We start from the raw sequence: 112,298 nt of genomic DNA, 5'->3' as shown, positions 1-112,298 counted from the left end.
GGCTACGCGGACCTCGCCCTGCTGCGCGGCGACCCGAGCGACGGCCTCCCCGGCGTCCCGGGGATCGGCGAGAAGACGGCGGCGAAGCTCCTCGACACGTACGGGAACTTGGCCGGAATCATCGCTGCGGTCGACGACCCGAAATCGAAACTGACCCCCGTTCAGCGCAAGCGGCTGGCCGAGTCCCGGCCGTACCTGGCCGTGGCCCCCAAGGTGGTCCGGGTGGCCACCGACGTGCCGCTGCCCGCGTTCGACCCGGCGCTGCCGACCGCTCCGGCGCAGCCGGAACTCGTCGATGCACTTGCCCACCGGTGGGGTCTGGGCGGCGCGGTGGCGCGCCTGCGCGGCGCGCTCCTCCCCTGAGGTGCTAACTTAGGTAATCCTAAGTTTCAGGGGAGTCAGGGGAGACGCCGTGGCAGAAGGACGCGCCCGCAAGGTCGGCACCGCAGTCGTCGTGCGGACCGAGCGGCTGACGCCGCACATGGTGCGGGTGGTTCTCGGTGGCGCCGGACTGGCCCGTTTCAGCGCGGGCGAGTTCACGGACCACTACGTCAAACTGCTGTTCGCGCCGGAGGGCGTCAGCTACCCCTCCCCGTGGGACCTGGACCGCATCCGCGCCCAGTACCCGCCCGCCGCGTGGCCGCGCCAGCGCGCGTACACGGTCCGCAACTGGGACCCGGCGCACCTGGAACTCACCATCGACTTCGTCGTCCACGGCGACGCGGGGCTCGCCGGCCCGTGGGCCCTGCGCGCCCAGCCGGGCGAGCTCGTCCGCTTCCTCGGCCCGGGCGGGGCGTACGCACCCGCCCCGGAGGCCGACTGGCACCTGCTCGCGGGCGACGAGAGCGCCCTGCCGGCGATCGCCGCGACGATGGAGCGGATGCCGGTCGGTGCCCGGGTCCACGCCCTGGTGGAGATCGACGGCCCGGAGGACGAGCAGAAGATCGCGACCCCGGACGGCGTCGTCCCCGTCTGGCTGCACCGCGGGACCCGCCCCGTGGGAGAGGCCCTGGTCGAGGCGGTCAGGTCCCTCGACTTCCCCTCCCGCGACGTGCACGCCTTCGTCCACGGCGAGGCGGGCTTCGTCAAGGACCTCCGCCGTCACCTGCGCCTGGAGCGGGGCATCCCGAAGGAACGCCTGTCCATCTCGGGCTACTGGCGCCTCGGCGAGACGGACGAGGGCTGGCGGGCGATCAAGGGCGAGTGGAACGCGCGGATCCTCGCGGAGCAGGAAGCCGCGGCCTGACCCGGCCGACCCGCCCCGCCCCGCCCGATCCGCCCCCACCGGGCCGAACGGGCGGTGCCGGCCCACCGGCGCCACCATGTGGGTTATGCGTACCCGCCTCGGGCTCGCGGCGGCGGGAGCCGCCTTGGCGCTGGCCGCTGCTGCACCGGTCGCGGCGGCCCCGAGCCCCCCGCCGCCCCCGGAACCCCAGCTGACGGACCAGGACGTCGCGGCCGCGGTGAACCGCCTGCCCGGGTCCATCGCGGCGGGGATGCGCAGCACGGGAGTGCCCGGCCTGTCCGTGGCCGTCGTCCACGACGACGAAGTGGTGTACCTCAAGGGCTTCGGGGTGCGGCGCACCGGCGAGAGCGGCGCGGTCGGCCCGGACACGGTCTTCCAGATCGCCTCCCTCTCCAAGCCGGTCTCCTCCACCGTCGTCGCCGGCACCATGAAGGACCCGTCCGAGTGGGACCGGCGCACCGAGCTGCCCGGCTTCGCCCTCAAGGACCCGTGGGTCACCGGGCACGTCACCACGGCCGACCTCTTCTCGCACCGCAGCGGCCTGCCCGACCACGCCGGGGACCTCCTGGAGGACCTGGGCCACGACCGGGCGTACGTCCTGGACCACCTGCGCCTGCTGCCCCTGTCGCCGTTCCGGGCGAGCTACGCGTACACCAACTTCGGGCTCACCGCGGCGGCCGAGGGCGTCGCCCGGGCCCACGGCACCAGCTGGCAGAAACTGAGCGCCGACACCCTGTTCAAGCCCGCCGGCATGACCCGTACCAGCACCGAGTTCTCCGCCTTCGCCACCGCACCCGACCACGCCGCCACCCACGTCAAGAACCCCGACGGCACCTGGTCCCCCCGCTACGTGCGCGACCCGGACGCGCAGGCCCCGGCCGGCGGCGTCAGCTCCACCGCCCGTGACCTGGCCCGCTGGATGCGGCTCCAGCTCGGCGGGGGCACCCTCGACGGCAAGCGGATCGTCCCTGCCGAGACCCTGGCCCGCACCCACCTCCCCGAGGTCGTGGCGCAGGCCACCACCCCGACCGGCCGGCCCCAGTTCTACGGGCTCGGCTGGAACGTCACCTACGACGACGCGGGACGGCTCCGGCTCAGCCACTCCGGCGCCTTCGCCCTCGGCGCCAACACCAACGTGACCCTGCTGCCCCTGGAACGGCTCGGGATCGTCGTCCTCACCAACGGCGCCCCGGTCGGCCTCGCCGACGCCATCGCCGAGGACTTCTTCGACACCGCCGAGCACGGCGGGCCCACCACCGACTGGCTGCCCCTGTTCGCCTCGCTCTACGCGCAGGCGGACCGGGCGAACCGCTCCACGACCGACTACGCCCGCCCGCCCTCCGGTGCCGCCCCGCCCCGCGCCGACAGCGTGTACACCGGCACCTACGACAACCCGTACTACGGCAGGGCGACGGTCACGGCGAACCCCGGCGGCGGCCTCACCCTCTCCCTCGGCCCCGAGCCCGAGCGCTACCCCCTGCGGCACTACGACGGCGACACGTTCAGCTTCGAGACCGCCGGGGAGAACGCCGTCGGCCGCACCGGGGTGTTCTTCAAGGACGGCACGATGCGCATCGAGTACCTGGACGAGGAGCACCTGGGCACCTTCACCCGGCAGCAGCCGTAGCCCGCCGGGACTGCCCTAGCCTGGAGCCGATGAGAAGCAGAACCCGCATACCCCCCGCGCCGCTCCCGCAGATCGACGGCATCGACCCGGTCCGGCTCCGGCTGCCCACCGTCCGGGACGGCAGGTGGCCCGACCTCGGTAGCTACCTCACCGAGCGCTACGCCGGTACCCGCGGCGCCGAATCCATGGCCCGCCTGCTGCACGGCGGCCGGATCCTCGGCCCCGGGGGGCGGGTACTGCGCGCGCAGGACCCGTACGAGCCGGGCGCGTACCTGTGGTTCCACCGGGACATGGACCCCGAGCCGCCCGTGCCGTTCCCGATCCGCGTGGTGTACCGCGACGCGCACCTGTTGGTGGTGGACAAGCCGCACTTCCTGGCGACCACCCCGCGCGGCAGCCACATCGTGCAGACCGCCCTGGCCCGGCTGCGCAGCGAGCTGGACCTGCCCGAGCTGAGCCCGGCGCACCGCCTGGACCGGCTGACCGCAGGCCTGGTGATGTTCAGCATCCGCCCCGAGGACCGCGGCGCGTACCAGGGCCTCTTCCAGGAGCGGCGGGTGGACAAGGAGTACGAGGCCGTCGCCGTCCACGACCCGGCGGTCGAGCTGCCCCGCACGGTCCGCAGCAGGATCGAGAAGGTCCGCGGGATCATCGGCGCGAGCGAGGTCCCGGGCGCCGAACCGAACGCCGAGACCTCGCTGGGACTCCTCGACACCGCGGGCGGCCTGGGCCGCTACCGGCTGGTCCCGCACACCGGCCGCACCCACCAGCTGCGGGTCCACATGAACGGCCTCGGCCTGCCGATCCTCGGCGACCCGGTGTACCCGGTGGTCACCGATCCGGCTCCGGACGACTTCCGCCGGCCGCTGCAACTCCTCGCCCGCACCCTGGCCTTCACCGACCCGGTGACCGGCGTCGCGCACCGCTTCGAGTCCGGCCTGGAGCTGCTCGCCTGGAAGGACCGCACCGCCTGGGAGGCCGGGCAGCCGCCGGCCGCCTAGGCGGCCGGGCCGGGGGACCTCAGACCAGCAGGGGTCCCCCGCAGCGCTCGGACCCGTCCTTCACCGCGATCAGGTTGGCCTGCACGTAGGAGATCAGGTTCCGCGAGTGCCAGTCGGTCGGGTAGTAGGTGACGAGCCGGGACCGTTGGAAGCGGGCCTCGATCTCCGGCACGAAGGCCCGGTACTGGTCGTCGGTGTAGTACCAGAACGAGTTCTCGTTGTAGTACGCGACGTGCGTCGGGTCCTGGTACGCGCCCCGGCCGTCGGAGCTGGGAGTGAGGGACAGCAGCATGCCGCCGGGCGCGAGCAGCCGGTACAGCTCGTTGATCAGCGGAATCTTCTCGGGTACGTGCTCCAGGAAGTCGACCGCCCGCACCACGCCCACCGAGCCGTCGGCCAGGTCCAGCGGCTCCGGCAGCGTCGCGACGATGTCGACGCCGTCCCGCCGGTGCCGGTCGACGCCCAGGTAGCCGGGCGGCTTGCGGTGGGCCGCCCCCAGGTCCAGGGCGAGCAGCCCGCGCCGCCGGGCCCAGGCGAGCGTGTTGGCCTCGACGTACTTGTCGTACAGGGCCACCGTCTCCCGCTGGATGTGGGCGCTGACCTCGGAATCGCGCTGGGTGTTGTCGGGGTGCATGCGCTGGAGGTACAGGCAGCGGGGGACGTGGTGGAACTCCCCCACCTGGAACAGGCGGCACATCAGGTCCTGGTCGTCCAGCACGGCGCGGGTGGCGTCGTAGCCGCCGACCTGCTCGTACGCGTCCCGGCGGAAGGCCCGTACGTGGTTGGGGGCGTACCAGATGTACGAGACGTTGTGCGGGGTCGGCGCCATGGACACGGCCTGCAGCAGCCGGCGGCCGTCGACGACGACGTCCTCGTACCGCCAGCCGTGGGACTCGTTGAACCGGGTCTCGTCGCGGCCGCCGTCCTCGGTGATCTGCGCGGTGTTGCTGTAGACGAGGACGGCCTCGGGATGCGCGTCGAAGGCCGCGGCGAGTTCCGCCAGACAATCCCGGGCGAGCAGGTCGTCGTGGTCGAGCTCGACGAGGACCTCCCCGCGGGCGAACTCGCAGGCGCGTCGCTTGGCCGCCCCGACCCCGCGGCTGTCGTCGGAGACCTCCACCCGGACGCGGTCGTCGGGGTGCTCCGGCCGCCAGCGGGCGCCGTTGTTGAGCAGGACGATCCACTCCCAGTCGGTCCGGGTCTGCGCCTGGAGGGTGGCGAGGCACTCGTCCAGGTAGCGCGGCCGGTGGGTGGGGGTGAAGACGGAGAACCGGGGCGTCGGGGAAACGTTGCTCATCGTGTCGACCTGTCGTACCTGTCGTGGGGGTGGGGGCCGCCGTCCGGGCCCGGCCCCGGACGGCGTCTTCGAGAGCGGGCAGGACCGCGGCTCCGGGGACGCGGCCGCACGGAACTACTTCACCGGGAGCGGCTGACGGTCACGGGGTACACACGGCGTACACGGTGATGGTGCGGGCGTCCGCCGAGGTCGCCTGCCAGCCGGTGGCGGGTGGACCGCCGACCGGGCGGGTGACGACGGGCTCCAGGTTGCCACCGGCTGTGGTCTGGTAGCCGCCGCCGGTGGCGAACCGGCCGGCCGGGCAGGGGGCGACGGCGGTGCCGGTGGCCGAGGTGACCGAGACGACGGTCCCCTGAGCCCCGGACCCACTCCCGGCCGCCCCCTGCGCCCCCTGCGCCCCCTGCGCACCCTGCGCACCCTGCGCACCAGGATCCCCTTGGAAGCCCTGACTCCCCTGCACTCCAGGCTCCCCCTGGAACCCCTGACTCCCCTGAGTCCCCTGAGTCCCCTGAGTCCCCTGCGCACCAGGATCACCTTGGAAGCCCTGACTCCCCTGAGCACCAGCGGCACCCTGACTGCCCTGAGGGCCCGGTTCACCCTGGAACCCCTGCGCACCCGGCTCGCCCTGGAAGCCACGCTCGCCCTGCGTGCCCGGCCCACCCAGAAGGCCCTGGAAGCCCCGGTCGCCCTGGGGTCCGGCGGTCCCTTGGGGGCCGGGGTCACCCTGGAAGCCCCGGTCGCCCTGGGGGCCGGGCTCACCCCGGAGGCCCTGGAAACCTTGGCTCCCTTGGGGACCGGGGGCACCCTGAGGACCGGGGGCGCCCTGGGCCCCCTTCACCTTCTTCCGCCAGTCGTCGTCGCACGGACGGCCGTCGTGGCCGCCGTCCCCCCGTCCCGGCCGGGGGTCGAACTCCTGGCTGAGCGCACCGTTCGGGCCCGGCACTCCGTACGGGCATGCGGGGTGCGCGCGCGGGAGCTCGTCCTCGGCGGCAGCCGCCAGGGACGGGGCGAGGTTGACCGCCAGGCCGAGCACTCCGGCCGAGAACAGGGTGGCGGTCCGGACCCAGGATCCGCGCAGTGACTGAGGCTTCATCCGTCGACCTTCCTGCAGCACGGGAAAGGCGCCCCGCTCCGGCCTCCAGTCGCCGGGCCGGAGAGCGGAGCGGGGGTGGCATCGAGCCCGGTCGTTGACGACTCCGGCCCTCAGCACCCCCCGAAACAGTAGCTTTCCGGCATTCCGGTCGAGGGTCTTGTCCGTGCGCGCCCGGGCGATTCTCCCGATCTTCATTCCATCGGCCCAGGCGTGCCGGGGAGTCACCCGGTCGGCGGCGCCGCAGGAGGCCCGGCAGCCGGCGGGTCCCCGCCCCGGCCCCCGGAGCCGGCCCGGGCCGGGGCCGGGTCCGCGTCCCGTCCCCGCGCGACGCCCGCGATCCGCAGCGCCGCGTCCGCCGCGGCCTCCGCGAAGGTCGCCACCGGCCGGACGGGATCGGTGCGGTGGATCAGCATGGCGCCCTCGACCAGCCCGAAGACCAGGTCGTTGCGCAGCGCCAAGGCGTCCCGGTCCCCGCCCAGTTCGGTGCCGACGGAGGTGGCGCTGAGCAACGCCCGGTAGGCCTCCCGCAGTTCGCCGCGCATCCGGCGGAAGCGGGTGAACCGGGAACCCGCCACCTCGGGCAACAGGTACAGCGCGCCCAGGTTGTAGGGCCCCCCGCACAGCAGCAGCACGTCCGAGCGGCACAGCTCCCACAGCCGCTGGGCGGCGGGCCGCCCGGTGTCGGCGAGGAGCCGGCGGGCCAGTCCCAGCGAGGGGACGACCGTGGACTCCAGGAGTTCGGCGAGGAGTTCGTCCTTGCCGGCGAAGTAGTGGTACATCGTGGCTTGGCGCATCCCGGCCCGCGCGGCCACCGCCCGCGTGGTGGTCGCCGCGTACCCCCGTACGGTGAACAGCTCGGCCGCCGCGCAGAGGAGTTCCTCGCGCGGCGGCCGGCCGCCGCGTTCCTTCAGCCGGTCGGCGCGCGGCCGTCCGACGCGTCTCGGACCTTCGCCCGTTCCACCGGTCATGGCCCGATCGTCGCACAGGAGCACCCCGAGGTGATCATGGCAAGAGATGAGATCCGGCCGTGACCCCCTTCGGAGGAAGCCCCAAAAGGGCCTAGCCGACGGAACTGTAGGCCACTACACCCCGCAGGAGGGCGTCGACCGCCTTGCGGGCGTTGCGCGCCACGGTGCTGCCGCTGCCGCCCTCCGTGGACGCCGGCGCCGCCGCGGCGATCTGCCCGAGCACGTCGATGACCTGCTTGCACCAGCGTACGAAGTCGCCGGCCGGCATCTCCGCCTCGCGCAGCACCTCGTCCAGGCTCTTGCCGGAGGCCCACTCGTACGCGGCCCACGCGAAGCCGAGGTCGGGCTCGCGCTGGCCCACGCCCTCCGCCTGGTTGATGCGGTGCTCCTCCTCCAGTGCGTCGAGCCGGCCCCAGATGCGGACCATCTCACCGAGCGCGGCCTTCGCCGCCCCTCCGGGCACCTTCGGAGCGACCGCGTCGTCGGACTGCCGCGCCTCGAAGACGAGTGCGGAGACGCAGGCGGCCAGTTCGGCCGGGTTCAGCCCCTCCCAGACCCCGGCCCGCAGGCACTCGGAAGCCAGCAGGTCGAGCTCGCCGTAGAGCCGCGCCAGCCGCTTGCCGTGCTCGGTGACCTCGTCCTCGCGCAGGTAGTCCAGCTCGGTCAGGAGCCGGTGGATGCGGTCGAAGGTGCGGGCGATGGTGTTGGTCCGCCCCTCGATGCGCCGCTCCAGGGCCTGGGTGTCCCGCTTGAGCCGGTGGTAGCGCTCCGCCCAGCGGGCGTGGTCCTCGCGCTCGTCGCAGCCGTGGCAGGGATGGGCCCGCAGCTCGGCCCGCAGCCTGGCGATCTGACGGTCGTCGGCCGCTGCGGCCCGGCCGCGGCGGCCCCGCTCGGGGGTGATGTGCCCGGCCTTGGCCCGCAGTTGGGAGGCGAGGTCGCGGCGGGACTGCGGGGAGCGGGCGTTGAAGCTCCGCGGGATCCGCATCCGGTCGATGGCCTCCACCGGCACCGGGAAGTCGATCGGGGCGAGCCGCTTGACCTGCCGTTCGGCGGTGAGGACCAGCGGGCGCGGGCCCTCGGCGTACTCCTGGCCGCGGTGGCCGTTGACCCGCCCGGCGGGCACGCCCGGGTCGAGGACGAGCGCGAGCCCGGCGAACTTGCCGGTGGGCACGTGGATGACGTCGCCCGGCTTGAGCCGCTCCAGGGAGGCGGCGGCCTGGGCCCGGCGCTGGGCGGCGCCCTGCTTGGCCAGTTCCGTCTCGCGGTCCTTGAGGTCGCGGCGCAGCTGCGCGTACTCCTCGAAGTCCCCCAGGTGGCAGGTCATTCCCTCGCGGTAGCCGGCGAGGCCCTCCTCGTTGCGCTGGACCTGCCGGGAGATCCCGACGACCGAGCGGTCGGCCTGGAACTGGGCGAAGGAGGTCTCCAGCAGCTCGCGCGAGCGGTGCCGCCCGAACTGCTGCACCAGGTTGACCGCCATGTTGTACGAGGGCTTGAAGCTGGAGCGCAGCGGATACGTGCGGGTGCCGGCGAGCCCGGCCAGGGCCGCCGGGTCCATGCCGCGCTGCCACAGCACCACGGCGTGGCCCTCGACGTCGATGCCGCGGCGGCCGGCCCGGCCGGTGAGCTGGGTGTACTCGCCGGGGGTGATGTCGGCGTGCTGCTCGCCGTTCCACTTGACCAGCTTCTCCAGGATCACCGTGCGCGCGGGCATGTTGATGCCGAGCGCGAGGGTCTCGGTGGCGAAGACGGCCTTGACCAGGCCGCGGACGAAGAGCTCCTCCACGACCTCCTTGAAGGTGGGCAGCATGCCGGCGTGGTGCGCGGCGATCCCGCGCTCCAGGCCTTCGAGCCACTCGTAGTAGCCGAGGACGTGCAGGTCCTCGGCGGGAATGGACGCGGTCCGCTCCTCGACGATTTCGCGGACCCTCAGGCGCGCCGACTCGTCGTTGAGCCGCAGGCCCGCGAAGAGGCACTGCTGGACGGCGGCCTCGCAGCCGGCCCGGCTGAAGATGAAGTTGATGGCGGGCAGCAGCCCGTCCCCGTCGAGGCGGGCGATCACCTCGGGGCGGCCCGGCGTCCAGATCCGGTTGCGGGAACGCCGCTCCCGCTCGCGGTCGGCCTCGCGGACCATCTTGCCCCGGCGCCGGTCCTTGGGGTTGTAGGTGCGGCTGTTCTCCTCGCGGGCCATGCGCAGCAGGTCGGGGTTGACCTCGCGGCGGGCGGAGCCGCGGCCCCCGTGGTCGGTCTCCTCCTCGAAGAGGTCGTGTATCCGGCGGCCGGCCATGACGTGCTGCCACAGCGGAACGGGCCGCTCTTCGGAGACGATCACCTCGGTGTCGCCGCGGACCGTGTCGAGCCAGTCGCCGAACTCCTCGGCGTTGGACACGGTGGCCGACAGGGACACCAGCGTCACCGACTCGGGGAGGTGGATGATCACTTCCTCCCATACGGCGCCGCGGAACCGGTCGGAGAGGTAGTGCACCTCGTCCATCACGACGTAACCCAGGCCCAGCAGCGACTGCGAACCCGCGTACAGCATGTTGCGGAGCACCTCGGTGGTCATCACGACCACCGGCGCCTCCGAGTTGACGCTGTTGTCGCCGGTCAGCAGGCCGACGCGGTCGGCGCCGTAGCGCCTGACGAGGTCGGCGTACTTCTGGTTCGACAGGGCCTTGATCGGTGTCGTGTAGAAGCACTTGCGCCCCTGCCGCAGGGCCAGGTGCACGGCGAACTCGCCGACGATGGTCTTGCCCGAGCCGGTCGGGGCGGCGACCAGCACGCCCTTGCCGGCCTCCAATGCCTTGCAGGCGTCGACCTGGTACGCGTCCAGGTCGAAGTCGTACAGCTCGCGGAAGGGGGCCAGGGCGGTGGCCTCCTCGGCGGCGCGGATCCGGGCAGCGGCGTACCGCTCGGCGGGTGAGAGTTCTTCGGTCATCTTGCTGTCGAGCCTACCCGCCGCCCCTGACAACAGTCGCGATCTTTATGACCGGTCCGGGGCCCGCGGGGCCGCCGGACGTCGGGCCGGGACCCGCTCGGCCCGCCCGGCCCGCGCCCCGGGCCCGGGGTGCCGCTAGCCGAGGATCCGTACGGCCGCCGGGACGCACTCGGCGGTCACCGGCAGCGGCCCGACCCGCTCCCCGTCGGCGTAGGCGGTCAGCCCCACGGCCTCCAGCGTGACCTTCGCGGCCCGGTGGACGGTGACCGCGGGGTGGCTGAGGTGCGTCCCCTTGTAGACCTGCGGGAACACCTTCAGGAGGGTGGTCCGGCTGCAGTCGCCGACGACCACGACGTCGAAGAGCCCGTCGTCGGGGACCGCGTCGGCGCAGATCCGCATGCCGCCCCCGTACGAGGACCCGTTCCCGACGGCGACCAAGGTGGCCCCGGTCTCGATCACGGGTCCGTCGTCGAGGGTGATCCGGTACGGGAAGGGCCGGAAGGCGGCCAGTTCCGCGATCATCGCCAGGTCGTACTTGAAGCGGCCCGCGGGCAGCCGCATCCGGTTGCCCCGGTCGTTGACCCGCGAGTCGAAGCCGGAGCAGAGCACGGTCCCGTACCAGGTCCCGGCCACCCGCCCCAGGTCGATCTCGCGCACCCGGCTCTCCTTGAGGGCCTCGGCGGCCAGCCGGCCCGCCAGTGCCGGCTCCCGTACGGGCAGGCCCAGGGCGCGGGCGAAGTCGTTGCCGGTGCCCACCGCGACCACCCCGAGCGGCACCAGGGTCCCGGCCAGGGCCTGGAGCGCCAGGGAGACCACGCCGTCGCCACCGACGGCGATCACCGCCCCGGTTCCCTCGCGCACGGCGGTGCGCAGCCGGGCCAGGGCGTCCTCGGCGTCCGTGCCGACGACGGTGCGGACGTGGAAGCCCGCGTCCCGCAACGCGGAAGCGGCCGGCTGCGCGGCGTGCGCGCCCCGGCCGCGTCCTGCGGTGGGATTGACGAAGAGGGTGATCTCAGCGCTCACCGCACGGAATGTACCCGTCAGGTGGCGTCGTCGTAACCGTTGATCCGCCGGCGTCCGCCGTCGGTCTGCTCGGGCAGCTGTGCCGGGGCCGCCACCGCTTCCACCGCGCCGATCGGGGCGGGCGCGAGGTCGAGCTCGGAGGCCTCGTCGTCGGAGAGCAACGCGTCGGGGTTGTTGCGGCGCCGCCTGCGGTCGTTGACCAGGCAGATCCCGAGGGCGATGAAGTACAGGGCGACGATCGGGGAGGCCAAGGACAGCATCGTCAGCGGATCGCCGGTGGGGGTGGCGAAGGCCGCGAAGACCGTGATGCCGAGGACCATGCCGCGCCACCAGCCGGCGAGCCGCTTCGCGGTGACGACCCCGGTGAAGTTGAGCAGGATCAGCAGCAGCGGCAGCTCGAAGGCGAGGCCGAAGACGACGACCATGCGCGTGACGAGGTCGAGGTAGTCGTCGACCGGAAGCAGGTTGCGCGCGTGCTCGGGGGTGAAGTCGAGGAGGATCGTGGCGGTCTTCGGCAGCAGCCTGTAGGCGAGCACCGCCCCCGCACCGAAGAGGGGCGCGCCGATCGCGACGAAGCCCATCGCGTACTTCTTCTCGTGGCTGTGCAGGCCGGGCGCGACGAAGGCCCACAGCTGGTACAGCCAGACCGGGGCGGAGAGGACCACGCCCGCGGTGAGCGAGACCTTGAGGGCGATCGAGAACGGCGCGATGAGGCCGTTCACGGTCATGTCGGCGCAGGGCCGGCCGTTGCGCTGCGAGACCACCCCGTCGGTGCAGCCGACGGAGTCCAGCATCGGCTTCAGCATGAAGTCGATGACGTCCTTGTAGTAGAAGGCGGCCACCACGGTGATCACGAGGATCGCCAACACCGACTTCAACAGGCGGTTTCTCAGTTCACGCAGGTGCTCGACAAGGGGCATCCGCCCTTCGGCGTCCTTGTTCTGCTTCTCCTGCTTGCGGGCGGACTTGAGCAACCCACGTCCCTTGTCTCGTTGCAGTTGACCGGCGCGCCCGTGATCGCGACCACGGTGCCGACCGGGTCGTGACCGGCGGATCAGCCCTGGGTGGTGTGGTTCGGCTCGCTCACGGGCCGGGAGCTGGTCACGTCGCCGGGGGCGGCCTTGATGGTGCGCGGGGCAGCCTGCTGCGGGGCCTGGTCGGCGGTGCGCGCGGCGTCCTCCGCGGCGCTCTCGCTCTTCATGGCCTTGGCCTCGCTCTTGAGGATCCGGGCCGACTTGCCGAGGGAGCGGGCCATCTCGGGGAGCTTCTTCGCACCGAACAGGAGCACGATGACAGCGATGATCAGAAGGATCTCGAGGGGCTTCATATTGCCGATCATGTGTGTCTTCCTTCTCACCGAAACGGCTGGTTGTGGTGGCAACGGCACAGGACGTGATCCTCGGACCGCTCCAAGGATCGTAACCCCCGGGGGTTAACGACCGGCAATCCCCCGGCGTACCCCGCCTTGCGCGCGGCTGCGTCAGACGGTACGGGGCACGGCCCACACTTTCCATATATCCGCCGGCCGCGCGTGGCGCGTCCGGCGGACGTGCGTCGCTCAGCGGCCCACGGTCTCCCGGCCCGCCCGGGCCAGGTCCTCGGCGGCGCGCTCCAGGTCCCCGGAGGCGTCCGCGATCCGCCGGCTGGCGTGCGCGACCTGGCCGGACAGCCGCCGCACCTCCACGAAGACGCGCAGCGCCAGGACGGCGAGGACGGTGAGCCCGAGGAATCCCAGGGCGATTGCGAGCATCGGCCACAGCATGGGACGAGCGTAGGCCACGGTGCCGTCAGACGCTGCGCAGGGTGCTCACGCCGCCGCCGGTCAGCAGCTCCACGATGCGCTCGCCGGCCGGCTTCCGTACGGACGCGGCGCACGCCGGGCAGGTGAAGGAGTAGAAGGTGGTCCGCCGGCTGCCGCCGATGACCAGCCGCAGGGCGGCCGCGTCCAGCTCGAAGCGGGCCCGGCAGTCGGGGCAGGCGGCCTTGAAGGTGACCGGCCCCGCGGCGGCGGGCCGTCCCGGCGGCCCTGCGGCGGGCCGCCCGCCCCACGGCCCAGACATTCGCGACATCCTCGGCGCTCCCCTCAGCCGTTCGTCTTCCCTGCGGTGCGGCCGCGCCGGGTGCCGCCGGCGCCGCCCCGGACCCGGGCGCTGTCGTGCAGCTGCCTCCGGGCCGGCCCCGTACCCCTCGGATGGCCCCGTCGCCGTGGGCTCAGCCCTGCTCCCCGTACCCGGCCAGTGCCTCGCGCGCCGCCTGCCGTGCGCTCTCCGCCAGCTCCGGCGGCGACACGATCCGGCCGTCCCGACCCAGCCGCAGCGCGAGGCGGCGCAGCGAGCCCGGGTCGGGGCTGCGCAACGTGATCCGCAGGCCGCCGTCGGACAGCTCCTCGGCGCTGTCGTGCGGGTAGTACTCGGCCACCCAGCGGCCGGCCGGCCCCACCTCGACCACGACCTGCGGGTCCTCGGCGGCCGGCTGCACCAGCCCCACGGACAGGTCGCGCGGCTCGATCGCGGGCGGTTCGGAGCGCTCGTCGAGCAGTCGGATCTCGGCCACCCGGTCGAGGCGGAAGGTGCGCCGCGCCTCGGAGAGGTGGCACCACCCCTCCATGTACGTGTGGCCCACCGCGAAGAGCCGGATCGGGTCGACGGTGCGCTCGGTGAGCTCGTCCCGCGCGGGCGAGTAGTAGCGCAGCCACAGGCGGCGCCGCTCGGCTATGGCACGGTCGACGTCGGCGAAGACCCCGCCCTCGGCCTCGAAGGTCACCGACAGCCGGGAGCTGGCCCCGGCGGCCTCCCCGGCGGCCGCCTCCAGCTTGGCGGTGGCCCGCAGCAGGGCGTCCCGGTCGCTCTCGCGCAGCCCCGGCAGGGTGGCGACGGCGCGGGCCGCCACCAGCAGGGCGGTGGCCTCGTCCGCGGCCAGGCGCAGCGGCTCGGCCGTGGACTCCCCCGAGGCGTCGGCGTTGTGCCACCAGATCCGCTCGCCGTCGGTGTCGATGTCGAGCAGGTCACCGCCCCGGAAGCTGGTGCCGCACATCGGCAGCACGTCGAGGTCCGAGATCAGCTCGTCCTCGGTGATCCCGAAGGCGCGGGCGACGTCGGCGACGTGCGCCCCGGGGCGCTCGCGCAGGTAGGTCACCAGGGACAACATCCGGCGGGTCTGGTCGATGGCGTTGGCGGCCATGCTGGTAGGTCTCCCCCTCAGGGCACGTCGTGGATACGGTGCGGTGTGCGGACGGTGCGGTGGAACGGAACCGGGTGCGGGGCCCGGAGGGCCTCAGCCCCCGGCGACGGCGCGCAGCCGGTCCACCACGTCCGACCGCAGGCCGGTGGGCTCCACCACCACGACGTCCGGCCCGAACTCCACGAGCCATGCGTCCAAGCCGTGCCCGTACGGGATCTCCAGCTCGTCCCAGCCGTCCGCGACGCCCTCGCGCAACGCGGTGGCCTTGGCCCGCAGCGGGTAGCCGGCGCCTGACCTCAGCCGGATCACGGCGGTGCGGTCCGCACTCTCCCCGGCCCAGCCCGCCACGGTCTCCCGCACGGTGACCACGTCCGGCACCTCGGCGGTGTACGTGCCGGCCCGGGAGCGGACCTTGCCGGTGATCCGGGAGAGCCGGAACACCCGCTCCTCCCCCCGGTCCCGGTCGTGGCCGGCCAGGTACCAGTGGCCGCGCCAGCACTCCAGGGCCCAGGGCTCCACGCTCCGGGTCTCCGGCCGGGCGGCGGTGGACTTGCGGTAGTCGAAGACCACGGGCCGGCGGTCGCGGCAGGCCAGCATCAGCGGCTCGAAGGCGGCTTCGTGGACCGGGATGCGCGGCTCGATGACGCTGTGCTGGCCCCCGTACGGGTCCTCCGCCTCCGGCATGCCGCCCGCCCGCAGCTTCTGTAGGGCGCCGCTGGCGGCCCCGGCGAGGCGGGCCTGCTGCCAGACCTTGGCCGCCAGGCCCAGGGCGGCGGCCTCCTCGGCGTCCAGGGAAACGGGCGGCAGTCGGTTGCTGTCGCGGCGGGCGAGGTAGCCGGTCTCGCCCTCCAGGTTCTCCACCGTCTCGATGACGAGGCCGAGCTCACGCAGATCGTCCTTGTCCCGCTCGAACATCCGGTTGAAGGACTCGTCGTTGCCCGCTTCCATGTACGCCTCGATGGAGCCGCGCAGCTCGCGCTTGCTCAGCGGCCGGCGGGTCCCCAGCAGGCACAGCGCCAGATTCATCAGCCGCTCGGCCTTGGCAATCGCCATCGACGCCCTTCCGCCCTTCTCCAGTGCATGTCCGTGACCGTTGACCGTACCGCCCCGGCGCTCCCGGGCAAAAGCGAGGGCCCCCGCCTCACGGCAGGGGCCCTCCAGCCCGTCAGGGGCGGCCGGTTCAGCCGACGCCCATCAGGTCGCAGACGAAGATCAGCGTCTCGCCCGGCTGGATGGCCGGAGTCGGGCTGTGGTCACCGTAGGCGAGGTGCGCGGGGATCGTCAGCTTGCGGCGGCCGCCGACCTTCATGCCCTGGACACCCTTGTCCCAGCCCTCGATGACCTGGCCGATGCCCAGGATGAACGGCAGCGGGGCGCCGCGGTTCCAGGAGGCGTCGAACTCCTCGCCGGTGGAGAAGGCCACGCCGACGTAGTGGACGGAGACCTTCTGGCCGGCCTCGGCCACCGGGCCGTCACCCTCCCAGATGTCCACGATCTCCAGGTCCTTCGGGGCGGGGCCCTCGGGGAAGTCGATCTCGGGCTTCTCGAGCTTGTCGCTCACGGAACTGCTCCTCAGAAAAACGTACGGGTCCCCCCGACGGTAGCCGGGGGGACAACCGGGACAGTCTTACATCACCGCGAGGATGTCGAGGCTGAACACCAGCGTCGAGTTCGCCGGGATCGAGCCCTTGGCCTCTGCTCCGAAGCCCTGGTCCGGCGGGATGACCAGCAGGATGCGGCTGCCGGCCTTCTTGCCGACCAGGCCCTCCTTGAGGCCCTTGACCGAGATCTGGTCCATCGGCCAGGTCACCGTCTGGTCGAGGGCGTAGGTGCTCTCGAAGGTCTTGTCGTCCTTCCACGTCTTGCCGTGGAACTTGACGACGACGCTGTCGGTGTCCTTGACGACCGGGCCGTCACCCTCCAGCACGTAGTTCGAGACCAGCTTGGCCGGCGGCTCGCCCTCCTTCGGAACGGTCACGGCGACTTCCTTGCCGTCCGTGTTGGTGCCGATCTTGGGCAGGGCCTTGTCCTCCTGCGGGACCTCCTTGCCCGTGGCGGAGACCGGGACGCTGGTGCCCTTGACGATGTCCACGACGAAGACCAGCGTGGCGTTCGGCTTGATCTTGTCGCCGGAACCCTTGGCTCCGTAGCCCAGGTCCGGCGGGATCACCAGTTCCAGACGGCTGCCGACCTTCTTGCCCTCCAGGCCCTGGTCCCAGCCCTTGATGACCATGCCGGCGCCGATCGTGACCTCGAACGGCTTGCCCTTGCCGAAGCTCTGGTCGAACGGCTCCTTGCCGTCCCAGACCTGGCCGTAGTAGTTGACCTGGGCGACATCGCCCTTCTTCAGCGCCGGGCCCGTGCCCTCGCTGATGGTCTCCACCTTCAGCTCCTTCGGCGGGTCGCCCTCGCCCTTGGACAGCTTCGGGGTCTCTCCGAACTTGGCGCCCTCGGTGATCGCGGGCACCCCGTTCTTCTTATCGGCGGAGTCGGAGCCGCTGTCGCCACAGGCTGCCGTGGACAGCAGCAGAGCGGGTACGACCAGCAGGCCGGCAAGTCGGCGCACGTGTTCCTCAGATCTCAGACGGCAACGGTCGTCGCCACTCTAAGGCGTGCGGGGGCCCCGTACGAGATACGTACGAGGCCCCGGCCACAATCAGTGCGATGTCACATGCCGGCGATCAGCTTCTCCACCCGGTCGTCGACCGCCCGGAACGGGTCCTTGCACAGCACCGTCCGCTGCGCCTGGTCGTTCAGCTTCAGGTGCACCCAGTCCACGGTGAAGTCCCGCCGCTGCTCCTGCGCCCGCCGGATGAAGTCACCCCGCAACCGCGCCCGCGTCGTCTGCGGGGGCACCGACTTGCCCTCGAAGATCTTCAGGTCGTTGCAGATCCGCGCCGCCTGCCCCTTGCGCTCCAGCAGGTAGTACAACCCGCGCCGACGGTGGATGTCGTGGTACGCGAGGTCTATCTGGGCCACCCGCGGATTCGACATGGTCATGCCGTGCTTCGCCCGGTACCGCTCGATCAGCTGGTACTTCATGACCCAGTCGATCTCGGACGCGATCCGGTCCAGGTCCTGCGACTCCACCGCGTCCAGCGTCCGGCCCCACAACTCCAGCACCTGCTCCACCGTGCCGGAACGGATCCCCCGACGCTCGGCGAAGTCCAGCGCCTTGTCGTAGTACTCGCGCTGGATCTCCAGCGCCGAGGCCTCACGGCCGCTCGCCAGGCGCACCTTGCGCTGGCCGGTGATGTCATGGCTGACCTCGCGGATCGCCCGGATCGGGTTCTCCAGGGTCAGGTCCCGCATCACCGTCCCCGCCTCGATCATCCGCAGCACCAGATCGGTGGCCCCGACCTTCAGCAGCATGGTCGTCTCGGACATGTTCGAATCCCCGACGATCACGTGCAGCCGACGGTACCGCTCCGCATCCGCGTGCGGCTCGTCACGGGTGTTGATGATGGGCCGCGACCGCGTCGTCGCGGAGCTGACGCCCTCCCAGATGTGCTCGGCACGCTGGCTCACGCAGTAGACCGCGCCCCGCGGCGTCTGCAGCACCTTGCCCGCCCCGCAGATCAGCTGCCGCGTGACGAGGAACGGAATGAGGATGTCCGCCAGGCGGGAGAATTCCCCGTGCCGCGCCACCAGATAGTTTTCGTGGCAGCCGTACGAGTTTCCCGCCGAGTCGGTGTTGTTCTTGAAGAGGTAGACGTCGCCCGCGATTCCCTCCTCGTGCAGGCGGCGTTCGGCATCGACCAGCAAGCCTTCGAGAATGCGCTCCCCGGCCTTGTCGTGCGTGACGAGCTCGGTCACGTTGTCGCATTCGGGAGTCGCATATTCCGGATGCGATCCCACATCGAGGTACAGGCGGGCACCGTTCCGCAGGAACACATTGCTACTGCGGCCCCATGACACGACACGGCGGAAGAGGTAGCGCGCCACTTCGTCAGGAGACAGTCGGCGCTGTCCCCTGAACGTGCACGTGACGCCGTACTCGTTCTCCAGCCCGAAAATGCGGCGGTCCATGACTGAACATTACGCCTTTGGCACCCATCTGAAACCGGCTTCGGGAACGCCGTTTCGATCAGTTCCCGACGAGCCGGCCCTCCGCCGCCTCCGCAGCACCCGCCACGGAGCCCGTCACGGTCCGGGACCGGCCGGGAGCCACGAGGACCCGCTGAGTGAACGTCAGCACCAGCAGGGCCGCCACACCGGCCGCACACGGCACCGCGAACCCCGACACCGTGCCGCCCAGTTCCACCGCCGGACCCGCCACCGCCGTACCCGCGGCCGCACCCACGCCGAAGAAGGTCACCAGCCACGAGAACGCCTCCGTGACCGTACCCACCGGAGCGTGCCGGTCCACCACGATGAACGCACAGGCGATCGTCGGCGCCAGGAACACCCCCGCAAGGGCGGTCAGCGCCGTCATGGCCACCGGACCGGGCGCCAGCAGCAACGGCAGGTAGCCCAGCGCCAGCAGCGCCACCAACAGCCGCAGCCGCCGCTCCGGCGCCCCGCTCCACTGGCGCGCCCCGTACACCACGCCGCCCACCAGCGCACCGAGCCCCAGCGCGGCCATCAGCCACCCGTAGACCGCCTGGCCGCCGTTGTCATCGGAATAGGCGATCGCAGCCACCGCGATCGAGCCGAGCGCCATGCCCACGAAGAAGAAGGCACCCAGCAGCGCCCGCAGCCCCGGCGAGCGCAGCGCCCCCAGCCAGTGCGCCTCCCGCGGCTCCGAGCGCCACGTACGGGACGGCTCGGACACCACCACGGACAGCGCACCGAGCACACCCAGCGCATTGATCACCAGCAGGGCCCCGGCCGGACTCCACAGCGCGACCGACACCGTCACGATCAGCGGACCGACGGTGTACATGACCTCCTGCGCCACCGCGTCCAGCGCGTACGCGGCGTGCACCCGGTCCTCCCGACCGCCCAGCACGCTCGGCCACAGGGCCCGCAGCCCGCCCTCCAGCGGCGGCGAGAAGAACCCCGCCACCACCATCGCGGCGTACGCGACCGCCGCCGAGCCGGTACCCGCCAGCGCCAGCCACGCCATGCCCAGCGCCGCCACCACGGCCGACGGGAGCTGAACCCGGGGCTGGCCGTACAGATCGACCGCACGACCGAGCAGCGGCTGCCCCACCGCGTTGGCCACGCCGTACACGGCCGCCAGGGCACCGGCGAGGCTGTAGCTGCCGCCCTCCGCCCGGACGAACAGCATGATCGCGATCGCAGCCGTGGCGTTCGGCAGCCGGCCGACGAGCGTGCCCGCCAGCAGCCGCGCCGCGTGCTTGGTCCTGAGCAGCTCCGCGTATCCCGCGGCCATCTGGCGCCCCCTTCTGCCCGGACCAGCCGGGGTAATACGTATAACTAGGCGGCTCATACGTACCATGGCCGAAGCCCGGGGGTCCAGCCGAACAACCGGCCCCACCCCTCCGACCTCGCACTACAGGAGAACCGTGTGACGAGACCCACCAGCCGCGACGTCGCCACCGCCGCCGGGGTCTCCCAGGCCACCGTCTCCCTCGTCCTCGGCGACAAATGGCGCGGCCGCGTCTCCGAACGCACCGCCGACCTCGTCCGCGCCACCGCAACCGACCTCGGCTACCGACCCAACCTCGCCGCCCGCAACCTCCGCCTCGGCAGCACCCGCACCGCCCTCCTCGTCGTCCCCGCCCTCACCAACGAATTCTTCGCCCGCGTCCACACCGGAGCCGCCCGCGTCGCCGCCGCACACGGCTTCGGCGTCGTCCTCTACCCCTCCCCCGACGGCACCGGCCCCGCCCGCAACCCCTTCGCCTCCGCCAGCGCCGCCCTGGACGGCGTCATCGCATCCTCCATGGCCGCCGCCGCCCTCGACGCCATCGGCGGCGACGGACTCCCCCTCGTCATGCTCGACAGCGCCCCCGGCTCCGGCCGCGCCGCCGCCCACGTCAACCTCGCCATGGCCGACGGCGTGCGCCAGGTCACCGAACACCTCCAGGCCCTCGGCCACCGCCGCTTCCTCCACTTCGCCGCCGCCGTCGACACCTGGACCTTCGACGTCCGCGCCCAGGCCCTGGCCCGCCTCCTCGACCCCCACGCCGAGCTGCGCACCGTACGGGCCCCGCTCGACGTGGCCGCGGCCTGCACGGCCATGGAGGCCGCCCTCTCCACCCCCGCCGACCGGCCCACCGCCATCGTCTGCGACGACGACATCCTGGCCGTCGGCGCCTGCAAGGCCGCCCGCCGCCTCGGCCTGCGCGTCCCCGACGACCTCTCCGTGACCGGCTTCGACGACCTCGCCCTCGCCACCGCCGTCGAGCCCGAACTGACCACCGTCCACCTGCCCGCCGAACGCGTCGGAGAACAGGGCATGGCCGCCCTCCTCGCCGTCCTCGACGGCACCGGCTGGACCGCCCCCGACATCCCCGTCGAGCTCGTCGTACGCGCCTCCACGGCACCCCCGCCGACCACCCGCCCCTGACGACACCCCGCGGAAACCCGAAACGCCCCGGCCCCACCTCCGAAGAGGCAGGACCGGGGCGTGGAACGCCCGAGAACCGGGGCGGCGCCTACTCGGCGTCGTCCTCCGGGGCCTCGTCGTTCGAGACCGCGTCGGCCTGCGCCGCCGCCGGAACATCCGCCTCCAGCAGCCGCGCCAGCTGCCGGCCCCGGATCCTCTTGAACTTCCGCTGCTGCGACCGCGTCCGGTCCAGCACCGCGACCTCCAGCCGCTCCGCCGGAATCGTCTTGTCCGCACTGTTCGCCTGGCTGGACAGCGCCTGCACCGCCAGCTTCAGCGCCTCCGAAAGCGTCATCCCCTCCCGGTGGCGCTGGTCGAGGAAGCTGCTGATCTGCTCGGCGTTCCCGCCGACCGCGACCGAGCCGTGCTCGTCCACGATCGAGCCGTCGTGCGGCAGCCGGTAGATCTGGTCACCCGCGGCGGTCGTACCCACCTCGGCCACGACCAGCTCCACCTCGTACGGCTTCTCACCGGCACTGGAGAAGATCGTGCCCAGCGTCTGCGCGTACACGTTCGCCAGCCCACGGGCCGTCACATCGTCGCGGTCATAGGTGTATCCGCGCAGGTCCGCGTAGCGCACACCGCCGATCCGCAGGTTCTCGTACTCGTTGTACTTGCCGGCGGCCGCGAAGCCGATCCGGTCGTAGATCTCGCTGAACTTGTGCAGCGCACGGGACGGGTTCTCACCGACGAACACGATGCCGTCGGCATACTGCAGCACCACGAGGCTGCGACCGCGGGCGATGCCCTTGCGGGCGTATTCCGCCCGGTCGGCCATCGCCTGCTGCGGGGAGACGTAGAACGGAGTCGACACCGGCTGACCGTCCCTTTCTTCTGGGCTCCTGAGGGGCTGTTACGGATCAGAGCAGGGCGGCGCGCGGGCCGTCCGGCTCCTGGAGGCGGCGGTCGGTGACCTTGCGGGCGATGCCCTGGGACTCCTCCTCGGTCAGCCGCCGGAAGCCCTCGTCGGTGATGACGGTGACGATCGGATAGATGTTGCGGTAGAGGTCCGGGCCACCGGTCGCCGAGTCGTCGTCGGCGGCGTCGTACAGCGCCTGCACGACCAGCGTGGTGGCCTGCTCCTCCGTCAGGTCCGGGCGGTACAGCTTCTTCATCGACCCCCGGGCGAAGATCGAACCCGAACCGGTCGCGGCGTAACCGTGCTCCTCGGAGCGGCCGCCGGTCACGTCGTAGGAGAAGATACGGCCCTTCTCCTTGCCCTCGTCGTAGCCGGCGAACAGCGGCACCACGGCGAGCCCCTGCATGGCCATCCCGAGATTGCTCCGGATCATGGTCGACAGCCGGTTCGCCTTGCCCTCCAGGGAGAGGGTCGCCCCCTCCACCTTCTCGAAGTGCTCCAGCTCCAGCTGGAACAGCTTCACCATCTCCACGGCCAGGCCGGCGGTGCCGGCGATGCCCACCGCGGAGTACTCGTCCGCCGGGAACACCTTCTCGATGTCCCGCTGCGCGATCATGTTGCCCATCGTCGCGCGCCGGTCACCGGCGAGGACGACCCCGCCGGGGAACGTGGCGGCCACGATGGTCGTGCCGTGCGGCGCCTCGACGATCCCCTCCGGAAGCTTCCGGTTGCCCGGCAGCATCTCGGGTGCGTGCGCACCCAAGAAGTCCATGAAGGACGACGACCCCGGCGTCAGGAAGGCTGCCGGAAGACGCCCTGTGCCACGATTGTTGGCTTCCACGCGTGTCCCTCCAGGTATGAAACGACCCGACGAGCGGCGTCGGGATCGTCTCCCAACTTGCCGATGGCCGTGTTGCAGTTGAAGCAAAGTACGCCACGGACCTTACCCGTCGTGTGGCAATGATCCACATGTACCGCTGGAGCCTTCAGGCAGATACAGCAGACCCGCCCTGCGCAGCGATCATCTCGTCGCGCTCGGTCTCAGTCATGCCGTACGCACGCTTGAGGTGGCCTGCCCGGCCTTGAACGGCCCGGCAGGCCCTACAGCGAGTGGACAAGCCATCCGATGCACTTGCGTTCTTGTGCCACTCACTGTGTGGCTTGACCTCACCGCACTGCCGACAGCGCTTCCACCCCGCCGGCACCTCCACCCGCTCCTTACCCGCTCCTTGACGGCCTTGCCTTTAGCCGCCTGGCGGCGCCGATAGTGCTGCGCGCTGTACGCCGCGACGCATTCACGGCACCTCGGCTGCAGGCCGTCCCCTCGGTTACGATCCGCAGCAAACCCGCTCAGTGGTATGTCACGGTTACACCCGCGACACCACTTTGATCCGTTGGACATGGACCAAACCCTGGCGGAATCACCTTAGATTCGAAGGCTACTCGCCGCCTTTTTGTACGAAACTACGAACGAAGTCCTCGGCATTTTCCTCGAGCACATCGTCGATTTCGTCCAGTACGGAGTCGACGTCGTCGGAGAGCTTTTCCTGCCGCTCCTTGAGGTCGGACTGTGCTTCCGCGGCCTGCTCCTCGACCTCCTCGGTCGAGCGAGTGGCCTTCTGCTGTCCGCCGCCGGTGTCCTTGGTCGCCATGTCTACCTCACCCCGCTCGGTTCGCACGCTCGTGACGAGGGACCCCGGGATCGGGATCCCTCAAGATCAGACCCTACTTCGGACCCTACAAGGAGGGCCGGACTTTCGTCCCCGTACTTTGACAACGTCCGGGTGTTCCCATGATTCCCGGGTGAGGCAGCTTTCAGGCCCCTCCCGGGAACGCCGTTCAGTTCCCGCTGAGCACCCGCACCAGGTCCTCCGCCGTCCGGCAGCGGTCCAGGAGCTCCTTGACGTGCTTGCGGGTACCCCGCAGGGGTTCCAGCGTCGGGACGCGCTGGAGGGAGTCGCGGCCCGGCAGGTCGAAGATCACCGAGTCCCAGGAGGCCGCGGCCACGTCGTCCGCGTACTGCTCCAGGCACCGGCCCCGGAAGTAGGCCCGGGTGTCCTCCGGCGGCTTCCCGGCGGCCCGCTCCACGGCCGACTCGTCCACCAGCCGCTTCATCTTGCCGCGGGCCACCAGGCGGTTGTACAGGCCCTTGTCGGACCGTACGTCCGCGTACTGGAGGTCGACCAGGTGGAGCCGGGCGGCGTCCCAGCCGAGCCCGTCACGGCGCCGGTAGCCCTCCAGGATCTGCCGCTTGGCGATCCAGTCCAGCTCGCCCGCGAGGCTCATCGGGTCGCTCTCCAGGCGCCCCAGGACGTCCTCCCAGCGGGAGAGCACGTCCTTGGTCTGTTCGTCCGCGTCGGCCCCGAACCGCTCCTCCACGTACTTGCGCGCCAGCTCGAAGTACTCCATCTGCAGTTGCACGGCGGTCAGGGTGCGGCCGCTGCGCAGCGAGATCAGGTGGCGTAGGTCGGGGTCGTGGGAGACCTGGTGCAAGGTGCGTACGGGCTGGTCGACGGCCAGGTCGACGGTGATGAACCCGTCCTCGATCATGGAGAGGACGAGGGCGGTGGTGCCGAGCTTGAGGTAGGTGGAGATCTCGGAGAGGTTGGCGTCGCCGATGATCACGTGGAGGCGGCGGTACTTCTCCGCGTCCGAGTGGGGCTCGTCGCGGGTGTTGATGATGGGCCGCTTGAGGGTGGTCTCCAGGCCGACCTCGACCTCGAAGTAGTCCGCGCGCTGGCTGATCTGGAAGCCGTGTTCGCGTCCGTCCTGGCCGATGCCGACGCGGCCGGCGCCGGTGATCACCTGTCGGGATACGAAGAAGGGGGTGAGGTGGCGCACGATCTCCGAGAAGGGGGTCTCCCGCTTCATCAGGTAGTTCTCGTGCGTGCCGTAGGAGGCGCCCTTGTTGTCGGTGTTGTTCTTGTAGAGCTGGATCGGCTGGGCGCCGGGGAGCTGGGCGGCGCGTACGGCCGCCTCGGCCATGATCCGCTCGCCGGCCTTGTCCCAGAGGACGGCGTCGAGCGGGTTGGTGACTTCCGGGGAGCTGTATTCGGGGTGCGCGTGGTCGACGTAGAGCCGTGCGCCGTTGGTGAGGATGACGTTGGCCAGGCCGATGTCCTCGTCGGTGAGCTGGCTGCTGTCGGCGGCCTCGCGGGCGAGGTCGAAGCCGCGGGCGTCCCGCAGCGGGTTCTCCTCCTCGAAGTCCCAGCGGGCGCGTCGCGCCCGGTGCATCGCCGCCGCGTAGGCGTTGACGATCTGGGACGAGGTGAGCATGGCATTGGCGTTCGGGTGACCGGGGACGGAGATCCCGTACTCCGTCTCGATCCCCATTACTCGCCGTACGGTCATGCGGCCCTCCTTGCCCGGCGGCGCCCCCGTTCGGGAGCGGCGCTCAAGTACCGCTGGTGGTCCGGTGCGTGTGCGGTGCCCGACCCCGCACTGCGGATGCGGCGGTACGGATGAGCCTAGAACCACTCCACGCCGGTGGGGAGATCATTTCCGTTCTTTGGTTCCGCCCCGTCACGGCCGAAAAGCGGTCGGTAATGCCGGTGGTAAAGCAGTCGGCTGCGGGTGCCCGGTGGGGGCACCCGCAGCCGCCCTCCGGTCAGAGGTACTGACCGGTGTTCGCCACCGTGTCGATGGAGCGTCCGGTGTCCGCGCCCTGCTTTCCGGTGACGAGGGTGCGGATGAAGACGATCCGCTCGCCCTTCTTTCCGGAGATCCGGGCCCAGTCGTCCGGGTTGGTGGTGTTGGGCAGGTCTTCGTTCTCCTTGAACTCGTCCACGCAGGCCTGGAGCAGGTGGGAGACTCGCAGGCCCTTCTGGTTGTGTTCGAGGAAGGCCTTGATGGCCATTTTCTTGGCCCGGTCGACGATGTTCTGGATCATCGCGCCGGAGTTGAAGTCCTTGAAGTACAGGACTTCCTTGTCGCCGTTGGCGTACGTGACCTCGAGGAAGCGGTTCTCCTCGGTTTCGGCGTACATCTGCTCGACGACGGTCTGGATCATGCTGTGGACGGCGACCTCGGAGGAGCCCTGGTGCTCGGCCAGGTCGTCGGCGTGCAGCGGCAGCGAGGCCTTGAGGTACTTCGCGAAGATGTCCCTGGCGGCCTCGGCGTCCGGGCGCTCGATCTTGATCTTCACGTCGAGTCGGCCGGGTCGCAGGATGGCCGGGTCGATCATGTCCTCGCGGTTGGAGGCGCCGATGACGATGACGTTTTCGAGGCCTTCGACGCCGTCGATCTCGGCGAGGAGCTGCGGGACGATGGTGTTCTCGACGTCCGAGCTGACACCGGATCCGCGGGTGCGGAAGAGGGATTCCATCTCGTCGAAGAAGACGATGACGGGGGTTCCCTCGCCGGCCTTCTCCCGGGCGCGCTGGAAGACGAGGCGGATGTGGCGCTCGGTTTCGCCGACGTACTTGTTGAGGAGCTCGGGGCCCTTGATGTTCAGGAAGTAGGACTTCCCGGCGGGCTGGCCGGTGACTTCGGCGACCTTCTTGGCAAGGGAGTTGGCGACGGCCTTCGCGATGAGCGTCTTGCCGCAGCCGGGCGGGCCGTAGAGCAGGATGCCCTTGGGCGGCCGCAGTTCGTGTTCCTTGAAGAGGTCCGGGTAGAGGTAGGGGAGCTCGACCGCGTCGCGGATCAGCTCGATCTGGTCGCCCAGGCCGCCGATCTTGTCGTAGTCGATGTCCGGGACCTCTTCGAGGACGAGTTCCTCGACCTCGCTCTTGGGGACGACCTCGTAGACGTAGCCGGAGCGGGGTTCGAGCAGGAGGGCGTCGCCGGGGCGGATGGTGGCGTCCAGCAGCGGCTCGGCGAGCCTGACCACCCTTTCCTCGTCGGTGTGCCCGATGACCAGGGCGCGCTCGCCGTCCTCGAGGATCTCCTTGAGGGTGACGATGTCCCCGGCCCGCTCGAATTCCATGGCCTCGACCACGTTGAGGGCCTCGTTGAGCATGACCTCCTGGCCGCGCCGGAGCTCGTCCGGTTCGACGCTGGGGCTGACGTTCACGCGGAGCTTGCGGCCCCCCGTGAAGATGTCGACGGTGCCGTCCTCGTTCGCCTGCAGGAAGACACCGAATCCGGCCGGCGGCTGGGCGAGCCGGTCGACTTCCTCCTTGAGCGCGACGATCTGGTCGCGTGCCTCACGGAGCGTATTTGCCAGTCGCTCGTTTTGTGCGGAGACGCCGGCCAGGTTTGTCTGGAGCTCGACGATCCGCTCTTCGAGAATCCTCGTGTGTCGCGGAGAGTCGGCGAGCTTACGTCGCAGGACGGCGATTTCCTGCTCGAGATAGGCAACCTGGCCGGCGGGGTCCTCAGACCCACGCCCCGGCCGGATGCCGCGGTTGATGTCGTCGTCGTGGGCTGCCACGGTCCTCACCTCCTCCAAGGGGAGCTGGACGCTTCCTGACCCTACCTGGGCTGGTGGTGATTGAAACCCCTAGATCACAAAGACGGTAGAGGTGTGTCCGATCTTCACCCTTGCGTACTCCCTCACGCCAGGGGAATACCCACCCTTCAACATCGGAAAGCAGCCGGTTGTAAGGTCGAGGCGTTCAACACCCGCCAGCCTGGACGCGACTTGCCGCCGGCACGTGGCGGGAAACGGATCACTCAGGGCAGGAACGGCAGGAGATATGACCGTGCAGCAGGAGGCAACCGGTGGGGGCGCCGACGGCGCGGGGCGGGCCGGGGAGCCGCTGGAGGTCTGGATCGATCAGGACCTGTGCACCGGTGACGGGATCTGCGTGCAGTACGCGCCGGAGGTGTTCGAGCTGGACATCGACGGTCTGGCGTACGTGAAGAGCCCGGAGGACGAGTTGCTGGTGGAGGCGGGGGCGACCACTCCGGTTCCGCTGCCGTTGCTTCAGGACGTGGTGGATTCGGTGAAGGACTGCCCGGGCGACTGCATCCACGTCAGGCGGGTTTCGGACGGGGTCGAGGTGTTCGGCCCGGACGCGGAGTGACGGTTCAAACACTCCCGGCGGGCGAGTCCGTCAGCTCCTGGCGGAATTTTCCGCCGCTCCAACGCCACTTGGCGAGCTGCTCGACGTCGGGGGCGTAGCGGGGGACTTCGGGTGAGGAGTAGCCGAGGAGCCGCGCGGTGATGATGCCGTCACGGATCGTGAGGTCGGTGGCGGTCTGGCGGCGTGCGGTGTCGAGGAGGGTGGCGACGATCCGGGGCCGGGCGTCCTGTGCCGCGTCCTGGGCGAGTACGTAGAGGGCGTGGGGTGGGGTGCCGGATCCGGCGTCGCAGCGGACGGCGGCGACGGTTTCGGGCCGGCGGTCGCCGTCGAGGTCGCCCCGGGCGGTGGCGGTGACGGCGACGGGGTTGCCCTTGCAGTCGAGGGGCCAGGTGACGGCGGCCGGGTCGGGGGCGGCGGTCCGGGGGGCGCTGGCGGGGCCGGGGACGGGCTCGGGGGCGTCGGGGCCGGCGGCGGTGGCCTCGGGCTGGAGGAGTCCCGCGCCGGCTATGACGGCGGCCATGGCGCAGGCGGTGGCGAGCCAGTGCAGGGGCTTGGTGTGGGTGTGGGCCGGGTTTTCCAGGATGGGGGCCTGCGCGGCGGTGCGGTGCGGCACGCGGGGTGTCTCCTGTGCGGGCGGTGGCGGTGACGGCGAGCCAGCATCGTGTCACACCTCGCACGGGGGTGGAACGGGTGGGTCCGCGGTCTGGGGGCGGTATGCCCGGACAACGTGAAGGCGCTGCGGTGCAGTTCCCGCGGGTGGTGGGGAACTGCGCCGCAGCGCCTGTGTGTTGTGTGTCGGCGGGGCCGGTGGTCAGCCGCGGTCGCCGGAGCCGCCGGACTGGCTGCCGGGTCCCTCGTAGTCCTCGCCGTAGGCGCCCTTGGCGGGGCGGCGGCGGCGCATCGGGGGCTCGACGCCGTCCGCGAGGCGGCGGGCGGTGACGAGGAAGCCGGTGTGTCCGATCATCCGGTGGTCGGGTCGGACGGCGAGGCCTTCGACGTGCCAGTTCCGGATCATCGATTCCCAGGGCTGGGGTTCGGCGAAGCAGCCGATCTCGCGGATGGACTCGACGGTCTTGGACAGCTGGGTGGTGGTGGCCACGTAGCAGCACAGGATGCCGCCGGGGACGAGGGCCTTGGAGACGGCCTCCAGGCACTCCCAGGGGGCGAGCATGTCGAGGATGACGCGGTCGACGTCGGTGTCGGACAGGTTGTCCTGGAGGTCGCCGACGGTGAGCTGCCACGCGGGGTGCGGGCCGCCGAAGTAGCGCTCGACGTTCTCCTGGGCGATCTGGGCGAAGTCCGCGCGGCGCTCGTAGCTGTGGAGCATGCCCTGGTCGCCGATGGCGCGCAGCAGGAAGCTGCTGAGGGAGCCGGAGCCCACCCCTGCTTCCACGACGCGTGCGCCGGGGAAGATGTCGGCGAAGGCCAGGATCTGGCCGGCGTCCTTGGGGTAGACCACGGCGGCGCCGCGGGGCATGGACAGGACGTAGTCGGGGAGCAGGGGGCGCAGCGCGAGGTACGCGACGTTCCCCGTGGTACGGACAACACTGCCCTCGGGAGCGCCGATCAGCTCGTCGTGCGGGAAGGAACCCTTGTGGGTGTGGAAGTTCTTCCCGGCTTCGAGCGTGAACGTGTAGTGGCGTCCCTTGGGGTCGGTGAGCTGGACCTGGTCCCCGACCTTGAAGGGCCCGCGACGGCGGGCGGCACCGGTCGGTTCGGACATGTGACCAGTGTATTGGTTTCAGGAGCGGGGCCGTGCCATGGCCTTCACGAAGGCCTTTTCGACGTCGAGGGTGGACAGGACGCCGTAGACCTGGTCGTCGGTTTCGAGGACGAGGTATTCGGTGGCGGGGGTGGCGCGGAGGTGGTCGAGGAGTTCTTCGCCGGTGAGTTCCGCGGAAACCTTCATGCCGTCGGTGAGGTCTTGGGCGAGCGTGCTGACGGCGACCCAGGGGCGGCGGTGTTCGGGTACGGAGGCGATGGCGGTCTCGCGGACGATGGCGGTGGGTTCGCCGTGGCCGTCGACGATGACGATGGCGCGGGCGCCGTAGGCGTTGGCGCGGCGGAGGGCTTCGGAGAGGGGGGTGGTGTTCTCGACGGGGACGGCGCGGCGGGTGAGGGTGCGGGCGCGTAGTTCGGGGAGGTGTTCGCGCAGGCGCGCCATGCGGAGGCTGTTGCCGGCGCCGGTCCAGATGATGGCGGCGAGGATGGCGGCGAGCAGGGCGTCCATGACGGTGCTCATGCCGCCGATCTCGTCGCCGGGGGTGCCGAGGAGTCCGGTGTGCGTGATCATCGGCAGGCCGAGGAGGACGGCGATGGCGAGGGCGCGGCCGACCCAGGCGGCGGCGACGGTGCCGGTCATGGGTTTGCCGGTGATGCCCCAGATGACGGCGCGGAGCATGCGGCCGCCGTCGAGGGGGAGGCCGGGCAGGAGGTTGAAGGCGGCGACGAGCAGGTTGGAGATCATGAGGCCGGCGAGGAGGACGCCGGGGACGGTGCCGGGGTCGACGGCGTTCATGCCGAGGTAGAAGGCGCCGGCGAGGAGGAGGGAGAGCAGGGGGCCGACGAAGGCGAGGACGAATTCGCGGCCGGGGGTCTCGGATTCCTTCTCGATCTCGGATACGCCGCCGAAGAACTGGAGCTGGATGCGCCGTACGGGGAGGCGGAAGCGGAGGGCCGCGACGGTGTGGGCGAGTTCGTGGACGAGGACGGATCCGTAGAAGGCGACGGCGAAGAAGAGGGAGACGAGGTAGCGGGCGGGGCCGAGGTCGGGCAGGACGCGGTCGAGCTGGTCGCCGAAGACCCAGGTGATGAGGGCGGCGACGAGGAACCAGCTGGGTGAGACGTAGACGGGTACGCCGAAGGGGCGGCCCATGAGGAGTCCGCCGCCGGGTCCGGGGCGCTTGCCCGGGCGTGCGCCGGTCTCGTCGTTGTCTGCCACTGCTGTCCTTCGTTCGGTGCCGGTCGGCGGGGGGGGTGCCGGTGGTGTTCCCAGTGTGGTTCACGGGCTGCCCGGCGGCTGCTGCCGGGCTGTGCGGTAGCGCGGTGTGATGCTCCGATCATGCAGTGCGAGGGGGCCCGGCGTCGATGGTATGCGGGTGGCTGTCCGTGGCGGGTCGTAGGGTTTCGTGCATGACGACGAGCACCGGTTCCCTTCCCGGCGCCGCGGATGCCGATGCGGCTCCGGGCGCGGGGGTACCCGTTTCGCTGTCGCCCTCGCGGGCGAGCGATTTCATGCAGTGTCCGCTGTTGTACCGGTTCAGGGTGATCGACAGGTTGCCGGAGAAGCCGAGTGCGGCGGCGACGCGGGGCACGCTGGTGCATGCGGTGCTGGAGCGGTTGTTCGATCATCCGGCGCTGGAGCGGACGGCGCCGCGTGCCAGGTCCCTGGTGCCGGGGCAGTGGGAGCGGCTGCTGGAGGCGAAGCCGGAGCTGTCGGAGTTGTTTCCGGCGGAGGACGGGGGGGCGGGGCTGGCGCTGTGGCTGTCGGAGGCCGAGGCGCTGGTGGAGCGGTGGTTCACGCTGGAGGACCCGACGCGGCTGGAGCCGGTGGAGCGGGAGTTCTTCGTGGAGGCGGAGCTGGAGTCGGGGCTGCGGCTGCGCGGGATCATCGACCGGGTGGACGTGGCGCCGACGGGTGAGGTGCGGATCGTCGACTACAAGACGGGCAAGGCGCCGCGGCCGGAGTACGCCGAGGGTGCGTTGTTCCAGATGAAGTTCTACGCGCTGGTGGTGTGGCGGCTGAAGGGGGTGGTGCCGCGGCGGCTCCAGCTGGTGTACCTGGGCAGCGGGGACGTGCTGACGTACGACCCGGTGATGGCGGACTTGGAGCGGGTGGAACGCAAGCTGCTGGCGCTGTGGGAGGCGATCAAGGAGGCGACGGCGACGGGTGACTGGCGGCCGCGGCCGACGAAGCTGTGCGGGTGGTGCGATCACCGGGCGGTGTGTCCGGAGTTCGGGGGTACTCCGCCGGTCTATCCGTTGACGGTCGTGCCGGGGGCGGGTGCGGGCGGGGCGCGTCCGACGGAATCCTGATCATCCGATCAGGGCAGAATGGGGGGCGTCGCACCGAAGCGGCCTGACGAATTCGAGGTGTCCCCCGTGGCGATCCGCGTCCTCCTGGTTGACGACCAGCCGTTGCTGCGCACCGGTTTCCGGATGATCCTGGAGGCCGAACAGGATCTGGCGGTGGTGGGCGAGGCCGGGGACGGCGTGCAGGCGTTGGAGCAGGTGCGGGCCTTGCAGCCGGACGTGGTGCTGATGGACATCCGGATGCCGCGGATGGACGGGGTGGAGGCGACGCGGCAGATCACCGGCCCGGGCCGGGACGGTCCGGCGAAGGTGCTGGTGCTGACGACGTTCGATCTGGACGAGTACGTGGTGCAGGCGTTGCGTGCGGGGGCGAGCGGCTTCCTGTTGAAGGATGCGCCGGCCCACGAGCTGGTGCAGGCGATCCGGGTGGTCGCGGGGGGTGAGGCGATGCTGGCGCCGAGCATCACGCGGCGGCTGCTGGACAAGTACGCGGAGCACCTGCCGTCGGGCGAGGAGCGGGTGCCGGACACGCTCGGTTCTCTGACGGAGCGTGAGGTCGAGGTGCTGAAGTTGGTGGCGCGGGGGCTGTCGAACGCGGAGATCGCGGCGGACCTGTTCGTGAGCGAGACCACGGTGAAGACGCACGTGGGGCACGTGTTGACGAAGCTGGGTCTACGGGACCGGGTACAGGCGGCCGTGTACGCGTACGAGAGCGGCCTGGTCCGGCCGGGGGCCGCGCAGTAGCCGTCGGCCCGGGGCGTGTTGGGTGCGTGTCGGAACCGGCCCGTGCCGCCGCCCGGTGGGAGGTGGCACGGGCCGGTTCGCGTCCGTGGGGCCGGAGTGTCAGCCCTTGGCGATCTCCCAGAAGCGGAAGACGGTGGAGGCGTCGAGCGACCACTGCAGGCCGGTGACGTTCTGGCGGGTCACCGCGTACTGCTTGCTCTGCCACAGGGGCAGGAGCGGGATCTCGTCGGCGACGATGTCCTGCAGGCGGCTGTAGTCCGGGGTGGCCGCGGTGCGGTCGGCCTTCGAGGCGGTCGCCGGGATGATCGACCCGGTGATCTCCTTGTTGTCGTAGTTGTTGCGCAGGACGTTGTCCGGACCGAAGAACGGCTGCGTGAAGTTGTCGGCGTCCGGGAAGTCGGGGACCCAGCCGCGGACGTAGACGCCGTACTTGCCGGCCTCGATGTCCTTCTCGTACTGCTCGTACTCGACGGACTTGACCTCGGCCTCGAACAGGCCGCTGTCGTTGAGCTGCTTGGCGATGAGCTGCATCTCCTGGTCCGTTGCCGGACCGTAGCGGGCGGGCGTCGAGTACAGGGTGATCTTCACCTTGTCCTTGATGCCGGCCGCGCGGAGGACGGCCTCCGCCTTCTTCGGCTGCGGGCTGCCGCCGTAGCGGTCGAAGAAGGCGGTGGTGTGCGAGCCGATGCCGGCCGGGATGACCGAGTACAGCGAAGTGGCGGTGCCCTCGTAGACGTCCTTGACGAGCGCCTCGCGGTCCACGAGGTAGGCGATGGCCTTGCGGACGGGGAGCTTTCCGGCGACTTCGTCCTTCATGTTGAAGACGAGGTGCTGGACCTCGGCGCCCGTGCCCTGGACGACCTCGACCTTGTTGTTGCCGGTCTTGGTGGAGGACAGGCTGGCGATGTCCTTGGCGGCGAGGCCGCGGAAGGCGAAGTCGACGTCGCCGCTCTCCAGGACCTTCTTCAGGGCGGCCTGGTCGTGGTTGAAGAACTTCAGCGTGACGCCGGTGTTCTTCGCCTTGGCCTTGCCGGTGTAGGCCTCGTTGACCGAGAAGTTGGCGCTCTTCTCGTTCATGGAGTCCAGCTTGTAGACGCCGGAGCCGATGGCCTTGTTGTCGGAGCGGAGCTTGTCGGCCGGGTACTCGCTGCTGTCGACGATGGAGCCCGCGCCCGAGGCGATCTTGCTGGGGAAGGTCGCGTCGGAGGTCTTGAGGCGGAAGACGACGGTCTTCTCGTCGGGGGTGTCGATGCCGGCGATCGACGACAGCATGACGGCGGGGCCGTTCGGGTCGTTGATCTTCAGGGTGCGCTCGAAGGAGAACTTCACGTCCTTCGAGGTGAGCGCGTGGCCGTTGCTGAACTTCAGTCCGGCGCGCAGGGTGCACTTGTACACCTTGCTGTCGCCGCCCTCGAAGTTGCAGGCCTGGGCCGCGTCGGGCTCCGGCGTGGTGCCGCCCTTGGGGAAGCTCAGCAGCGACTGGAAGACGTTGTTGAAGAGCAGCCAGGAGCCCGGGTCGTAACCGGAGGCGGGGTCCACGGACTTCACCTTGTCGGATATGCCCATGACCACGCCCTTGCCGCCCTCGGCGGCGGGGCCATCGGTCGAACCGCAACCGCTGAGCAGCGCGGCGGCGGTGGCTGCGCCGAGCGGGGCTGCCAACCACTGGTTACGTCTCATCGCACGAACGTCCTTCACAGTCTTGCTGAATCGTTGTGCCGGCCTGCGAAACCCGCTGCCGGTTGCTGGTGGTCTCAGCCGCTGACACCGCGGCCGAGCTCCCACAGCTGGAGGTCGGAGATGGCGTTGACCGACCACTCCACTCCGGTGATCCCGTCGCGTGCGGCGACGTACTGCTTGCCCTGCCACAGGGGCAGGACGGGCACGTCCTCGGCGACGATGTCCTGCATCTCCGAGATCGCGGGGGCGGCGACGTTGCGGTCGACCGCCTTGCGGGACTCGGGGATGAGCTTGGTGCGCACCGTGCTGTTGGCGTACGGCGTGCCCAGGAAGTTGTCCTGCTCCAGGAAGGGAGCGAGGAAGTTGTCGGCGTCCGCGTAGTCGGGGAACCAGCCGAGCCCGTAGGCGGCGTAGTCGCCCTTCTTCTGCGCGGGACGGAATTCGGTCCAGTCGGAGCCCTGGACGGTGATGTCGAACAGCTGGGTGGAGTTCAGCTGGTTCTTCAGGGTCTCGAACTCGGTGGCCGTGCCGTCGCCGTAGTGGTCCTTGGTGTAGTTCAGCGTCAGCTTGACCGGCGTTTTGATGCCGGCGTCCTTCAGCAGTGCGGCGGCCTTGGCGGTGTTGGCCTCGCCGTACTTGTTGCGGAACGAGTTGACGTGGCCGGGGACGGAGGTGGGGACCAGCGAGTAGAGCGGCTGGGCGGCCTTGCCGTACACCTTGGAGATGATCGCGTTGCGGTCGACGGCGGCGGCGAGGGCCTGGCGCACGGCCTTGTCCTTGACGGCCGGGGCGTCGGTGTTGAAGCCGATGTAGCGGATCTCCAGGCCGGGCATCTGGGTGAGCTTGACGCCCTTGGGCGGGTTGGCGGAGAACTCGGTGATCTGGGCGGGCGACAGGGTGCGCGAGACCATGTGGATCCGGCCGTCGGTGAGCGCCTTGCCCATGGCCGCGGAGTCGGTGAAGGTGCGCAGTTCGACCTTGTCGTTCTGCAGCTTCAGGTCGCCCTTGTAGTTCGGGTTCTTGCTGAACACGGCGCGGACGAGGTGGTCGCCCTTGACCTCGGCCTTCATCGTGTAGGGGCCGGAGCCGTCGACGGCGAAGCCCGCGCGGAGCTTCTTGGCGTCGTAGGCCTTCTCGCTGACGATGCCCGCGGCGGGCGTGGCGAGCTTGTACGGGAAGGTGGCGTCCGGGGTCTTCAGGTGGAAGACGACGGTGTCGGCGCTCTTGACCTCGACGGTGTCGATGGTGGACAGCAGCGAGGAGGGGCCGTTCTCGGCGTTGATGGTGCGGACGCGGTCGATGGAGAACTTCACGTCCTTGGCGGTGAGCGGCTCGCCGCTGGCGAACTTCAGGCCGGGCCGCAGGGTGCAGCGGTAGCTCTCGTTGCCGTTGTCGGTGAAGCGGCAGTCGGAGGCCGCTTCGGGGACGGGCTGGCCGCCGCCGCGGGGGGTGTGCATCAGGGTCTGGACGGTCTGCCGCAGGACGTTCCAGGCGCCGGCGTCGTAGGCGTACGCCGGGTCGAACGGTGCGGGGGCGTAGTCGGCCGCCTCGTACCGGTCGGTGGTGCCGACGACGATCGCTCCGGTTCCTGCTCCTTGGCCCGTCGCGCTGCCGCAGGCGGCGAGCGCGGGGGTGAGCAGGCCGGCTGCGGCCGTCAGCGCCAGGGTCTTGCGGTTCATGCTGGAAGTACTCCCTTGACCGGCACTTGTTCACAGCGGTGGAGAGGGCACTTCGCGGGGGTCGCCCGTTCAGGGCGGAACGATCGGGCCGGTTGTATGACGATCGGTCCACACAGTTCCGACACAGGGGTATGCGTCCGGGACTGCTGCGGTGCGGCGGAGTGCCCGCGACGACATTAGTGGCCTATGAGGGCATGGCTTGAACTGGCAGGACTTGGGGTGTAATCGCACGGTGATGGGAGGGGACTGCCTGTCAATGGCGGGGGTGTCCCAGATGGGGTCAGGAGATCACCAATCCGGACACAAGGGAAGCTTGCCGAGCCCCGGGACAGGTCGGTCGGGGGCGTTTCGGGTGACGAAGGTCACCCGGCCCGAGTGCCACCGAATGGATGGGATTCAGGCCGTCCGGCCATGGAACGAAAGATCTCCCGCGGGCCGGTGACGGAGCCGGTTCCGGCCCGCTCGGAGCGGAGCGTGTGCGGTCAGTTCATCGGGGTGATGAGGGACCGGAGGAAGGGGAGGTCCACGTCCTCCAGGGACCGGACCACGGTCCGCCCGGGCGCGGGAGCGATCAGGCCGACGGAGGGGACGGCGACGACGCGGCAGCCGGCGGCCTCGGCGGCCGCCACGCCGGTGGCGGTGTCCTCGATGACGGCGCAGCGCGAGGGGTGGGCGCCGAGGGTGCGGGCGGCCAGCAGGTAGGGATCGGGGTGCGGCTTGGTGCGGGGCACCTCGTCACCGGCCACGGTCATGGCGAAGCGCTCGGGCCCCAGGGAGCGCAGGACCCGGTCGATGACCCGGCGGTGGGAGGCGGAGACGAGGGCCGTGGGCACGTTGTGCCGGGCCAGCTCGGTCAGCAGCCGCTCGGCGCCCGGCATGAGCGGCACCCGCTCGGCGATCCGGGCTTCGAAGCGCTCGTTGAGCAGCACGCTCAGTTCGGCGAGGTCGATCTCCACGCCGGTGGCCTCGATCAGGAACCCCAGGCTCCGGCTCATCGGACCGCCGACGACGACGTCCCGCCAGGACTCCTCCAGTCGGTGGCCCAGCTCGGCGAAGACGTCCGTCTCGGCCTCCCACCAGAAGCCCTCGGTGTCGACCAGCGTCCCGTCCATGTCGAGCAGCACCGCCTGCAGGGCCGAGCCGTCGGCCGTACGGGTGATGGAGACGGGAACGGTGCTGGTCATGCGCACACACCTCTCGGAAGGGACGAGAAGGCCGGTCACCTCTTCCCGCGGGGGCGTACCCCCGGGGAACAGGCGACCGGCCTGGTTGGGACCGACCAGTGTACGTCGATCTGCCTCAGCGTGCGTTGAAATACTTCGCTTCGGGGTGGTGGATGACGATCGCGTCGGTGGACTGCTCCGGGTGGAGCTGGAACTCCTCGGAGAGGTGGACGCCGATCCGCTCGGGCCGGAGCAGGTCGGCGATCTTGGCGCGGTCCTCCAGGTCGGGGCAGGCGCCGTAACCCAGGGAGAAGCGGGCCCCGCGGTACTTGAGGGCGAACATGTCCTCGACGTCGGCCGGGTCCTCCCCGCCGAAGCCGAGTTCGGCGCGGACCCGGGCGTGCCAGTACTCGGCGAGCGCCTCGGCGAGCTGGACGGACAGGCCGTGCAGCTCCAGGTACTCGCGGTACGAGTCCGACTCGAACAGCCTGGCGGTGGCCTCGCCGATCTTCGAGCCGACGGTGACGACCTGGAGGCCGACCACGTCGGTCTCGCCGGACTCCTCCGGGCGGAAGAAGTCGGCCAGGCACAGGCGGCGGCCGCGGCGCTGGCGGGGGAAGGTGAACCGGGTCCGCTCGTTGCCCTGCTCGTCGAGGATGATCAGGTCGTCGCCCTTGGAGACGCAGGGGAAGTAGCCGTGGACGACGGCCGCCTCCAGCAGGTTCTCCGTGTGCAGCTTCTCCAGGAGGCCGCGCAGCCGGGGCCGCCCCTCGCTCTCGACGAGCTCCTCGTAGCTGGGGCCGCCGACGCGGGCCTGCTTCAGCCCCCACTGGCCCTTGAACAGCGCCCCCTCGTCCAGCCAGGAGGCGTAGTCCTTCAGCGGGATGCCCTTGACGACGCGGGTGCCCCAGAACGGCGGGGCGGGCACCGGGTTGTCGATGGCGACGTCGGAGCGGCCGCCGGGCTCCTCGGCCTCGTCGATCGGCAGCGGGGTGTCCCGCTTGGGGACCCGGCGCTGCTTGAGCTCGGGCAGGGTGGCGCCGGGGACGCCCCGCTTGACGGCGATGAGGGCGTCCATCAGGCGCAGGCCCTCGAAGGCGTCGCGTGCGTAGCGGACTTCGCCGTCGTAGACCTCGTGGAGGTCCTGCTCGACGTAGGCGCGGGTGAGGGCGGCGCCGCCGAGGATGACCGGGTAGTGGGTCGCCAGCTTGCGCTGGTTGAGCTCCTCCAGGTTCTCCTTCATGATCACGGTCGACTTCACCAGCAGTCCGGACATGCCGATGACGTCCGCGTTGTGCTCCTGCGCCGCCTCGACGATCGCGGAGACCGGCTGCTTGATGCCGATGTTGACGACGTTGTAGCCGTTGTTCGACAGGATGATGTCGACCAGGTTCTTGCCGATGTCGTGGACGTCGCCGCGGACGGTCGCCAGCACGATGGTGCCCTTGCCCTCCGCGTCCGACTTCTCCATGTGCGGCTCCAGGTGGGCCACCGCGGACTTCATCACCTCGGCCGACTGGAGCACGAACGGCAGTTGCATCTGGCCCGAGCCGAACAGCTCGCCGACGACCTTCATGCCCTCCAGCAGGGTGTCGTTGACGATGTCCAGGGCCGCCCGGGCCTCCAGGGCCTCGTCGAGGTCCTGCTCCAGGCCGTTCTTCTCGCCGTCGATGATGCGGCGCTGGAGCCGCTCCTCCAGCGGCAGCGCGGCCAGTTCCTCGGCCTTGCCGGCCTTGAGGGACTTGGCGGTGGCGCCTTCGAAGAGGGCCATCAGCTTCTGCAGCGGGTCGTAGCCCTCGCTGCGGCGGTCGTAGATGAGGTCCAGGGCGGTGGTGACCTGCTCGTCGTCGAAGCGGGCGATCGGCAGGATCTTCGACGCGTGCACGATCGCCGAGTCCAGGCCGGCCTTGACGCACTCGTCGAGGAAGACGGAGTTCAGCAGGATGCGGGCGGCCGGGTTGAGGCCGAAGGAGATGTTCGACAGACCGAGCGTGGTCTGCACGTCCGGGCGCCGCTCCTTCAGCTCGCGGATCGCCTCGATCGTCGCGATGCCGTCCCGGCGGGACTCCTCCTGCCCGGTGCAGATGGTGAACGTGAGGCAGTCGATGAGGATGTCGGACTCGTTGACGCCCCAGTTCTCCGTCAGGTCCGCGATCAGGCGCTCGGCGACGGCGACCTTGTGCTCGACGGTGCGGGCCTGGCCCTCCTCGTCGATCGTCAGCGCGATCAGTGCCGCGCCGTGCTCCTGGGCCAGCCGGGTGACCTTCGCGAAGCGGGAGTCTGGGCCGTCGCCGTCCTCGTAGTTGACGGAGTTGATGACCGCGCGCCCGCCCAACTTCTCCAGCCCGGCCCGGATCACCTCGACCTCGGTCGAGTCCAGGACGATCGGCAGCGTGGAGGCGGTGGCGAACCGGCCCGCCAGTTCCTCCATGTCGGCCACGCCGTCTCGGCCGACGTAGTCCACGCACAGGTCCAGCATGTGCGCGCCCTCGCGGATCTGATCGCGGGCCATCTCCACGCAGTCGTCCCACCGGCCGTCCAGCATGGCCTCGCGGAACTTCTTCGACCCGTTGGCGTTCGTCCGCTCCCCGATCGCCATGTACGAGGTGTCCTGCCGGAACGGCACCGTCTGGTACAGGGAGGAGGCGCCCGGCTCGGGGCGGGGCTCACGGGCGACCGGGGCCAGTCCGCGGACCCGCTCGACGACCTGGCGCAGGTGCTCGGGCGTCGTGCCGCAGCAGCCGCCGATCAGCGACAGCCCGTACTCGCGCACGAACGTCTCCTGGGCGTCCGCCAGCTCGGAGGGGGTCAGCGGGTAGTGGGCCCCGTCCTTGGTCAGCACGGGCAGGCCCGCGTTCGGCATGCACGACAGCGGGATGCGGGCGTTGCGGGCCAGGTAGCGCAGGTGCTCGCTCATCTCGGCGGGGCCGGTGGCGCAGTTCAGGCCGATCATGTCGATGCCCAGCGGCTCCAGCGAGGTCAGCGCCGCGCCGATCTCGGACCCCAGCAGCATGGTGCCGGTGGTCTCCACCGTCACGGAGCAGATCAGCGGGACGGACACGCCGAGGGCGTCCATGGCGCGCCGGGCGCCGATGACGGAGGCCTTGGTCTGGAGCAGGTCCTGGGTGGTCTCCACCAGCAGGGCGTCGGCCCCGCCCGAGAGCAGGCCCTCCGCGTTGACCTGGTAGGCGTCGCGGATCGTCTGGTAGGGGACGTGGCCGAGGGTGGGGAGCTTCGTGCCCGGCCCCATGGAGCCCAGGACCCAGCGCTGCTGTCCGGTGGAGGCGGTGGAGGCGTCCGCGGCCTCGCGGGCGATCCGGGCGCCGGCCTCGGAGAGCTCGAAGTTCCGGTCGGGGATGTCGTACTCGCCCAGAGCGGTGAAGTTGGCGCCGAAGGTGTTGGTCTCCACGCAGTCCACGCCGGCCGCGAAGTAGGCCTCGTGCACCGAACGCACGATGTCGGGGCGGGTGACGTTCAGGACCTCGTTGCAGCCTTCGAGCTGCTGGAAGTCTTCAAGCGTGGGCTCCTGGGCCTGGAGCATCGTTCCCATGGCCCCGTCGGCGACGACCACGCGGGTCGCGAGCGCCTCTCGGAGGGCATCGGCCCGGTTCCGGGTGTCTGCGGGCGGGTTCGGCAACGAGGCCATGAGAGCTCCCTGGGATGCGACGGCTGTCGGCTTTGCACCCTTGCTGTGTCAAGGGTGCACGCGGTCAGGGTAACCGCGCCTTCGCAACCCCGGTGAGGGCGTCCCACGTGGCGGACTGCATCCTGTGCGCGTAGGGGTCGGCCGGGTGTGGCCCGGGCGGCTTCGGCTTGAACATATGGCCAACCGTGCGCAAGGTCGACATGGGCCGATAGTGTTCAGCATTGTCGAACTACGTCAGCAGGAGGCTGCGCACCATGGCACGGAACATCCAGTCGCTCGAACGAGCCGCTGCGATGCTGCGGCTCCTTGCCGGCGGTGAGCGCCGCCTCGGCCTCTCGGACATCGCGAGCGCCCTGGGGCTGGCCAAGGGCACGGCCCACGGGATCCTGCGCACGCTCCAGGCCGAGGGCTTCGTCGAGCAGGACCAGGCTTCCGGCCGCTACCAGCTGGGCGCGGAGCTGCTGCGCCTCGGCAACAGCTATCTGGACGTGCACGAGCTGCGCGCCCGCGCGCTGGTGTGGACCGACGACCTGGCCCGCGCGAGCGGCGAGAGCGTGTACGTGGGCGTGCTGCACCAGAGCGGGGTGCTGATCATGCACCACGTCTTCCGACCCGACGACAGTCGCCAGGTGCTGGAGGTGGGGGCCATGCAGCCGCTGCACTCGACGGCGCTGGGCAAGGTCCTGTCGGCGTACGACCCGGTGGCCCACACCGAGGCCCTGGAGGCCGAGCGGGAGGCGTTCACGCCGCGCACGGTGACCGACCGCGCGGGCTTCGAGGACCTGCTGGACCTGATTCGGGCGCGCGGGTGGGCCGCGGACGTCGAGGAGACCTGGGAGGGCATCGCCTCGGTGGCCGCGCCCATCCACGACCGGCGCCGGATGCCGGTGGGCGCGGTGGCGGTGGCCGGCGCGGTGGAGCGGGTCTGCGGGGAGTCCGGCGAGCCGCGTGCGGCGCTGGTGGCCTCCGTGCGCGACTGCGCGCGGGCCGTTTCCCGCGACCTCGGTGCGGGCCGGTTCTAGCCTTCGATCCATGGGGTTCCGGCCACTTGGTGGCCGCTTTCTGCTGCTTTGTCGCCCCATTACGGCCACCGGATGGCCTGTTTTGGTCGATCGCACTGCGTGGTAACGATCCGACACATTGGCCTGGCCAACCCTTGACGCGTTCTTCACCTGGGCGAAAAACTGCCGTTCATCGGTCGGCATTGTCGAACACCTACCGGCAATACGCGCTAGGGTGTGGCAAGGCCAAGGACCGGTGAACCACTCACCGAGTGCACGGACCGCGGGACGGGACCCCGCGTCCGCGCACCCCTGGACGTAAGACAAAGGAGTCGCGGGTGTCCAGCTCCGACATCTTCCTCGGCGAGACCATCGGTACCGCCCTGCTCACCCTGCTCGGCGGTGGTGTCTGCGCCGCCGTGACCCTCAAGAGCTCCAAGGCCCGCAACGCAGGCTGGCTCTCGATCACCTTCGGCTGGGGTTTCGCCGTACTGATCGCCGCCTACGTCTCCGCCCCGCTCTCCGGTGCACACCTCAACCCGGCGGTCACCGTCGGCCTCGCAGTCAAGAACGGCGATTGGAGCGACGCTCCCGTCTACTTCGCCGGCCAGCTCCTCGGCGCCATGCTCGGCGCGGTCCTCATGTGGGTCACCTACTACGGCCAGTTCCAGGTCCACCTCGCGGACCCGGAGCACATCCGTGACGCCAAGCTCGGCCCGGAGGACCCCCACCCGCACGACGTGGCCGGCCCGGTGCTCGGGATCTTCTCCACCGGCCCCGAGATCCGCAACGTGGTCCAGAACCTGGCCACCGAGGTCATCGGCACGGCCGTCCTGGTCCTGGCGATCCTGACCCAGGGCCTGCAGGACGACGGCAAGGGTCTCGGCGTCATCGGCGTCCTGATCACCTCCTTCGTCGTCGTCGGCATCGGCCTCTCCCTCGGCGGCCCGACCGGCTACGCCATCAACCCGGTCCGCGACCTCGGTCCGCGTATCGTCCACGCCCTGCTGCCGCTGCCCAACAAGGGCGGCTCCGACTGGGGTTACTCCTGGATCCCGGTGGTCGGCCCGCTCGTCGGCGCCGTCATCGCCGGCGGTCTGTACAACGTCGCGTTCGCCTGATCAGCACGGCCCCGCGCTCGTAAGATCCGCACCGCCCACCTGATTCCGCACTCCTCATAGACCTGCCAGGAGCAGCCACATGACCAGCAGCACCGGCCCGTTCATCGCCGCCATCGACCAGGGCACCACATCCTCCCGCTGCATCGTCTTCGACCGCGACGGCCGCATCGTCGCCGTCGACCAGAAGGAGCACGAGCAGATCTTCCCGAAGCCGGGCTGGGTGGAGCACGACGCCACGGAGATCTGGACCAACGTCCAGGAGGTCGTCGCCGGCGCCATCGCCAAGGCCGAGATCACCGCCGCCGACGTCAAGGCGATCGGCATCACCAACCAGCGCGAGACCACCGTCCTGTGGGACAAGCACACCGGCGAGCCGGTGCACAACGCGCTGGTCTGGCAGGACACCCGCACCGACGCCCTGTGCAAGGAGCTCGGCCGCAACGTCGGCCAGGACCGCTTCCGCCGCGAGACGGGCCTGCCGCTCGCCTCGTACTTCGCGGGCCCGAAGGTCCGCTGGCTGCTCGACAACGTCGAGGGCCTGCGGGAGCGCGCCGAGGCCGGCGACATCCTCTTCGGCACCATGGACTCCTGGGTCATCTGGAACCTGACCGGCGGCACCGAGGGCGGCGTTCACGTCACCGACGTCACCAACGCCTCCCGCACCATGCTCATGAACCTGCACACCCTCGCCTGGGACGAGCGCATCGCGGAGTCCATGGACGTCCCGCTGAAGGTCCTCCCCGAGATCAAGTCCTCCGCCGAGGTCTACGGCCACGTCAAGGACGGCGTCCTCGCCGGCGTCCCGGTCGCCTCCGCACTCGGCGACCAGCAGGCCGCCCTGTTCGGCCAGACCTGCTTCGCCGAGGGCGAGGCCAAGTCCACCTACGGCACCGGAACGTTCATGCTGATGAACACCGGCGACAAGGTCATCAACTCCTACAGCGGCCTGCTGACCACGGTCGGCTACCAGATCGGCGACCAGAAGCCGGTCTACGCCCTGGAGGGCTCCATCGCCGTCACCGGCTCGCTCGTCCAGTGGATGCGCGACCAGATGGGCCTGATCAAGTCCGCTGCCGAGATCGAGACCCTGGCCCTGTCCGTCGAGGACAACGGCGGCGCCTACTTCGTGCCCGCCTTCTCCGGCCTGTTCGCCCCGTACTGGCGCTCCGACGCCCGCGGTGTGATCGCCGGCCTCACCCGGTACGTCACCAAGGCGCACATCGCCCGTGCCGTCCTGGAGGCCACCGCCTGGCAGACCCGCGAGATCACCGACGCCATGACCAAGGACTCCGGCGTCGAGCTGACGGCCCTCAAGGTCGACGGCGGCATGACCTCCAACAACCTGCTGATGCAGACGCTCTCGGACTTCCTGGACGCCCCCGTGGTCCGTCCGATGGTCGCCGAGACCACCTGCCTCGGCGCCGCCTACGCCGCCGGCCTGGCCGTCGGCTTCTGGCCGGACACCGACGCCCTGCGCGCCAACTGGCGCCGCGCGGCCGAGTGGACCCCGCGGATGCCCGCCGAGCAGCGGGACCGCGAGTACAAGAACTGGCTCAAGGCCGTCGAGCGGTCCATGGGCTGGATCGACGAGGAAAACGCCGGCTGACCGCACCAGCCGACGAACCGATGAGGAGCTGAAGAAACATGAGCACCCTGCAGAGCGTCCCCGCCCTGGGAACGCACCCGACCGCCGGCTCGAACCCGGGCCGCGCCGAGACCCGCGAGCAGCTGTCGAAGGCCACGTACGACCTGCTGGTCATCGGCGGCGGAATCCTGGGCACCTCGGTGGCCTGGCACGCCGCGCAGTCGGGTCTGCGGGTGGCCATGGTGGACGCCGGCGACTTCGCCGGCGCCACCTCCTCCGCCTCCTCCAAGCTCGTCCACGGCGGGCTGCGCTACCTGCAGACCGGCGCGGTCAAGCTGGTGGCCGAGAACCACCACGAGCGGCGGGTGCTGGCCAAGGACGTGGCCCCGCACCTGGTCAACCCGCTCACCTTCTACCTGCCGGTCTACAAGGGCGGTCCGGTGGGTGCGGCCAAGCTGGGCGCGGGCGTCTTCGCCTACTCCGCCCTCTCGGCCTTCGGCGACGGCATGGGCAAGGTCATATCCCCGGCCCGTGCCGTCGCCGACAACCCCGGCCTGAAGACCGACAACCTCAAGGCCGTCGCGGTCTACTACGACCACCAGATGAACGACTCCCGCGTCGCCGTCATGACGGTCCGCGCGGCCGTCGAGTCCGGTGCGGTCGTCCTCAACCACGCCGAAGTCACCGGCCTGCGCACGACGCGCGGCCGGGTCTCCGGCGCCGAGCTCAAGGACCGCCTCGACGGCACCGAGTTCGGCGTCGACGCCCGCGTCGTGCTCAACGCCACCGGCCCGTGGGTGGACCACCTGCGGCGCATGGAGGACAAGCACGCGCTGCCGTCGATCCGCCTGTCCAAGGGCGCGCACATCGTCATGAAGCGCAAGTCGCCGTGGAAGGCCGCCATGGCCACCCCGATCGACAAGTACCGCATCACCTTCGCCCTGCCGTGGGAGGACCAGCTGCTGCTGGGCACCACCGACGAGGTGTACGAGGGCGACCCGGCGGACGTGCGCGCCACCGAGAAGGACATCCAGCAGATCCTGGACGAGGCCGCCTTCTCCGTGAAGGACGCCGACCTCGACCGATCCCTGATGACGTACGCCTTCGCCGGCCTGCGCGTGCTGCCCGGCGGCCCCGGCGGCGTCGAGAAGGCCAAGCGCGAAACCGTCGTCACCGAGGGTGCCGGCGGCATGCTGTCCGTGGCCGGCGGCAAGTGGACCACCTACCGCCACATCGGCCGGGTGGTCATGGACAAGCTGGCGAAGCTCCCGGGCCGCCCGCTGACCGATGACATGGAACCGGTGAAGTCGCTGGTCCGCCGTGTCCCGCTGCCCGGCGTCGCCAACCCGAACGCGGTCGCGCACCGCCTGCTGGTGGACCGCGAGCCCGGCGCCCGCATGGACCCGCTGACCGCCCGCCACCTGGCCTCCCACTACGGTTCGCTGGCCTTCGACATCGCCCGCATGGCCAACGAGGACCCGGCGCTGGCCGAGCGGATCCACCCGGACGGCCCGGAGATCTGGGCGCAGGTCGCCTACGCCCGCGACTTCGAGTGGGCCGAGACCGTCGACGACGTGCTGCGCCGCCGCACCACGGTCACCATCCGCGGTCTCGACGACGACGCGGTCCGCAGCCGCGTCGAGGAGATGCTGGGCCGCAAGGCATAGCCTCCGGCAAGGTGGGGAAGAGGGGCGGTTCCGAGGGGAACCGCCCCTCTGTCGTGGGCTGTGGCCGCCGTCCCCACAAGGCTTAGGCTGGCCCACGTACACAAGGAACTTGGGAAGGAGACCTGGGTGATCGAGCTTGAGGGCGTGCCCGAGCTGATCGACCCGGTCATGGTGGCCGCGTTCGAGGGCTGGAACGACGCGGGTGACGCGGCCTCCGGTGCGGTCGCGCACCTGGACCGGGAGTGGAAGGGAGAGGTCTTCGCGGCGCTCGACGCCGAGGACTACTACGACTTCCAGGTCAACCGGCCGACGGTGTGGCTGGACAACGGGGTACGGAAGATCACCTGGCCGACGACGCGGCTGTCCGTCGTACGGATCGGCGGCGCCAACCCGCGCGACCTCGTGCTCGTACGGGGCATCGAGCCGTCGATGCGGTGGCGGTCGTTCTGCAACGAACTCCTCGGCTTCGCCCACGAACTGGGCGTCGAAATGGTCGTCATCCTCGGCGCACTCCTCGGCGACACCCCGCACACCCGCCCGGTGCCGGTCAGCGGGGTCACCTCCGACCCCGACCTGGCGCGGACGATGCACCTGGAGGAGACCAAGTACGAGGGCCCCACCGGCATCGTGGGCATCCTGCAGGAGGCCTGCACCCATGCCGGGGTCCCCGCCGTGTCCCTGTGGGCGGCAGTCCCCCACTACGTGTCCCAGCCGCCGAACCCGAAGGCGACGCTCGCCCTGCTGAACCGTCTGGAGGACCTCCTCGACCTGCGGATCCCGCTGGGCGAACTCCCCGAGGACGCGCGGGCCTGGCAGCTGGGGGTCGACCAACTCGCCGCGGAGGACAGCGAAGTCGCGGAGTACGTCCAGACGCTGGAGGAGGCGCGGGACACCGCGGACCTGCCGGAGGCGTCCGGGGACGCCATCGCGCGGGAGTTCGAGCGGTACCTGCGGAGGCGTGATCCCGGGGCGGAGCCGGGGGGTGCCGGGGCCGGCGGTGACGGGTCGTACCTGCGGGACACGTCGTCCGGGCGGACGCGGCCGCCGCGGCGGGCCGTGGACCCGGAGCCGGAGCCGGAGGCCGGGCCCGGCCAGGATCCGGGGGACGACACCCCCGGATCGGCGGAGCCGCCGCAGCCGTAGCCCTGCGGGGCGCCGTCGGGGTGCCGCCCCGGGTATCCCGGGGCCGGTGCGGGGGGCTGTGCCGCTGCGCGGAGCCGTTCCCCTACCCGCCCCTTTCCCGAAACCGGGGGCTCCGCCCCTCGGACCCCCGATGCGCTCAAGTGCCGCGCGGGCTGGATCCACCGGCGGGTACCGCCCACGGACCCCCGATGCGCTCAAGTGCCGCGCGGGCTGGATGGGGGGCATCACTCCCCGCGGCGTGGGAGGCCGGAGGCCGGGGTGCCGGTGGTGCGGCGGCCCCGGCCTTCCGGGTGCGTGCGCTCCCGCCGGGCGTCGGCAGGGCCGAGCCGCCCGTGGCGGGGGCGGGGGTTAGAGGGCTACGCCCAGCAGGGCGTCCACCGTGCGGGTGACCAGGCCCGGCGCGGCGGTGTCGGTGCCGTCGGAGGCGTTCTGGGCCTCCACCCAGCGGTCGACGGCCGCGAGGGCGGCCGGGGCGTCCAGGTCGTTCGCGAGGGCCTCGCGGACCTCCTCGACCAGTGCGTCGGCCGGCAGGCCGTCCGGGCGGGACACGGCCGCGCGCCAGCGCGCCAGGCGGGCCTCCGCCTCCGGGAGGACGTCGTCCGTCCACTCCCAGTCCGCGCGGTAGTGGTGCGCGAGCAGGGCCAGGCGGATCGCCGCCGGGTCCACGCCGGCCCGCCGCAGGGCGGAGACGAAGACCAGGTTGCCCTTGGACTTCGACATCTTCTCGCCGTGCAGGGCGACCATGCCCGCGTGGACGTAGGCCTTGGCCATCGGGAACTCGCCGGTCAGGACCTGTGCGTGCGAGGCGCCCATCTCGTGGTGCGGGAACGCCAGGTCGGAGCCACCGCCCTGGATGTCGAAGCCCATGCCCAGGTGGTCCAGGGCGATGGCCACGCACTCGATGTGCCAGCCGGGGCGGCCCCGGCCGAGGGAGGCGCCGTCCCAGCTGGGCTCGCCGTCGCGGGCGGCCATCCACAGCATCGGGTCCAGCGGGTTCTTCTTGCCCGGGCGGTCCGGGTCCCCGCCGCGCTCCGCGGACAGCAGGCGCATGGCCTGCGCGTCGAGGTTCGACACGCCGCCGAAGTGCGTGTCGGACTCCACGGAGAAGTAGATGTCGCCGTCGAGCTCGTACGCCGCGCCCGCGTCCCGCAGCCGCTCCACCAGCGGCACGATGCCCGGTATGGCTTCGACGGCGCCGATGTAGTGCTGTGGGGGCAGGATCCGTAGGGCGGTCATGTCCTCGCGGAACAGTGCCGTCTCGCGCTCCGCGAGCTCGGTCCAGTCGTGGCCGTCGCGCAGGGCCCGCTCCAGGAGGGGGTCGTCGACGTCCGTGACGTTCTGCACGTAGTGAACCTGCCGCTTGGTGTCGAGCCACACGCGCTGCACGAGGTCGAACGCGTTGTAGGTCGCCGCGTGACCGATGTGGGTCGCGTCGTACGGCGTGATGCCGCAGACGTAGATGCGGGCGACGGGCCCGGGGTCGAGGGTGATCTTCCCCTGGGTCGCGGTGTCGTGGATCTGGAGGTCGCGGCCCTTGCCGGGCAGGGCGGGGACCTCAGAAGCGGGCCAGGCATGCATGTGTCGAGCCTAACCGGACGCCTGTTCCGCGAACGAACCGGACCGCACTGTTGGCCGAATAGGCACTCTTGCGGTCCCGTCGGTTCCGTGCATGCCGGGTCCGGCCTGTTCAGACGGGCGGCCAGGGGATCGACGGCCACTGCCCGGAGGGCTTGGGGTGCTCCCCCGTGCGCAGCAGACGGGCCACGCGGGCCCGTACGGCGGCCAGCTCGGCAGGTGTGATCAATTCGGCCAGCCGGGTGGCCAGCGGGGCCCCGGCCGCGATCTGCCGCTGCAGGTCGGCCAGCACCCCGCGGGCCTCGTCCGTCAGCGGTTCGCCGGCCCAGCCCCACAACAGGGTGCGGAGCTTGTCCTCGACGTGGAAGGTCACGCCGTGGTCGATGCCGTACAGGCGGCCGTCGGGTGCGGCCAGCAGGTGGCCGCCCTTGCGGTCGCCGTTGTTGATCACGGCGTCGAGGACGGCGAGGCGGCGCAGCCTCGGGTCGTCGGCGTGGACGAGGAGTGCGGTGCGGCCTTCCCCGGTGTCGGCGAGGGCGACCGGCTTCCAGCCCTCCCCCGCTTCCTCGCCGTCGACGAGGGCCAGTAGCCCGTCGGCGTCGGGGGAGCTGCCGCTCCCGCCGGTCCCGGCGGCCCCGCCGGAGTCGATCCACTGCTGGACCATGCCCTCCCCGTACGGGCCGTCGCGCAGCACCGTCGGCGGCACCAGGCCCCAACCGGTGGCCTCGGAGATCAGGTAGGCGGCGACCTCGCGGCGGGCGAGGTTGCCGTCGGGGAAGTCCCACAGCGGGCGCTCGCCCTTGACCGGCTTGTACACGCAGTCGATGCTCGTGCCCCCGTGCTCCACCGTGCACAGCAGTACGGCGTTGGACGCCCCGGAGATCCGGCCGACGACCGTCAGCTCGCCCTTGGCGAGCAGTACCTCCCGCTCCCCCGTGGTGTTCACACCTGGCGCCGGTAGCCGTTCTGGCGCGGGCACACGTGCCCCTCGGGGTCGAGCGGGAGGCTGCACAGCGGGCACGGCGGCCGGCCGGCGTTGACCACGTCCAGGGCCCGCTTGGCGAAGGCACGGGCCTGGGCGCCGGTGAGGCGGACCCGCAGCATCGGCGGGCCGTTCTCCTCGTCCTGGAGCAGCCGCTCCTCCGCCTCGGCGAGGTCCTCCTCGGAGTCGGCTTCGAGTTCCACCAGCGCCTGGGCCTCGACGATCATCCGCTGGTGCTCGCCGTCCCAGGCGAGCGCCATGGTCCCGACGCGGAACTCCTCCTCGACGGGGACGTCCAGGGGGGCCGTGTCCGCGGCCTCGGCGGGGGCCATGGCCGGGACCGGGGCGTTGCCGCCGGTGCGCCGTACGACCTCGTCCAGCAGTTCGTCCATCCGCTCGGCGAGCGCCGCGACCTGGGTCTTCTCCAGGGAGACGCTGGTGACGCGGTGGCCGGCGGAGGCCTGCAGGAAGAACGTACGGCGTCCCGGCAGACCGACCGTGCCGGCCACGAAGCGGTCCGGCGGGTCGTAGAGGAACACCTGACGGGGCACGTCCAGTCTCCAAGTCTCGGCGGCAGGGGCGGGGCGGCGCCCATGTGTTGGCCCATCCACCCTACTGCGCCGTTCGATCACGCCGCTCCCGCGCCGCCGCCCACGACCGCGTTCCCGCCGTCCTCGGTGGCCGCCTCGAAGGTCTCCGTGTCGGCTGCCGCCGCGTCCGGTACGCGGGCGGGGCGCGGGGCGAGCGAGCCGAAGTCGCCGGTGTCGCCGAGCCGGAGCAGGAAGGGCCGGGTGGGCGTGTAGCGGACGGCGGTGACCGAGCAGGGGTCGACGTGGAGGCGCTGGAAGAGGTCCAGGTGCATGCCGAGGGCGTCCGCCACCAGGGCCTTGATGACGTCGCCGTGCGAGCACATCAGGAAGACGGCGTCGCCGCCGTGCTCCTCCTCGATGCGGGCGTTCCATTCGCGTACGGCGTCCACGGCGCGCGTCTGCATCGCGCGCAGCGATTCCCCGCCGGGGAAGGCCGCGGCCGACGGGTGGTGTTGCACGATCTTCATCAGGGGTTCTTCGGCGAGTTCGGCGAGTTTGCGGTTGGACCAGTCGCCGTAGTGGCATTCGCCGATCCGCTCGTCGGTGTGCAGCGGCAGCTCCGGGCGCGCGGCGAGCAGCGGTGCGAGGGTCTCCCGGCAGCGCTGGAGGGGGCTGGTGACGGCGGCGGCGATCGGCACGGCGTCGAGCCGTGCGGGAAGGGCCGCGGCCTGCTCCGCACCGCGTTCGTCGAGGGCCACGCCGGGCGTCCATCCGGCGAGCAGCCCTGCGGTGTTGGCGGTGGACCGCCCGTGTCGTACGAGGATCAGCGTGGCCATGGCGCCAAGGGTAGGCCCTGGCGTGCGGGAAGAGGACGGGGCGGGGCGCCCGGGTGCGAGGGGGGCGTCCGCGCGGGACAATTCCCCGCGTGATTGTCGACTGCGCGATGTACCGGAACGGCCGCCGCGCGGCCGCCCGGGAGGACCTCTCGGATGCCCTCGACGAGGCACGGGCGTCGGGCGACGCCTTCCTCTGGATCGGTATGTACGAGCCGACGGAGGAGGAGTTCGAGCACGTCAGTCGGGAGTTCAGGCTGCACCGGCTGGCGGTGGAGGACGCCCTGACGGCCCACCAGCGCCCGAAGGTGGAGGTGTACGACGACTCGCTGTTCGTGGTCCTCAAGCAGGTGGTGTACGACGACGCCACGGACACGGTGGCCACGGGCGAGGTGATGGTGTTCATCGGTGACTCGTTCGTGGTCACGGTCCGGCACGGGGAGGGGGCGCCGCTCACCGGGGTGCGGCGGCGGCTGGAGCACGAGCAGGACGTGCTGCGGCACGGCCCGACGGCGGTGTTGTACGCGGTCGCCGACGGTGTGGTGGACCACTACATCGAGGTGGCGGCCGAGCTCCAGGGGGATCTGGAGGAGCTGGAGGCCGAGGTGTTCGCGCCGGTGGCTCCGGACGCACGGAACACCGCGGCCCGGATCTACTTCTTCAAGCGCCAGGTGCTGGAGTTCCGGCGGGCGACGAGTCCGCTGCTGCAGCCGATGGACCGGCTCGCCGCGGGGAGCGTGCCCTTCGTGCACGAGCGGGCCCGGCCGTTCTTCCGTGACGTCGCCGACCACCTGACCAAGGCTAACGAGTACGTCGAGGGCCTGGACCGGCTGCTGTCGGACGCGCTGGCGGCGCACTTGGCGCAGATGGGCGTCCGGCAGCAGGACGACATGCGCAAGATTTCGGCCTGGGCGGCGATAGTGGCCGTTCCTACGCTGATCGTGGGGGTCTACGGCATGAACTTCGACCACATGCCGGAGCTGCGGCAGGGCTGGGGCTACCCGGCGGTGCTGATCCTGATGGTGGCGGCCTGTCTCGGCCTGCACCGGCTGTTCAAGACCCGCGGCTGGTTGTAGCCCGGGGCCGCGCTACGCGAACTCGGGGGCCGTGGCGGGCGCCCCGCCGAGGGCGTTGCGCCGCTCCGGCACGCGCAGGCTGATCATGCGGTGCCAGCCGGCGAACCGCTCGTACGCGTACGTCCCCCGGATGCCGGCGGCGAGCGCGGCCGACTTGGGGGCGGGCCAGTGCAGCAGTCGGCCCATGTGCGCCATGACGGCGAGGCTGACGTCCCGGTGGACGGCGATCTCGGCGAGGGCGCTCTCGCGCAGCACCCGCTGGATGGTCCGTCCGTGTCCACGGCGGGCGAGGGACAGCAGCTCCTCGTGGCAGTAGGAGAGGTGGTTGTCCTCGTCGTGGCTGATCATGCGGATGGCCTTGCCGACCACGGGGTGCTCGCCGAAGTGCTTGACGAGCATCTGCATCTGGTCGGCTGCGCGCTGTTCGGTGACCCGGCTGTGCGCGAGGTAGACGACGACGTCCTCCTCCGTCAGCTGCTCCTGGGCGCGCAGCTTGGTGTGCGCGAGGCCGATGCCGCGCTGCTCCAGCAGCATCGTGTAGTCGGTCTCGGGCGGTACGGGGACGGCGGGCAGGCCGCGCTTGTGCAGCAGTGCCCGGAAGATCCGGCCGTGCTTGTCCTCGTCGGCCCCGTGCCTGCTGATCTTGGGGGCGAGGGCGCGCATGCTGTCGGGCACCAGGGCCGCGATCCGGGCGTTCTCCCAGCCGCCCTGGGCCTCCCCGCTGGCGGCGATGGAGCAGAACAGCTGGAAGGAGTCGTCGTCGTCGACGATCTCCTGGAACAGGCTGCGGGCAGAGAGCATGCATCGAGTCAACGGCCGATCCGGCGGCCGGGCAACCGATAGGTCGCACTACTCGGCCGAATGAACGACGCACACGGGTGAATCGGGGGCGTAACCCGTCGGGCGCCGCGCGCGTTGATGACTGTGTCGGCCGTGGCGGGGAAGACCCCCGAGCCCCCACCACGGCCGCGGACTCCACACCCCGGGCGTCCCCCGGGTCGGTCCCCGGGTCCGTCCGGTCCGTCCGGTCCGGGATCAGGCGAGGCCGGCCCGCTCCAGGGCCTCCGTGCCGGCGCGCAGGGCGGTGAGCCGCTCGTCCAGGGTGAACCCGGCCGGGGCGAGCGTGAGGGTGGTGACCCCGGCCTCGGCGTAGGCCCGCATGCCGTCCGCGATGCGGTCCACGGAGCCGAGCAGGGTGGTGGAGTCGATCAGGGAGTGGGGGACGGCGGCGGCGGCGCCCGCCTTGTCGCCCGCCAGGTACTTGTCCTGGATCTCCGCGGCCTCCTTCTCGTAGCCCATGCGCTGGGCGAGCTGGTTGTAGAAGTTCTGCTTGCGGCTGCCCATGCCGCCCACGTACAGGGCGGTGTACGGGCGGAACATGTCCGCGAGGGCGGTGACGTCGTCGCCGACGGCGAGCGGCACGGTCGGGCAGACGTCGAAGCCGTCCATGCTGAGCCCGGCCTTCTCGCGGCCCGCCCGGATGTGGGTGAGCGCGGTGGCCTCCAGGTGCTCGGCGGCGGGGAAGATCAGCAGGGCGCCGTCGGCGATCTCGCCGGTCTGCTCCAGGTTCTTCGGGCCGATGGCGGCGATGTAGAGCGGGATGCGCTCACGCTCCGGGTGCACGGTCAACTTGATCGGCTTGCCCGGGCCGCCGGGCAGGGGCAGGGTCCAGTGCTCGCCCTCGTAGGAGAGGCGTTCGCGGGTCATCGCCTTGCGGACGATCTCCACGTACTCGCGGGTCCGGGCGAGGGGCTTGTCGAACTTCACGCCGTACCAGCCTTCGGAGACCTGCGGGCCGGAGACGCCGAGGCCGAGCCGGAAGCGGCCCTTGGTGAGGGAGTCCAGGGTGGCGGCGGTCATGGCGGTCATGGTGGGCTGGCGGGCCGGGATCTGCATGATCGCGGAGCCGACGTCGATGCGCTCGGTCTGGGCGGCGACCCAGGAGAGCACGGTCGGCGCGTCGGAGCCGTAGGCCTCGGCGGCCCAGCACACGTCGTAGCCGAGGCGGTCCGCCTCCTGAGCCACGGCGAGGTTGTCCGCGTCCATGCCCGCGCCCCAGTAGCCGAGGTTGATGCCGAGCCGCATGTGTCGTCCCCTTATCGGTTTACCGATCAGTAACGTTGCTGTGAGCAGGGACTGTAGCGCGCCCGGGTCCGCCGCGTCAGCGCCCCAGTAGTCTCAGCGGTCATGGAGCAGAGGCATCTCGGCCGCACCGGCCTGCGCGTGTCCCGGATCGGCCTCGGCACCCTGACCTGGGGCCGGTCGGCGGACGGGCCGGACGAGGCGGGTGCCGCCGAGCAGTTGAAGACCTTCTGGGACGCGGGCGGCACCCTCGTCGACACGGCGGACGTGTACGGGGGCGGGGAGGCGGAGTACCTGCTCGGGCAGCTCGTCGGCGGGCTGGTGCCGCGCCGGGAGCTGGTCATCGCGACCAAGGCGGGCAGTGTCGCGGACCCGGACCGGCGCTTCGACGGCTCGCGCGGACACCTACTGGCCGCCCTGGACGACTCGCTGGGCCGGCTGGGCACCGACTACGTGGACCTGTGGCAGGTCCACGCCTTCGACCCGGCGACCCCGCTGGAGGAGACCCTCGAAGCGCTGGACCTGGCCGTGCGCAGCGGGCGGGCCCGCTATGCGGGGGTGTCGGAGTTCAGCGGATGGCAGCTGGCGAAGGCGGCGACCTGGCAGCTGGCGGCGCCGGGCGGGGGCCGCACCCGGCTGGCCGCCACCCAGATGGAGTACTCGCTGCTCCAGCGGGGCGTGGAACGGGAGGTGCTGCCGGCGGCACTGGACCTGGGCGTCGGGCTGCTGCCGTCGTCGCCACTGGGCCGCGGGGTGCTGACGGGCAAGTACCGGGCCGGGATCCCGGCGGACTCCCGGGGCGCGTCGCCGACCATGGGCGCCTTCGTGGAGCCGTACCTGGACGAGGCGGCGGGCCGGATCGTGGACGCGGTGGCGACGGCCGCCCACGGCCTGGCCGTGACCCCGCTCCAGGTGGCGCTGGCGTGGGTGCGGGACCGGCCGGGGGTGGCCGCGCCGGTCGTCGGCGCGCGGACGGCCGCGCAGCTGGCGGAGGCACTGTCGGTGGAGGCCCTTAGTCTTCCGGAGGAGATCCGCCGGGCGCTGGACGACGTGTCGGCCCCGGTGCACCGCTATCCCGACCAGGACTGGAGCACGCTGTGAGTACGGACCGCCACGCCGCCGAGCCGGCCTCCCCCGGCCCGCAGGGCGAGGCCCCGACCGCCCCGGAGGCCACCCCGCCCCCCGCCGCCGCGGATCCGGCCGGCACCCCGGGCCCGCCCTCCGACGGGTCGCCGGCAGCCGGCACAGCGACCCCCGACACCGCCGACGCGGCCCGGCCGCCGGGCGCCCCGGCCGGGTCACCCGCCGCGCCGGGCGGAGCCGAAGACGGCACCACCGGGCCCGCGGCCGCCTCCGACGAGGACGGAACCCCCGACGCCGCGGCCCCCGCTGCATCCGGCGGGGCCGGGAACGACACCGCCGGACCGGAGGACGCCTCCGAGGGGGACGAAGGCCCCGGCACCGCGGCCCCCGCCCCATCCGGCGGAGCCGGAACCGGGAGCGCCGGCGCGGAGGGCGACGCCGCGGCCCCGCAGATGAGCGAGGCCGAAGCCGAGCTGGCCGCACAGAAGATCGAGCGGGAGCGCATCGCCCGCCGCAAGGCGCAGCGCCAGGGACCGGTCGAGGCCGGCGGCAAGCTCAGCGGCCAGGCCGCCGACCTGCTGGCCGCCGTACGGGCCGTGGAGAGCGGGGAGAAGTCCTCGCCCCGCTACTTCGACGAGGCCCCGGCCGCTCCCCGCAGGCCCGCCCCGGCGGCCCCCGCACCGGCGACCCCGCCCCGCCCCCGCCCGGCGGCGACCGCCACCGCCCCGTCCGCGGCGAACGTCGAGTCCGTACGGGTGGTCCTGGCCCGCGGCGGCGCCCCCGAGGGCCTGGCCGGCCCGGCCGCCGCCGCCCTCGGTGAAGCCGCCGCCGACGCGCTCGCCGAGAACCCCTGGCGGCTGCTGGCCGTGGCCGGGGTCCGCCCGACGCAGGCGGATTCCTTCGCGCGCGCCCTGCTGGGCCCGGCCCCGGGGCCCGGCGACGAGCGGCGCGCCGCCGCCCTCATCGGCTGGCTGCTGGAACAGGCCGCCCTCAAGGGGCACACCGCCCTGGAGGGGCCCACCCTGGAGTCCGCGCTGGCCCAGTACGGGGTTCCGCAACCGGCCGGGGCCCTGGAGCAGGCCGTCGCCGAGGGGCTGGTCCTGGTCTTCCACGAGCCGGTGGGCGCACCCGCCGAGGAGGGCGAGGAGCAGCCCGTACGGGTGCTGATGGGCCTGGAGGCGTACGCGCTGGCCGAGGAGAGCCTGGCCGACGGCCTGGCCCGATTGGCCGGCACCTTCACCGGCGCCACGGACGCCGCGGGCTGGGAGGAGGTGGCCGCCGGCGGCACGGGCGCCGAGCTGATCCGGGCCGTCGCCGCGCACGGCCTGGTCGTCCACACCGGCGGCGAGGCGGCCCGTGCCGAACCGCTCGCCCTGCTGGAGGCCGCCGGGAAGCTGGGCCTGCGCACCTGTCTGGCCGCGCACGCCCCGGCTCCGCACACCGTCACGGTGGCCGGGCTGCTGGCCGGGACCGAGGGGCCGGAGCGGGACGCGGACGGACAGTTCGCGCTGGACCTGCTCGTGGTGTTGGACGCGCCGCAGCTGGACGTCGAGAGCGCCGCGGCGCTGGTGGAGTCGGTGCCCGACGGGGCCCGGCTGGTGCTGTCCGGGGATCCGGCGGTGCTCGGCTCGGCGGGCCCCGGGCGGGTGTTCGCCGACGTGCTCGCGGCCCGCGCCTGCCCGCAGGTGGCCTCCCGCGTACCCGATCCGGGTCCGCTCGGCGAGCTGGTCTCGGGCATCGGGATCGGCGAGCTGCACCAGGTCGAGGCACCCGGCAAGGAGGTCGTCATCGTCCCCGTGCGCGACGCGGGCGAGGCGGTGCACCGCACCGTGCAGCTGGTGGCCGAGTCGGTGCCGCGGGCCTTCGGGATCGGGGCGGACGGCATCCAGGTCATCACCCCGGCCCACGGCGGCCCCTCGGGCACCCGGGCGCTGAACGCGGCGCTGAAGGAGCGGCTGAATCCCGGCCCGGGCCGGTTCGACGGCTTCGACCCCGGCGACCGGGTCGTCCACGTGCCCTCGCCGGGGCGCGCCGTTCCGGGCCGGGTGGTCTCGGCGGACGCGGAGGGACTGCACTTGGACGCCGCGGGCTCGCGGACCGTCGTACCGAAGGAGCGGGTGGCGGCGCAGGTGCGGCACGGCTGGGCGGTGACGGCCCATCAGGCCGTCGGCATGCGCTGGCCTGCGGTGGTGGCCGTACTGCCCGGTGATGCGGCGCAGGCGCTGTCACGGGACTGGGTGTACACGGCCTTCGGCCGGGCCGAGCGGCACCTGTCGGTGGTGCACGGCGTCGACCAGGCGCTGCCGCGGGCGGTCGCGGAGGTGCTGCCGAAGCCGCGTACGACCCGGTTGACGGGTCTGCTGAGGTCGCTGGCGGCGGCGGCCGAGGAACAGCCGGAGTAGCCGGAGTGGCCGGAGTGGCCGGAGTGGCCGCCGGAGCGGATGACGCGGCCCCCGTCCCGCCGGGCGGGGCCGCGTCGCCGTTCCGGGGGCCGGGGCGGCTCAGGCCGGGGCGAAGCCCCGTTCCGCCGCCTCGTCGTCCTCGTCCTCGTCCTCGTCCTCGTCGTCGTCGAAGACGGAGCTGACGTCGAACCGGTGCAGTACGTCCTGCGGATCGATGCCCGCGAAGGGCGAGCCCAGCCACTCCCCCGGCTCCGCGGCCTCGTGCGAGGCGGCGATCCACAGGGTCGAGTCGCCCTCCTCCAGGCCGAAGTCCTTGGCGCGGGAGGCGATTTCGTCGGGCTCGTACTCCCCGAAGAGGACACCGAGCGCGCCGGCGGTGCCGCCGTCGTGGACGCGTTCGGCCTCTCTGTCGTGCCTTGCGACCCGGTCGGCCTGGGCGATCAGCCGTGCGGGCTTGGCGACGGTGTAGTCGCGGCGGATGAGCACGCTGAACGCGGCGGGCTCGGCGGGACCGCGGTACGGGGCGCCGTCCTCGGGCGTGGGGATCTCGAACGGCGTGACCTCGTCGTACCGGTCGTAGAGCAGTTCGTCGTACTCCTCGGCGGCGGCGGCGAGTTCGTTGAATGCGGCGTAGACGGCCGGGTCCTCGTCCCCGATCCTGCTCTCGACCGCGGCGAGGTGACGGTCGATGGCGGCCTTGACCGCCTCGGCGGCGGCGCGTACCTCGGCAACAGTGGGCAGAGCGGCATCAGACATAGTGCAGACGCTATCCGTAGCGGGGCCGTGCCCGCACAATAGATGCGATGCCGGAATACGAATTTGTCGACGTGTACGTGCCCCGCGGGGTTCCCCGCAGCGAGGCGACCCGACTGCTGACCGACCATGCCGAGTACGGGCAATGGGAGCTCGACCGGCTCACCCTGCACCGCGACGGCAGCCGGCGCGTGCGGTTGCGGCGGCGGATCATCCGTCAGGTCCGCGCCACGTGGTGACGCGGGCCCCGTGGACGGGGCCCGCGCCGTGAAGGCCCGTCAGGCCGTGTTGCGGGCGCGCCGGTAGAGCAAGGTGCCGGCGAGCAGCGTTCCGGCGGCGAGCGGAAGGCCCACGCCGAGGACGTCACCGGCACCGGTCGCCGCGAGTCCCGCCTGCTGGGCGGGCGCCACCCCGACCCCGATCCCGGTGTCCGTTCCCGGAGTCACCGTTCCGGTACCGGGACCCGCCGGCGTACCGGGCTGACCCGGCGTACCGGGAGTTCCCGGCTGACCCGGGTTACTGGGCTGACCAGGCGTACCGGGCTGCCCCGGCGTACCCGTACCGGGCGTACCCGGAGTACCGGGCTGACCGGGAGTACCGGGCTGACCGGGCTGACCCGGAGTGCCAGGCGTCCCCGGCTGACCCGGAGTGCCCGGCTGGCCGGGCGTACCCGGGTTGCCCGGGTGCTCGCCCTCGTCGCACGGCTCGTCCGGCCCTCCGGGGTTCCCCGGGTGACCGGGCTGGCCCGGATAGCCGGGGTGTCCGGGGTTCCCCGGGTGTCCCGGATCACCCGGCTTCGGCTTGCCCGGCTTGCCCGGCTGGGTCGGCTTCGTCGGCCCGCCCGGGTTCGCGGATTCGTTGGAACAGCGGTTCCCGAAGGCCGGGTTGAGGCCTCCGACGACCGTGACGGTGTTCCCGCAGGCGTTCACCGGAACGTCCACGGGCACCTGGACGTTGTTCCCGGACAGGATGCCCGGGGAGTTGGCGGCACGGCCGGACGCGCCGGAGTCCGCATGCGCGTATCCCCCACCGAGCGCGAGCACACCTCCTGCCGCCGCCATGGTGATCAGGGTCTTCCTGGTGACCGCTGCCTGTCGTCGCATCTGTGTGATCCCCCAGCTGAAAAAACGATCGGCCGGGCCCTGAAGCCCGGCGGCCCCGGAACGCTGGGATGCGTTCCGGGGCCCAAGACTTCAGGTGCGTCAGGCGTTGACGCAGGTGTTGCCGAAGGCCGGGTTCAGCAGGCCGACAACGTTGATGGTGTTGCCGCAGACGTTCACCGGGATGTGGACCGGAACCTGAACGACGTTGCCGGACAGGACACCGGGGGAGCCGATGGCCGCACCCTGGGCGCCGGCGTCGGCAACGGCGAGACCCGCACCCGCGAGAACCAGACCACCGGTGGCGGCAGCAGCGGCCACAACCTTCTTGAGCATTGTTCCTCCTAGTAGGCAATGCGGTCCCAGCCGCGGACCGCATCACCTGTAACGAGGAGGGATCACCGGGGCTACGAGCGTATGAGCGCATTCACTCTTCTCAGTGGAATGCGCACACCCGCGCGAATCTCAGCACTCGTCGATGAACCGGTCGAGCACCCGCGCCCCGAACTTCAGGCCCTCCACCGGCACCCGCTCGTCCACCCCGTGGAACATCCCCGCGAAGTCCAGCTCCGGCGGCAGCTGCAGCGGCGCGAAGCCGAAGCAGCGGATGCCGAGGTCGTCGAAGGACTTGGCGTCCGTACCGCCGGACAGCATGTACGGGACGGCGCGCGCGATCGGGTCCTCGGCCTTGAGGGCGCTCTGCATGGCGTCGACGAGGCGGCCGTCGAAGTCGGTCTCCAGCGCCTTGTCACCGTGCACGTCCTCCCGCTTCACGCGCGGGCCGAGGATCCGGTCGAGGTCGGCGAAGAACTCGTCCTCGTAGCCGGGCAGGAAGCGGCCGTCCACGTGGGCGGTGGCCTGGCCGGGGATGACGTTCACCTTGTAGCCGGCGCCCAGCATGGTCGGCGCGGCCGAGTTCCGCAGGGTGGCCCCGACCATCTTGGCGATGCCGCCCAGCTTGGCGAGGGTGGCGTCCATGTCGTCGGGGTCGAGGGGGGTGCCCAGCGCATCCGAGAGTTCGTCCAGGAAGGACCGTACGGTCTTGGTGACGCGCACCGGCCACTGGTGGCGGCCGAGCCGCGCCACGGCCTCGCAGAGCTCGGTGATGGCGTTGTCGGTGTTCGTCATGGAGCCGTGGCCCGCCGTGCCCTCCACGGTGAGCCGCATCCAGTGCATGCCCTTCTGGGCGGTCTCCACCAGGTACAGCCGCAGGTTCTCGTTGACGGTGAACGAGAAGCCGCCGACCTCGCCGATCGCCTCGGTGACCCCCTCGAACAGCCCGGGGTGCTTGTCCACGAGGTACCGGGCGCCGTACAGGCCGCCCGCCTCCTCGTCGGCGAGGAAGGCCAGCACGATGTCCCGCGGGGGCTTGCGGCCGCTGCGCAGCCGGTCGCGGACGACGGCCAGCGTCATCGCGTCCATGTCCTTCATGTCGACGGCGCCGCGGCCCCACACGCACCCGTCGGCGATCTCGCCGGAGAACGGGTCGTGCGTCCAGTCGGCGGCGTTCGCCGGCACCACGTCGGTGTGCCCGTGGATCAGCAGCGCGGGACGGGAGGGGTCCTCGCCCTCGATCCGGGCGACGGTCGAGGCGCGCCCCTTGTGGGACTCGAAGATCTGCGGTTCGAGCCCGACCTCGGCGAGCTTCTCCGCGACCCACTCGGCGGCCTTGCGCTCACCGGGGCCCGAGTGGTCCCCGTAGTTGCTGGTGTCGATCCGGATGAGGTCCCGGCAGAGGTCGACGACCTCGTCCTCGCCGGAGACGGTCCTGCCCGCGCTCGACTGGCTCACGCTGCTTCCTCCACTGATCGGTCCGACTGCGCCTCCCCATCCTCCCGCTTCGACCCGCTCCGCCCAAGGGCGATCCCCGGCCGCAGGGGAGGTGATCGAGCACCCCGGAATGTTTGGTAATGTTTTCCACGTCGGAACGGCCGAGGGCCGCGAGACAAACACCTAGTCCGGGTGGCGGAATGGCAGACGCGCTAGCTTGAGGTGCTAGTGCCCTTTATCGGGCGTGGGGGTTCAAGTCCCCCCTCGGACACCACTGAGAACCCCACTTCATGTGGGGTTCTCTGCTTTTCCCGACTCCTCCCCGCGAGCGGTGCCGTCACTGGGGCGGGGCTACCCTGGGAACGTGATCGAGAATCTTCCCCCCTGCCCGAAATGCTCCTGTGAGTACACCTATGAGATGAACGCGCTCGTGGTCTGCCCCGAGTGCGGTCACGAGTGGGTCCCCGCCGAGGACGGCGCCCAGGACCCGGACGCGGCCGGCGCGCGGGTCGTCCGGGACTCCGTCGGAAACGTCCTGCAGGACGGCGACTCCGTGACCGTCGTCAAGGCGCTCAAGGTGAAGGGGAGCGCCTCGGGGATCAAGGCCGGCACCAAGGTGCGCAACATCCGCCTCGTGGACGGCGTCGACGGCCACGACATCGACTGCCGGATCGAGGGCTTCGGGGCGATGCAGCTGAAGTCCAGCGTGGTGAAGAAGGCCTGATCGAGGGCCTGCGGCGGGCCGTGGAGCCCGTGGAACGACGGAAGGACCCCCCGCCGGGCGGCGGGGGGTCCTTCCGTCGTTCAGGACGTCAGCTGCGGGCGGCGATCTCCGCCACGCGGCGGCGGACCAGGTACCAGCCGGCGACGAACAGGGCGGCGATGACCGGGACGCACAGGACGGTGGTGCGGCCCACGCCGCCGTCGCACCACATCAGGACCAGCACCGAGAAGAGGAAGACCAGGGTGATGACCTGGGTGTACGGGGCCCAGGGCAGCTGGTACGAGGGGCGCTCGACCAGGCCCTGCTGGGCGCGGCGCCAGAAGAACAGCGAGCAGATCATGACCATCGCCCAGGTGCCGAGGATGCCGAGCGAGGCGAAGTTCAGGACGAGCTCGAAGGCGTCCTTCGGCATCAGGTAGTTCAGGCCGACGCCGGCGAGGCCGAAGGCGGCGGTGAACAGGACGCCGCCGTAGGGGACCTTGCCCTTGTTCATGCGGGCGGTGAACTTCGGGGCGGAGCCGGCCATGGCCATCGAGCGCAGGATGCGGCCGGTGGAGTACAGGCCGGAGTTCAGGCTGGAGAGGGCCGCGGTCAGCACGACGAGGTTCATGATGCCGGCGGTGCCGGGGATGCCGAGCTTGTCGAAGACGGTGACGAAGGGGCTCTGGTCGCTGGAGTACGCGGTGTACGGGAGGAGCATCGCGAGCAGGACGACGGAGCCGACGTAGAAGAGGCCGACGCGCCACATGATCGAGTTGATCGCCTTCGGCATGATCTTCTCGGGGTTCTCGGTCTCGCCGGCGGCGACGCCGCACAGCTCGACGGAGGCGTAGGCGAAGACGACGCCCTGGACCACGAGCAGCATCGGGAGGACGCCGGACGGGAAGATGCCGCCGTTGTCGGTGATGGTGGACAGGCCCGGGGTGTGGCCGCCGATGTCGTGGCTGGTGGCGACCAGGTAGATGGCGACGACCAGGAAGATCGCCAGGGCGGCGACCTTGATCAGGGAGAACCAGAACTCCATCTCGCCGAAGTACTTCACCGAGATCAGGTTCGCGGCGAGGACGACGGCGAGGGCGATCAGCGCCAGGACCCACTGCGGGACGGTGGTGAACATCGACCAGAAGTGCGCGTAGGTGGCGGCGGCGGTGATGTCGGCCACAGTGGTCGTGGACCAGTTCAGGAAGTACAGCCAGCCGGCCGTGTAGGCGCCCTTCTCCCCCATGAACTCGCGCGCGTAGGAGACGAACGCGCCGGAGGAGGGGCGGTACAGGACGAGCTCGCCGAGGGCCCGTACGACGAAGAAGGCGAAGATGCCGCACACCGCGTACGCGATCGCGAGGGAGGGGCCCGCGCCGGCGAGCCGGCCGCCGGCGCCGAGGAACAGGCCGGTGCCTATCGCCCCGCCGATGGCGATCATGTTGATGTGGCGGGACTTGAGGTCCTTGCTGTAACCCTCGTCACCTGCGTCGACGTGGGAGGCGGAGACCGGGGCGGGGGCCTCGGTCAAGGTGCGGTCACTCATGTGGGACTTCGCCTTCGTGGGTGGGACAGGCAGGTCCGGGCCGCCGTGCAGGGGAGCTGGGTGGTGTCACCTGTGCGGGGTTCCGGTGGTTTTTGTCGCCATAGGAGACCATGAGCCTCGGCCATGGCCAAAACCCGGCCCTGTGCACGAAGGCCCCCGGCGACCTTGGAAACAGGTGTCGGGGGCCTCGTGCGGAGGAGAAAGCGAGGGCGGCGGCCGTCCGCCGGTAGGTCAGGCGTGCGGGCCGGCCTCCGCGGCCTGGTCGAGCCGGAAGGCCTCGTTGCCCAGGCCGATCCGGGCGTGCACCTCCGGCTTCCGGCTGCGCAGCACGACCCCGTACAGCAGGCCGCCCACGGCGGCGGCGCCGATGGTGCCGGGCAGCACCCAGCTGAGCGCGGAGCCCTCGCCGGCGCCGACGAGGACCCCGAAGTCCTTCACGGTGTACGCGGCGATGCCGAGGAGGGAGAGCCCGGCGGCGCCGGCGGCGAGGAGCCGCCACGACTGGGCGGAGGCGGTGCCGCGACGGACGAAGAACGCGATCACGGCGAAGGAGGCGGCAGCCATGAGAAGGGTCACGCCGAGGGCGCCGACGCTGCCCATCCAGGTGAACAGGTGCAGGACGGGCGCGGTGGGGTCGCCGTTCGGCTTGTCGTCGGTGACGGCGAAGGCGAGGACGACGACGGTGGCGACGGCGGTCTGCAGCAGGGAGCCGGTGGCGGGGGCTCCGGTGCCGGCGCTGGTGCGGCCGAAGGCGGCCGGGAGCAGGCCCTCGCGGCCCATGGCGAAGGCGTAGCGGGCGACGACGTTGTGGAAGCTGAGCATCGCCGCGAACATGCCGGTCACGAACAGGACGTGCAAGACGTCGGTGAAGGTGGCGCCGAGGCGTTCCTCGGTGAGCTGGAAGAGCAGGCCGGGCCCGGCCTCGGCGGCGGTCTTGACGACCTCGGCGGGGCCGGTGGCGACGGTGAGGGCCCAGGCGCTCAGCGCGAAGAAGAGGGCGACGAAGCCGACCGCGAGGAACATCACGCGGGAGACGACGATGTGGGGCTTGCTGGTCTCCTCGGCGTAGACCGGGGACTGCTCGAAGCCGACGAACGCGGCGATGCAGAAGCACAGGGCCGTGCCGAGGCCGGCCCCGCCGAGGGTGGCCGGGTTGAAGGCGTGCAGGGAGAGGCCCTGGGGTCCGGGGTCGGCGAGGGCGGCGGCGTCGAAGACGACGACGAGGGCGCACTCGATGAGGAGCAGGACGCCGAGGACCCGCGCGTTCAGGTCGATCTTGAGCCAGCCGAGCGCGCCGGTGACGGCGACGGCGGCCAGGGCGGGTATCCACCAGGCGAGGTCGGTCTTCAGGTAGGTGGCGAAGAGGCCGGAGACCTCGTAGCCGAGGATGCCGTAGACGCCGACCTGCATGGCGCTGTAGGCGACGAGGGCGACGAGCGAGGCGCCCGCGCCGGCGGTGGGGCCGAGGCCGCGCGCGATGTACGCGTAGAAGGCGCCGGCATTGTGGACGTGGCGGCTCATTTCGGCGTAGCCGACGCCGAAGAGGGCGAGCACGACGCCGAGGATGACGAACAGCAGGGGCTGCCCGACGACGCCCATCACGCCGAAGGTGGTGGGCATCACACCGGCGACCACCATCAGGGGGGCACTGGCGGCCAGTACGGAGAGCAGGAGGCCGGCGGTGCCGAGCCGGTCGGCGCGCAGGGCCCGCTCCTGGCCCTTGTACGTGCGGATCTCGGCGGTGCCGGGCGGGGTGCCGAGCGTGGTGGGTCTGCCCGTCGCCATGGGGTGTCCTTTCGGGGGAAGGAAGGTCGAGCGGTGCGGGGGTGGTGCGTCGGCGGCTCGCCGCGTCAAGCGGTGCCGAGCGCGGCGTTGCGGGCGGCGAGGAACGCCTTGCGGGGGTCGAGGTCGGGGTAGGACCAGGGGGCCCGGGTCGCGTGGCTGCCGATGCGGTGGAAGAGGGCGGCGGCCTCGGCGGGGCGGCCCTCGCACAGCTTGGCGTGGGCGAGGAAGTTGAGGTCGACCCGGTTGCGGGGGTGGTCCTCGCGCTCCCACTCCAGCCACCAGTCGAAGGCGGCGCGCAGCACCTGGCGGGCGCGGCGGCTCGACCAGTGGGCGGCGGCACCGTCGGGGCTGCGGCCGTGGGCTGCGGCGAGGACCCGGTAGCGCTCGGCGTGCGCGATGACGGGGAGGACGGCGAGCGGGGAGTCGGCCGGGGACTCCTCGGCGGCCCAGGCGGCGAAGTCGTAGACCTCGTGGAGGGGGTCCTGGCCGGAGGCGGGGGCGTGCTCGGCGAGGCGGGCCACCATCAGGTGGTGGGCGTGGTGGTGCTCCCGGTGCCGGGCCCGGACCTGGTCGAAGTGGCGGCTGAACTCCTCCTGGGAGCCGAAGGCGCGGGAGAGCATGAGCAGGCCGAGCCAGGGGGTGGGGTCGGCGGGCAGCAGGGCGGCGGCCCGGTGGCAGGCTTCCTCGGCCGCCTCCGGCGTGCCCTTGCGGCGCAGCGCCGTGAAGACGGCGGCGCAGGCGAGGAGGGTGGCGGCGTCGGCGCTGTCGGGTTCGGCGAGTAGCCACTCGTCGGCCCAGGCGGTCGCGGCGGGGGTTTCGGCGAGGACGACGATCCGGTGGCCACGGCGGTCCCAGTCGTCCCCCGTGCCGGCGAGGAGGGCGCGGGCCCTGGCCCATCGACCCTGGGTGAACTGGGCACGTACGTCCACGAGTTCGGTGTCGCACAGGGCCGGGTCGAAGAGCTGGGCCTCCCGCTTGCGGGCGCGGCCGAGGGGCGGCGGAGGCGGGGACATCCGCGGTTTTCCCTCCAGGACACGGGCGCGGGCGGACGGTTCGGCACGTACGACGGGCATGACGGGGACGGGTGGCACGACGGGGCGACTGGACGACGAGCGGCTGGAACCACGGTTACTCCGTCGCGCACGACGGGACTGCGGGCGCGACGCGGGATGATCACGCACAGCAAACCGGTAGGCACAGCTCCGAGTCAAGGTCCGGTCCATCGGGTGGCGCGTTTCAACTGGTGCTGGGCTGCACAGAGTTGAGGTTCTCGTTCCGCTTCGGGTGGGCGGCGGAGCGGGCCGTAGGGTGGGCCCATGACGACGTACGCAGACCTTCCCCCCTATCCTCTGGGCTTCCCGGGGCCGCTGCGCGACGCCCTGGTGGCGGCCGTGCTGAGCGGGGCGAAGACCTCCACGACGGGCCTGCTGCCGGAGTACGAGGCCGAGGGCGAGCCGCTGCCCGAACCGGGCGACCGGGCGGTCCTGGTGGACTCGGACGAGCGGGCGGTCGCCGTGGTCGAGGTCACGGAGGTGCGCGTGGTGCGGCTCGCCGACGTGGACCTCCAGCACGCGCTCGACGAGGGCGAGGGGTACGCGTCCGTGGCCGAATGGCGCGCCTCGCACGAGAGGTTCTGGCACAGCGATCCGATCCGGGAGGTGCTCGGCGACCCGGATTACACGGTCGACGACGACACCCTGGTGATCGCGGAGCGGTTCCGGGTCGTCGAGCGGATCGGCTGAACCGGGCAGGGGCCGGGGGCGGGGGCCGCAACCGCAGGGGCACGAGGGGGGTCGCGCTGCCGGACGGCTGCCCGCCCGCCCCCACGGCCCTCCGTGACGCCCCCCCCACGGCCCTCATGAGGCCCCGTACGGCGGCCTCCGTCGCTAGCCCACCGCCGCGGCCGCGGCCCGGCCCGCCGCGCGGCCCGAGAAGATGCAGCCGCCGAGGAAGGTCCCCTCCAGTGCGCGGTAGCCGTGCACGCCGCCGCCCCCGAAGCCGGCCGCCTCGCCGGCGGCGTACAGGCCGGGCAGCGGGTCGCCGGACTCGGTGAGCACGCGCGAGGACAGGTCGGTCTCCAGGCCGCCGAGGGACTTGCGGGTCAGGACGGACAGCCGTACGGCGATCAGCGGGCCCGCCGCGGGGTCCAGGATCCGGTGCGGGGCGGCGGTGCGGATCAGCCGGTCGCCGAGGTACTTGCGGGCGCCGCGGATCGCGGTGACCTGGAGGTCCTTGGTGAAGGGGTTGGCGATCTCCCGGTCCCGAGCCTCGACCTCCCGGCGGACGGTCGCCTCGTCGAGCAGGTCCTGACCCGTGACCGCGTTCATGCCGCGGACGAGCGCGGGCAGGTCGCGTTCGACGACGAAGTCCGCGCCGCGGTCCATGAAGGCCTGGACGGGCGCCGGTACGGCCTGCCGGGCGCGGTCGATGACGTCGCGCACGGACTTGCCGGTGAGGTCGGGGTTCTGCTCGGAGCCGGACAGGCCGAACTCCTTGCCGATGACGCGCCGGTTGAGCACGAACCAGGTGTGGTCGTGGCCCGTCCGCATGATGTGGTCGAGGGTGCCGAGGGTGTCGAAGCCGGGGAAGAGCGGTACGGGCAGCCGCCTGCCGGTGGCGTCCAGCCAGAGCGAGGAGGGGCCGGGCAGGATGCGGATGCCGTGGCGGGCCCAGATCGGGTCCCAGTTCTCGATGCCCTCGGTGTAGTGCCACATCCGGTCCTTGTTGATGTGGCGGGCGCCGGCGTCCTCGGTGATGCCCAGCATCAGCCCGTCCACGTGCGCCGGGACCCCGGAGAGCATCCGCTGCGGCGGGGTGCCCAGCCGGGCGGGCCACTGCTTGCGCACGAGGTCGTGGTTGCCGCCGATGCCGCCGCTGGCCACGATCACGGCCTGGGCGCGCAGGGAGAAGGTGCCGACGGGCGTGCGGCTGCTCGCGGAGCCGCGTTCGGCGGTGGACGGCTCCAGGATCTCGCCGGTCACGGTGTCCGGGGCGCCCGCGGTCCGGGTCAGCCCGGTGACGCGGTGGCGGAACTTCAGCCGGACCAGCCCGCGGTCGGCCCCGGCGCGGACCCGCCGTGCGAAGGGTTCGACCAGGCCGGGGCCGGTGCCCCAGGTGATGTGGAAGCGGGGTACGGAGTTCCCGTGGCCGAGGGCGCCGTAGCCGCCCCGTTCGGCCCAGCCGACCACGGGGAAGAAGCGGACGCCCCGGGCGTGCAGCCAGGGCCGCTTCTCTCCGGCGGCGAAGTCGACGTACGCCTCGGCCCAGCGGCGGGGCCAGGTGTCCTCGGGGCGGTCGAAGCCGGCGGTGCCGAGCCAGTCCTGGAGGGCGAGGTCACGGCTGTCCTTGATCCGCATCCGGCGCTGTTCGGGCGAGTCGACGAAGAACAGGCCGCCGAAGGACCAGTGCGCCTGACCGCCGAGGGACTGCTCGGGCTCCTGGTCGAGCAGGATCACCGTGCGGCCCGCGTCGACGAGCTCGGCGGTGGCCACCAGGCCCGCGAGCCCGGCCCCGATCACGATCACGTCTGCGTCGTACGTCATACGAAGTCGTCCTCCGGTCGCTGGTGGGGCAGATCCTTTGCTACGGAGCGGTAACCCGTCAATGGCGGTGGTTGGATGAACCGTGTGAGTGCTGCTGATGAAGTGCTGGACGTGGTGGACCGCGAGGACCGGGTGACCGGGCGGGCGCCGCGGGGCGAGGTGTACGCGCGGGGGCTGCTCCACCGGTGCGTGTTCGTACTGGCCCGGGATGCGGCGGGGCGGGTGTTCGTGCACCGGCGGACCGCTTCGAAGCTGGTGTTCCCGTCCCACTACGACATGTTCGTGGGCGGCGTGCTGGGCGCAGGCGAGGACTACGCCTCGGCCGCGCTGAGGGAGGCCGGGGAGGAGCTGGGGGTGGCCGGGCTGGCGCAGCCGGAACCGCTGTTCAAGTTCCTGTACGAGGGGCCGGGCGGGGCCTGGTGGTCGTACGTGCACGAGGTGCGCTGCGAGCTGCCGGTGCGGCCGCAGGAGTCCGAGGTGGCCTGGCACGCGTGGCTGCCCGAGGAGGAGCTGGCGGCCCGGATCGACGGCGGCGAGTGGCCCTGGGTGCCGGACGGGCTGGAGGCGTACCGGCGGCTGCGGGCCTTCCGGGCGGCCCGGACGCAGACCGGGACGTAGATTGGCCGGGTGATCGACTTCGGCAAGGACGTCAGGCTCTGGTTCGCCCCGCAGCGGCTGCGGGGCGAGGGCGAGACGCCCGACTACCGGTTCTCCCTGGCCAACGAGCGGACGTTCTTGGCCTGGATCCGGACCGCGCTCGCCCTGGTGGGCGGCGGTTTCGCGGTGGACCAGTTCCTGCCGGACCTGCGCTGGGGCGTGCGCGTCGGGATGGCCCTCGCCCTGTTGGTGGTGGGCGCGGCCTGCGCGCTGCGGGCGGTGAACCACTGGGTGCGCTGCGAGCGGGCGATGCGGCGGGGCGAGGACCTTCCGCTGTCCCGGTTCCCGGTGCTGCTGAGCCTGGGGGTGGGGCTGGTTGCGGCGGTGATGGTGGTGGCCGTGCTGCTCGGCTGGACGGACGGGCGGTGACGCGTCCGTCCGCGGCCTCGGACGGCCGCGACGCGGGGCTGCAACCGGAGCGGACCCGGCTGGCGTGGCGGCGTACGACGCTGGCGTGCTCGGTGGTGGCGGTCCTCGCGCTGCGACAGGCGATGCGCGGCTCGGGCGGCTCGGCGGAGGTGGCCGGGGCGGCGGTGATCGCGCTGGTGTGGCTGCTGTTCCTGTGGGTGGCGCACCGGAGGATCCGGGAGCTGGCCGTGGCCCGGCCGCCGGGCCTCGCGCCCCGGGCCGCGCTGGCGGCGGTGGCGTGCTCGGTGGCGCTGGCGGTGTTCGCGGTGGCGGTCATCCTGTGAACGCCCCGGGTCGCCACCCGAACGCCACGGCTCATCCTCTGAGCTGCCCATCGGATCGTGCGACCTGTCCACGCCACTGCGCACACAACGGACAAACAGGGAGGTAGCGCACTAGCCTCTGCGCCATGACGACCCTCCACCAGGAACACCCCACGCACGAGCACGCGCACGGCCCCGGCTGCGGGCACACGGAGGTCGCCCACGGCGACCACGTGGACTACGCACACGACGGCCACCTGCACCGCGAACACGCCGGCCACTGGGACGAGTGCGAGACGACCGCCCACACCCCGCACGACGGCCACGCCCACGCGCACGGCGAGGGCTGCGGACACGACTCCGTCCGCCACGGCGACCACCTGGACTACCTGCACGACGGCCACCGGCACGCCGCGCACGAAGGCCACTACGACGACCACTGACGCGCCCCCTCTCCCCCGGGCCGGGTCCGGCTGACAGGATGCTGATCACCTGCCACAGCGACCCGGGGAGAGCGCAGATGACCGCCGAGAAGCCGTACGTCGTCCAGCCCGCGGACGGGGTGTTCGCCTACGTCCAGCCGGACGGCGGCTGGTGCCTCAACAACGCCGGCTTCGTCAGCGACGGCGGGCGGACGCTGCTCGTCGACACCGCCGCCACGGAGCGGAGGGCGCTGGCCCTGCGCGAGGCGGTCGTCGCCGCCGGGGTGCCGCTGCCGCGCACCGTGGTCAACACCCACCACCACGGCGACCACACGTACGGCAACGGCGTGTTCGCCCCGGAGGCCCTGATCGTCGGGCACGACGGCGCCCGCGCCGAGCAGCTCGCCGCCGGGCACCAGCTGGAGCTGATCTGGCCCGCGACCGACTTCGGCGCGATCGAGATCACCCCGCCGGACCTCACGTACAGCGACCGGATGACCTTGCACCTCGGCGCCACGGAGGTGCAGGTCATCCACCCGGGCGTGGCGCACACGACCGGTGACTCGATCGTCTGGCTGCCGCGGCAGCGGGTCGTCTTCACCGGCGACCTGATCTTCTCCGGCGGCACCCCGTTCCTGGCCATGGGTTCGCTGGCCGGTTCGCTGCGGGCGCTGGAGCTGCTGCGCTCCCTGGACGCGGAGACAGTCGTACCGGGCCACGGACCGCTCACCGACCCCTCGGCGTACGAGTCCACCGAGCGCTACCTGCGGTACGTGGCCGAGCTCGCCCGGGAGGGCGGGGCGAAGGGGCTGACCCCGCTGGAGGCGGCGCGGGCGGCGGACCTCGGCGAGTTCGCGGCCTGGCGGGAGAGCGAGCGGCTGGTGGCGAACCTGCACCGGGCGTACGCGGAGCTGGCGGGTGAGCCGGAGGGGGCTCCGCTGGACATCGCGGTGGTGCTGCGGGACATGACGGTGATGAACGGCGGACAGCCGATCCTCTGCCACGCCTGACCCCGCGGCCCGGATCCTCGGGGCTCGGATTCCGGGGCCCGGGACCCTGGTCCCGGGCCCCGGATGCTTGCCGGCGGCCCGCGTCCGGGGGCCGGCGCACTGGACGACATACCGACTGGTCGGCATGATGGCCTCCGTCACCGTCAACTTCCGTACGGAGGTGTGCACCATGACCCCAGCGACCGCCCCGGCCGCTCCCCGGGGCCTCGACCTGGAGCGGCTGCGCGACCATCTGGACCGTGAACGCCCGGGGCTCCTGGCCGGGCCGCTGCGCGGCCGGCTGATCGAGGGCGGCCGGTCGAACCTCACCTACGAGGTCGACGACGGGACCGCCCGCTGGGTGGTGCGCCGCCCGCCGCTCGGGCACGTCCTGGCCACGGCGCACGACATGCGCCGCGAGCACCGGGTCATCGCGGCGCTGCACGGCACGGCAGTCCCGGTGCCGGAGCCCGTCCTGCTGTGCGAGGACGAATCGGTGCTCGGGGCCCCGTTCTACGTCATGGAGTTCGTGGACGGGGTCCCGTACCGCACCGCCGGGAAGCTGGCCGCGCTGGGGCCCGAGCGGACCCGGCGCGTGGTGCTGGGCCTGGTGGACACCCTGGTCGACCTGCACGCGGTGGACCCGCAGGAGGTCGGCCTCGGCGACTTCGGCCGGCCCGAGGGCTTCCTGGACCGGCAGTTGCGCCGCTGGGCCAAGCAGCTCGCGGCCTCCCGGGGCCGGGACCTCGCCGGCATCGACGAGCTGCACGGGGCACTCGGCCGCGCCCTGCCCCGCTCCCCCGCCGCCACCGTCGTGCACGGGGACTTCCGGCTCGACAACGTGCTGGTCGGCGGACCCGGGGACGCGGTACGGGCGGTGCTGGACTGGGAGATGTCGACGCTCGGCGATCCGCTGACCGACCTCGGGCTGCTGGTGATGTACAGCTCCGACCTGGGGCTCACCGACTCTCCCGTGAGCACGACGAGCGCCGCGCCGGGCCATCCGGCGCCGGCCGAGCTGATCGAGCGGTACGCCGCCCGCTCCGGCCGGGACACCGGGGACATCGCCTGGTACACGGCCTTCGCCTGGTTCAAGCTCGCCGTGATCCTGGAGGGCATCCACTACCGCTGGGTGCTCGGGCAGACGGTGGGCGAGGGCTTCGACCGGATCGGCGAACTGGTCCCGGTCTTCATCGAGCACGGTCTGACCACCCTCCAGGAAGGCTGAGGCACACCCATGGACTTCGCATTCGACGCCCGGACCGAGGAACTCCGCGAACGGCTCCTCGCGTTCATGGAGGAGTACGTCTACCCGGCGGAACCCGTCGCCGCCGAGCAGCGCGCGCGGCTGGCCTCGCCCTGGGACACCCCGGCCGTGTTCGGCGAACTGAAGGCCGAGGCGCGCCGCCGCGGCCTGTGGAACCTCTTCCTGCCCGACGCGCGCTACGGCGCCGACCTGACCAACCTCCAGTACGCCCCGCTCGCCGAGATCACCGGCCGCAGCCCGCACCTGGCCCCGACGGCGACCAACTGCGCCGCCCCGGACACCGGGAACATGGAGCTGCTCGCGCAATTCGGCAGCGAGGAGCAGCGCAAGCAGTGGCTGGAGCCGCTGTTGGAAGGGGAGATCCGGTCCGCGTTCGCGATGACGGAGCCCGAGGTCGCCTCCTCGGACGCCACCAACATCGAGACCCGGATCGAGCGCTCCGCGAGCGGGGACGCGTACGTGGTCACCGGGCGCAAGTGGTTCATCTCCGGCGCCATGAACCCGGACTGCCGGGTCTTCATCGTCATGGGCAAGACCGATCCGGACGGGCCCGACCCGCGTCGCCAGCAGTCGATGGTCCTCGTCCCGCGCGACACCCCGGGCGTCGAGGTCCGCCGGGCGATGACCGTGTACGGGTACGAAGACCACGACCACGGCGGGCATGCCGAGGTCGTCTTCGACGGGGCGCGGGTGCCCGCCGCGAACCTGATCGGCGAGGAGGGCGCTGGCTTCGCGATCGCCCAGGCCCGACTGGGCCCCGGCCGGATCCACCACTGCATGCGGCTGATCGGCATGGCGGAGCGGGCGATCGAGCTGATGTGCCGGCGCGCGGTGGGGCGTACGGCCTTCGGGAAGGAGCTGGCCGCGCAGGGGGTCGTGCAGAACTGGATCGCGGACGCCCGGGTCACGGTGGAGCAGCTGAGGCTGCTGGTGCTGAAGACGGCCTGGCTGATGGACACCGTCGGCAACCGCGGGGCGCACACCGAGATCCAGGCCATCAAGATCGCCACCCCGCGGGCGGTGGTGCGCATCCTGGACGACGCCGTGCAGCTGCACGGTGCGGGCGGGGTGAGCCAGGACTTCCCGCTGGCCGAGCTGTGGGCGGCGGCGCGGACGCTGCGGCTCGCGGACGGGCCGGACGAGGTGCACCAGCGCTCGCTGGCGCACCGGGAGCTGAAGCGGTACCGCTGACCGCTACGGGCGCAGGGCGCGCAGCAGCAGGTCGGCGAGGTGGTCGGCGACCTGCTGCGGGGTCAGTGGGCCGTCCGCCCGGTACCAGGTGGACAGGTGGTGGACGGAGCCGAAGTGGTAGTCCACCACCAGGTCGGCGGGTGTGGCGGTGGAGAACACGCCGGTGCGCTGACCCTCCTCGATCAGGGCGCGGAAGCGCTCGTGGTAGCGCCGGCGCTCGGCCCGCACCTGCTTGTACTTCTCCGGGCTGAGCTGGTGCATCGACCGGAAGAAGATCATCGCGTCGTCGAGGTTCTCGATGGTGGTGACGACGACGTCGGCCGCTGCGGCGCGCAGCCGCTCCTCGACGGGGGCGTCGGAACCGGCCACCGCGTCCAGGCGCTGCTGTTGGAGGCGCAGCATCCGCGCGTACACCTCGTGCAGCAGGTCGTCCTTGGAGCCGAAGTAGTGGTAGAGGGCACCCTTGGTGACCCCGGCCGCCTCGACGATCTCCTGGACGGAGGTGCGGTCGTAGCCGCGCTCCGCGAAGAGCCGCGTGGCCACGGCCAGCAGCCGCTGCGGCACCGGGGTCTCGTGGGTGCCCTCGGGCTCCGTCGTCCTGGCAGCCATGGCGCTGGCCCTCCCTTTCTGTTCCGCGGCCGGTGCGGCCCGTGTGACCGGTGCGGCCGACTGGACGACCGGCCGACTGTTTTCAGCCACGGTCGCGCAGTTCCCGTCGCAGGATCTTGCCACTCGTCGTCTTCGGCAGGACCGGCAGGATCTCCACCTGGCGCGGGTACTTGTACGCGGCCAGGCGGGCGGCGCAGTGGGCGGCCAGTTCCGCCGGCCCGGCCGAGGTGCCGGGGCGCAGGCTCACGTACGCCTTCACGGTCTCCCCCCGGTACGGGTCCGGGACGCCGACGACGGCGGCCTCGCGGACGGCGGGGTGGGTGTAGAGGACGTCCTCGACCTCGCGCGGCCAGACCTTGAAGCCGGAGGCGTTGATCACGTCCTTCTTGCGGTCGACGACGTAGAGCCAGCCGTCCCGGTCCATGAATCCGACGTCCCCCGTCCGCAGTTCGCCGTCCGGGAAGGCGCGGGCGGTCTCCGCGGGCAGGCCCCAGTAGCCGGACGCCACCTGGGGGCCGCGGACGGCTATCTCCCCGGTCTCGCCCAGGGGTACCTCGGCTCCGTGGTCGTCGAGGATGCGGACGGCGGTGTCGGCGCCGGGCAGGCCGACGGCGAGGGTGCCGGAGGCGGCGTCGACGGGTGCTTCGAGGTGTGCGGGGACGGAGGCGACGGCGGCGGTGGATTCGGTGAGGCCGTATCCGTTGCGCAGGTGGAGGCCGTAGGCGGTGCGCAGCCGGGCGACGAGGGCCGGAGGGAGGGGGGCGCCGCCGGAGGAGGTCACCCGGAACGAGGCGAAGTGGTCAGGGGTGGCGGCGGGGTGGGCGGCCAGGGCCATGAAGGCGGTGGCGGGGCCGATGGTGTAGGCGGGGCGGTGTTCGAGGAAGGCGTCGAGGACGGTGCCCGCGTCGAAGCGGTGGGCGAGGACGAGGGTGCCGGCGTTGAGGAAGCAGGCGGCGAGTTCGCAGACCATGCCGGTGATGTGGAAGAGCGGCGCGAGGGCGAAGTAGCCGGAGCCCTCGGCGATCGGGTGACCGCTGACCTGTCGCCGGGCGTTGTGGGTGAGGGCACCGTGCCGGTTCATCGCCCCCTTGGGGGTGCCGCTGGTGCCGGAGGTGTAGCTGATGAGCGCGGTGTCGGCGGCGGTGAGCCCGGGGTCGGGCGGGGCCGGGTGGCCGCGGCGGGCGACGGCGGCGAAGTCGGCGGCGTCGGAGGCCTGCGGCTGCCGCCCGGACCGCAGGACGCGCGCGTCGCCGCGGGTCTGGAAGTCCAGCTCGGACGCGGTCAGGGTGACCCGTACGGCCGTCCCGGCGGCGGCACCGCGCAGCTGCGCCGTCCAGGCGCGGTCGTCGCAGATCAGAGCGGTGGCGCCGGAATCGCACAGGATGTGCCGGGCCTCGGCCTCCTTGTACATGGGGTTGAGCGGGACCACGACGGCCCCGGCCTTCCAGGCGGCGAGGACGGCCAGCGCGAAGTGCGGGGTGTTCTGGAGCAGTACGGCGACGCGGTCGCCGCGGCCGGTGCCCCCGTCCACGAGGTACCCGGCGACGGAGTCGGAGAGCGCGTCCGCCTCGGCGTAGGAGAGGCGGCCGTCGAAGTAGGCGAGTGCGGTCCGCCCGGGGGCGCGGGCGACGGCGGCCCGGAAGGCGTGCAGCACGCTGGGCGGCGCGTCCACGGGGGCGCGCTGTGCCGGGCTGAGGAGGTTCAGCCAGGGCTTGGCGGCGTACGGGGAGGGCGGGGGCGGCGCCCCGTGCGGGGGTGCCGGGGCCCCGGACGGCGGGGGCGGCGCCTGGGTCACCTGCTCTCCCATTTCTGCTGGAGGTGGTTCATGCCGTTCAGCCAGCGGTCGGGGTCGGTGGCGCGCGCGACGTGGAAGTCCGCCACCTCGGGGTGCGGGAGGATCAAGAACCGGCCCTTCTCCATGCCGTCGAACAGTGCGTCCGCCACCGCTTCCGGCTCGATCGCGGTCGGCGCGAGGACCAGTTCGCCCGCCGAGCCCGCGGCCGTCAGCATGTCGGTGCGGACGCCCTGCGGGCAGATGGCGTGGACCCGGATGCCGCGGTGGCGGTAGGTCAGCGAGAGCCACTCCGCGAAGGCGAGCGCCCCGTGCTTGGTGACACTGTACGGGGCCGCCCCGATCATGGTGAGCAGCCCTGCGGCCGAGACGGTGGAGACGAAACGCCCGCTTCCGCGCTCCAGCCAGTCCGGGAGGAGCAGGCGGGCGGCCCGGACGTGCGCCATGACGTTGGTGTCCCAGGCGGCTTCCCACACGGCCTCGTCGGCGAAGGCGTCGCCGCCCGAGGCGAGGCCCGCGTTCGCGCAGTAGACGTCGATCTCCCCGCCCAGGGCCTCGCGGGCCTCGGCGGCGACGGCGGAGGCGTCGCCGGGGAGCGCGATCGCGCGGGCGCCGATCGCGCCGGCCACGGAGGCCGCCCGGGCGGCGTCGAGGTCGTTGACGACGACGGTGGCGCCCTCGGCGGCGAAGCGGCGGGCGAGCGCGGCACCGATGCCCCCACCCGCGCCGGTGACGACGACTCGCTGGTCCTGGTACCGGTTCGCGCTGGCGTTCACGGGTTCACCTTTCCTGGGCGGTGGGGGCGTGGGGCACCCGCGTGGGGGTGCCGGGCAGACTAACCGGTCGGTATGCCGGTGTGGAAGGGGGCCGGGGCCTAGCGTGGCGGAATGACGCTGAGGACGTCGCTGTCGCGACGGGGACTGCTCGGACTGGCGGGTAAGGCGGGCGCGGCCGGTTCCCTCGGGGCCGCCGGGGCATTCGGGGCACTCGGGGCACTCGGGGCCGAGGAGACGCTCGGGGCCGCGCGGGCGGTCGAGCCCGCCGGAGCACTCGGGGTCGCCGGGACCTCGGTGGGCGTGGGACGCGCCGCGGTGGTCACGCGTGCGGCGGACGCGGCCGGTACCAAGGACCGGGTGCGGACGGGCTTCGAGGTGCTGGCCGCGGGCGGGTACTCCGTACTCGACGGTCAGCGGGTCGGAGTGGTCACCAATCCCACCGGGATCACCGCCGACGCCCGCCACCTGGTCGACGTCCTGCACGCCGACGGGCGGGTCCGGCTCGTCGCGGTGTTCGGACCCGAGCACGGGTTCCGCGGGACGGCACAGGCGGGCGACTCGGAGGGGGCCGGCCGCGATCCCGCGACGGGGCTGCCGGTGTACGACACGTACGGCAAGAGCGGGCAGCAACTCGCGGACGTGTTCACGGCGGCCGAGGTCGACACCGTGGTCTTCGACATCCAGGACGCGGGAGCGCGCTTCTACACCTACATCTGGACGCTGTACGACTGCATGCGGGCGGCCGTGCTGGCCGACAAGGCCGTCGTCGTGCTGGACCGGCCCAATCCGGTGGGCGGGCGGCGGGCCTCGGGACCCGCGCTGGAGCCGGAGTACGCGAGCTTCGTGGGCCGGGAGCCGATCGCGCTGGCGCACGGGATGACGGCGGCCGAGCTGGCGCGGCTGTTCAACGGGGAGTTCCTGGCGGCGAAGCCGGTCAGGCTGGCGACGGTGCCGATGACGGGCTGGCGGCGGGACTCCTTCTTCGACGGGACCGGGCTGCCGTGGGTGCCGCCCAGCCCGAACATGCCGACCCCGGACACGGCGCTCGCGTACGCCGGCACCTGCCTGTTCGAGGGCACCAACCTGTCCGAGGGCCGTGGTACGGCCACGCCCTTCGAGGTGCTGGGCGCGGAGGGCATCGACCGGCGGTGGGCGGAGGCGGCCGACGCGCTGGGACTACCGGGCGTGTGGTTCCGGGAGGCGTACTTCACGCCGACCTTCTCCAAGCACGCGGGGAAGGTGTGCGGCGGGGTCCGGCTGATCGTGCACGACCGGGAGGCGTTCGACCCGGTCCGGGCCGGGATCGGGCTGTTGGTGACGGCGCGCCGGACGTGGAGCGGCTTCGCCTGGCGGTCGGACCACTGGATCGACCGGCTGACAGGCTCGGACCGGGTCCGGCGACTGGTGGACGCGGACGCGGGGGTGGAGGAGATCGCGGCGGACTGGCAGGCGGGGCTGGAGCGGTTCGCGGCGGTTCGGGAGCGGTACCTGCTGTATCCGTAGCCGCCACGTCCGCGGCCGCGGTATCCGCGGGCTCCGTATCCGCGGGCGTCGTATCCGCGGGGTGCACGGGTATGGCGGGGTGGGGGGCGGAGCAGGATCCTGTACGCCACGGCACGGCAGGGCACCAGTGGGCGCGGCGCGGAGGGGGAACCCATGGCGGCGGGTACGGGCGGGGCGGCGGGCGCGACCGGGACGGCGGGCGCGGCGGGGACCGGCATCGGGGTCGGCCCGTATGCGGAGCTGACCTTCGATGCCGAGGGCGACGCGGACGGGGCCTCCCTGCGGGCGGTGGCGGCCATGGAGGCCACGGACCTGCTGGTCTTCGCGCACGGCTGGAACAGCGACCGGTCCACCTCGACCCGCCTGTACGACCGCTTCTTCGCGCCCTTCCCAGGGCTGGTGGGGCCGGGGGTGCGGCTGGGGTACGCGGGCGTCGTATGGCCCTCGATCCGGTTCCCGGACGAGCCGATCCCGGACTTCGAGTCACCCGGGGCGGTCGCCGGGCCCGCCAGCGGGACGGCGCTGGACCCCGGTGCGCGGGAGGCGCTCGGGGCGTTCTGGCCGGGCCGCGGCGCGGAGCTGGACCGTATCGCCGAACTGCTCCGGGAGCGGCCCGGGTCGGCGGACGACCTCGTGGAGTTCGGCGCGCTGGTACGGGAGCTGGCGGGGGCCGGCGTGACGGGGGCGGTTCCCGCCATCTTCGCTGAGGACGTGCACACGGCGTGCCGGGCGCTGGCCGACGGGCTCGCCGAGGCGGGCGGGCCCGCGACCGAGGAACCCGCCGGACCCGGGCTCACCGTCGGCGGGGTCCCTCGCGGGCTGTGGCGGGGGGCCAAGGAGCTGCTGCGGCAGGCCACGTACTACCAGATGAAGAAGCGGGCCGGGGTCGTCGGCGAGCGCGGTCTCGGCCCGGTCCTCGCGGAACTGGCAGGACGGCGGCCGGCGCTGCGGATCCATCTGATCGGGCACAGTTTCGGAGCCCGGCTGGTGTCCTTCTCGCTGCGTGCGGTGCCGGACGGCGCCCGGTACGTGAAGTCCGTGACGCTGCTCCAAGGTGCCTTCTCGCACTACGCCTTCGCCGATCGGCTCCCGCACGACGAAGGGCGCGGCGGTGCTCTGCGCGGCCTGCAGCACCGGGTCGACGGGCCGGTGGTGGCGTGCCACTCCGCGCACGACGCGGCGCTCAGGGTCTTCTATCCGCTGGCCTCCCGGATGGCAGGGGATTCGGCCGGTCTGCTGGGCTTCGACCACCGCTGGGGCGCGATCGGGTACGGCGGGGTGCGGGCGGTTGCGGACGCGCCCCGGCTGACCTTGGACGAGGCGCTGCGCGGCGGCGTCCCGGCGACCGGTTGCGTCAGCGTGGACACGGCGTCCGTGGTGCGGCGCGGCGGTCCGCCCTCGGGGGCGCACAGCGACATCTGCCACGGGGAACTGGCCCGCATCGTGGTGTCTGCGGGGCGCATGGGGCGCTGAGTTCCGGCCACGTGCCACCCGTACGCCTCGACCGCCCCCGCATGCGCCTGCACCCAGCCGGGCATGTTGGGCACATCTCACGGTGCGTCGTCGTGCGACCGAGCGCGGCGCCGCGGTGTGGACTTGGGCGCGCGAGGCGGAGGTGAAGGTGTGATGGCAGGTTTCCGGAGTCTGGCCTATCAGGTGCGGGATGCGCGCAACGACCGTGCGCTGCGGCGCCATTCGCTGCGCCGGTGCCTGGAGCGGTTCGCACCGTACGGGCACCGGGCGACGTGGTGGCACCTGTGCGACCGGCACGGGATCGCCCCGGAGGACCGGGCGGCGGACCCGCAGCGGCTGGTGGCCGCGCTGGAGGAGCTGGAGGAGGCGCGGGCGGTCTGGCTGGAGTACGAGCGGCAGTTCGCGGAGCGGCGGCGGCGCGAGAAGCACGACGGGTTGCGCCGGCCGGAGTGGGCGTGGAACGGTAGCGGGGACGCGGTGGTCCGCTGCGCCGACCCGGGGGTGCGGCCGGACGGGACCCTGGCCGAGGTGCTGCGGCGGCTGGTCGCGGCCCTGGAGTCGGAGCCGGGGACGGGCTGCCCGGTCTGCGGTGAGCAGGAGCTGCACTGGCCCGGGCCGGTTCCGGGGCCGAGACGGACGCCCGGGCCGGGACGCGCGGTGGGCCGCGGAACCGGGGCGGGGCGCGCCGCTGGGTCCGGGGCCGGGAAGCAGCAGCGGGCCGGGAGCCGGGCGGGGCACGGGTCGTGGGAGGGAGCGTGGGCCTGGGACGGCCCGGTCTGCGCGGGCTGCGGGATCGTGGTGCCCAGGCCGGCGCTCGCGGACTCGGCCTGGGTCTCGCCGGCGGACGGGATGCGGGCGTCGGTGTCGGCTTCGGCCGGGGCGGCGTGAGCCTGCGGCTCCAGGTGTCGCTGAACGGTGCGCGCGGCGCCGTCGACGGGGCCGCCGTGCCGCTGTCCCCCGGGGACCTGGTGGAGTCGGCGCTGGGGGCGGTCGCCGCCGGGGCCGCGGAGGTGCTGGTCCATCCGCGGACCCCGTGCGGCCGGGAGAGCCTGTCACCCAGGGTGGTGGGGCCGCTGCTGGAGGCGTTGCGGGGCGCGGGGGTCTCCGTACCGCTGTCGGTGTGCGCGAGCACCGCCGCCGAACCGGATCCGGCGGGGCGGCTGGAGCGGGTCCGGCTCTGGAAGGTGTTGCCGGACCGGGCCGCCGTGCACTTCGCGGAACCGGGGGCGGCGGAGCTGGCGCGGGAGCTGCTGGCGCGGGGCGTGGCGGTGGACGCGGTGGTCGGGGCGGGCCGCTGCTGGGTGCCCGCGGTGCCCGGGGACCGCGCGGCGGGCGGTGCCTCAGGGACGGCCGGTGCTGCGGTTGCTGCGGGTCTGTGTGGTGCTGCGGGCGCGGGGGCGGGTGCGGGCGCCGACGCGCATGCGGGCGCGGGCGCCGACGCGCATGCGGGCGCGGGTGGCGGGGTCGGGGCGGGGACCGGTGTGGGGCCGCTGGCACGGTTCTTCGCCACCCTGGGTCCGGAGCTGGCGGGTGCAGCGCAGGTCCGGCCAGCGGTGGAACTGGCGGCGGTGCCCGCGGCCGGTCCGGCTGCGGTGGCGGGGCTCGTGGACGCGGTGTGCCGCCCCGCGGTGGGGCCCGTGCTGGTGTGCGGCCGGGAGGCCGCGGCCTGGCCGGTGCTGCGGCTGGCGGTGCGCTGCGGTGCGGATGCGCGGATCGGCCTGGGCGACGTCCTGCGGCTGCCGGACGGGCGGCCGGCCGGCTCGAACGCCGCGCTGGTGGCGGCGGCGCACGAGGCGGCCGGCGACGCCGAGGCGGCCGGTACTGGGACCGCGGGCCTGAGGGGCGGGGGCTGTCGTGGCGGTGCTGGCAGCGGTGCTACAGCCGGGAGCCCGTGAGCCGCTCGCCGAAGACGTCGTCCGGGTTGGACAGTGCGCAGGTCTTCAGGGACAGGCAGCCGCAGCCGATGCAGTCGGTCAAGTGATCGCGCAGCCGCTCCAGTTGGCTGATCCGCTGTTCGAGCTCGCTGCGCCACATGTCCGAGAGCCGGGCCCAGTCCTCCTTGGTGGGGGTGCGTTCCTCCGGCAGCTCGGCGAGGGCGTCGCGGATGGCGGCGAGCGGGATCCCGACGCGCTGGGCGGCGCGGACGAAGGCCACGCGGCGCAGGGCGTCGCGGCTGTAGCGGCGCTGGTTGCCGGCGGTGCGGCGGCTGCTGATCAGGCCTTTGGTCTCGTAGAAGTGGAGCGCGGAGACGGCCGCGCCGCTGCGGGCGGACAGCTGGCCGACGGTGAGTTCGTGGATTTTTTCGGGAATCTGCGGCACGAGGCCGAGGGTAGTCGGCCCTGCCGGGCTCCGTTGACAGATACATGCGGCCCCCGCATGCTGAGCAAGCGCTTATTCGTCCTGGGAGAGGGAGAGGCATGGTCGAGCCGAGGGTCTTCACGTCCGCCGAGGAACTGCGCGCCGGGATCGGCCGGACGCTCGGGCCGAGCGGATGGCTGGAGGTGGACCAGAAGCGGATCGACCTGTTCGCCGACGCCACCGGGGACCACCAGTGGATCCACGTGGACCCGGAGCGGGCCGCGTCCGGACCCTTCGGCACCACCATCGCGCACGGCTATCTGACGCTGTCGCTGCTGCCGAGCCTGGTCCCGCAGATCATGCGGGTCGAGGGCATGCGGATGGGCATCAACTACGGCACGGACAAGGTCCGTTTCCCGGCACCGGTGCCGGTCGGCTCCCGGCTGCGCGCCACCGCCGTGATCACCGAGGTCACGGAGGCGGGCGGCGGCGTACAGGTCGCGGCGACGGTCACGGTCGAGCGCGAGGGCGGCGACAAGCCGGTGTGCGTGGCCCAGTCGGTGTCGCGGTACTACTTCTGAGGCCCCCTACCGGGCGGGCACCGCGCCCACCATGCGCAGGACCAGGCCGGCGTACAGTTCGCCGACCTCCTCCGGGGTGCGGCTGCCGGCGGCATTGAACCAGCGGGCCACGTCGATGCACAGGGACAGGACGGCGAGCGTGGTGCCGGGGACGTCCGGAACCTGGAACTCCCCCGCCGCCACACCGTCGGTGAGGATGCGGCGCACCACGGCATCGCTCTGCCGGCGCAGGGCCACGATCTCGGAGCGGTGCTCCGGAGCGAGGGCTTCGAGCTCGTACTGGACCACGCGCGCGGTGGTGTGGTGCGCCGCGTGCCACAGCACGAAGGTCCGCACGGCCGTGCCGAGCCGGTCGGCCGAGGAGCCCGGGCCGGCAGCCGCGGTCTGCAGGATGTCGAGCGCCTTGTCGTGGCCGATCCGGCTGATCCGGTGGAGCAGTTCTTCCTTGGTCTTGTAGTGGATGTAGAGGGCGGCCGGGCTCATGCCGGCCCGCCCGGCGATGTCGCGCGTGGTCGTGGCGTGGTACCCGCGCTCGGCGAACGCCTCGACGGCGGCGATCAGCAGCCGCCGCGCGGCGTCGGGGGTGACCTCCGACCACGGCCGGTAGCCGCCCGTCGTCTCCGCCGCGCTGTCCATCGCTCGCCCACCTTCTCGTCACCGTCGGAAGGAACACCTTACCGGAGGGTGAGCAAGCGCTTAGCGCGTTGCGGCAGGGCGGGCCGGGTCCAGCGGGCTCAGAACGCGGACACCCCGGTGCGGGCACGGCCGATCAGCAGCTTCTGGATCTGGCTGGTGCCCTCGTACAGGGTCATCACGCGGGCGTCGCGCAGCAGCTTGCCCGCCGGGTACTCGTCGATGTAGCCGTAACCGCCGTGCACCTGGAGGGCGTTGCCCGCGGCGCGGACAGCGGCCTCGGAGGCGAAGAGCTTGGCGGTGGACGCCTCGGTGGCGAAGGGCTGCCCGCGGTCGATCAGGTCGGCCACCCGCCAGGTCAGCAGGCGGGCCGCGTCCACGTCCACCGAGATGTCGGCGATCAGTTCCTGGACGAGCTGGTGGTGGGCGATGGGCCGGCCGAACTGCTCCCGCCCGGCCGCGTACGAGACGGCCGCGTCCAGTGCCGCCTGCGCGATGCCGACGCATCCGGCGGCGACCGACATCCGGCCCTTGGCCAGGGCGGACATCGCCACCGAGAAGCCCTTTCCCTCTTGGCCGAGCATGGCGGAGGCGGGCACGCGGACCCCGTCGAGGACGAGTTCGGCGGTGGCCTGGCCACGCAGGCCGAGCTTGCCGTGGATCTCTCGGCGGGTGAAGCCGGGGGTGTCGGTGGGGACGAGGAAGGCGGAGATGCCGCGGTGGCCCGGCGCCCCGCCCGTGCGGGCGAAGACGAGGGCGAGGTCGGCCCAGGTGCCGTTGGTGATGAACATCTTGGTGCCGGTGAGGACGTAGGCGTCCCCCCGACGCTCGGCGCGCATGGTCAGGGCGGCGGCGTCGGAACCGGTGCCGGGCTCGGTCAGGCCGAAACAGCCGAGCGCGTCGCCGGAGCAGAGGCGGGGCAGCCAGGTGCGCTTCTGCTCCTCGGTCCCCCAGGCGTCGAGGGTCTTGGCGACCAGCCCGAGGGAGACGGAGACGATGCCGCGCACGGCGGAGTCGCCCCGGCCGAGTTCCTCGGTGACGAGCGCGTAGGCGAGGTGGTCGCCGCCGGAGCCGCCGTATTCCTCGGGGACGGTCAGGCCGAGGAAGCCGAGGGAGCCGAGCTTCTTCACGATCGCCCGGTCCACGCTTTCGGCGCGGTCCCACTCGGCGGCGTACGGGGCCACCTCGCGCTCGGTGAACGTGCGGGCGAGGCTGCGCACCGCGGTCTGCTCCTCGCTGAGCTCCAGGTTCACCGGGCACCTCCGGGGCGGTGGGGGCGGTAGCACGGGACCGCGCGGGCAGGCCGTACCGTTTAACTAGCAGCGGTAGTTTCAGGGGGGCAGGCCCTACTATGTGGCGCATGGCCAGACCGCGCAAGCCCCTGCTCAGTCGAGACCGCATCGTGGAGGCGGCGGGCGCGCTGGTGGACGCGGAGGGGCTGGAGGCGGTCTCCACGCGGCGGCTGGCAGCCGCGCTGGGGGTGAGCGGCCCCTCCCTCTACAACCACTTCCGCACGAAGGACGAGATCCTGGAGGCGGTGGCGGACGCGGTGAGCGCGCGGGTCGACCTGTCGATGTTCGAGGGTCCGGCGGGGACCGGCCCGGACTGGCGGGAGGCGCTGCGCGCGTGGGCGCACTCGTACCGGGGCGCTCTGGCCGACCACCCCAACATCGTGCCTGTACTGGCGCGGGGCCCGGGGCGGCGCCCGGCCGGACTGCGGCTGGCGGACGCGGTGTTCGGGGCCATGACGGCCGCCGGATGGCCGCCCGCACAGGCGACGCGGATCGGCGCGCTGATGCGGTACTTCATCCTGGGCTCCGCGGTGGGGTCCTTCGCCCGGGGTTTCGTGGACGACGAGGCCGCGTACGACCCGGCGGACTACCCGCACCTGGGCCGGGCCCACCTGCTGGCCGAGCGGCAGCGCGAGGTGGACGAGGGCGCGTTCGAAACGGGCCTCACCGCCCTGCTGGACGGCCTGTCCCTGCAGTACGAGGCCCTGGCCGCGCGGCAGAAGGACGACTGACGCGCGGCCGGACCGGCCGGAACGCGACGGCGGAGGTCTAGAAGACGACGAGGGAGCGGCCGCCCTTGCCGGCCAGCATCGCGTCGAAGGCGCCGGGGATGCCGTCGAGGGTGATCCGGTCGGTGACCATCGAGCCCAGGTCCAGGCGCCCGGAGCGGACGTGGTCGGCCAGCACCGGCAGGTCGCGGGCCGGGTCGCTGTTCCCGTAGACGCAGCCGGTGAGGGTGCGGGCGAAGTGGAACATCTCCAGGGCGTGGAAGGCGACCCGTTGTTCCTTGCCGCCGATACCGACGACGGTGGTGCGGCCGCCGCGGCGGGTCGACTCCCAGGCGGCGCGGATGGACTCCGCCCGGCCGACGCACTCCACGGCGACGTCCGCGCCCTGCCCGCCGGTGAGTCCGCGGATCTCCTTGGCGGTGGTGTCGGAGGCGAGGACGAACGCGGTGGCTCCGGCCGCACGGGCCAGCTCCTCCTTGGCAGGGGAGACGTCGACGGCCACGATCGGGCCCGCCCCGGCGATCCGCGCGGCCTGTAGGGCGGCGAGGCCGACCCCGCCGACGCCGAAGACGGCGACGGACTCGCCGGCCCGCACCCGGGCGCTGTGGTGGACGGCGCCGTACCCGGTGAGGACCGCACAGCCGAGCAGGGCGGCCTCGGCGAGCGGGATCCCGGCGGGCGCGGGCAGCACGCAGTTGGCCGCCACGACGGTCTCCTCGGCGAACGCGGCCACGTTGAGCCCCGGGTGCAACGGTGTGCCACCGGCGTCGTGGGCGTGGACGGCGCCGATCCCGGTGAGGGCCTTCGCGCAGAGCCAGACCTCGCCGATCGAGCAGTGGTGGCACTCCCCGCAGGACGGGGACCAGTTGAGCACCACGCCGTCGCCGGGGGCGACATGGGTGACCCCTTCGCCCACCGCGAGGACGGTGCCCGCCCCCTCGTGGCCGAGGACGGCGGGGACGGGGACCCGCATGGTGCCGTTGGTGAGGGAGAGGTCGGAGTGGCAGACCCCTGCTGCGGCGAGCCGCACCCGGACCTGCCCCGGGCCGGGATCGGGCAGCACGATCTCCCGTATCTCCAGCGGGGCTCCGACGGCGGGCAGGATGGCGGCGCGGACCATGGTCGATTCCGTCTCTCGGGATCGGGGGCGGGCGGGGTGCGGCGGGGCGGGAACGGGGCGGGGGCGGCGGTCGGGAGCTGCCGGGCGGCTCAGAACTGCAGGGACTTGGTCTGGAGGTACTCCGCCAGACCGTGCCGGCCGAGCTCGCGCCCCACACCGGACTGCTTGTAGCCGCCGAAGGGCGCGAGCAGGTTGAAGCGGCCGCCGTTGATGTCCACCTGGCCGGTGTCCATGCGCCGGGCGAAGGCGACGGCGGTCTCTTCGTCGGCCGCCCAGACGGCGCCGCCGAGTCCGTACACGGTGCTGTTGGCGATGCGCAGGGCGTCGTCCTGGTCCTCGTACGGGAGGATCGACAGCACCGGGCCGAAGATTTCCTCCTGGGCGATGGTCATCTCGGGCGTGACGTCGGCGAAGACGGTCGGGGCGATGTAGTACCCGCGGTCGTGCGGCGCGTCCGGGCCGCCGGCGACGAGTCGCGCGCCCTCCTCGATGCCCTTGGCGATGTAGCCGCGCACGCGGTCGCGCTGCTTGGCGTTGACCACCGGGCCGAGGCGGGTGCCCGGTTCGCGGGGGTCGCCACAGGGGTAGGTGGCGACGGCGGCGGCCGCGAGGGAGACCGCCTCCTCGTACTGGTCGCGGTGGACGAGCATGCGGGTGAGCGCGTTGCAGCTCTGGCCGGAGTTGTTCATGACGTGGCCGACGCCCGTCGCGACGGCCTTGGCCAGGTCGGCCCCGGGCAGGATGACGTTGGCCGACTTCCCGCCGAGTTCGAGGGCGACGCGCTTGACGGCGGCACCGGCCACGGCGCCGATCCGCTTGCCGACCGCGGTGGAGCCGGTGAAGGAGACCAGGTCGACCCCTTCGTGCGCGGCCAGCGCCTGCCCGGCGACCGGGCCGGTACCGGTCACCAGGTTGAACACTCCGGCCGGGATGCCCGCCTCGTGCACGGCTTCGGCGAAGAGCTGTGCGGTCAGCGGGGTGTCCTCGGCCGGCTTGAGGACGAGGGTGCAGCCGGCGGCGAGAGCGGGCGCCACCTTGGCAACGATCTGGTGCAGCGGGTAGTTCCAGGGCGTGATGGCCCCGACCACGCCGACCGGCTCCAGCAGCACCGTCGAGTTCCCGATCCGCTCCTCGAAGGCGTACGAGGCCGCCAGCTCGGCGAAGGAGGAGGCGACCGCGATCGGCGCCCCGACGTGGACCATCTCGGTGAAGCCGACCGGGGCGCCGAGCTCGGCGGTGATGGTCTCGGTGAACTCGGCCTTGCGGGCCACGAGTACATCGCGCAGGGCCCCGATCAGGGCCGCACGCCGGGCCGGGGGCACCGCCGACCAGCCGGGGAGGGCCGCACGGGCCGCCCGTACCGCCGCGTCCACGTCCTCGACGGTACCGGCCGGGACCCCGCCGAGGACCTGCTCGTCGGCGGGGTTGACGACCTCGATCCGGTCGCGACCGGCGGCCGGCCGCCATTCACCGGCGATGTACATCCCGTCGTGGGCCTTCATGGCATTTCCTCCCGAGCACGCACGAGCGCATGGACTGACCTCGTGTGGACACCCTACAAACTAGCGTCGATAGTTTTCCGGGCGCCAGGCTCGGGCCGGGTCAGATGATGCCGAAAAGCATCCCCGCCCCGAGGACGACGAGCGAGGTGAGCGCCGCCCATTTCACGGTGAAGCGGGTGTGGTCGCCGAACTCGACCTTGGCCATGCCCACGAGGACGTAGACGGCCGGAACCAGCGGGCTGGACATGTGCAGGGCCTGGCCCACGAGGGAGGCGCGGGCGATCTCCAGGGGGGAGACGCCGTGCGCCGCACCGGCCTCGGCGAGGACGGGCAGTACGCCGAAGTAGAAGCCGTCGTTGGACATGAAGTAGGTGAGCGGCAGACTGAGCAGGCCGGTGACCAGGGCCATGTGCGGGCCCATGCCCTCGGGGACGGCGCCTACGAGCCAGTCGGCCATGTGCTTGACCATGCCGGTACCGCTGAGGACTCCCGTGAAGACGGCGGCCGCGAAGACCATGCCGGCGACGTTCAGGACGTTGTCCGCGTGGGCGGCGATACGGGCCTTCTGGTCGGGCACGTGCGGGAAGTTGACGGTGAGGGCGAGGGCGGCGCCGAGGAGGAAGAGCACCGGGATGGGCAGCAGCTCCGTCATCATCGCGGTGAGGAGGGCGATGGTCAGGCCGGCGTTGAACCAGTAGAGGCGGGGGCGGAGGGTCGGGCGGGAGGGGTCGAGCCCCTTGAGGTCGCCGTCCTGCGGCCCGTCGGCGACCGCGCCGCCGCCGACGGACGCGGGGGCGGGGGCGGAGGCAGATCCGGGGTCGGAGGCGGACCCGGAACCGGAACCGGCATGGGTGTGGGTCCCGGCACCGGCGGATCCCTTGCCCGCGGCGACCAGCTGCTGCCCGGCCTTCTGCCCGGCGCGCCCTCCGGTTGCGTCGACGTCCTCGCCCTCGTCGTCCTGCTCGGCGTCGGCGGGGAGCACCAGTGTGCCGACCCGGCGGCGTTCCTTCAGCCCGAGGACGTAGGCGAGGGCGAACACGAACAGCAGGCCGACCGCCAGGGCGGGGATCATCGGGACGAAGATGTCGGCGGCGTCGAGCTTGAGGGCCGTGGCGGCCCGTGCCGTGGGGCCGCCCCAGGGCAGGGTGTTCATGACGCCGTTGGCGGTGGCGGCCACGCCCGTCATGACGACGAGGCTGAGCCCGAGCCGCTTGTAGAGGGGGTACATGGCGGAGACGGTGATCATGAAGGTGGTCGAGCCGTCGCCGTCGAGGGAGACGATCGCGGCGAGTACCGCGGTCCCGACCACGACGCGCATCGGGTCGGCCTTGCAGAAGCGCAGGATGCCGCGCACGATCGGGTCGAACAGGCCGACGTCGATCATCAGGCCGAAGTAGACGATGGCGAACATGAGCATGGCAGCGGTCGGCGCGAGTTTGCCGACGCCTTCGATGACGTAGTCGCCGAGGTGGGCGCCCTTGCCTGCGAACACGCAGAAGAGCGCGGGGATGAGGACGAGCGCCGCGATGGGCGACATTTTCTTCATCATGATCAGGACCAGGAAGGTGGCGATCATGGCGAAGCCGAGGAAGGTCAGCATGCAGGGAACGTAGGGGCCGCGTCCGGAGCCCAACAAGACGTCCGTGTGTGAGCAATACGAGCAAAACCCCAGCTCAGGGCAGGGGTGTGAGCTCGACCGGGAAACCGTTGAGGACGGCCGTGCCGGACAGCGGGTCGAGCCGGGTGCCGTCGAGGAGCTGGTTGACGTTGGCTCCGGGCGCGGCGGCGGCCACGGACAGGCGGGTGCCCTCGCGGTCGTGGCCCCAGCCGTGCGGGAGGCTCACCACCCCCGTGCGGACGGTGTCGGTCACCTCGATCGGGACTTCGAGACTGCCGCCGTCGGCTGTGATCAGGGCGCGGCCGCCCGCGGTGAGGCCGAGCCGCTCGGCGTCCACGGGATTCACCTGGAGGGTGCACCGGTTGGAACCTCCGGCGAGGGCCGGGACGTTGTGCAGCCAGCTGTTGTTCGACCGCAGGTGGCGGCGGCCCACGAGCACGAGGGCGGCGGGGCGTTCGGCGAGCGCCGCGCGCAGCCGGGGCAGCTCGGCCGCGATCGGGTCGGGCAGCAGCTCGATCCTGCCGCTGCGCGTCCTCAGCACGCCCGGGAGCCGGGGCCGCAGCGGGCCCAGGTCGATGCCGTGCGGATGCGCAAGCAGCCGCTCCAAGTTCAGCCCCGCAGCGCCGTGCCCCTCGCCGCCCGGTCCCCCGCCCGGGGCTGACGCGGCCGCGGCCGCCCCCGCACCCCCTCCCGCGGCCCCTCCTCCGCCGCCGACCACGGCGCCGAACCGGTCGCCGTACGGGCCGAGCCGGAGCATCAGGTCGAGCCGCCGCTCGGGGCCGCTCTCCCCGGTGAGGAGACCGGCGAGGCGAGCCGGGTCCTGCCCGTGCAGCGGCGAGTGCGGGTCGGCGGTCTCCTTGGCGAGGGCGGCCAGGATGACCGGCTCGTCGACGGCGGCGCCGACGTCGGGGACGGCGGGGCCGTGCAGGCCCTGCGACGGCGAGGACGAGGCGGGCATGGATCTCGCACTCGTCGCGCTGTCCCGCCGCCGGGGGGACGGCGGCGCGGGTGTAGCGGGCCTGGTTGCGGATGGCGAAGCCGTTGAAGGCGAAGTCGTGGTGCGCGCTCTGCGAGGGCGGCGGGGGCGGCAGCACGACGTGGGCGTGGCGCGAGGTCTCGTTCAGGTACGGGTCGACGCTGACCAGGAAATCGAGCCCGGCCAGGGCCGCGTCGAGGCGTCGCCCGTCGGGGGCGGACAGCACCGGGTTCGCGGCGATGGCGACCACGGCACGGATCCTCCCCTCTCCCGGCGTTTCGATCTCCTCGGCCAGGGCGGCGATGGGCAGCTCCGACTTGGCCTCGGGGTGGCCGCTGACCCGACTGTGCCAGCGGCCCACGGCGAAGCCCTTGCCGGGACCTGCGGGGCGGGGCCGCGGTCCGGCGGCCGGGAGCGGGAAGAGGGCTCCGCCCGGTCGGTCCAGGTTGCCGGTCAGGACGTTGAGCACGTCGACCAGCCAGCTGGCGAGGGTGCCGTGGGCGACGGTGCAGCTGCCGATCCGCCCGTACACGGCGGCGGTGGGTGCGGCCGCCAGATCGCGGGCGAGGGTGCGGATCTCGGGGGCCGTGAGGTCGCAGGCGGCGGCAACGGCCTCAGGGGTGAAACTCCCGAGGGCGTCGGCGAGTTCCCCGAGGCCGAGGAGGTGTTCCCCGAGGGCGCCGGGGGCGGCGAGCCGTTCGGCGAGCAGTGTGTGCGCCAGGGCTGCCAGCAGCAGGGCGTCGCTGCCGGGGCGGGGCGCGAGGTGGCGGTCGGCGAGCCGGGCGGTGCGGGTGCGGCGCGGGTCGACGACGACGAGGGTGCCGCCGCGGGCGCGCAGCGCCTTGAGCCGTCCGGGGAAGTCGGGGGCGGTGCAAAGGGAGCCGTTGGACTCGACGGGATTGGCGCCGATGAGGAGCAGGAAGTCGGTGCGGTCGAGGTCGGGGACCGGGATCGCGAACGGGTCGCCGAAGAGGAGTCCGCTGGAGACGTGCTTGGGCATCTGGTCGAGGGTGCTGGCGGTGAAGAGGTTGCGGGTGCCGAGGGCCTTGAGGAGCAGCGGCGGGTAGAGGGCGCCGGCCATGGTGTGGACGTTCGGGTTGCCGAGGACGACGCCGACGGACTGGGCCCCGTACTCCTGCACGAGGGCGGGAAGGGCGGTGGCGACGGCCTCGAAGGCCTCGTCCCAGCCGGCCTCGCGGAGCCGTCCGCCGCTGCGGACGAGGGGAGTGCGCAGCCGGTCGGGGTCGGAGTCGAGGGCGCCGAAGGCCGCTCCCTTGGGGCAGATGAAGCCGCGGCTGAAGACGTCGTCGCGGTCCCCGCGGGCGCCGGTGACGGTGGTGCCGTCGAGGGTGAGGGTCAGGCCGCAGGTGGCTTCGCAGAGGGGGCAGATGCGCAGGGCGGTGCGGGGCATGGGCCCTCCAGGGGCGTCAGGCTGCGGCGCGGGCACGCGGGCGCACCGAGCATACCGACCGGTAGGCACGGCGGGGAGGTCCTGGGTCCAGGCGGGTCGGAAGCCGCGACCGCCAACGGCCCGTCCGGGGTCGGGGCACATCGGGGCCGTACGGGGACGGCAGTGGGTAAGGCTGGGCGGGCGGTGGGTCCGGTGGCCCGTGGCCGATGGCCGGTGGGCGAGGGCCGGTGGCCCGTGGCCCGTGGCCCGTGGCCGATGGCCGATGGCCCGTGGCCGATGGCCGGTAGCCGGTGGGCGGTTGCCGATCGCGCGGGCCGCCGCGGCGGGCGAGGGAAGCCGGTCGGGTCAGTCCAGCACTCGGGTGAGGTAGGCGTGCATCATGGTGCGGGTTTCCGCGACGATCGCCGGATCGCCCGCCGGGTCGGCCCGGAAGGCCAGCTTGGTCAGCGCGTCCGTGGCCTCGACGGCGACGAGGACCGCCCGCTCCAGGTCCGGGCCCGGGCTGAGGCCGAGGTGCGCGCCGAGGAGTTCGGTGAGGCGTACGGCGACGATCCGGTTGGGGTCGGCGGCGGGCCCCTCCTCGGGCGGGGCGGGCACCCCGAAGTCGACGAGCGCGAAACCGGGCACGGTGCGCTTCATGGCCAGGTACTCGTCCAGCACGGCGTCGACGACCGGCCGCCAGTCGTCGGCCGGGAGGTCGGCGAGGCGCTCCGCGATGGCCCCGGTGTACCGGTCCAGGTTGCGGTGGGCGAGGGCGACGGCCATGGCGCGCTTGTTGCCGAAGAAGCGGTACACCGAGCCGATCGGCACGCCGGCGCGCAGGGCCACGGCGCGGGTGCTGAGGTTCTCGTACCCGGTCTCGTCGAGGAGTTCGGCGCAGGCGTCGAGGATCCGGGTGAGCCGTTCGGCGCTGCGCTGCTGGACGGGTGTACGGCGCAAGGGATGGGTGGGCGGCACGGGTCCATCATGCCGTTCCGGGGGCGTGGTTCCAGCCGTCGGCCCGGGCGCGGCCCGTGCGGCGTCCGACGCGGGCTCAGTTCAGTAGGAGGCCGATGCCGCCCAGGGTGTACGTGATCATCAGCGCGAGCAGGGGGAGCTGTCCGGTCACGGCCCGGTGCCGCGGGAAGAGGCGTACGGCGCGGTCGTGGGCGGCGACCACGCCGAGGACGTGGCCGGTGACGACGGCGATGACCTGCAGGGCGGCGAGGCCGCCGGAGCCCAAGGGGGACAAGGGATCCGGCCCGTTGTCAGTGCCGAGTGCCATGCTTACCGTGCGTGGTCCTTCGGTCACGAGGAGGGAGAAGTAGTGGGCGATGAGATAGCCGAGCGCGATCGGCACGAGTGAGTGCGCGAAGGCGGTGAGCGGTCCGGGGTGCGGTCCGCTGACCAGGCGGGTGGCCGCCGCGCACAGGCAGTAGAGGGTGGCGACGAGGGCGACGGAAGCAAGCAGTCCGAGGGTGGCCGTGGGGGTGCGGCCGAGGGGGGAGGTCTGGAGGGTGTCGATCCACGCAGGGTTGTCGCTGAAGCCGTCGTAGGCGGTGGAGCCGAGCAGGACGCAGACGGTGGCGACGAGTCCGGGCCGCTCGGGCGTCGCGTCGAGTCCGTGGAAGGGGTTGCGCAGCACGAGACGGCCGTCGTGGCGGCGGCCCAGGGGGGAGAGCCGGGCCAGGAGGGCGGAGTACGCCTCGAAGGCGTCACCTTCGTCGAACCAGCGCTCGCCGTAGCGGGCGGCGAACGCGAGGTGGGTGCTGGTGTAAGCGGCGAGAGCGATCAGGAGGGTGGTGGTGGACGCGGGATCGGGAGCGGCGAGTTCGAGCCAGGTGAAGCCGAACAGCCCGGCGGCGGCGGGCCATTGGCCGAGTCGGGCGGGAAGGGGGGTGGGCCGGCGCGGGGGCGGCGGGAACATGGGCGGCCGTGTCCGCATCCGCAGCCGCAGGCGTAGGCGGTGTAGGAGGCGGTGCAGGGTGCGCAGCGGGTTGAGGAGGCGCCAGACGGGGCCGAGGAGGAGGGAGGCGGGTACGAGTCCGACCCAGAAGAGGACGTAGACGGCTCCGGGGCCGGGGTTGCGATCGGGGTCGTCGGGAGCGAGGAGGAGGGAGGCGAGCAGGGCCAGGAAGGCGGCGAGGCCGAGCCCGCGGAGGGCGGTGCGGGTGGCGGGCGCGTCGGTGATCCGCTGGAGGCCGGCCGGCAGGGCGAGGCCGGACCGGTCGCCGCGGAACCGCGAGGAGGACCACAGCAGACCGAGGGCGAGGAAGGAGACGAAGAGTGCGGTGAAGGCGCCGGCGAACGCGTAGAAGGGAGAGATCGGGAGATCGTGCTGGGAGCCGATGCCGTGCGCGAGCGCGGTGACCGGGTCCGCGGCGGCCGGGTCCGGGACCACGCCCCGGCTGCCGGGGGCGGCGTCCGGCCAGGTCACGGACCGCGGGTGCGTGCCCGAGGACGGAGACACGGACGGGGACAGGGACGGATACGGGGACGGGGGCTGGTAGGAGCTCATCGGACGAGGAGCTGGGTCAGCACGAGGCGGGACTCGTGGGTCTCGACTTCGAACAGGCCGGTGCGGTCGGCCGTCAGGACCAGGGTGGCCTCCTGGCCTGCCGGCAGGGCGATTTCCTTGTCGTAGCCGTGGACGTGCAGGGTGTCCGCGCGGTCGCTGGTGACGCGCAGGGCGACGCGCTCGCCGCGCTTGAGCTCGGTGCGGCCGGGAGCGGGGACGACCTTGCCGTCCCGGACGGTGAGGGTCACCGTCCGGTCCGCCTGCGCCGGGGCGGATGCGGGCGGGGGCCCGGGCGGGGTCGCCGGGTGGCTGTGACCGCCGGGAGTGGCCGGGGCGGTGGCGGAGAGCGGCACGGTGCCCTCGACCGGCTTTCCGGCGACCGCCCAGGCGGTGTGGTCGTCCGCGTAGAGGCGGACGGTCAAGGTGTGCGGGCCCTCGGGCACCTGCGCCGCCGGCAGGTGGTACCAGGGGCCGTACAGGCGGGCCAGCTTGCGACCGTCGAGCTCCAGGTGGGCGTGGCCGGCTCCCGGGAGGGCGGCGCCGCCGGCGCTCTCGGGGGTGAACCGGAAGTTTTCCACCGTCAGCTGGAGGTTCCAGCCGTCCTCCGCGTCGGGGTGGGCGGTGACCCGCACCCGGGGCGCGCCCTCAGCGGGGACCTCGCGGAGGCGGTGGCCGGTGCCGTCGCGGACGTCGAGCAGCGTTCCGACGCTGCCGGTGGCCTGCTCGTGGCTGGTGCCGGGCTTGTGGTGGGTCGTGGCCCGGCCCCCGCAGCCCACCACGGCACCCCCGATCAACACCGCGACGGCAAACAGCCCCGCGCCCCGCCGAAGCCGCCGCCGAACACCCGCCGCCGCACGACCGTCCACCGCCGCGCCGGCGCCCGCCGCCGTACCGAGACCCACCAACGGGTCGGCGCACACCAACGAAACGGCACCCGCCGCCGGGCCGCCATCCACCACCGGGAAGCCCTCCGCAGCCGCCGTCCGCCCGCCGGTCCCCGTGCTCGCACCCCACGGTTCCCCGCCCGGCAGACCGCCCGGCGTCGCTCCGCCCACCCCCCGGCCCCGGGTACGACCGCCTGACCGGCCGCCCGCGGCCCCGACCTCGCGCATGTGCCCGGCCGGGGCCGGCCCGCCGTCCGGCGCACCGCCGTCCCCGCCCGCGGGACAACCCCGGCCCGTCCGGCCGCCGTCGGACGGCCATGACAGGGCTGCGGCCGGGGCCCCGCCGACCGACACGGGGAGGATCTCGGGCCGGGCACCGGCACCCCTCGCAGCTGTTGGGGCACCCGGAGCGGTCGCGGCACTCACCGCCGCGGAGTACCGGGCCGCGGGCCGGATACCGGGATCCGGCGGCGACCCGGCCTCGGCACCCGGCCGGCCACGGGCTCGCTCACTCCCGACCGGCGACCCCGCGGACATGGAGGGCCGGGGACCGTCGAACGGCCCCGCGGGGACTTCGACCCTGGGGCGGGCCTCGGGGCGGAGCACGCCCACCGGGCGTGAGGCCCCTGCGACCCCCGACGCGTTGTGGCAGGTTGCTGTGCCTGGCGCCGGGAGGGGTCGGGCCCCGATCAGCGTGCTGGGGCCGGGCTGCCGGACGGCATCAGTGCCCGAGTGGCCGGGGGGCGGCTCGTGGGCGGGCGGTCGGACCGCGGGCGCGGCGGGACGAGTGCCGGCGGGGAGTGCGGAGGCGGCTGCGGGGCGGGTGGTCACTGCGGTCTCCTGGGGTCGGGGCGCTTCGGGCGGCTGGCGGAAACTGCCGCCTGCCGTTCTGGCGTGGGGCCGGGTGGAGGCGCCGACTCGTCGGGTCGGACCTGCGCCCGGCGGGCCGGGACCGGGCCCGAGGTGCGCGCGCCCGTCTCGTCGGCTTGCGTTGCATCTGGCAGGGGGACGCAGGGGCTGGACTGGGTCTCCTCACGGGTAGCTGGCGACGGTGACGGTGGCGGAACCCGGATGGACGCCGGGTGCGGCCTGACCGGCGCCGTCTCGGTCAGTTGCGCGTCGCCCCCGGCCCGTGCCAGCGCGGCGGGCTGCGGGCCGGTGGGGTGACTGGCGGTGCGGTGGCGTGCGGGCGGTTCGGCCGGCGAGGGCCGCGGGTGCCTTCGGCGGGCGCTGTAGCGGCGGACCGGCGGTGGTCGGCGGGCATCCGCCTTGACGGGCTGGGGTGCGCGGCAGCTGCCCATACGACGGGCTGCCGGCGGACAAGGACGGGAGTGTGGGCCGGCGGGCGACGCGTGGGCGGGCCGCGCCTGGTCAGGATGCTGACGTGAACGGGGTGGACGTGAGCGGCAGGCGCCGGTGCGGCTGACGGTGGACGGACAAGGGACGGGAGTGGCGGCCGGCACCCACCGCCTCGGCTCAACGGGGGCGGTGGGCGACGGGATGCTGGCTCGGCGGGACCGGGGTCGGCGGCAAACATCTGTGCGGCGCGCTGCAGGCGGTGGGGTGGCGGGGGCTTCGTGGGGCGGTGTCGGGGGTGGGTGGGGGTGTCAGGGGGTGGGGGCGGGGGTGGCCGTCGGGGTCGGCGCGGTGGGGCGGGCCGGGGGCGGGCGGCGGGTGGAGGCGGCGGCTGCTGCCCAGACGATCCAGACGGCGGTGGTGAGGGCGCGGGCCCAGGCCGGGCTGACCGGGGTCCAGGGGACCATCAGGACGGCCTTGTCGAAGGCGTCGAGCAGTGTCATCCCGGCCAGGAGCAGGGTGAGCCGGGCGAGCCAGGGGCGGTCGGGGTGCAGGGCGAGGCCGGCGCCCGTCCACCACAGGCCGAGCAGGAGCAGGGCCACTGCCGGGACGGCGGTGGGGGTGAGCGGCATGGTGGAGCCGGCCACGTCCAGGGCCAGCCCGGCCAGTCCGAGCAGTGAGGCCGCCGTGCCCAGGCGGGAGTGCCGCAGACGGCGCCACCAGAGCACCCCGCCGACCAGCAGCAGCACTGCCGCCGCAGCCAGGGCGATCTGGGTCTCCACCCGGGCCAGGCCGCGCGCTCCGTACCAGTCGCAGCCGGCCGGGAGCCTGCGGGCCTGCACGTTGTAGTCGGCGCAGACGAGCAGCTGGGCGAGTTTCACCGGCTCGCCGACCAGCCGGGCCGAGGCTCCGGACACGTCGCCCCGGCGGTCCCCGCACTGCGGGAGGGTGCCGGGGCTGGAGCCGTCCGGGCCGGGCTGCCAGCAGTTGCCGCGGCCCTGGCCGTCCCACCACACGTCCATTCCGTTGGGGCGGGCGGCGCCGGACTTGTCCCTGCCGAGGACGTTCCCGGCGTACCGGTTGTGGTGCGAGGTGTCGGTCTGCTTGGACCACTCCTCCTCGCCCCGGATGAACGCGGGCACGGCCGAGAGGAAGAAGCCGGCGCGCCGGTGTCCGTACACCCAGTTGTGCTCGTAGACGTTCCAGTTGCCGCCCGCGGTGATGATGCCGGTGCCCGGCGGCATGGAGATCTGCGGGCAGACCACGCCCTGCTCGTAGCCGCGCTCGATCGGCGGTTTGGCGCAGGTGCCGTCGGCGACGTGCCGGTAGTAGTCCTGGTTGTTGTCGTGGATCAGGTTGCGCTCGAACTTGGCGTGGTTCTGCGGGAGTCCGGGGTGTCCGGGGAAGGCGCTGTCCATCGAGGCGCCGCCCATGTTCTGGTCGAACTCGTTGTCGTGCACCCACACCGAGTCCCCGGCGGTGCCGGAGTAGCCGACCATGTTGTGGTGGCTGCGGCAGCCGTTGATCTCGATGGAGTAGCGGGGGACCTCGTAGCCGCGGCCGTCGTTGATGTCGGAGGCGCTACCGGGGTAGATGCCGGAGTCGCCGTTCCCGTACGACTCGCAGTTCTTGTACAGGCCGTGGTCGCTGGCGAAGGTGAGGAAGCCGTACTCGTCGTTCCAGCGGGTCAGTACGTCGTCGATGACGAACCCGTCGGCGGCGAGGACGTACAGGGAGTTGAAGGTGGTGCGCTGGGCGGTGAAGTTGCGGAAGTAGACGCCGTCGGACTTGTCGGCCCGGACGGCGTTGAGCTTCTGGTACTTGGCGTCGATGATCACGTCCAGCCGGGACGCGCCGGTGCCCTCGATCTGCAGGTCCTTCTTTCCGAGGATGGCGACGAGGTTCTGGTTGTGGGGGCAGCGGGCCTGCTGCTCGTACGACAGGATCTGGTAGCCGAGCGCGGAGGAGGGGGCCTCCAGGGCGGCGCACTCCCCCGCCGGCTGCGGCAATGACGGCTCCTCCTCGTACAGGCCGGGGAGGACCGCGATGTTCATTCCGGGCCGGTCGACGGCGTCGACGGCTTCCTGCAGGTGCCGGTAGCCGGTCTTCTCGCAGCGCTCGTAGAGGGTGAGGTTGCGCTGCCGCAGGGCTTCGGGGAACGCGGCGATGCGGCGTTCGAAGGCGGGCCGGTCGGTCTTGCAGACGAGCAGGTCGGGCTCGGTCGCCCGGTACTGCGGTACGGATCCGGAGCCGTCCGGGAAGGTCACGGGGCGTTCTTCGTGCGCGCGGGCGGCGGGCGCGGCCGCGAGGAGGGTCAGGAGGGCCAGGAGGAGGCCGAGGGCGGCGGTGAGGCGGGCGGACAGGCGTGGTGGGAGGGCGGCGGTGAGGGGGGCGGTGAGGGGCGCCGCCGGCACGGCAGGGAACCTACGGGTCCACGGGGTCCACGACATGCGCGCGAGAGTAGAGCAATGTTCATGTTTTAGGAGCCCCCTCGACGCCCCCAATCCCGCCCCGCCACCCTCCCCCTCCCCCTCGCCCTCCCCCTCACCCTCCCCCTCCGTCACCCTTCCGTCGCCGCCCTCGACCCGCCGCCCCCACCCGCTGCGGCCCTCCGCCACTCTCCGGCCCGCCCACCAGCCAGTCCCCGCACTCCAGCCCGGGCGGTCACGAACCCCATTGACGTGCGCGGCGCGGAATCCTACTGTCAGCCATAGGATTCCTTCGACAGAGTGGAAGCAGCCATGAGCGAGCAGGCCAGGAAGACGGCCGAGGCCCTGGAGTACCTCAGCGGGTTCGGCAACGAGCACAGCTCGGAGGCCGTCCCCGGCGCCCTCCCCGCAGGCCGCAACTCGCCCCAGCGCGCCCCCCTCGGCCTGTACGCGGAGCAGCTCAGTGGCAGCGCGTTCACCGAGCCGCGCAAGCACAACCGCCGCTCGTGGCTCTACCGGATCCGCCCCTCGGCCGCGCACCCGCCGTTCATCCGGATCGACAACGGCGCCCTGCGCACCGCCCCCTTCACCGACGCCCCGGCCGACCCCAACCGCCTGCGGTGGAACCCGACGCCCGACCCGGCCCCGGGCACCGACTTCCTCTCCGGCTTGTGGACGCTCGGCGGCAACGGCGACGCCACGCAGCGATCCGGCATGGCGATCCACCTCTACTCCGCCAACGCCGACATGACGGACCGGGTGTTCAGCGACTCCGACGGCGAGCTGCTGATCGTCCCGGAGCGCGGCGGCCTGCTGCTGCGCACCGAGCTCGGCCTGCTCGCCGCGAAGCCGGGCGAGGTCGCCCTGATCCCGCGCGGCGTCCGCTTCCGCGTCGAGCTGCTCGACGACACCGCCCGCGGGTACGTCTGCGAGAACTACGGCACCCCCTTCGAGCTGCCCGACCTCGGCCCGATCGGCGCCAACGGCCTCGCGGCCGCCCGGGACTTCCGGGCCCCGGTGGCGGCGTACGAGGACGAGGACCGCCCGACCGAGGTGGTCAACAAGTTCTGCGGCAACCTGTGGGCGGCGACGTACGACCACTCCCCGCTCGACGTGGTCGCCTGGTACGGCACGCACACCCCGTACGTCTACGACCTGCGCCGCTTCAACGTCCTGGGCTCCATCAGCTACGACCACCCGGACCCGTCGATCTTCACGGTGCTGACCTCGCCCTCCGACACCCCCGGCCTGGCGGGCGTCGACTTCGTGGTCTTCGCGCCGCGCTGGCTGGTCGGCGAGGACACCTTCCGGCCGCCGTACTTCCACCGCAACGTGATGAGCGAGTACATGGGCCTGATCGAGGGCGCCTACGACGCCAAGGCCGAGGGCTTCGTCCCCGGCGGCGGCTCCCTGCACAACATGATGTCGGCGCACGGCCCGGACCGGGAGACCTTCGACAAGGCCAGCGCCGCCGAGCTGAAGCCGCAGAAGATCGACGACGGCCTGGCCTTCATGTTCGAGACCCGTTGGCCGATCGCCGTCACCGCCCAGGCGGCCGGCGCCGGCCACCTCCAGCCCGCGTACGACGATGTCTGGCAGGGGCTGGAGCGCCACTTCCGCGCCTAAGATGCCCCCGGCCCCTCCCCCGGCACCGGCCGAGGCGGGGAGGGGTCGACACCCGACGCCCCGTCCGTACGGAGACCGACCGTGACCGCCTTCGCCCCCGATTCCCTGGTACTCAACCGGAAGCTGCCGCTCTGGTACCAGGTGTCACAGTCGTTGCGCGCCTCGATACTGGGCCGCACCCCGGACGCCTCGCTGCGCCTGCCCACCGAGGAGCAGCTCGCCGAGCACTACGGGGTGAGCGTGCTGACGATGCGCCAGGCGCTGAAGGAGCTGGAGGGCGAGGGGCTCATCAGCCGGCACAGGCGGCGCGGCACGTTCATCGAGCCGGGTGCGCGGCGCGGTGCCCCGGTGCGGCTGCTGGGCTCGGTCGACGCCATCGTGGCGCAGCAGTCGGGCGACCGTACGACGGTCCTCGGACGGGAGCGGACCCCGGTGTCCGGGGAGTTGCTGGAGCACTTCCCGGACACGGCGGAGGTGGTCACGTACCGGCGGCTGCGGCACGACGGCGAGAGCGGCGAGCCGACGAACTGGGCGGAGAACGCCGTCCGTACCGAGGTCGCGGACGCGGTGGACCTGGAGGACCTGGCGCGCTGGCCGATGACCAAGGTGCTGCGGGACGTCGTCGGGGTGCGGATCAGCCGGATCACGGACACCGTGGAGGCGCGGCTCGCCGACCCGGAGACGGCCGAGCTGCTGCAAGTGCCGCTGCTGAGTCCGATCCTGCACTACACGGGCGTGACGTACGACGAGGACGGCCGGGTGGTGGACGTGGCGCGGATCCGGTACCGGGGCGACCGGTTCTCGTTCACGGTGACCGTCGAGGCGCACTGACCCGACCACTGCCGCACGGCGACCCGGGCGACCGGGACGACCCGGCGCGGCCCCGTAGGGCCCGGCCCTGGTAGGGCCCGGGTTTCGTAGGGCCCGGGTTTGGTAGGGCCCGGGTTGGGTAGGGCCCGGGTTTCGTAGGGCCCGGCACGGCCGGGTACCCCCGTACGGCCCGGTGCCGCCGGAGCGCTACTTCTCCTCGTCGTCCGCGGTGCGCTCGCCCTCGGCCTGCGACGGGGTGGTGCGCAGCGTGTCCGGGTGGTGGTGGGCCGCACGCTCCTTCTCGTCCATGTCCTCGTCGAGCCGCTCGCCCTCGGCCTGCGACGGAGTCGAGTATTCGTCGTACTGACTCATGACCACTCCTCGCATCCGCACGTTCCGCACGTTGCGTACGTTCCGTAGATGTTCCGTACATAAGGAGCGTAACGCTTCGGCGTGGGCGCAGCTCCGTGGACCGCCCCACCCCTGCGGCGCCTCGCTACCATCGACCGGGTGAGCGAAGACGTACCGCTGCTGGACGATCTGATGCCCTGGGCCGTGAGCGGCCCGCGCCTGGGCCGCACCTGGGTCGCAGGCCCCGACCCGGTAGCCCTGCGGACCCGCTGGGCGGTGCTGGCCCGGGCCGAAGGGGCCGAGCGGGAGCGCCTCTTCCGCCCGACCCGGCTCCGGTCGGTCACCACCGGGGCGGCCGCCCTGCCCGGCCAGCGTTCCACCTCCACCGCCGGCTTCGCCGACGCGCCCGGACCCTGCCCGGATCCGGTGCGCGTGCTGCACGCGCCCTTCGACGAGCAGTGGCTGCTGCCCGACCAGCGGCTCATCGACGCCTCCCGGCCACAGCTGTGGCGGGTCCTGGACGAGCACCAGGTCTTCACCGTCGAAACGCCGGCGCCCGGCGCCGGCCCGGGCGGTCTGCTCGTGACCCGGCACCTCCCGGCGGGCCCGCTGGGCGGCATCCGCCCGCTGCACCGGCGTCCCGGCGGCGCCGAGCCGAACCTCGCGCCGGGCCTGCTGCCGCTGCTGGCCGAGCGCTACGGCGGCCCGGTCGCCCCGCAGGACGTGCTGTGCTGGATCCTCGCGGCGGGCCGGCCGGGCCCGCGCGGCCACGAGGTGCCGCTCACCACCGACCCGGAGCGCTGGCACGCCGGGCTGGACCTCGGCCGGCGGCTGCTCGCGGTCCAGCTGCGCGGGGTGGACGGCGGCGAGCCGCCCCGGCTGCCGGGCGGGCGCCGGCCGTACGTGCGCTCGGCGATCCGGGCCTGGCCCGACGGGATCGACTGGGATCCGGAGACCGGGACGCTGAGCCTCGGGTCCGGGGCCGTCTCCCCGGTGCCGCGTTCCGCCTGGGAGTACGAGGTGCCGGGCGCGCCCGGCGGGTCCGGGGGCGCGGGAGCGGGCACGCGGGTGCTGCAAGCCTGGTTCGCCGCCCGTTGCGCGCACCGGGATCCCGGGGCCGAGGGGCTGGATGCGCTCGGCCCTGCCGAGTGGCCGCAGGCCTGGACCTCGGAGCTGCTGGCCCTGGTGACCACCTTGGCGCTGCTGGCCGATCTGGGCCCGGAGCGGGAGGCGTTCACGCCGGGACCGCTGCTGTCCCGCGCCGACCTGGCGGCAGCGGGGGTGGTGCCGCCGCCGCACTGGTCGCGGCGACCGGCGTCCGTGCTGGACCACCAGGAGGAGGGCCCGGGCGGCCAGTTCGCCCTGCTCTGACGCGGGCGGGGCCGGGCCGCGCCGCCGCGGGCCGCCGGGCCGCCGGGCCGCGCCGCGGGCCGCCGGGCCGCGCCGCCGCGGGCCGGGCGTCAGGCGGTCTCCCAGCCCCCCAGCAACCGGTTCATCGAGCGGTCGAACACCGCACCCATGTCGGAAGCCGCCTCCGCCACCGGGTACGCGTCCGTCACCGCGGCCCCCAACAGGGGGTACCGGCCGGTCGCGAGCGCCGAGCCCAGCCAGGCCGTGCGCACCGCGGTCTCCTCGGCCTCGCCCCAGGGCAGTGCACGGGCGCGCTCGGCCATCGCGAGCTCCCCCGCCACGAACGTGGCCACCGAGCCGTTGACCGAGGCGACGAGTTCCAACTTGTCGCCGCCGGACAGCTCCAGCGGTGCCAGGCAGGCCAGGCTGTGCTCCAGGTAGCGCAGGGCGTTCGGGCTGAACCCGTAGACCGGGGTCAGCAGCCGCGGCAGCCACGGGTGGCGGTGCATCAGCTGGCGCGTCTGGCGGGCCAGTGCCAGCAGGTCGGCCCGCCAGTCGCCGGTCGGCGGGGTCAGCTCGTACTCCCCGCTGACCGCGTCGACCATCAGCTCGTACAGGTCCTCCTTGCGCGGCACGTAGTTGTACAGGGACATCGTCCCGGCGCCGATGCCCGCGGCCACGCGCCGCATGGAGACGGCGTCGATCCCCTCGGCGTCGGCGATCCGCACCGCCTCGGCCGCGATCGACTCGCGGGTGTGCGCGGGCCGCGGTCCGCGGCCGGCGCGTTGCGGGCGGGTCCAGATCACTTCGGGTTCAGCGGGGCGCCCGCTGGGTGTCATCGCTCATCACCTCGCAACCATCGTAGTTACGTACACCGTACGTAGTGAGATAGGGTGCCCGGCATGAAAACTACGTACGCCGTACTTAGTGAGGGCTTGGAGAAGCGCTTCGAGGACGTCCACGCCCTGCGCGGGCTCGATCTGGCCGTGCCCGAGGGCGCGGTCTGCGGCCTCCTCGGCCCCAACGGAGCCGGCAAGACCACGGCCGTCCGCATCCTCACGACGCTCACCCGTCCGTCCGCCGGGCGCGCCCTGGTCGCCGGCCACGAGGTCACCACCGCCCCCGCGGCCGTTCGCCGGGCCATCGGGGTCACCGGCCAGTACGCCTCGGTGGACGGGGAACTGACGGGCCGCGAGAACCTGCGGCTGTTCGCCCGCCTCGCCGGACTGCGCGGTCGCTCCGGCCGGGTCCGCGCGGACGAACTGCTGGACCGGTTCGGCCTGGGAGAGGCGGCCGACCGGCTGGCGGGCACCTGGTCCGGCGGCATGCGCCGTCGCCTGGACCTGGCCGCGGGGCTGATCGCCCGCCCCCGGGTGCTGTTCCTGGACGAGCCCACCACGGGCCTCGATCCGGCGGCGCGCGAGCAGATCTGGACGGCCGTGCGCGCGCTCGCCGACGAGGGCACGACGGTGCTGCTCACCACCCAGTACCTGGAGGAGGCCGACCGGCTCGCCGACGACATCACCGTCGTCGCCGGCGGCCGGGCCATCGCCACGGGCACCCCGGCCGCGCTCAAGGCCCGCATCGGGGCGTACGCCGAGGTCACCGTCACCGGGGCCGGGGCGCTCCCCGGCGCGGCAGCAGTCCTGGACCGGATCACGGGCGGCCGGCCCGTCCTCGACGGGGAGCGACTGACCGTCGGGGCGACCGTCCTGGACCCCGGGCTGACGCTGCCGAGCATCATCCGCGCCCTCGACTCCGCCGGGATCCCGGTCACGGACGCGAGCCTGCGCCCGCCCACCCTCGACGAGGTGTTCCTGCGCCTGACCACCGTGAAGGAGCTCGCCGCATGAGCACCCTGCTACCGGACGGCGCCGCCGTCCTCACCCGCCAACTCCAGAAGGCCCGGCACGCGCCGGCCCTGTTGGCCCTCACCCAGACCATGCCGATCATGCTGCTGCTGTTCTTCGGCTACGTCTTCGGCAGCGCGCTCGCGATGCCGGGCTCCGAGTACCGGGAGTTCCTGGTGCCCGGACTGCTCGCCGCCACCGCCGCCAACGGACTGATGACCGGCATGTTCACGGCCGCGCAGGACGCCCACCGCGGGGTGGCGGACCGCTTCCGCACGCTGCCGATGAGCCGCGCGGCGGTCCCGCTGGGGCAGACCGCCGCCGATCTGGTGACCACGGCGGTCTCGATGGTGCCGCTGATACTGGTGGGGCTCGCGATGGGCTGGCGGGTCGAGAACGGGCTGCCCGGAGCCCTGGGGGCCCTGGGCGTGCTGCTGCTGTTCCGCTTCGCCACCTCGTGGGTGGGGGCGTACCTCGGCCTGGTGAGCCGGAGCGAGGAGGCGGCGGGCCAGCTCGGCAGCGCCACCTTCGTCCTGCCGATGCTGTCCAGCGCGTACCTGCCGACCGGCGGGCTGCCCGGGTGGCTGCGCACCCTCGCCGAATGGAACCCGATCAGCGCCGTCGCCACGGCCGTCCGCACCCTGTGCGGGAACGCGGGCGGAGAGGCGGCGGCGGGTGCCGCCTGGCCCGCGGCCCACCCCGTGGCCGGGGCGGTGCTCTGGTCGGTGGCGCTGCTGGCGCTCTTCGGGCCGCTGGCGGCACGCAGGTTCGCGCGCGGCCGGGGCTGAACCGCGCGGACGCCCCCACGGCGTGCTGCGCGCCGCACGGGGCGGGGGTAGGGGACGGGGGACGGGCGACGGAGGGCGGGCGTCGAGGGGCGAAGGGCACGTCACGGGCAGGATCCGGTCGTCCGGTCGGGCATTCCGCGGTAGGGGGTGACAGGACCCGCCCCCACCCGGTAGGCATCGACGTCATGGAACACTCGCCCGAACCCCTGCCCCTGGACGGGATCACTGTCGTCGCCGTCGAGCAGGCCGTGTCCGCGCCCTTCGCCACCCGCCAGCTAGCCGATCTCGGCGCCCGGGTGATCAAGGTGGAGCGCCCCGACGGCGGCGACTTCGCACGCGGCTACGACACGGCCGCGCACGGCCTCGCCTCGCACTTCGTGTGGGCCAACCGGGGCAAGGAGTCGATCGCGCTGGACCTGAAGGACCCGCGCGGCAGGGAGGTCCTGCACGGCTTGCTCGACGGGGCGGACGTGTTCGTGCAGAACCTGGCACAGGGTGCGGCGGCGCGGCTCGGGCTGGACTCGGCGGCGCTGTGCGCGCGGTACCCACGGCTGGTGGCGGTGGACGTCTCCGGGTACGGCGCGGAGGGCCCGTACGCCCACAAGCGCGCCTACGACATGCTCGTGCAGTGTGAGGCGGGGCTGGTCTCGGTGACGGGCACGCCGGAGCAGCCCGTGAAGGCGGGCATCCCGGCCGCGGACATCGCAGCCGCGATGTACGCCTTCTCGGGGGTCCTCGCGGCGCTGGTGCGGCGCGGGGTCACCGGGCGCGGGGGCCGGGTGGAGGTGTCCATGCTCGACGCGCTCGCCGAGTGGATGGGGCATCCCCTGCACCACACGGTGCACGGCGGGCGGCAGCCCGTCCGGACGGGGCTCGCCCATGCGGTGATCGCCCCGTACGACGCCTATCCGACGGCGGACGGCGACCGGGTGCTGCTGTCGGTGCAGAACGACCGGGAGTGGCGCCGCCTCGCCGAACAGGTGCTGCAGCGGCCCGAGTTGGCCGACGACCCGGATTACGCGACGAACGCGGCGCGCACCCGCGGGCGGGAGGCGACCGATGCCGTGGTGGCGGAGGCGCTGGCCCTGCTGGACGCCGATGAGGCGATCGGCCGGCTGGAGGCGGCGGGCATCGCCTGTGCCCGCCTGAACTCGGTGGAACAGCTCGCGGAACACCCGCAGTTGGCGGCACGGGGCCGCTGGCGCGAGGTGGGTTCACCGGTGGGCCCGCTGCGGGCACTACTGCCGCCGATCGGGCTGCCGGGAGGTCCGGCACCGCACATGGGTGCGGTGCCCGCACTCGGCGAACACACCGAGGCCCTGCTGCGCGCCCTGGGGATGTCGGGCGCGCAGATCACGACACTGCGCCGGGATGGAGTGGTTGCGTAGGGCCGGGGCGAAACTTCTCGGGGTCGGGGACGGTTCTTACGAGCGGCGGCTACCGAAGAGCGAGCGGCGCAGGCGGCGGAGCGGCGCGAAGAGCGAAACGCGCGCGCTCCGGCTGCGCAGCCGGTGCGTGTGGTCGCGAGCGGTGAGCTCGCGCATCAGCAGGGTCGCCTCGGCGACCTCCCGGTGGGGGACGGCGGGTCCGCCCAGTACGGCGAGGTGGCGGTCGAGGCGCGAGCTGGTCGCGCTGCTGCCGCAGGTGATGGCAGGCACGCGGGGCGGCCTGCTGCGCATTGCTATCTGTTCCATCTTTCTCTCCCCACCCGTACGAAGGCACCCGGCCCGGGCAGGTTAACCCTATCGCCCCCGAGATGCGCTCGGGTATCCCGGTGCTGTGAATTACCCCTATGTGTCGGGGAGTTGACGATTACTCAGCGGAGTCGACGGTTACTCTCCGCAAGGTGAGGGAGTTTCAGGAACCACCGGGGGCGATTCCCGCCTGCACAACAGGGCCCGGACGGCCGGCGCTGCGGTAACGTGGAGTGACCACCCGATGACGCATCGCCGCCGCACCGGGCGCAGGGGGTGCGCGGATGCATTGGACGCACAGGGGGCGCGCGTGACCGACAGCCGGGGTGGCACGGAGACGGACGGCGAGCCGGGCGCCGGCCCCGGCCGGGTCGTCGCGGGGCGGTACCGACTGCTCGGCCTGCTGGGCCGGGGCGGCATGGGCACCGTATGGCGGGCGCGGGACGAGGTCCTGGCCCGCGAGGTGGCCGTCAAGGAGGTACGCGCCCCGGCGGGGCTGGACGGGGCCGAGGTCGGGCGGTTGTACCGGCGGCTCGAACGGGAGGCCTGGGCGGCTGCCCGGGTCTCGCACCGCGGGGCAGTCACCGTCTACGACGTGGTCACCGAGGAGGGCCGCCCCTGGATCGTGATGGAGCTGGTCCGGGGGCTCTCGCTGGCCGAGGTGCTGGAGGCGGAGGGACCGCTGACCCCGCAGCGCACCGCGCACCTGGGCGAGCAGGTGCTCGGTGCGCTGCGGGCCGCGCACGAGGTGGGGGTGTTGCACCGGGACGTCAAACCCGCCAACGTCCTGCTCGGCAACGACGGCCGGGTGGTGCTGGGCGACTTCGGGATCGCCCGACTGGAGGGCTCGACGGCGATCACGCGGACCGGCGAGGTGGTGGGCTCGCCCGAATTCCTCGCCCCCGAGCGGGCGGTGGGGCGCGAGCCGGGCCCCGCCTCGGACCTGTGGTCGCTGGGAGTGCTGTTGTACGCGGCCGTCGAGGGGGTCTCGCCGTTCCGCCAGGACACCCCGCTGACCACGCTGCGGGCCGTGGTGGACGGCGAGTTGCCGCCGCCGCGGCGGGCAGGGCCGCTGACGCCCGTACTGGAGGGGCTGCTGCGCAAGGACCCGGAGGAACGGCTGCCGGCGGCGGAGGTCGCCCGGATGCTGCGGATCGTCGCGGCGGGCGGGTCCCTCCGGGACCCGGGCGGACCACGGTCGGAGCCGGGCTTCCCCGTGGCGCCGGCACACAACGGCGCGGGCGCACGGGCGGGGGCGGCTACGGCTCTCGGGTCAGGGGCCGGGGTGACACCGCCACTGCCGATGCCGGCGCCCGTTCCTCCACCGTCCGCCCCGGGACCCGGGTACGACTCCGGGCAGCGCCCGGGACCGGCCGGGGCGGTGCTGGCCGCCGGCATCGTGGTGCTACTGCTGGCGTTGGCGGCCCTGGGCTGGCTGTTGGTGCGGGACCGGTCCGCCGGGGACGGCTCCGGATCGGGCGGCGGGCCTGCCGCCACGGGTGGTGCGACCGCCCCGTCGGCGGCGGCGGGCCCCTCCGGTACGGCGGGCGCCGCGACGCCGGGTTCCGCCTCCGCTCCGGCCTCCTCCTCCGCGCCCGCGTCCGCCTCTGCCTCCGCTTCCGCCTCGGCATCGGCTTCGGATTCGGCTTCGGCTTCGGCCGCGCCCTCGCCGCGGGTCGTGGTCTCCGTCCGTACCGTGCGCGGGGAGTACCGCGGGACGTGCCCGCCGGCCGCCTCGGGGGCGCCGTACTTCACGGCCACCGTCGAGGTGGAGAACCGGCCGGCCGTGCTGGAGTACCGGTGGGTGACGCGGAGCGGGACTCCCCCCACCCCGGGCTGGCAGTCCGTCACCTACACCGCGGACGGGCCGGCGGGCCGACAGCTGGAGCACACCGCTCTCGGCCACCGCGCGGGCGGGACCGTAGACGACGCGGTCCGCCTGGAGGTGCGGGGGCCCGTGTCCCTGGTTTCGCAATGGGTGGGGTTCTCGGTGACCTGCGAGGAGGAGACCCCGACGGGCGGGGCCCCCTCCCCCGGCGCGAGCGGTTCGCCGGACCCGGCGGCGTCACCGGACCCGGCGCCCGCGCCCTGAGGCCCGCCGCGGGGGTCAGGCCTTGCTGCGGAAGACGGGCAGGTAGCCGCCGGACTGCCCGGCCGCCGTCGGGTGGTACGACTCGCCGATGTTGAGCCAGTTGACGCTGTGCAGCCACGCGTCGCCGGAGCAGATCTCGTGGCCGGTGAAGGCACCCGCGACCGGGGCGAAGGTGAAGCCGTGGGCGGTGGCGCGCTTGCTGATCGCGGCGTTCAGGTGGTCGGCCGCGCCGTTGATGGCGGAGCGCTCGCCCTCGGTGAGGCCGGCGACGCAGGTGCCGTTCAGCTTGTAGAAGCGGGGGTAGCCGAGGACGACGACGCGGGCGGCGGGCGCCCGGCCGCGGATGGCGCCGTAGACCTGGTCGAGCTGACCGGGCAGGGTGGAGTCGACGTACGCCTTGGCCTGGTTGATGCGGTTGACACAGGTGGACTCGGACTGCAGCACACAGGTGGTCATGACGTCGGCGAAACCGGCGTCGTTGCCGCCGATGGTGATGCTGACCAGGTCGGTGCCCGGGTTCAGCGGGCCGAGCTGGCCGGAGAGTACGTCGCCCGTACGGGCGCCGGAACAGGCTGTGAAGGCGAAGGTCTGCGGGGAGTTGACGGCGGCCCACAGGGCCGGGTAGGCGCGGTTCGTGCGCTTGCAGGCACCGCTGGAGCTGTCGTAGTTGCCGGCGCCGACGCCGGAGGAGTACGAGTCACCGAGGGCGACGTAGCCGAAGTCGGCCGTGGCGGCGGAGGCCTGGCCGGCGCCGAACAGGACGGCGCCCGCGGCGAGTAACAGGGAGGAGGTCCAGGCGGCAAGGCGTGGCAGACGTCCCAAGGGCATGGTGCGGCTCCTCAAGGGTGTGGGGGGGGTACTCAGGAGTCGGGGTTACTCCTGAGTCCGTGGTACAAGGAGCCCGGGATGGCTGGAAGTGTTCATGCCAAGGAGATCTGGCGCAGAGTTGCGCCCCGAACCTTCACCGCGACGGCGTTTGACCGGGGAAGGCGCGCACCCGTTCCGGCGAACACGGGTGCACGGGGGCAGTTCGTGCCGGATCATGGGCGCCATGCCAGCCAATCCGCATGATGCGCTGCCGATCCGGCTCAACGTCGACGACAGCGATTCGCCCTCGGACATCGTGGACGCGCTGTTCCTCGGCCGGTTCGCATCCGGCGAGCAGCCGTACTCACGCAGCGTCACCATCGAGCGGGTGAAGGCGGAGGCGACCCTGCTGCCGGCCGCGGCCACCGTGCTGCGCTCGGCACGCGACTCCGACCGCAGCGCCGTCCTGGCGGAGGGCGAGGGCTGGACGGTGCTCGTGTCCCGCTGGAGCCGCGGCGCGGACGTGACGGTGACGGCGGTCAGCGACGAACTCGCCGCCGGGGTCCTCGGCGAAGCCACCGACGGCGCGCAGGACGAGCCCGAACCGCAGCCGGAGAACGTCACGATGGGGTTCTGGTACGTCTCCCCGCGCCGTGGCCCGTACCGCACGACCCGTCAGATCAGCGCGGGTACCTGGGCGGAGGTGCGGCCCAACTACACCGCACCGGTGGCCTCGGCCATGGACCGCCTGATGAAGGTGACCCCGGACGACATCGCCGGCCGGCTCCTGCTGCTGCACGGCCCGCCGGGGACGGGGAAGACCTCGGCGCTGCGGACCCTGGCCCGGTCGTGGCGGGACTGGTGCCAGGTGGACTGCGTCCTGGACCCTGAGCGGCTGTTCAACGACGTCGGCTACCTGATGGACATCGCGATCGGCGAGGACGAGGGCACGGCGAAGGGCCGGTGGCGGCTGCTCCTGTTGGAGGACTGCGACGAGCTGATCCGCGGCGAGGCGCGGCACACGGCCGGCCAGGCCCTGTCCCGTCTGTTGAACCTGACGGACGGTCTGCTCGGCCAGGGCCGCAACGTGCTGGTCGGGGTCACCACCAACGAGGACCTGGAGCGGCTGCACCCGGCGGTGGTCCGCCCGGGGCGCTGCCTGGCCCGCATCGAAGTCGGCAAGCTCACGCACCGCGAGGCCGTGGAGTGGCTGGGCGCCGAGGAGGGGGTCTCCCGCGAGGGCGCCACCCTGGCCGAGCTGTTCGCCCTGCGCCGGGGCACGGGCCCGGCGGCCGTACTGCCGCCGCAGGGCCACGGGGCGGACGCCGGGCTCTACCTCTGAGACCGACTCCGGGCCGGAGCCGGGCCGGGGCCGGG

Annotated in this window: 100 protein-coding genes, 1 tRNA gene and 3 pseudogenes (1 of these 104 running past the window's edge); 42 read left to right on the top strand and 62 right to left on the bottom strand. The window is 72.6% G+C overall.

What is annotated here, in order from left to right:
• The 4 genes from ACFV7Q_RS01690 to ACFV7Q_RS01675 all read left to right on the top strand — a co-directional run.
• Positions 1–363: the final stretch of a 5'-3' exonuclease H3TH domain-containing protein gene (locus ACFV7Q_RS01690; protein WP_385422456.1), read on the top strand. 546 nt of this gene lie to the left of the window's left edge; only the last 363 of its 909 coding nucleotides appear in the window; its start codon lies beyond the left edge, outside the window; the stop codon is at positions 361–363.
• A gap of 49 nt (positions 364–412) precedes the next feature.
• Positions 413–1,246 carry a siderophore-interacting protein gene (locus ACFV7Q_RS01685; protein WP_385422426.1) on the top strand — a complete coding sequence of 278 codons (834 nt, stop codon included), beginning with the start codon at positions 413–415 and terminating at the stop codon, positions 1,244–1,246.
• A gap of 85 nt (positions 1,247–1,331) precedes the next feature.
• Positions 1,332–2,873 carry a serine hydrolase gene (locus tag ACFV7Q_RS01680; protein WP_385422424.1) on the top strand — a complete coding sequence of 514 codons (1,542 nt, stop codon included), beginning with the start codon at positions 1,332–1,334 and terminating at the stop codon, positions 2,871–2,873.
• 29 nt (positions 2,874–2,902) lie between these two features.
• A complete protein-coding gene (locus ACFV7Q_RS01675; RefSeq protein ID WP_385422422.1) occupies positions 2,903–3,874 on the top strand; it encodes a pseudouridine synthase in 972 nt (323 codons plus the stop codon).
• A gap of 19 nt (positions 3,875–3,893) precedes the next feature.
• Here the strand turns inward: ACFV7Q_RS01675 and ACFV7Q_RS01670 are convergent, their stop codons facing one another.
• Both ACFV7Q_RS01670 and ACFV7Q_RS01665 read right to left on the bottom strand, forming a co-directional pair.
• Positions 3,894–5,171 carry a glycosyltransferase gene (locus tag ACFV7Q_RS01670; protein WP_385422420.1) on the bottom strand — a complete coding sequence of 426 codons (1,278 nt, stop codon included), beginning with the start codon at positions 5,169–5,171 and terminating at the stop codon, positions 3,894–3,896.
• A 139-nt stretch (positions 5,172–5,310) separates the two neighbouring features.
• Positions 5,311–5,631, bottom strand: coding sequence for a hypothetical protein (locus ACFV7Q_RS01665; RefSeq protein ID WP_385422418.1), 321 nt, complete (start codon positions 5,629–5,631; stop codon positions 5,311–5,313).
• A gap of 75 nt (positions 5,632–5,706) precedes the next feature.
• Between ACFV7Q_RS01665 and ACFV7Q_RS01660 the strand changes: the two genes are divergently transcribed.
• Entirely contained in the window at positions 5,707–6,252 is a 546-nt protein-coding gene (locus ACFV7Q_RS01660) for a hypothetical protein (protein ID WP_385422416.1), read from the top strand.
• Between the two features lie 233 nt (positions 6,253–6,485).
• Here ACFV7Q_RS01660 and ACFV7Q_RS01655 read toward each other — a convergent pair whose 3' ends face one another.
• The 13 genes from ACFV7Q_RS01655 to ACFV7Q_RS01595 all read right to left on the bottom strand — a co-directional run bounded on the left by ACFV7Q_RS01655 (position 6,486) and on the right by ACFV7Q_RS01595 (position 19,708).
• Positions 6,486–7,232, bottom strand: a complete 747-nt coding sequence (locus ACFV7Q_RS01655; RefSeq protein ID WP_385422414.1) for a TetR/AcrR family transcriptional regulator — start codon at positions 7,230–7,232, stop codon at positions 6,486–6,488.
• Positions 7,233–7,323: 91 nt separating this feature from the next.
• Positions 7,324–10,167 (bottom strand): DEAD/DEAH box helicase, encoded by a 2,844-nt coding sequence (locus tag ACFV7Q_RS01650; RefSeq protein WP_385422413.1) that lies wholly within the window; start codon positions 10,165–10,167, stop codon positions 7,324–7,326.
• 135 nt (positions 10,168–10,302) lie between these two features.
• The gene (locus ACFV7Q_RS01645) at positions 10,303–11,190 is read right to left on the bottom strand and encodes a diacylglycerol kinase (protein ID WP_385422411.1); all 888 of its coding nucleotides are present in this window, start codon (positions 11,188–11,190) and stop codon (positions 10,303–10,305) included.
• A gap of 17 nt (positions 11,191–11,207) precedes the next feature.
• Positions 11,208–12,164, bottom strand: a complete 957-nt coding sequence (gene tatC / locus ACFV7Q_RS01640; RefSeq protein WP_385422409.1) for a twin-arginine translocase subunit TatC — start codon at positions 12,162–12,164, stop codon at positions 11,208–11,210.
• Positions 12,165–12,244: 80 nt separating this feature from the next.
• Positions 12,245–12,529: a Sec-independent protein translocase subunit TatA gene (tatA, locus tag ACFV7Q_RS01635; RefSeq protein WP_385422407.1), complete on the bottom strand. Its 285-nt coding sequence runs from the start codon at positions 12,527–12,529 to the stop codon at positions 12,245–12,247.
• A 219-nt stretch (positions 12,530–12,748) separates the two neighbouring features.
• Positions 12,749–12,952, bottom strand: a complete 204-nt coding sequence (locus ACFV7Q_RS01630; RefSeq protein ID WP_385422405.1) for a hypothetical protein — start codon at positions 12,950–12,952, stop codon at positions 12,749–12,751.
• A 25-nt stretch (positions 12,953–12,977) separates the two neighbouring features.
• Positions 12,978–13,250, bottom strand: a complete 273-nt coding sequence (locus tag ACFV7Q_RS01625; RefSeq protein WP_385422403.1) for a hypothetical protein — start codon at positions 13,248–13,250, stop codon at positions 12,978–12,980.
• A 151-nt stretch (positions 13,251–13,401) separates the two neighbouring features.
• Positions 13,402–14,370: a helix-turn-helix transcriptional regulator gene (locus tag ACFV7Q_RS01620; RefSeq protein WP_385422402.1), complete on the bottom strand. Its 969-nt coding sequence runs from the start codon at positions 14,368–14,370 to the stop codon at positions 13,402–13,404.
• A 93-nt stretch (positions 14,371–14,463) separates the two neighbouring features.
• On the bottom strand, positions 14,464–15,423 hold the full coding sequence (locus ACFV7Q_RS01615; protein WP_385422400.1) for a helix-turn-helix transcriptional regulator: 960 nt from the start codon (positions 15,421–15,423) through the stop codon (positions 14,464–14,466).
• A 127-nt stretch (positions 15,424–15,550) separates the two neighbouring features.
• Positions 15,551–15,931, bottom strand: a complete 381-nt coding sequence (locus tag ACFV7Q_RS01610; RefSeq protein ID WP_385422398.1) for an FKBP-type peptidyl-prolyl cis-trans isomerase — start codon at positions 15,929–15,931, stop codon at positions 15,551–15,553.
• A gap of 66 nt (positions 15,932–15,997) precedes the next feature.
• Positions 15,998–16,936: an FKBP-type peptidyl-prolyl cis-trans isomerase gene (locus ACFV7Q_RS01605; protein WP_385422396.1), complete on the bottom strand. Its 939-nt coding sequence runs from the start codon at positions 16,934–16,936 to the stop codon at positions 15,998–16,000.
• 101 nt (positions 16,937–17,037) lie between these two features.
• Complete coding sequence (pafA, locus tag ACFV7Q_RS01600; RefSeq protein ID WP_385422394.1) at positions 17,038–18,399, bottom strand: Pup--protein ligase; 1,362 nt, start codon at positions 18,397–18,399, stop codon at positions 17,038–17,040.
• 58 nt (positions 18,400–18,457) lie between these two features.
• Entirely contained in the window at positions 18,458–19,708 is a 1,251-nt protein-coding gene (locus ACFV7Q_RS01595) for an MFS transporter (protein ID WP_385422392.1), read from the bottom strand.
• Between the two features lie 135 nt (positions 19,709–19,843).
• Between ACFV7Q_RS01595 and ACFV7Q_RS01590 the strand changes: the two genes are divergently transcribed.
• Complete coding sequence (locus ACFV7Q_RS01590) at positions 19,844–20,848, top strand: LacI family DNA-binding transcriptional regulator (protein ID WP_385422390.1); 1,005 nt, start codon at positions 19,844–19,846, stop codon at positions 20,846–20,848.
• 88 nt (positions 20,849–20,936) lie between these two features.
• Here ACFV7Q_RS01590 and prcA read toward each other — a convergent pair whose 3' ends face one another.
• From prcA to arc, 6 genes are all read right to left on the bottom strand, one after another.
• Positions 20,937–21,701, bottom strand: coding sequence for a proteasome subunit alpha (gene prcA, locus ACFV7Q_RS01585; protein WP_385422388.1), 765 nt, complete (start codon positions 21,699–21,701; stop codon positions 20,937–20,939).
• Between the two features lie 46 nt (positions 21,702–21,747).
• The gene (gene prcB, locus ACFV7Q_RS01580) at positions 21,748–22,587 is read right to left on the bottom strand and encodes a proteasome subunit beta (protein ID WP_385422384.1); all 840 of its coding nucleotides are present in this window, start codon (positions 22,585–22,587) and stop codon (positions 21,748–21,750) included.
• A complete protein-coding gene (locus ACFV7Q_RS01575) occupies positions 22,539–22,715 on the bottom strand; it encodes an endonuclease domain-containing protein (protein ID WP_385422382.1) in 177 nt (58 codons plus the stop codon). Before ACFV7Q_RS01575 ends, prcB begins: the two co-directional genes overlap by 49 nt.
• A gap of 470 nt (positions 22,716–23,185) precedes the next feature.
• Entirely contained in the window at positions 23,186–23,398 is a 213-nt protein-coding gene (locus ACFV7Q_RS01570; RefSeq protein ID WP_045947082.1) for a ubiquitin-like protein Pup, read from the bottom strand.
• 187 nt (positions 23,399–23,585) lie between these two features.
• Positions 23,586–25,097: a depupylase/deamidase Dop gene (dop, locus tag ACFV7Q_RS01565; RefSeq protein ID WP_385422380.1), complete on the bottom strand. Its 1,512-nt coding sequence runs from the start codon at positions 25,095–25,097 to the stop codon at positions 23,586–23,588.
• Positions 25,098–25,353: 256 nt separating this feature from the next.
• Positions 25,354–27,120 carry a proteasome ATPase gene (gene arc / locus ACFV7Q_RS01560; protein WP_385422378.1) on the bottom strand — a complete coding sequence of 589 codons (1,767 nt, stop codon included), beginning with the start codon at positions 27,118–27,120 and terminating at the stop codon, positions 25,354–25,356.
• 265 nt (positions 27,121–27,385) lie between these two features.
• Here arc and ACFV7Q_RS01555 point away from each other — a divergent pair, with 265 nt between their 5' ends.
• The gene (locus ACFV7Q_RS01555; RefSeq protein WP_385422376.1) at positions 27,386–27,715 is read left to right on the top strand and encodes a ferredoxin; all 330 of its coding nucleotides are present in this window, start codon (positions 27,386–27,388) and stop codon (positions 27,713–27,715) included.
• Positions 27,716–27,719: 4 nt separating this feature from the next.
• Here the strand turns inward: ACFV7Q_RS01555 and ACFV7Q_RS01550 are convergent, their stop codons facing one another.
• The 3 genes from ACFV7Q_RS01550 to ACFV7Q_RS01540 all read right to left on the bottom strand — a co-directional run bounded on the left by ACFV7Q_RS01550 (position 27,720) and on the right by ACFV7Q_RS01540 (position 30,590).
• Positions 27,720–28,328: a hypothetical protein gene (locus ACFV7Q_RS01550; protein ID WP_385422374.1), complete on the bottom strand. Its 609-nt coding sequence runs from the start codon at positions 28,326–28,328 to the stop codon at positions 27,720–27,722.
• Between the two features lie 198 nt (positions 28,329–28,526).
• Positions 28,527–29,438 (bottom strand): tRNA (adenine-N1)-methyltransferase, encoded by a 912-nt coding sequence (locus tag ACFV7Q_RS01545; protein ID WP_385422372.1) that lies wholly within the window; start codon positions 29,436–29,438, stop codon positions 28,527–28,529.
• Positions 29,439–29,456: 18 nt separating this feature from the next.
• A complete protein-coding gene (locus ACFV7Q_RS01540) occupies positions 29,457–30,590 on the bottom strand; it encodes a site-2 protease family protein (protein ID WP_385422454.1) in 1,134 nt (377 codons plus the stop codon).
• Positions 30,591–30,847: 257 nt separating this feature from the next.
• Here ACFV7Q_RS01540 and ACFV7Q_RS01535 point away from each other — a divergent pair, with 257 nt between their 5' ends.
• Both ACFV7Q_RS01535 and ACFV7Q_RS01530 read left to right on the top strand, forming a co-directional pair.
• A complete protein-coding gene (locus ACFV7Q_RS01535) occupies positions 30,848–31,750 on the top strand; it encodes a RecB family exonuclease (protein WP_385422370.1) in 903 nt (300 codons plus the stop codon).
• 66 nt (positions 31,751–31,816) lie between these two features.
• Entirely contained in the window at positions 31,817–32,491 is a 675-nt protein-coding gene (locus ACFV7Q_RS01530) for a response regulator transcription factor (protein WP_361095993.1), read from the top strand.
• Positions 32,492–32,590: 99 nt separating this feature from the next.
• Here the strand turns inward: ACFV7Q_RS01530 and ACFV7Q_RS01525 are convergent, their stop codons facing one another.
• The 4 genes from ACFV7Q_RS01525 to metH form a co-directional block, all read right to left on the bottom strand.
• Positions 32,591–34,171 (bottom strand): ABC transporter substrate-binding protein, encoded by a 1,581-nt coding sequence (locus ACFV7Q_RS01525; RefSeq protein ID WP_385422367.1) that lies wholly within the window; start codon positions 34,169–34,171, stop codon positions 32,591–32,593.
• 74 nt (positions 34,172–34,245) lie between these two features.
• Positions 34,246–35,850 carry an ABC transporter substrate-binding protein gene (locus ACFV7Q_RS01520; protein WP_385422365.1) on the bottom strand — a complete coding sequence of 535 codons (1,605 nt, stop codon included), beginning with the start codon at positions 35,848–35,850 and terminating at the stop codon, positions 34,246–34,248.
• A gap of 482 nt (positions 35,851–36,332) precedes the next feature.
• Positions 36,333–37,034 (bottom strand): HAD family hydrolase, encoded by a 702-nt coding sequence (locus ACFV7Q_RS01515; RefSeq protein WP_385422363.1) that lies wholly within the window; start codon positions 37,032–37,034, stop codon positions 36,333–36,335.
• Positions 37,035–37,149: 115 nt separating this feature from the next.
• Positions 37,150–40,659: a methionine synthase gene (gene metH / locus ACFV7Q_RS01510; RefSeq protein ID WP_385422361.1), complete on the bottom strand. Its 3,510-nt coding sequence runs from the start codon at positions 40,657–40,659 to the stop codon at positions 37,150–37,152.
• Positions 40,660–40,913: 254 nt separating this feature from the next.
• On the opposite strand from metH, the gene ACFV7Q_RS01505 reads away from it, so the two are divergent.
• From ACFV7Q_RS01505 to ACFV7Q_RS01485, 5 genes are all read left to right on the top strand, one after another.
• Complete coding sequence (locus ACFV7Q_RS01505) at positions 40,914–41,681, top strand: IclR family transcriptional regulator (protein WP_385422359.1); 768 nt, start codon at positions 40,914–40,916, stop codon at positions 41,679–41,681.
• 317 nt (positions 41,682–41,998) lie between these two features.
• Complete coding sequence (locus tag ACFV7Q_RS01500; protein ID WP_385422357.1) at positions 41,999–42,781, top strand: MIP/aquaporin family protein; 783 nt, start codon at positions 41,999–42,001, stop codon at positions 42,779–42,781.
• A gap of 79 nt (positions 42,782–42,860) precedes the next feature.
• Positions 42,861–44,387 (top strand): glycerol kinase GlpK, encoded by a 1,527-nt coding sequence (gene glpK, locus ACFV7Q_RS01495; protein WP_385422355.1) that lies wholly within the window; start codon positions 42,861–42,863, stop codon positions 44,385–44,387.
• A 38-nt stretch (positions 44,388–44,425) separates the two neighbouring features.
• Positions 44,426–46,033: an FAD-dependent oxidoreductase gene (locus ACFV7Q_RS01490; protein ID WP_385422353.1), complete on the top strand. Its 1,608-nt coding sequence runs from the start codon at positions 44,426–44,428 to the stop codon at positions 46,031–46,033.
• Between the two features lie 126 nt (positions 46,034–46,159).
• A complete protein-coding gene (locus ACFV7Q_RS01485) occupies positions 46,160–47,176 on the top strand; it encodes a PAC2 family protein (RefSeq protein ID WP_385422351.1) in 1,017 nt (338 codons plus the stop codon).
• Between the two features lie 348 nt (positions 47,177–47,524).
• Here the strand turns inward: ACFV7Q_RS01485 and mshC are convergent, their stop codons facing one another.
• The 4 genes from mshC to ACFV7Q_RS01465 all read right to left on the bottom strand — a co-directional run bounded on the left by mshC (position 47,525) and on the right by ACFV7Q_RS01465 (position 51,099).
• Entirely contained in the window at positions 47,525–48,754 is a 1,230-nt protein-coding gene (gene mshC / locus ACFV7Q_RS01480) for a cysteine--1-D-myo-inosityl 2-amino-2-deoxy-alpha-D-glucopyranoside ligase (RefSeq protein ID WP_385422349.1), read from the bottom strand.
• 109 nt (positions 48,755–48,863) lie between these two features.
• Complete coding sequence (locus ACFV7Q_RS01475; RefSeq protein ID WP_385422348.1) at positions 48,864–49,730, bottom strand: SCO1664 family protein; 867 nt, start codon at positions 49,728–49,730, stop codon at positions 48,864–48,866.
• Positions 49,694–50,284, bottom strand: coding sequence for a DUF3090 domain-containing protein (locus ACFV7Q_RS01470; RefSeq protein ID WP_385422346.1), 591 nt, complete (start codon positions 50,282–50,284; stop codon positions 49,694–49,696). Before ACFV7Q_RS01470 ends, ACFV7Q_RS01475 begins: the two co-directional genes overlap by 37 nt.
• A gap of 77 nt (positions 50,285–50,361) precedes the next feature.
• On the bottom strand, positions 50,362–51,099 hold the full coding sequence (locus ACFV7Q_RS01465) for a histidine phosphatase family protein (protein ID WP_385422344.1): 738 nt from the start codon (positions 51,097–51,099) through the stop codon (positions 50,362–50,364).
• Between the two features lie 80 nt (positions 51,100–51,179).
• Between ACFV7Q_RS01465 and corA the strand changes: the two genes are divergently transcribed.
• Positions 51,180–52,172 carry a magnesium/cobalt transporter CorA gene (corA, locus tag ACFV7Q_RS01460; RefSeq protein ID WP_385422452.1) on the top strand — a complete coding sequence of 331 codons (993 nt, stop codon included), beginning with the start codon at positions 51,180–51,182 and terminating at the stop codon, positions 52,170–52,172.
• A gap of 12 nt (positions 52,173–52,184) precedes the next feature.
• Here corA and ACFV7Q_RS01455 read toward each other — a convergent pair whose 3' ends face one another.
• Together ACFV7Q_RS01455 and ACFV7Q_RS01450 are read right to left on the bottom strand one after the other, a co-directional pair.
• Entirely contained in the window at positions 52,185–52,973 is a 789-nt protein-coding gene (locus ACFV7Q_RS01455) for a ferritin-like domain-containing protein (protein WP_385422342.1), read from the bottom strand.
• A 234-nt stretch (positions 52,974–53,207) separates the two neighbouring features.
• Complete coding sequence (locus tag ACFV7Q_RS01450; RefSeq protein WP_385422340.1) at positions 53,208–54,257, bottom strand: LLM class F420-dependent oxidoreductase; 1,050 nt, start codon at positions 54,255–54,257, stop codon at positions 53,208–53,210.
• 102 nt (positions 54,258–54,359) lie between these two features.
• Here ACFV7Q_RS01450 and ACFV7Q_RS01445 point away from each other — a divergent pair, with 102 nt between their 5' ends.
• Together ACFV7Q_RS01445 and ACFV7Q_RS01440 are read left to right on the top strand one after the other, a co-directional pair.
• A complete protein-coding gene (locus ACFV7Q_RS01445; protein ID WP_385422338.1) occupies positions 54,360–55,355 on the top strand; it encodes an aldo/keto reductase in 996 nt (331 codons plus the stop codon).
• Entirely contained in the window at positions 55,352–57,739 is a 2,388-nt protein-coding gene (locus ACFV7Q_RS01440; RefSeq protein ID WP_385422336.1) for a helix-hairpin-helix domain-containing protein, read from the top strand. The genes ACFV7Q_RS01445 and ACFV7Q_RS01440 overlap by 4 nt, the downstream gene beginning before the upstream one ends.
• Before the next feature lie 99 nt (positions 57,740–57,838).
• On the opposite strand, the gene ACFV7Q_RS01435 is transcribed toward ACFV7Q_RS01440, so the two are convergent.
• Entirely contained in the window at positions 57,839–58,495 is a 657-nt protein-coding gene (locus ACFV7Q_RS01435; protein WP_385422334.1) for a hypothetical protein, read from the bottom strand.
• A 47-nt stretch (positions 58,496–58,542) separates the two neighbouring features.
• Between ACFV7Q_RS01435 and ACFV7Q_RS01430 the strand changes: the two genes are divergently transcribed.
• Positions 58,543–58,731, top strand: coding sequence for a DUF5703 family protein (locus ACFV7Q_RS01430; RefSeq protein WP_385422332.1), 189 nt, complete (start codon positions 58,543–58,545; stop codon positions 58,729–58,731).
• Positions 58,732–58,770: 39 nt separating this feature from the next.
• On the opposite strand, the gene ACFV7Q_RS01425 is transcribed toward ACFV7Q_RS01430, so the two are convergent.
• The 4 genes and pseudogenes from ACFV7Q_RS01425 to ACFV7Q_RS01410 all read right to left on the bottom strand — a co-directional run bounded on the left by ACFV7Q_RS01425 (position 58,771) and on the right by ACFV7Q_RS01410 (position 61,383).
• Positions 58,771–58,938, bottom strand: coding sequence for a hypothetical protein (locus ACFV7Q_RS01425; protein WP_385422460.1), 168 nt, complete (start codon positions 58,936–58,938; stop codon positions 58,771–58,773).
• A 471-nt stretch (positions 58,939–59,409) separates the two neighbouring features.
• A pseudogene (locus ACFV7Q_RS01420) lies at positions 59,410–59,553 on the bottom strand (chaplin); the annotation flags it as partial.
• Between the two features lie 141 nt (positions 59,554–59,694).
• The gene (chpH, locus tag ACFV7Q_RS01415) at positions 59,695–59,928 is read right to left on the bottom strand and encodes a chaplin ChpH (RefSeq protein WP_385422330.1); all 234 of its coding nucleotides are present in this window, start codon (positions 59,926–59,928) and stop codon (positions 59,695–59,697) included.
• Between the two features lie 129 nt (positions 59,929–60,057).
• Positions 60,058–61,383: a M20/M25/M40 family metallo-hydrolase gene (locus ACFV7Q_RS01410; protein ID WP_385422328.1), complete on the bottom strand. Its 1,326-nt coding sequence runs from the start codon at positions 61,381–61,383 to the stop codon at positions 60,058–60,060.
• Between the two features lie 165 nt (positions 61,384–61,548).
• On the opposite strand from ACFV7Q_RS01410, the gene ACFV7Q_RS01405 reads away from it, so the two are divergent.
• Both ACFV7Q_RS01405 and ACFV7Q_RS01400 read left to right on the top strand, forming a co-directional pair.
• Positions 61,549–61,636, top strand: a tRNA-Leu gene (locus ACFV7Q_RS01405).
• A 90-nt stretch (positions 61,637–61,726) separates the two neighbouring features.
• The gene (locus ACFV7Q_RS01400) at positions 61,727–62,086 is read left to right on the top strand and encodes a zinc ribbon domain-containing protein YjdM (RefSeq protein WP_385422326.1); all 360 of its coding nucleotides are present in this window, start codon (positions 61,727–61,729) and stop codon (positions 62,084–62,086) included.
• An 88-nt stretch (positions 62,087–62,174) separates the two neighbouring features.
• Here the strand turns inward: ACFV7Q_RS01400 and ACFV7Q_RS01395 are convergent, their stop codons facing one another.
• The 3 genes from ACFV7Q_RS01395 to ACFV7Q_RS01385 all read right to left on the bottom strand — a co-directional run bounded on the left by ACFV7Q_RS01395 (position 62,175) and on the right by ACFV7Q_RS01385 (position 66,409).
• A complete protein-coding gene (locus ACFV7Q_RS01395) occupies positions 62,175–63,611 on the bottom strand; it encodes an amino acid permease (RefSeq protein WP_385422324.1) in 1,437 nt (478 codons plus the stop codon).
• Positions 63,612–63,842: 231 nt separating this feature from the next.
• On the bottom strand, positions 63,843–65,396 hold the full coding sequence (locus ACFV7Q_RS01390) for an APC family permease (protein ID WP_385422322.1): 1,554 nt from the start codon (positions 65,394–65,396) through the stop codon (positions 63,843–63,845).
• A 65-nt stretch (positions 65,397–65,461) separates the two neighbouring features.
• Entirely contained in the window at positions 65,462–66,409 is a 948-nt protein-coding gene (locus tag ACFV7Q_RS01385) for a hypothetical protein (protein ID WP_385422320.1), read from the bottom strand.
• A gap of 303 nt (positions 66,410–66,712) precedes the next feature.
• Here ACFV7Q_RS01385 and ACFV7Q_RS01380 point away from each other — a divergent pair, with 303 nt between their 5' ends.
• Entirely contained in the window at positions 66,713–67,138 is a 426-nt protein-coding gene (locus ACFV7Q_RS01380; protein WP_385422318.1) for an ASCH domain-containing protein, read from the top strand.
• Between the two features lie 144 nt (positions 67,139–67,282).
• Here ACFV7Q_RS01380 and ACFV7Q_RS01375 read toward each other — a convergent pair whose 3' ends face one another.
• Positions 67,283–68,938: an FAD-binding dehydrogenase gene (locus ACFV7Q_RS01375; protein ID WP_385422316.1), complete on the bottom strand. Its 1,656-nt coding sequence runs from the start codon at positions 68,936–68,938 to the stop codon at positions 67,283–67,285.
• A 75-nt stretch (positions 68,939–69,013) separates the two neighbouring features.
• Between ACFV7Q_RS01375 and ACFV7Q_RS01370 the strand changes: the two genes are divergently transcribed.
• The 7 genes from ACFV7Q_RS01370 (at position 69,014) to ACFV7Q_RS01340 (ending at position 74,135) form a co-directional block, all read left to right on the top strand.
• Positions 69,014–69,556, top strand: coding sequence for an NUDIX hydrolase (locus ACFV7Q_RS01370; protein ID WP_385422314.1), 543 nt, complete (start codon positions 69,014–69,016; stop codon positions 69,554–69,556).
• A gap of 9 nt (positions 69,557–69,565) precedes the next feature.
• A complete protein-coding gene (locus ACFV7Q_RS01365) occupies positions 69,566–69,964 on the top strand; it encodes a YidH family protein (protein ID WP_385422312.1) in 399 nt (132 codons plus the stop codon).
• Positions 69,961–70,287, top strand: a complete 327-nt coding sequence (locus tag ACFV7Q_RS01360) for a DUF202 domain-containing protein (RefSeq protein ID WP_385422310.1) — start codon at positions 69,961–69,963, stop codon at positions 70,285–70,287. Before ACFV7Q_RS01365 ends, ACFV7Q_RS01360 begins: the two co-directional genes overlap by 4 nt.
• A 125-nt stretch (positions 70,288–70,412) precedes the next feature.
• Positions 70,413–70,709 (top strand): hypothetical protein, encoded by a 297-nt coding sequence (locus ACFV7Q_RS01355; RefSeq protein WP_385422308.1) that lies wholly within the window; start codon positions 70,413–70,415, stop codon positions 70,707–70,709.
• 77 nt (positions 70,710–70,786) lie between these two features.
• Positions 70,787–71,698 carry an MBL fold metallo-hydrolase gene (locus tag ACFV7Q_RS01350; RefSeq protein ID WP_385422306.1) on the top strand — a complete coding sequence of 304 codons (912 nt, stop codon included), beginning with the start codon at positions 70,787–70,789 and terminating at the stop codon, positions 71,696–71,698.
• Positions 71,699–71,867: 169 nt separating this feature from the next.
• Complete coding sequence (locus tag ACFV7Q_RS01345) at positions 71,868–72,905, top strand: phosphotransferase family protein (protein WP_385422304.1); 1,038 nt, start codon at positions 71,868–71,870, stop codon at positions 72,903–72,905.
• A 9-nt stretch (positions 72,906–72,914) separates the two neighbouring features.
• On the top strand, positions 72,915–74,135 hold the full coding sequence (locus ACFV7Q_RS01340) for an acyl-CoA dehydrogenase family protein (RefSeq protein ID WP_385422303.1): 1,221 nt from the start codon (positions 72,915–72,917) through the stop codon (positions 74,133–74,135).
• Between the two features lie 3 nt (positions 74,136–74,138).
• On the opposite strand, the gene ACFV7Q_RS01335 is transcribed toward ACFV7Q_RS01340, so the two are convergent.
• From ACFV7Q_RS01335 to ACFV7Q_RS01325, 3 genes are all read right to left on the bottom strand, one after another.
• Positions 74,139–74,744: a TetR/AcrR family transcriptional regulator gene (locus tag ACFV7Q_RS01335; RefSeq protein WP_385422301.1), complete on the bottom strand. Its 606-nt coding sequence runs from the start codon at positions 74,742–74,744 to the stop codon at positions 74,139–74,141.
• Positions 74,745–74,826: 82 nt separating this feature from the next.
• A complete protein-coding gene (locus ACFV7Q_RS01330) occupies positions 74,827–76,539 on the bottom strand; it encodes an AMP-binding protein (RefSeq protein ID WP_385422299.1) in 1,713 nt (570 codons plus the stop codon).
• Positions 76,536–77,312, bottom strand: coding sequence for an SDR family oxidoreductase (locus ACFV7Q_RS01325; protein WP_385422297.1), 777 nt, complete (start codon positions 77,310–77,312; stop codon positions 76,536–76,538). The genes ACFV7Q_RS01330 and ACFV7Q_RS01325 overlap by 4 nt, the downstream gene beginning before the upstream one ends.
• A 111-nt stretch (positions 77,313–77,423) precedes the next feature.
• Here ACFV7Q_RS01325 and ACFV7Q_RS01320 point away from each other — a divergent pair, with 111 nt between their 5' ends.
• From ACFV7Q_RS01320 to ACFV7Q_RS01305, 4 genes are all read left to right on the top strand, one after another.
• The gene (locus ACFV7Q_RS01320) at positions 77,424–78,815 is read left to right on the top strand and encodes an exo-beta-N-acetylmuramidase NamZ domain-containing protein (protein ID WP_385422295.1); all 1,392 of its coding nucleotides are present in this window, start codon (positions 77,424–77,426) and stop codon (positions 78,813–78,815) included.
• Between the two features lie 153 nt (positions 78,816–78,968).
• The gene (locus ACFV7Q_RS01315) at positions 78,969–80,288 is read left to right on the top strand and encodes a serine-threonine protein kinase (RefSeq protein ID WP_385422293.1); all 1,320 of its coding nucleotides are present in this window, start codon (positions 78,969–78,971) and stop codon (positions 80,286–80,288) included.
• A 153-nt stretch (positions 80,289–80,441) separates the two neighbouring features.
• Positions 80,442–81,176 (top strand): hypothetical protein, encoded by a 735-nt coding sequence (locus tag ACFV7Q_RS01310; RefSeq protein WP_385422291.1) that lies wholly within the window; start codon positions 80,442–80,444, stop codon positions 81,174–81,176.
• Complete coding sequence (locus tag ACFV7Q_RS01305; protein WP_385422289.1) at positions 81,173–82,183, top strand: 3-keto-5-aminohexanoate cleavage protein; 1,011 nt, start codon at positions 81,173–81,175, stop codon at positions 82,181–82,183. Before ACFV7Q_RS01310 ends, ACFV7Q_RS01305 begins: the two co-directional genes overlap by 4 nt.
• On the opposite strand, the gene soxR is transcribed toward ACFV7Q_RS01305, so the two are convergent.
• A complete protein-coding gene (soxR, locus tag ACFV7Q_RS01300; protein WP_385422287.1) occupies positions 82,164–82,607 on the bottom strand; it encodes a redox-sensitive transcriptional activator SoxR in 444 nt (147 codons plus the stop codon). The genes ACFV7Q_RS01305 and soxR overlap by 20 nt on opposite strands.
• Positions 82,608–82,705: 98 nt before the next feature.
• Here soxR and ACFV7Q_RS01295 point away from each other — a divergent pair, with 98 nt between their 5' ends.
• The gene (locus tag ACFV7Q_RS01295) at positions 82,706–83,167 is read left to right on the top strand and encodes a MaoC family dehydratase (RefSeq protein WP_385422285.1); all 462 of its coding nucleotides are present in this window, start codon (positions 82,706–82,708) and stop codon (positions 83,165–83,167) included.
• 6 nt (positions 83,168–83,173) lie between these two features.
• Here the strand turns inward: ACFV7Q_RS01295 and ACFV7Q_RS01290 are convergent, their stop codons facing one another.
• Both ACFV7Q_RS01290 and ACFV7Q_RS01285 read right to left on the bottom strand, forming a co-directional pair.
• Positions 83,174–83,803, bottom strand: a complete 630-nt coding sequence (locus tag ACFV7Q_RS01290; RefSeq protein WP_385422283.1) for a TetR/AcrR family transcriptional regulator — start codon at positions 83,801–83,803, stop codon at positions 83,174–83,176.
• Positions 83,804–83,901: 98 nt separating this feature from the next.
• The gene (locus ACFV7Q_RS01285; protein ID WP_385422281.1) at positions 83,902–85,053 is read right to left on the bottom strand and encodes an acyl-CoA dehydrogenase family protein; all 1,152 of its coding nucleotides are present in this window, start codon (positions 85,051–85,053) and stop codon (positions 83,902–83,904) included.
• Between the two features lie 107 nt (positions 85,054–85,160).
• Here ACFV7Q_RS01285 and ACFV7Q_RS01280 point away from each other — a divergent pair, with 107 nt between their 5' ends.
• Positions 85,161–85,823, top strand: a complete 663-nt coding sequence (locus ACFV7Q_RS01280) for a TetR/AcrR family transcriptional regulator (protein WP_385422279.1) — start codon at positions 85,161–85,163, stop codon at positions 85,821–85,823.
• Between the two features lie 37 nt (positions 85,824–85,860).
• Here ACFV7Q_RS01280 and ACFV7Q_RS01275 read toward each other — a convergent pair whose 3' ends face one another.
• The 9 genes and pseudogenes from ACFV7Q_RS01275 to ACFV7Q_RS01235 form a co-directional block, all read right to left on the bottom strand.
• Positions 85,861–86,940 (bottom strand): Zn-dependent alcohol dehydrogenase, encoded by a 1,080-nt coding sequence (locus tag ACFV7Q_RS01275; RefSeq protein WP_385422277.1) that lies wholly within the window; start codon positions 86,938–86,940, stop codon positions 85,861–85,863.
• Positions 86,941–87,029: 89 nt separating this feature from the next.
• Positions 87,030–88,442 carry an aldehyde dehydrogenase family protein gene (locus ACFV7Q_RS01270; RefSeq protein WP_385422275.1) on the bottom strand — a complete coding sequence of 471 codons (1,413 nt, stop codon included), beginning with the start codon at positions 88,440–88,442 and terminating at the stop codon, positions 87,030–87,032.
• 100 nt (positions 88,443–88,542) lie between these two features.
• Positions 88,543–90,042 (bottom strand): CitMHS family transporter, encoded by a 1,500-nt coding sequence (locus ACFV7Q_RS01265; RefSeq protein ID WP_385422273.1) that lies wholly within the window; start codon positions 90,040–90,042, stop codon positions 88,543–88,545.
• 73 nt (positions 90,043–90,115) lie between these two features.
• A pseudogene (locus ACFV7Q_RS01260) lies at positions 90,116–90,676 on the bottom strand (molybdopterin dinucleotide binding domain-containing protein); the annotation flags it as partial.
• Positions 90,677–90,796: 120 nt separating this feature from the next.
• A pseudogene (locus ACFV7Q_RS01255) lies at positions 90,797–92,447 on the bottom strand (molybdopterin-dependent oxidoreductase); the annotation flags it as partial.
• Positions 92,448–92,792: 345 nt separating this feature from the next.
• Positions 92,793–93,404, bottom strand: coding sequence for a TetR/AcrR family transcriptional regulator (locus ACFV7Q_RS01250; protein ID WP_385422271.1), 612 nt, complete (start codon positions 93,402–93,404; stop codon positions 92,793–92,795).
• Positions 93,405–93,480: 76 nt separating this feature from the next.
• Positions 93,481–94,827: a hypothetical protein gene (locus ACFV7Q_RS01245; protein WP_385422450.1), complete on the bottom strand. Its 1,347-nt coding sequence runs from the start codon at positions 94,825–94,827 to the stop codon at positions 93,481–93,483.
• A gap of 113 nt (positions 94,828–94,940) precedes the next feature.
• The gene (locus tag ACFV7Q_RS01240) at positions 94,941–95,738 is read right to left on the bottom strand and encodes a hypothetical protein (RefSeq protein ID WP_385422269.1); all 798 of its coding nucleotides are present in this window, start codon (positions 95,736–95,738) and stop codon (positions 94,941–94,943) included.
• Positions 95,739–97,435: 1,697 nt separating this feature from the next.
• A complete protein-coding gene (locus ACFV7Q_RS01235; RefSeq protein WP_385422267.1) occupies positions 97,436–99,574 on the bottom strand; it encodes a right-handed parallel beta-helix repeat-containing protein in 2,139 nt (712 codons plus the stop codon).
• Positions 99,575–99,865: 291 nt separating this feature from the next.
• On the opposite strand from ACFV7Q_RS01235, the gene hmgA reads away from it, so the two are divergent.
• The gene (gene hmgA, locus ACFV7Q_RS01230; protein WP_385422265.1) at positions 99,866–101,179 is read left to right on the top strand and encodes a homogentisate 1,2-dioxygenase; all 1,314 of its coding nucleotides are present in this window, start codon (positions 99,866–99,868) and stop codon (positions 101,177–101,179) included.
• An 81-nt stretch (positions 101,180–101,260) separates the two neighbouring features.
• Complete coding sequence (locus ACFV7Q_RS01225; protein WP_385422263.1) at positions 101,261–102,010, top strand: GntR family transcriptional regulator; 750 nt, start codon at positions 101,261–101,263, stop codon at positions 102,008–102,010.
• Between the two features lie 186 nt (positions 102,011–102,196).
• Here ACFV7Q_RS01225 and ACFV7Q_RS01220 read toward each other — a convergent pair whose 3' ends face one another.
• A complete protein-coding gene (locus tag ACFV7Q_RS01220) occupies positions 102,197–102,361 on the bottom strand; it encodes a hypothetical protein (protein ID WP_385422261.1) in 165 nt (54 codons plus the stop codon).
• 138 nt (positions 102,362–102,499) lie between these two features.
• Here ACFV7Q_RS01220 and ACFV7Q_RS01215 point away from each other — a divergent pair, with 138 nt between their 5' ends.
• Positions 102,500–103,711 (top strand): type ISP restriction/modification enzyme, encoded by a 1,212-nt coding sequence (locus tag ACFV7Q_RS01215; protein ID WP_385422259.1) that lies wholly within the window; start codon positions 102,500–102,502, stop codon positions 103,709–103,711.
• An 89-nt stretch (positions 103,712–103,800) separates the two neighbouring features.
• Here the strand turns inward: ACFV7Q_RS01215 and ACFV7Q_RS01210 are convergent, their stop codons facing one another.
• Positions 103,801–104,529, bottom strand: a complete 729-nt coding sequence (locus tag ACFV7Q_RS01210) for a TetR/AcrR family transcriptional regulator (RefSeq protein WP_385422257.1) — start codon at positions 104,527–104,529, stop codon at positions 103,801–103,803.
• 63 nt (positions 104,530–104,592) lie between these two features.
• Here ACFV7Q_RS01210 and ACFV7Q_RS01205 point away from each other — a divergent pair, with 63 nt between their 5' ends.
• The 3 genes from ACFV7Q_RS01205 (at position 104,593) to ACFV7Q_RS01195 (ending at position 107,716) form a co-directional block, all read left to right on the top strand.
• Complete coding sequence (locus ACFV7Q_RS01205) at positions 104,593–105,543, top strand: ATP-binding cassette domain-containing protein (protein WP_385422255.1); 951 nt, start codon at positions 104,593–104,595, stop codon at positions 105,541–105,543.
• Positions 105,540–106,328: an ABC transporter permease gene (locus tag ACFV7Q_RS01200; protein WP_385422253.1), complete on the top strand. Its 789-nt coding sequence runs from the start codon at positions 105,540–105,542 to the stop codon at positions 106,326–106,328. The genes ACFV7Q_RS01205 and ACFV7Q_RS01200 overlap by 4 nt, the downstream gene beginning before the upstream one ends.
• A gap of 185 nt (positions 106,329–106,513) precedes the next feature.
• Entirely contained in the window at positions 106,514–107,716 is a 1,203-nt protein-coding gene (locus ACFV7Q_RS01195; RefSeq protein ID WP_385422251.1) for a CaiB/BaiF CoA transferase family protein, read from the top strand.
• Between the two features lie 36 nt (positions 107,717–107,752).
• Here ACFV7Q_RS01195 and ACFV7Q_RS01190 read toward each other — a convergent pair whose 3' ends face one another.
• A complete protein-coding gene (locus tag ACFV7Q_RS01190) occupies positions 107,753–108,022 on the bottom strand; it encodes a hypothetical protein (protein WP_385422249.1) in 270 nt (89 codons plus the stop codon).
• 310 nt (positions 108,023–108,332) lie between these two features.
• Between ACFV7Q_RS01190 and ACFV7Q_RS01185 the strand changes: the two genes are divergently transcribed.
• Entirely contained in the window at positions 108,333–110,114 is a 1,782-nt protein-coding gene (locus ACFV7Q_RS01185; protein WP_385422247.1) for a serine/threonine-protein kinase, read from the top strand.
• Positions 110,115–110,129: 15 nt separating this feature from the next.
• Here the strand turns inward: ACFV7Q_RS01185 and ACFV7Q_RS01180 are convergent, their stop codons facing one another.
• Positions 110,130–110,942 (bottom strand): SGNH/GDSL hydrolase family protein, encoded by an 813-nt coding sequence (locus ACFV7Q_RS01180; protein WP_385422245.1) that lies wholly within the window; start codon positions 110,940–110,942, stop codon positions 110,130–110,132.
• Between the two features lie 214 nt (positions 110,943–111,156).
• Between ACFV7Q_RS01180 and ACFV7Q_RS01175 the strand changes: the two genes are divergently transcribed.
• Positions 111,157–112,263, top strand: coding sequence for a DUF5925 domain-containing protein (locus ACFV7Q_RS01175; protein WP_385422243.1), 1,107 nt, complete (start codon positions 111,157–111,159; stop codon positions 112,261–112,263).
• The last annotated feature ends 35 nt before the right edge of the window (positions 112,264–112,298 follow it).

It is taken from the genome of Streptomyces sp. NPDC059851 (genome assembly GCF_042732005.1).
In the GTDB taxonomy this organism is placed as follows: Bacteria; Actinomycetota; Actinomycetes; order Streptomycetales; family Streptomycetaceae; genus Streptomyces.
Note: the sequence above shows the minus strand (reverse complement) of the source record. Positions and strands in the feature narration are given on the sequence as shown.

Coding starts and splice junctions, on each gene's coding strand:
- ACFV7Q_RS01680 (WP_385422424.1), top strand. CDS start 1,332: ATGCGTACCCGCCTCGGGCTCGCGGCGGCGGGAGCCGCCTTGGCGCTG.
- ACFV7Q_RS01675 (WP_385422422.1), top strand. CDS start 2,903: ATGAGAAGCAGAACCCGCATACCCCCCGCGCCGCTCCCGCAGATCGAC.
- ACFV7Q_RS01670 (WP_385422420.1), bottom strand. CDS start 5,171: ATGAGCAACGTTTCCCCGACGCCCCGGTTCTCCGTCTTCACCCCCACC.
- ACFV7Q_RS01655 (WP_385422414.1), bottom strand. CDS start 7,232: ATGACCGGTGGAACGGGCGAAGGTCCGAGACGCGTCGGACGGCCGCGC.
- ACFV7Q_RS01650 (WP_385422413.1), bottom strand. CDS start 10,167: ATGACCGAAGAACTCTCACCCGCCGAGCGGTACGCCGCTGCCCGGATC.
- tatA (WP_385422407.1), bottom strand. CDS start 12,529: ATGATCGGCAATATGAAGCCCCTCGAGATCCTTCTGATCATCGCTGTC.
- ACFV7Q_RS01630 (WP_385422405.1), bottom strand. CDS start 12,952: ATGCTGTGGCCGATGCTCGCAATCGCCCTGGGATTCCTCGGGCTCACC.
- ACFV7Q_RS01625 (WP_385422403.1), bottom strand. CDS start 13,250: ATGTCTGGGCCGTGGGGCGGGCGGCCCGCCGCAGGGCCGCCGGGACGG.
- ACFV7Q_RS01620 (WP_385422402.1), bottom strand. CDS start 14,370: ATGGCCGCCAACGCCATCGACCAGACCCGCCGGATGTTGTCCCTGGTG.
- ACFV7Q_RS01615 (WP_385422400.1), bottom strand. CDS start 15,423: ATGGCGATTGCCAAGGCCGAGCGGCTGATGAATCTGGCGCTGTGCCTG.
- pafA (WP_385422394.1), bottom strand. CDS start 18,399: ATGGACCGCCGCATTTTCGGGCTGGAGAACGAGTACGGCGTCACGTGC.
- ACFV7Q_RS01595 (WP_385422392.1), bottom strand. CDS start 19,708: ATGGCCGCGGGATACGCGGAGCTGCTCAGGACCAAGCACGCGGCGCGG.
- ACFV7Q_RS01570 (WP_045947082.1), bottom strand. CDS start 23,398: ATGGCGACCAAGGACACCGGCGGCGGACAGCAGAAGGCCACTCGCTCG.
- dop (WP_385422380.1), bottom strand. CDS start 25,097: ATGACCGTACGGCGAGTAATGGGGATCGAGACGGAGTACGGGATCTCC.
- ACFV7Q_RS01555 (WP_385422376.1), top strand. CDS start 27,386: ATGACCGTGCAGCAGGAGGCAACCGGTGGGGGCGCCGACGGCGCGGGG.
- ACFV7Q_RS01545 (WP_385422372.1), bottom strand. CDS start 29,438: ATGTCCGAACCGACCGGTGCCGCCCGCCGTCGCGGGCCCTTCAAGGTC.
- ACFV7Q_RS01540 (WP_385422454.1), bottom strand. CDS start 30,590: ATGGGCCGCCCCTTCGGCGTACCCGTCTACGTCTCACCCAGCTGGTTC.
- ACFV7Q_RS01535 (WP_385422370.1), top strand. CDS start 30,848: ATGACGACGAGCACCGGTTCCCTTCCCGGCGCCGCGGATGCCGATGCG.
- ACFV7Q_RS01525 (WP_385422367.1), bottom strand. CDS start 34,171: ATGAGACGTAACCAGTGGTTGGCAGCCCCGCTCGGCGCAGCCACCGCC.
- ACFV7Q_RS01520 (WP_385422365.1), bottom strand. CDS start 35,850: ATGAACCGCAAGACCCTGGCGCTGACGGCCGCAGCCGGCCTGCTCACC.
- ACFV7Q_RS01515 (WP_385422363.1), bottom strand. CDS start 37,034: ATGACCAGCACCGTTCCCGTCTCCATCACCCGTACGGCCGACGGCTCG.
- metH (WP_385422361.1), bottom strand. CDS start 40,659: ATGGCCTCGTTGCCGAACCCGCCCGCAGACACCCGGAACCGGGCCGAT.
- ACFV7Q_RS01505 (WP_385422359.1), top strand. CDS start 40,914: ATGGCACGGAACATCCAGTCGCTCGAACGAGCCGCTGCGATGCTGCGG.
- glpK (WP_385422355.1), top strand. CDS start 42,861: ATGACCAGCAGCACCGGCCCGTTCATCGCCGCCATCGACCAGGGCACC.
- ACFV7Q_RS01490 (WP_385422353.1), top strand. CDS start 44,426: ATGAGCACCCTGCAGAGCGTCCCCGCCCTGGGAACGCACCCGACCGCC.
- mshC (WP_385422349.1), bottom strand. CDS start 48,754: ATGCATGCCTGGCCCGCTTCTGAGGTCCCCGCCCTGCCCGGCAAGGGC.
- ACFV7Q_RS01465 (WP_385422344.1), bottom strand. CDS start 51,099: ATGGCCACGCTGATCCTCGTACGACACGGGCGGTCCACCGCCAACACC.
- ACFV7Q_RS01455 (WP_385422342.1), bottom strand. CDS start 52,973: ATGCTCTCTGCCCGCAGCCTGTTCCAGGAGATCGTCGACGACGACGAC.
- ACFV7Q_RS01450 (WP_385422340.1), bottom strand. CDS start 54,257: ATGCGGCTCGGCATCAACCTCGGCTACTGGGGCGCGGGCATGGACGCG.
- ACFV7Q_RS01445 (WP_385422338.1), top strand. CDS start 54,360: ATGGAGCAGAGGCATCTCGGCCGCACCGGCCTGCGCGTGTCCCGGATC.
- ACFV7Q_RS01435 (WP_385422334.1), bottom strand. CDS start 58,495: ATGTCTGATGCCGCTCTGCCCACTGTTGCCGAGGTACGCGCCGCCGCC.
- ACFV7Q_RS01430 (WP_385422332.1), top strand. CDS start 58,543: ATGCCGGAATACGAATTTGTCGACGTGTACGTGCCCCGCGGGGTTCCC.
- chpH (WP_385422330.1), bottom strand. CDS start 59,928: ATGCTCAAGAAGGTTGTGGCCGCTGCTGCCGCCACCGGTGGTCTGGTT.
- ACFV7Q_RS01395 (WP_385422324.1), bottom strand. CDS start 63,611: ATGAGTGACCGCACCTTGACCGAGGCCCCCGCCCCGGTCTCCGCCTCC.
- ACFV7Q_RS01390 (WP_385422322.1), bottom strand. CDS start 65,396: ATGGCGACGGGCAGACCCACCACGCTCGGCACCCCGCCCGGCACCGCC.
- ACFV7Q_RS01385 (WP_385422320.1), bottom strand. CDS start 66,409: ATGTCCCCGCCTCCGCCGCCCCTCGGCCGCGCCCGCAAGCGGGAGGCC.
- ACFV7Q_RS01380 (WP_385422318.1), top strand. CDS start 66,713: ATGACGACGTACGCAGACCTTCCCCCCTATCCTCTGGGCTTCCCGGGG.
- ACFV7Q_RS01375 (WP_385422316.1), bottom strand. CDS start 68,938: ATGACGTACGACGCAGACGTGATCGTGATCGGGGCCGGGCTCGCGGGC.
- ACFV7Q_RS01370 (WP_385422314.1), top strand. CDS start 69,014: ATGAACCGTGTGAGTGCTGCTGATGAAGTGCTGGACGTGGTGGACCGC.
- ACFV7Q_RS01355 (WP_385422308.1), top strand. CDS start 70,413: ATGACGACCCTCCACCAGGAACACCCCACGCACGAGCACGCGCACGGC.
- ACFV7Q_RS01350 (WP_385422306.1), top strand. CDS start 70,787: ATGACCGCCGAGAAGCCGTACGTCGTCCAGCCCGCGGACGGGGTGTTC.
- ACFV7Q_RS01345 (WP_385422304.1), top strand. CDS start 71,868: ATGACCCCAGCGACCGCCCCGGCCGCTCCCCGGGGCCTCGACCTGGAG.
- ACFV7Q_RS01340 (WP_385422303.1), top strand. CDS start 72,915: ATGGACTTCGCATTCGACGCCCGGACCGAGGAACTCCGCGAACGGCTC.
- ACFV7Q_RS01335 (WP_385422301.1), bottom strand. CDS start 74,744: ATGGCTGCCAGGACGACGGAGCCCGAGGGCACCCACGAGACCCCGGTG.
- ACFV7Q_RS01320 (WP_385422295.1), top strand. CDS start 77,424: ATGACGCTGAGGACGTCGCTGTCGCGACGGGGACTGCTCGGACTGGCG.
- ACFV7Q_RS01315 (WP_385422293.1), top strand. CDS start 78,969: ATGGCGGCGGGTACGGGCGGGGCGGCGGGCGCGACCGGGACGGCGGGC.
- ACFV7Q_RS01310 (WP_385422291.1), top strand. CDS start 80,442: ATGGCAGGTTTCCGGAGTCTGGCCTATCAGGTGCGGGATGCGCGCAAC.
- ACFV7Q_RS01295 (WP_385422285.1), top strand. CDS start 82,706: ATGGTCGAGCCGAGGGTCTTCACGTCCGCCGAGGAACTGCGCGCCGGG.
- ACFV7Q_RS01290 (WP_385422283.1), bottom strand. CDS start 83,803: ATGGACAGCGCGGCGGAGACGACGGGCGGCTACCGGCCGTGGTCGGAG.
- ACFV7Q_RS01280 (WP_385422279.1), top strand. CDS start 85,161: ATGGCCAGACCGCGCAAGCCCCTGCTCAGTCGAGACCGCATCGTGGAG.
- ACFV7Q_RS01275 (WP_385422277.1), bottom strand. CDS start 86,940: ATGGTCCGCGCCGCCATCCTGCCCGCCGTCGGAGCCCCGCTGGAGATA.
- ACFV7Q_RS01270 (WP_385422275.1), bottom strand. CDS start 88,442: ATGAAGGCCCACGACGGGATGTACATCGCCGGTGAATGGCGGCCGGCC.
- ACFV7Q_RS01265 (WP_385422273.1), bottom strand. CDS start 90,042: ATGCTGACCTTCCTCGGCTTCGCCATGATCGCCACCTTCCTGGTCCTG.
- ACFV7Q_RS01235 (WP_385422267.1), bottom strand. CDS start 99,574: ATGTCGTGGACCCCGTGGACCCGTAGGTTCCCTGCCGTGCCGGCGGCG.
- hmgA (WP_385422265.1), top strand. CDS start 99,866: ATGAGCGAGCAGGCCAGGAAGACGGCCGAGGCCCTGGAGTACCTCAGC.
- ACFV7Q_RS01220 (WP_385422261.1), bottom strand. CDS start 102,361: ATGAGTCAGTACGACGAATACTCGACTCCGTCGCAGGCCGAGGGCGAG.
- ACFV7Q_RS01210 (WP_385422257.1), bottom strand. CDS start 104,529: ATGACACCCAGCGGGCGCCCCGCTGAACCCGAAGTGATCTGGACCCGC.
- ACFV7Q_RS01205 (WP_385422255.1), top strand. CDS start 104,593: ATGAAAACTACGTACGCCGTACTTAGTGAGGGCTTGGAGAAGCGCTTC.
- ACFV7Q_RS01200 (WP_385422253.1), top strand. CDS start 105,540: ATGAGCACCCTGCTACCGGACGGCGCCGCCGTCCTCACCCGCCAACTC.
- ACFV7Q_RS01195 (WP_385422251.1), top strand. CDS start 106,514: ATGGAACACTCGCCCGAACCCCTGCCCCTGGACGGGATCACTGTCGTC.
- ACFV7Q_RS01190 (WP_385422249.1), bottom strand. CDS start 108,022: ATGGAACAGATAGCAATGCGCAGCAGGCCGCCCCGCGTGCCTGCCATC.
- ACFV7Q_RS01180 (WP_385422245.1), bottom strand. CDS start 110,942: ATGCCCTTGGGACGTCTGCCACGCCTTGCCGCCTGGACCTCCTCCCTG.
- ACFV7Q_RS01175 (WP_385422243.1), top strand. CDS start 111,157: ATGGGCGCCATGCCAGCCAATCCGCATGATGCGCTGCCGATCCGGCTC.